106 protein-coding genes and 3 pseudogenes (2 of these 109 cut by a window edge) are annotated in these 112,606 nt (G+C 73.9%); 67 read left to right on the forward strand and 42 right to left on the reverse strand.

Annotation, left to right across the window (positions count from 1 at the left end):
• Together ACIGNX_RS02335 and ACIGNX_RS02340 are read left to right on the forward strand one after the other, a co-directional pair.
• On the forward strand, positions 1 to 524 hold the 3' end of the coding sequence (locus tag ACIGNX_RS02335; RefSeq protein ID WP_396535421.1) for a carbohydrate-binding protein. The gene continues 2,299 nt to the left of window position 1, outside the view; 524 of the gene's 2,823 nt are visible here — the last part of the coding sequence; the start codon falls outside the window, past its left edge; it ends in the stop codon at positions 522 to 524.
• Positions 525 to 553: 29 nt separating this feature from the next.
• Complete coding sequence (locus ACIGNX_RS02340) at positions 554 to 2,248, forward strand: ThuA domain-containing protein (protein ID WP_396535423.1); 1,695 nt, start codon at positions 554 to 556, stop codon at positions 2,246 to 2,248.
• A 138-nt stretch (positions 2,249 to 2,386) separates the two neighbouring features.
• Here ACIGNX_RS02340 and ACIGNX_RS02345 read toward each other — a convergent pair whose 3' ends face one another.
• Positions 2,387 to 3,541, reverse strand: coding sequence for an oxygenase MpaB family protein (locus tag ACIGNX_RS02345; protein ID WP_396535425.1), 1,155 nt, complete (start codon positions 3,539 to 3,541; stop codon positions 2,387 to 2,389).
• A 223-nt stretch (positions 3,542 to 3,764) separates the two neighbouring features.
• Here ACIGNX_RS02345 and ACIGNX_RS02350 point away from each other — a divergent pair, with 223 nt between their 5' ends.
• Positions 3,765 to 4,709: a Leg1-related protein gene (locus ACIGNX_RS02350; protein ID WP_396535427.1), complete on the forward strand. Its 945-nt coding sequence runs from the start codon at positions 3,765 to 3,767 to the stop codon at positions 4,707 to 4,709.
• Between the two features lie 120 nt (positions 4,710 to 4,829).
• On the opposite strand, the gene ACIGNX_RS02355 is transcribed toward ACIGNX_RS02350, so the two are convergent.
• Positions 4,830 to 5,522 carry a hypothetical protein gene (locus tag ACIGNX_RS02355; protein ID WP_396535429.1) on the reverse strand — a complete coding sequence of 231 codons (693 nt, stop codon included), beginning with the start codon at positions 5,520 to 5,522 and terminating at the stop codon, positions 4,830 to 4,832.
• Positions 5,523 to 5,527: 5 nt separating this feature from the next.
• A complete protein-coding gene (locus ACIGNX_RS02360; RefSeq protein WP_396535431.1) occupies positions 5,528 to 6,091 on the reverse strand; it encodes a papain-like cysteine protease family protein in 564 nt (187 codons plus the stop codon).
• Between the two features lie 186 nt (positions 6,092 to 6,277).
• Here ACIGNX_RS02360 and ACIGNX_RS02365 point away from each other — a divergent pair, with 186 nt between their 5' ends.
• The 3 genes from ACIGNX_RS02365 (at position 6,278) to ACIGNX_RS02375 (ending at position 10,435) form a co-directional block, all read left to right on the forward strand.
• The gene (locus ACIGNX_RS02365; protein WP_396535433.1) at positions 6,278 to 7,195 is read left to right on the forward strand and encodes a hypothetical protein; all 918 of its coding nucleotides are present in this window, start codon (positions 6,278 to 6,280) and stop codon (positions 7,193 to 7,195) included.
• 179 nt (positions 7,196 to 7,374) lie between these two features.
• The gene (locus ACIGNX_RS02370) at positions 7,375 to 9,966 is read left to right on the forward strand and encodes a DUF4082 domain-containing protein (protein WP_396535435.1); all 2,592 of its coding nucleotides are present in this window, start codon (positions 7,375 to 7,377) and stop codon (positions 9,964 to 9,966) included.
• Positions 9,967 to 10,045: 79 nt separating this feature from the next.
• Positions 10,046 to 10,435 carry an SPW repeat protein gene (locus ACIGNX_RS02375; RefSeq protein ID WP_396535437.1) on the forward strand — a complete coding sequence of 130 codons (390 nt, stop codon included), beginning with the start codon at positions 10,046 to 10,048 and terminating at the stop codon, positions 10,433 to 10,435.
• Positions 10,436 to 10,945: 510 nt separating this feature from the next.
• Here ACIGNX_RS02375 and ACIGNX_RS02380 read toward each other — a convergent pair.
• The 8 genes from ACIGNX_RS02380 to ACIGNX_RS02415 form a co-directional block, all read right to left on the reverse strand.
• On the reverse strand, positions 10,946 to 12,277 hold the full coding sequence (locus ACIGNX_RS02380) for an LLM class flavin-dependent oxidoreductase (RefSeq protein ID WP_396535439.1): 1,332 nt from the start codon (positions 12,275 to 12,277) through the stop codon (positions 10,946 to 10,948).
• Between the two features lie 2 nt (positions 12,278 to 12,279).
• Positions 12,280 to 13,467, reverse strand: coding sequence for an ROK family protein (locus tag ACIGNX_RS02385; protein WP_396535441.1), 1,188 nt, complete (start codon positions 13,465 to 13,467; stop codon positions 12,280 to 12,282).
• Positions 13,464 to 13,817: a 4Fe-4S dicluster domain-containing protein gene (locus ACIGNX_RS02390; protein WP_396535443.1), complete on the reverse strand. Its 354-nt coding sequence runs from the start codon at positions 13,815 to 13,817 to the stop codon at positions 13,464 to 13,466. Before ACIGNX_RS02390 ends, ACIGNX_RS02385 begins: the two co-directional genes overlap by 4 nt.
• Positions 13,814 to 15,385 carry an FAD-binding protein gene (locus ACIGNX_RS02395; protein WP_396535445.1) on the reverse strand — a complete coding sequence of 524 codons (1,572 nt, stop codon included), beginning with the start codon at positions 15,383 to 15,385 and terminating at the stop codon, positions 13,814 to 13,816. The genes ACIGNX_RS02390 and ACIGNX_RS02395 overlap by 4 nt, the downstream gene beginning before the upstream one ends.
• Positions 15,386 to 15,411: 26 nt before the next feature.
• Positions 15,412 to 16,263 (reverse strand): ABC transporter permease, encoded by an 852-nt coding sequence (locus tag ACIGNX_RS02400; RefSeq protein WP_396535447.1) that lies wholly within the window; start codon positions 16,261 to 16,263, stop codon positions 15,412 to 15,414.
• Positions 16,260 to 17,081: an ABC transporter ATP-binding protein gene (locus tag ACIGNX_RS02405; protein ID WP_396535449.1), complete on the reverse strand. Its 822-nt coding sequence runs from the start codon at positions 17,079 to 17,081 to the stop codon at positions 16,260 to 16,262. The genes ACIGNX_RS02400 and ACIGNX_RS02405 overlap by 4 nt, the downstream gene beginning before the upstream one ends.
• Positions 17,078 to 18,085, reverse strand: coding sequence for an ABC transporter substrate-binding protein (locus ACIGNX_RS02410; protein WP_396535451.1), 1,008 nt, complete (start codon positions 18,083 to 18,085; stop codon positions 17,078 to 17,080). The genes ACIGNX_RS02405 and ACIGNX_RS02410 overlap by 4 nt, the downstream gene beginning before the upstream one ends.
• A gap of 79 nt (positions 18,086 to 18,164) precedes the next feature.
• Positions 18,165 to 18,290 (reverse strand): putative leader peptide, encoded by a 126-nt coding sequence (locus tag ACIGNX_RS02415; RefSeq protein ID WP_396535453.1) that lies wholly within the window; start codon positions 18,288 to 18,290, stop codon positions 18,165 to 18,167.
• Between the two features lie 225 nt (positions 18,291 to 18,515).
• Between ACIGNX_RS02415 and ACIGNX_RS02420 the strand changes: the two genes are divergently transcribed.
• The 14 genes from ACIGNX_RS02420 to hemL all read left to right on the forward strand — a co-directional run bounded on the left by ACIGNX_RS02420 (position 18,516) and on the right by hemL (position 34,486).
• A complete protein-coding gene (locus ACIGNX_RS02420; RefSeq protein ID WP_396535455.1) occupies positions 18,516 to 19,433 on the forward strand; it encodes a TauD/TfdA dioxygenase family protein in 918 nt (305 codons plus the stop codon).
• A gap of 62 nt (positions 19,434 to 19,495) precedes the next feature.
• The gene (locus ACIGNX_RS02425) at positions 19,496 to 20,413 is read left to right on the forward strand and encodes a TIGR03564 family F420-dependent LLM class oxidoreductase (RefSeq protein ID WP_396535457.1); all 918 of its coding nucleotides are present in this window, start codon (positions 19,496 to 19,498) and stop codon (positions 20,411 to 20,413) included.
• Positions 20,414 to 20,555: 142 nt separating this feature from the next.
• Complete coding sequence (locus ACIGNX_RS02430; RefSeq protein ID WP_396535459.1) at positions 20,556 to 21,866, forward strand: ATP-binding cassette domain-containing protein; 1,311 nt, start codon at positions 20,556 to 20,558, stop codon at positions 21,864 to 21,866.
• A 442-nt stretch (positions 21,867 to 22,308) separates the two neighbouring features.
• A complete protein-coding gene (locus ACIGNX_RS02435; protein WP_396535461.1) occupies positions 22,309 to 22,866 on the forward strand; it encodes a LuxR C-terminal-related transcriptional regulator in 558 nt (185 codons plus the stop codon).
• A gap of 12 nt (positions 22,867 to 22,878) precedes the next feature.
• Positions 22,879 to 23,796: a TIGR03619 family F420-dependent LLM class oxidoreductase gene (locus ACIGNX_RS02440; RefSeq protein WP_396535463.1), complete on the forward strand. Its 918-nt coding sequence runs from the start codon at positions 22,879 to 22,881 to the stop codon at positions 23,794 to 23,796.
• Positions 23,797 to 23,824: 28 nt separating this feature from the next.
• Entirely contained in the window at positions 23,825 to 24,745 is a 921-nt protein-coding gene (locus ACIGNX_RS02445; protein ID WP_396535465.1) for a LysR family transcriptional regulator, read from the forward strand.
• 180 nt (positions 24,746 to 24,925) lie between these two features.
• Positions 24,926 to 25,855, forward strand: a complete 930-nt coding sequence (locus ACIGNX_RS02450) for a DMT family transporter (protein WP_396535467.1) — start codon at positions 24,926 to 24,928, stop codon at positions 25,853 to 25,855.
• A gap of 218 nt (positions 25,856 to 26,073) precedes the next feature.
• Positions 26,074 to 26,811: a hypothetical protein gene (locus ACIGNX_RS02455; RefSeq protein ID WP_396535469.1), complete on the forward strand. Its 738-nt coding sequence runs from the start codon at positions 26,074 to 26,076 to the stop codon at positions 26,809 to 26,811.
• A complete protein-coding gene (locus ACIGNX_RS02460) occupies positions 26,808 to 28,001 on the forward strand; it encodes an FAD-dependent oxidoreductase (RefSeq protein WP_396535471.1) in 1,194 nt (397 codons plus the stop codon). Before ACIGNX_RS02455 ends, ACIGNX_RS02460 begins: the two co-directional genes overlap by 4 nt.
• Before the next feature lie 22 nt (positions 28,002 to 28,023).
• Entirely contained in the window at positions 28,024 to 28,836 is an 813-nt protein-coding gene (locus ACIGNX_RS02465; RefSeq protein WP_396535473.1) for an aspartate/glutamate racemase family protein, read from the forward strand.
• Positions 28,836 to 29,816: a porphobilinogen synthase gene (gene hemB / locus ACIGNX_RS02470; protein WP_396535475.1), complete on the forward strand. Its 981-nt coding sequence runs from the start codon at positions 28,836 to 28,838 to the stop codon at positions 29,814 to 29,816. Before ACIGNX_RS02465 ends, hemB begins: the two co-directional genes overlap by 1 nt.
• 2 nt (positions 29,817 to 29,818) lie before the next feature.
• Complete coding sequence (locus ACIGNX_RS02475; RefSeq protein ID WP_396535477.1) at positions 29,819 to 31,108, forward strand: glutamyl-tRNA reductase; 1,290 nt, start codon at positions 29,819 to 29,821, stop codon at positions 31,106 to 31,108.
• Complete coding sequence (locus ACIGNX_RS02480) at positions 31,105 to 33,150, forward strand: acetate--CoA ligase family protein (RefSeq protein WP_396535479.1); 2,046 nt, start codon at positions 31,105 to 31,107, stop codon at positions 33,148 to 33,150. Before ACIGNX_RS02475 ends, ACIGNX_RS02480 begins: the two co-directional genes overlap by 4 nt.
• Before the next feature lies 1 nt (position 33,151).
• Positions 33,152 to 34,486 carry a glutamate-1-semialdehyde 2,1-aminomutase gene (gene hemL, locus ACIGNX_RS02485; RefSeq protein WP_396535481.1) on the forward strand — a complete coding sequence of 445 codons (1,335 nt, stop codon included), beginning with the start codon at positions 33,152 to 33,154 and terminating at the stop codon, positions 34,484 to 34,486.
• A 41-nt stretch (positions 34,487 to 34,527) separates the two neighbouring features.
• Here hemL and ACIGNX_RS02490 read toward each other — a convergent pair whose 3' ends face one another.
• A complete protein-coding gene (locus ACIGNX_RS02490; RefSeq protein ID WP_396535483.1) occupies positions 34,528 to 34,947 on the reverse strand; it encodes an organic hydroperoxide resistance protein in 420 nt (139 codons plus the stop codon).
• A 144-nt stretch (positions 34,948 to 35,091) separates the two neighbouring features.
• Here ACIGNX_RS02490 and ACIGNX_RS02495 point away from each other — a divergent pair, with 144 nt between their 5' ends.
• From ACIGNX_RS02495 to ACIGNX_RS02505, 3 genes are all read left to right on the forward strand, one after another.
• Positions 35,092 to 36,219 (forward strand): CaiB/BaiF CoA transferase family protein, encoded by a 1,128-nt coding sequence (locus ACIGNX_RS02495; RefSeq protein ID WP_396535485.1) that lies wholly within the window; start codon positions 35,092 to 35,094, stop codon positions 36,217 to 36,219.
• Positions 36,219 to 37,376, forward strand: a complete 1,158-nt coding sequence (locus ACIGNX_RS02500) for an MFS transporter (protein ID WP_396535487.1) — start codon at positions 36,219 to 36,221, stop codon at positions 37,374 to 37,376. Before ACIGNX_RS02495 ends, ACIGNX_RS02500 begins: the two co-directional genes overlap by 1 nt.
• A gap of 63 nt (positions 37,377 to 37,439) precedes the next feature.
• The gene (locus tag ACIGNX_RS02505) at positions 37,440 to 37,934 is read left to right on the forward strand and encodes a nitroreductase family deazaflavin-dependent oxidoreductase (RefSeq protein ID WP_396535489.1); all 495 of its coding nucleotides are present in this window, start codon (positions 37,440 to 37,442) and stop codon (positions 37,932 to 37,934) included.
• Here the strand turns inward: ACIGNX_RS02505 and ACIGNX_RS02510 are convergent.
• A complete protein-coding gene (locus ACIGNX_RS02510) occupies positions 37,897 to 38,232 on the reverse strand; it encodes a hypothetical protein (RefSeq protein WP_396535491.1) in 336 nt (111 codons plus the stop codon). The genes ACIGNX_RS02505 and ACIGNX_RS02510 overlap by 38 nt on opposite strands.
• Positions 38,233 to 38,385: 153 nt before the next feature.
• Between ACIGNX_RS02510 and ACIGNX_RS02515 the strand changes: the two genes are divergently transcribed.
• Positions 38,386 to 38,565, forward strand: a complete 180-nt coding sequence (locus ACIGNX_RS02515; protein WP_396535493.1) for a hypothetical protein — start codon at positions 38,386 to 38,388, stop codon at positions 38,563 to 38,565.
• Between the two features lie 16 nt (positions 38,566 to 38,581).
• On the opposite strand, the gene ACIGNX_RS02520 is transcribed toward ACIGNX_RS02515, so the two are convergent.
• Positions 38,582 to 39,082: a hypothetical protein gene (locus ACIGNX_RS02520; RefSeq protein ID WP_396535495.1), complete on the reverse strand. Its 501-nt coding sequence runs from the start codon at positions 39,080 to 39,082 to the stop codon at positions 38,582 to 38,584.
• Positions 39,083 to 39,222: 140 nt separating this feature from the next.
• Here ACIGNX_RS02520 and ACIGNX_RS02525 point away from each other — a divergent pair, with 140 nt between their 5' ends.
• From ACIGNX_RS02525 to ACIGNX_RS02535, 3 genes are all read left to right on the forward strand, one after another.
• Positions 39,223 to 39,375: a hypothetical protein gene (locus tag ACIGNX_RS02525; RefSeq protein WP_396535497.1), complete on the forward strand. Its 153-nt coding sequence runs from the start codon at positions 39,223 to 39,225 to the stop codon at positions 39,373 to 39,375.
• Positions 39,376 to 39,608: 233 nt separating this feature from the next.
• A complete protein-coding gene (locus ACIGNX_RS02530) occupies positions 39,609 to 40,166 on the forward strand; it encodes a papain-like cysteine protease family protein (protein ID WP_396535499.1) in 558 nt (185 codons plus the stop codon).
• A 9-nt stretch (positions 40,167 to 40,175) separates the two neighbouring features.
• Positions 40,176 to 41,018, forward strand: coding sequence for a hypothetical protein (locus tag ACIGNX_RS02535; RefSeq protein WP_396535501.1), 843 nt, complete (start codon positions 40,176 to 40,178; stop codon positions 41,016 to 41,018).
• A gap of 112 nt (positions 41,019 to 41,130) precedes the next feature.
• Here the strand turns inward: ACIGNX_RS02535 and ACIGNX_RS02540 are convergent, their stop codons facing one another.
• Positions 41,131 to 41,793 (reverse strand): lytic polysaccharide monooxygenase, encoded by a 663-nt coding sequence (locus tag ACIGNX_RS02540; protein WP_396535503.1) that lies wholly within the window; start codon positions 41,791 to 41,793, stop codon positions 41,131 to 41,133.
• Between the two features lie 258 nt (positions 41,794 to 42,051).
• Positions 42,052 to 43,281: a 4-hydroxybenzoate 3-monooxygenase gene (locus ACIGNX_RS02545; RefSeq protein WP_396535505.1), complete on the reverse strand. Its 1,230-nt coding sequence runs from the start codon at positions 43,279 to 43,281 to the stop codon at positions 42,052 to 42,054.
• A 299-nt stretch (positions 43,282 to 43,580) separates the two neighbouring features.
• Between ACIGNX_RS02545 and ACIGNX_RS02550 the strand changes: the two genes are divergently transcribed.
• On the forward strand, positions 43,581 to 44,765 hold the full coding sequence (locus ACIGNX_RS02550; protein ID WP_396535507.1) for an acyl-CoA dehydrogenase family protein: 1,185 nt from the start codon (positions 43,581 to 43,583) through the stop codon (positions 44,763 to 44,765).
• Between the two features lie 83 nt (positions 44,766 to 44,848).
• Here the strand turns inward: ACIGNX_RS02550 and ACIGNX_RS02555 are convergent, their stop codons facing one another.
• Both ACIGNX_RS02555 and ACIGNX_RS02560 read right to left on the reverse strand, forming a co-directional pair.
• The gene (locus ACIGNX_RS02555; protein WP_396535509.1) at positions 44,849 to 46,033 is read right to left on the reverse strand and encodes an epoxide hydrolase family protein; all 1,185 of its coding nucleotides are present in this window, start codon (positions 46,031 to 46,033) and stop codon (positions 44,849 to 44,851) included.
• 158 nt (positions 46,034 to 46,191) lie between these two features.
• Positions 46,192 to 46,707 carry a DUF664 domain-containing protein gene (locus tag ACIGNX_RS02560; RefSeq protein ID WP_396535511.1) on the reverse strand — a complete coding sequence of 172 codons (516 nt, stop codon included), beginning with the start codon at positions 46,705 to 46,707 and terminating at the stop codon, positions 46,192 to 46,194.
• 98 nt (positions 46,708 to 46,805) lie between these two features.
• On the opposite strand from ACIGNX_RS02560, the gene ACIGNX_RS02565 reads away from it, so the two are divergent.
• Complete coding sequence (locus tag ACIGNX_RS02565) at positions 46,806 to 47,423, forward strand: flavodoxin family protein (protein WP_396535513.1); 618 nt, start codon at positions 46,806 to 46,808, stop codon at positions 47,421 to 47,423.
• A 29-nt stretch (positions 47,424 to 47,452) separates the two neighbouring features.
• Here ACIGNX_RS02565 and ACIGNX_RS02570 read toward each other — a convergent pair whose 3' ends face one another.
• On the reverse strand, positions 47,453 to 48,208 hold the full coding sequence (locus tag ACIGNX_RS02570) for an FHA domain-containing protein (protein WP_396535515.1): 756 nt from the start codon (positions 48,206 to 48,208) through the stop codon (positions 47,453 to 47,455).
• Between the two features lie 169 nt (positions 48,209 to 48,377).
• On the opposite strand from ACIGNX_RS02570, the gene ACIGNX_RS02575 reads away from it, so the two are divergent.
• Genes ACIGNX_RS02575 through ACIGNX_RS02585 form a run of 3 tightly spaced genes read left to right on the forward strand, consistent with a single transcriptional unit; the run spans position 48,378 to position 50,604 of the window.
• Positions 48,378 to 48,683, forward strand: a complete 306-nt coding sequence (locus tag ACIGNX_RS02575) for a hypothetical protein (protein WP_396535517.1) — start codon at positions 48,378 to 48,380, stop codon at positions 48,681 to 48,683.
• Complete coding sequence (locus ACIGNX_RS02580) at positions 48,683 to 49,948, forward strand: PPE domain-containing protein (RefSeq protein WP_396535519.1); 1,266 nt, start codon at positions 48,683 to 48,685, stop codon at positions 49,946 to 49,948. The genes ACIGNX_RS02575 and ACIGNX_RS02580 overlap by 1 nt, the downstream gene beginning before the upstream one ends.
• Complete coding sequence (locus tag ACIGNX_RS02585) at positions 49,948 to 50,604, forward strand: ESX secretion-associated protein EspG (RefSeq protein WP_396535521.1); 657 nt, start codon at positions 49,948 to 49,950, stop codon at positions 50,602 to 50,604. The genes ACIGNX_RS02580 and ACIGNX_RS02585 overlap by 1 nt, the downstream gene beginning before the upstream one ends.
• 256 nt (positions 50,605 to 50,860) lie before the next feature.
• Here the strand turns inward: ACIGNX_RS02585 and ACIGNX_RS02590 are convergent, their stop codons facing one another.
• A complete protein-coding gene (locus ACIGNX_RS02590; RefSeq protein WP_396535654.1) occupies positions 50,861 to 53,251 on the reverse strand; it encodes a UvrD-helicase domain-containing protein in 2,391 nt (796 codons plus the stop codon).
• Between the two features lie 494 nt (positions 53,252 to 53,745).
• Here ACIGNX_RS02590 and ACIGNX_RS02595 point away from each other — a divergent pair, with 494 nt between their 5' ends.
• Entirely contained in the window at positions 53,746 to 54,477 is a 732-nt protein-coding gene (locus tag ACIGNX_RS02595; RefSeq protein WP_396535523.1) for an alpha/beta hydrolase, read from the forward strand.
• A gap of 63 nt (positions 54,478 to 54,540) precedes the next feature.
• Here the strand turns inward: ACIGNX_RS02595 and ACIGNX_RS02600 are convergent, their stop codons facing one another.
• Positions 54,541 to 56,130, reverse strand: coding sequence for an FAD-dependent monooxygenase (locus ACIGNX_RS02600; RefSeq protein WP_396535525.1), 1,590 nt, complete (start codon positions 56,128 to 56,130; stop codon positions 54,541 to 54,543).
• A 121-nt stretch (positions 56,131 to 56,251) separates the two neighbouring features.
• Between ACIGNX_RS02600 and ACIGNX_RS02605 the strand changes: the two genes are divergently transcribed.
• Positions 56,252 to 59,449, forward strand: a complete 3,198-nt coding sequence (locus tag ACIGNX_RS02605) for a BTAD domain-containing putative transcriptional regulator (protein WP_396535527.1) — start codon at positions 56,252 to 56,254, stop codon at positions 59,447 to 59,449.
• A 94-nt stretch (positions 59,450 to 59,543) separates the two neighbouring features.
• Here the strand turns inward: ACIGNX_RS02605 and ACIGNX_RS02610 are convergent, their stop codons facing one another.
• The 3 genes from ACIGNX_RS02610 to ACIGNX_RS02620 form a co-directional block, all read right to left on the reverse strand.
• On the reverse strand, positions 59,544 to 60,284 hold the full coding sequence (locus tag ACIGNX_RS02610; RefSeq protein ID WP_396535529.1) for a class I SAM-dependent DNA methyltransferase: 741 nt from the start codon (positions 60,282 to 60,284) through the stop codon (positions 59,544 to 59,546).
• Between the two features lie 89 nt (positions 60,285 to 60,373).
• Complete coding sequence (locus tag ACIGNX_RS02615; RefSeq protein ID WP_396535531.1) at positions 60,374 to 60,895, reverse strand: hypothetical protein; 522 nt, start codon at positions 60,893 to 60,895, stop codon at positions 60,374 to 60,376.
• Positions 60,896 to 60,957: 62 nt separating this feature from the next.
• Positions 60,958 to 62,316 (reverse strand): glutamate decarboxylase, encoded by a 1,359-nt coding sequence (locus tag ACIGNX_RS02620; protein WP_396535656.1) that lies wholly within the window; start codon positions 62,314 to 62,316, stop codon positions 60,958 to 60,960.
• A gap of 364 nt (positions 62,317 to 62,680) precedes the next feature.
• Between ACIGNX_RS02620 and ACIGNX_RS02625 the strand changes: the two genes are divergently transcribed.
• Positions 62,681 to 63,502 (forward strand): SAM-dependent methyltransferase, encoded by an 822-nt coding sequence (locus ACIGNX_RS02625; RefSeq protein WP_396535533.1) that lies wholly within the window; start codon positions 62,681 to 62,683, stop codon positions 63,500 to 63,502.
• A 74-nt stretch (positions 63,503 to 63,576) separates the two neighbouring features.
• Here ACIGNX_RS02625 and ACIGNX_RS02630 read toward each other — a convergent pair whose 3' ends face one another.
• Positions 63,577 to 64,539: a hypothetical protein gene (locus ACIGNX_RS02630; RefSeq protein ID WP_396535535.1), complete on the reverse strand. Its 963-nt coding sequence runs from the start codon at positions 64,537 to 64,539 to the stop codon at positions 63,577 to 63,579.
• A 134-nt stretch (positions 64,540 to 64,673) separates the two neighbouring features.
• Between ACIGNX_RS02630 and ACIGNX_RS02635 the strand changes: the two genes are divergently transcribed.
• Positions 64,674 to 67,703 (forward strand): BTAD domain-containing putative transcriptional regulator, encoded by a 3,030-nt coding sequence (locus tag ACIGNX_RS02635; RefSeq protein WP_396535537.1) that lies wholly within the window; start codon positions 64,674 to 64,676, stop codon positions 67,701 to 67,703.
• Here the strand turns inward: ACIGNX_RS02635 and ACIGNX_RS02640 are convergent.
• The gene (locus ACIGNX_RS02640; RefSeq protein ID WP_396535539.1) at positions 67,693 to 68,514 is read right to left on the reverse strand and encodes a Calx-beta domain-containing protein; all 822 of its coding nucleotides are present in this window, start codon (positions 68,512 to 68,514) and stop codon (positions 67,693 to 67,695) included. The two genes, ACIGNX_RS02635 and ACIGNX_RS02640, sit on opposite strands and share 11 nt — an antisense overlap.
• A 111-nt stretch (positions 68,515 to 68,625) precedes the next feature.
• Entirely contained in the window at positions 68,626 to 69,189 is a 564-nt protein-coding gene (locus ACIGNX_RS02645; RefSeq protein WP_396535541.1) for a hypothetical protein, read from the reverse strand.
• A 223-nt stretch (positions 69,190 to 69,412) separates the two neighbouring features.
• Between ACIGNX_RS02645 and ACIGNX_RS02650 the strand changes: the two genes are divergently transcribed.
• The 10 genes from ACIGNX_RS02650 to ACIGNX_RS02695 all read left to right on the forward strand — a co-directional run bounded on the left by ACIGNX_RS02650 (position 69,413) and on the right by ACIGNX_RS02695 (position 80,170).
• Positions 69,413 to 71,071, forward strand: coding sequence for a family 43 glycosylhydrolase (locus tag ACIGNX_RS02650; protein WP_396535543.1), 1,659 nt, complete (start codon positions 69,413 to 69,415; stop codon positions 71,069 to 71,071).
• A 175-nt stretch (positions 71,072 to 71,246) separates the two neighbouring features.
• Positions 71,247 to 72,131: an amidohydrolase family protein gene (locus ACIGNX_RS02655; protein WP_396535658.1), complete on the forward strand. Its 885-nt coding sequence runs from the start codon at positions 71,247 to 71,249 to the stop codon at positions 72,129 to 72,131.
• Positions 72,128 to 73,408, forward strand: coding sequence for a nickel-dependent lactate racemase (larA, locus tag ACIGNX_RS02660; RefSeq protein ID WP_396535545.1), 1,281 nt, complete (start codon positions 72,128 to 72,130; stop codon positions 73,406 to 73,408). Before ACIGNX_RS02655 ends, larA begins: the two co-directional genes overlap by 4 nt.
• Positions 73,405 to 74,097, forward strand: a complete 693-nt coding sequence (gene larB, locus ACIGNX_RS02665) for a nickel pincer cofactor biosynthesis protein LarB (RefSeq protein ID WP_396535547.1) — start codon at positions 73,405 to 73,407, stop codon at positions 74,095 to 74,097. The genes larA and larB overlap by 4 nt, the downstream gene beginning before the upstream one ends.
• Complete coding sequence (gene larC / locus ACIGNX_RS02670) at positions 74,094 to 75,299, forward strand: nickel pincer cofactor biosynthesis protein LarC (protein ID WP_396535549.1); 1,206 nt, start codon at positions 74,094 to 74,096, stop codon at positions 75,297 to 75,299. Before larB ends, larC begins: the two co-directional genes overlap by 4 nt.
• 2 nt (positions 75,300 to 75,301) lie before the next feature.
• Complete coding sequence (larE, locus tag ACIGNX_RS02675) at positions 75,302 to 76,120, forward strand: ATP-dependent sacrificial sulfur transferase LarE (protein ID WP_396535551.1); 819 nt, start codon at positions 75,302 to 75,304, stop codon at positions 76,118 to 76,120.
• A 284-nt stretch (positions 76,121 to 76,404) separates the two neighbouring features.
• On the forward strand, positions 76,405 to 77,220 hold the full coding sequence (locus ACIGNX_RS02680) for an alpha/beta fold hydrolase (protein ID WP_396535553.1): 816 nt from the start codon (positions 76,405 to 76,407) through the stop codon (positions 77,218 to 77,220).
• A gap of 42 nt (positions 77,221 to 77,262) precedes the next feature.
• On the forward strand, positions 77,263 to 77,499 hold the full coding sequence (locus ACIGNX_RS02685; RefSeq protein WP_396535555.1) for a hypothetical protein: 237 nt from the start codon (positions 77,263 to 77,265) through the stop codon (positions 77,497 to 77,499).
• Positions 77,500 to 77,647: 148 nt separating this feature from the next.
• On the forward strand, positions 77,648 to 78,763 hold the full coding sequence (locus tag ACIGNX_RS02690) for a DUF3103 family protein (protein ID WP_396535557.1): 1,116 nt from the start codon (positions 77,648 to 77,650) through the stop codon (positions 78,761 to 78,763).
• Positions 78,764 to 78,883: 120 nt separating this feature from the next.
• Positions 78,884 to 80,170, forward strand: a complete 1,287-nt coding sequence (locus ACIGNX_RS02695) for a M14 family zinc carboxypeptidase (protein ID WP_396535559.1) — start codon at positions 78,884 to 78,886, stop codon at positions 80,168 to 80,170.
• A 70-nt stretch (positions 80,171 to 80,240) separates the two neighbouring features.
• Here ACIGNX_RS02695 and ACIGNX_RS02700 read toward each other — a convergent pair whose 3' ends face one another.
• Positions 80,241 to 81,176: an NADP-dependent oxidoreductase gene (locus tag ACIGNX_RS02700; RefSeq protein WP_396535561.1), complete on the reverse strand. Its 936-nt coding sequence runs from the start codon at positions 81,174 to 81,176 to the stop codon at positions 80,241 to 80,243.
• 130 nt (positions 81,177 to 81,306) lie between these two features.
• Here ACIGNX_RS02700 and ACIGNX_RS02705 point away from each other — a divergent pair, with 130 nt between their 5' ends.
• From ACIGNX_RS02705 to ACIGNX_RS02720, 4 genes are all read left to right on the forward strand, one after another.
• Positions 81,307 to 81,810, forward strand: a complete 504-nt coding sequence (locus ACIGNX_RS02705; RefSeq protein ID WP_396535563.1) for a MarR family winged helix-turn-helix transcriptional regulator — start codon at positions 81,307 to 81,309, stop codon at positions 81,808 to 81,810.
• 67 nt (positions 81,811 to 81,877) lie between these two features.
• Entirely contained in the window at positions 81,878 to 82,198 is a 321-nt protein-coding gene (locus tag ACIGNX_RS02710) for a DUF3140 domain-containing protein (protein WP_396535565.1), read from the forward strand.
• 151 nt (positions 82,199 to 82,349) lie between these two features.
• Entirely contained in the window at positions 82,350 to 82,838 is a 489-nt protein-coding gene (locus ACIGNX_RS02715; RefSeq protein WP_396535567.1) for a MarR family winged helix-turn-helix transcriptional regulator, read from the forward strand.
• Between the two features lie 62 nt (positions 82,839 to 82,900).
• On the forward strand, positions 82,901 to 83,977 hold the full coding sequence (locus ACIGNX_RS02720; RefSeq protein WP_396535569.1) for an amidohydrolase family protein: 1,077 nt from the start codon (positions 82,901 to 82,903) through the stop codon (positions 83,975 to 83,977).
• Between the two features lie 152 nt (positions 83,978 to 84,129).
• Here ACIGNX_RS02720 and ACIGNX_RS02725 read toward each other — a convergent pair whose 3' ends face one another.
• Positions 84,130 to 85,734 carry a glycoside hydrolase family 27 protein gene (locus ACIGNX_RS02725; RefSeq protein WP_396535571.1) on the reverse strand — a complete coding sequence of 535 codons (1,605 nt, stop codon included), beginning with the start codon at positions 85,732 to 85,734 and terminating at the stop codon, positions 84,130 to 84,132.
• On the reverse strand, positions 85,731 to 88,070 hold the full coding sequence (locus ACIGNX_RS02730; protein ID WP_396535573.1) for a ricin-type beta-trefoil lectin domain protein: 2,340 nt from the start codon (positions 88,068 to 88,070) through the stop codon (positions 85,731 to 85,733). Before ACIGNX_RS02730 ends, ACIGNX_RS02725 begins: the two co-directional genes overlap by 4 nt.
• A 623-nt stretch (positions 88,071 to 88,693) precedes the next feature.
• Here ACIGNX_RS02730 and ACIGNX_RS02735 point away from each other — a divergent pair.
• The 3 genes from ACIGNX_RS02735 (at position 88,694) to ACIGNX_RS02745 (ending at position 93,215) form a co-directional block, all read left to right on the forward strand.
• On the forward strand, positions 88,694 to 89,863 hold the full coding sequence (locus tag ACIGNX_RS02735) for an alpha/beta hydrolase (protein ID WP_396535575.1): 1,170 nt from the start codon (positions 88,694 to 88,696) through the stop codon (positions 89,861 to 89,863).
• The gene (locus ACIGNX_RS02740) at positions 89,860 to 92,319 is read left to right on the forward strand and encodes a bifunctional lysylphosphatidylglycerol flippase/synthetase MprF (RefSeq protein ID WP_396535576.1); all 2,460 of its coding nucleotides are present in this window, start codon (positions 89,860 to 89,862) and stop codon (positions 92,317 to 92,319) included. The genes ACIGNX_RS02735 and ACIGNX_RS02740 overlap by 4 nt, the downstream gene beginning before the upstream one ends.
• A gap of 86 nt (positions 92,320 to 92,405) precedes the next feature.
• A complete protein-coding gene (locus tag ACIGNX_RS02745; RefSeq protein ID WP_396535578.1) occupies positions 92,406 to 93,215 on the forward strand; it encodes an NAD(P)H-binding protein in 810 nt (269 codons plus the stop codon).
• 7 nt (positions 93,216 to 93,222) lie between these two features.
• Here ACIGNX_RS02745 and ACIGNX_RS02750 read toward each other — a convergent pair whose 3' ends face one another.
• Positions 93,223 to 94,329: an FAD-dependent oxidoreductase gene (locus ACIGNX_RS02750; RefSeq protein ID WP_396535580.1), complete on the reverse strand. Its 1,107-nt coding sequence runs from the start codon at positions 94,327 to 94,329 to the stop codon at positions 93,223 to 93,225.
• Between the two features lie 47 nt (positions 94,330 to 94,376).
• Here ACIGNX_RS02750 and ACIGNX_RS02755 point away from each other — a divergent pair, with 47 nt between their 5' ends.
• On the forward strand, positions 94,377 to 95,063 hold the full coding sequence (locus ACIGNX_RS02755; protein WP_396535660.1) for a TetR/AcrR family transcriptional regulator: 687 nt from the start codon (positions 94,377 to 94,379) through the stop codon (positions 95,061 to 95,063).
• A gap of 85 nt (positions 95,064 to 95,148) precedes the next feature.
• Here ACIGNX_RS02755 and ACIGNX_RS02760 read toward each other — a convergent pair whose 3' ends face one another.
• The 5 genes from ACIGNX_RS02760 to ACIGNX_RS02780 form a co-directional block, all read right to left on the reverse strand.
• Complete coding sequence (locus ACIGNX_RS02760; RefSeq protein WP_396535582.1) at positions 95,149 to 95,913, reverse strand: ABC transporter permease; 765 nt, start codon at positions 95,911 to 95,913, stop codon at positions 95,149 to 95,151.
• Positions 95,910 to 96,701 carry an ABC transporter ATP-binding protein gene (locus tag ACIGNX_RS02765; RefSeq protein ID WP_396535584.1) on the reverse strand — a complete coding sequence of 264 codons (792 nt, stop codon included), beginning with the start codon at positions 96,699 to 96,701 and terminating at the stop codon, positions 95,910 to 95,912. Before ACIGNX_RS02765 ends, ACIGNX_RS02760 begins: the two co-directional genes overlap by 4 nt.
• Positions 96,698 to 97,066 (reverse strand): DUF1048 domain-containing protein, encoded by a 369-nt coding sequence (locus ACIGNX_RS02770; protein ID WP_396535586.1) that lies wholly within the window; start codon positions 97,064 to 97,066, stop codon positions 96,698 to 96,700. Before ACIGNX_RS02770 ends, ACIGNX_RS02765 begins: the two co-directional genes overlap by 4 nt.
• A gap of 2 nt (positions 97,067 to 97,068) precedes the next feature.
• Complete coding sequence (locus tag ACIGNX_RS02775; protein WP_396535588.1) at positions 97,069 to 97,398, reverse strand: PadR family transcriptional regulator; 330 nt, start codon at positions 97,396 to 97,398, stop codon at positions 97,069 to 97,071.
• A 122-nt stretch (positions 97,399 to 97,520) separates the two neighbouring features.
• On the reverse strand, positions 97,521 to 98,120 hold the full coding sequence (locus ACIGNX_RS02780) for a TetR/AcrR family transcriptional regulator (RefSeq protein WP_396535590.1): 600 nt from the start codon (positions 98,118 to 98,120) through the stop codon (positions 97,521 to 97,523).
• A 99-nt stretch (positions 98,121 to 98,219) separates the two neighbouring features.
• Here ACIGNX_RS02780 and ACIGNX_RS02785 point away from each other — a divergent pair, with 99 nt between their 5' ends.
• The 6 genes from ACIGNX_RS02785 to ACIGNX_RS02810 all read left to right on the forward strand — a co-directional run bounded on the left by ACIGNX_RS02785 (position 98,220) and on the right by ACIGNX_RS02810 (position 103,456).
• A complete protein-coding gene (locus ACIGNX_RS02785; protein WP_396535592.1) occupies positions 98,220 to 99,350 on the forward strand; it encodes an NADH:flavin oxidoreductase in 1,131 nt (376 codons plus the stop codon).
• A gap of 244 nt (positions 99,351 to 99,594) precedes the next feature.
• Positions 99,595 to 99,960, forward strand: coding sequence for a DUF1330 domain-containing protein (locus tag ACIGNX_RS02790; protein ID WP_396535594.1), 366 nt, complete (start codon positions 99,595 to 99,597; stop codon positions 99,958 to 99,960).
• 88 nt (positions 99,961 to 100,048) lie between these two features.
• Complete coding sequence (locus tag ACIGNX_RS02795; protein ID WP_396535596.1) at positions 100,049 to 101,119, forward strand: L-dopachrome tautomerase-related protein; 1,071 nt, start codon at positions 100,049 to 100,051, stop codon at positions 101,117 to 101,119.
• A gap of 28 nt (positions 101,120 to 101,147) precedes the next feature.
• Positions 101,148 to 101,567: a four-helix bundle copper-binding protein gene (locus tag ACIGNX_RS02800; protein ID WP_396535597.1), complete on the forward strand. Its 420-nt coding sequence runs from the start codon at positions 101,148 to 101,150 to the stop codon at positions 101,565 to 101,567.
• A gap of 51 nt (positions 101,568 to 101,618) precedes the next feature.
• Positions 101,619 to 102,161, forward strand: coding sequence for an HPP family protein (locus ACIGNX_RS02805; RefSeq protein WP_396535599.1), 543 nt, complete (start codon positions 101,619 to 101,621; stop codon positions 102,159 to 102,161).
• An 80-nt stretch (positions 102,162 to 102,241) separates the two neighbouring features.
• Positions 102,242 to 103,456: a PP2C family protein-serine/threonine phosphatase gene (locus ACIGNX_RS02810; protein ID WP_396535601.1), complete on the forward strand. Its 1,215-nt coding sequence runs from the start codon at positions 102,242 to 102,244 to the stop codon at positions 103,454 to 103,456.
• A gap of 67 nt (positions 103,457 to 103,523) precedes the next feature.
• Here the strand turns inward: ACIGNX_RS02810 and ACIGNX_RS02815 are convergent, their stop codons facing one another.
• From ACIGNX_RS02815 to ACIGNX_RS02840, 6 genes and pseudogenes are all read right to left on the reverse strand, one after another.
• A complete protein-coding gene (locus tag ACIGNX_RS02815) occupies positions 103,524 to 104,138 on the reverse strand; it encodes a pyridoxal-dependent decarboxylase (protein WP_396535603.1) in 615 nt (204 codons plus the stop codon).
• Positions 104,039 to 104,506, reverse strand: a pseudogene (locus ACIGNX_RS02820) (pyridoxal-dependent decarboxylase); the annotation flags it as partial. The gene ACIGNX_RS02815 and the pseudogene ACIGNX_RS02820, both read right to left, overlap by 100 nt.
• Positions 104,413 to 104,634 (reverse strand): annotated as a pseudogene (locus ACIGNX_RS02825) (aspartate aminotransferase family protein); the annotation flags it as partial. The pseudogenes ACIGNX_RS02825 and ACIGNX_RS02820, both read right to left, overlap by 94 nt.
• 87 nt (positions 104,635 to 104,721) lie before the next feature.
• A complete protein-coding gene (locus tag ACIGNX_RS02830) occupies positions 104,722 to 104,994 on the reverse strand; it encodes a hypothetical protein (RefSeq protein ID WP_396535605.1) in 273 nt (90 codons plus the stop codon).
• Positions 104,981 to 105,154: a hypothetical protein gene (locus tag ACIGNX_RS02835; protein ID WP_396535662.1), complete on the reverse strand. Its 174-nt coding sequence runs from the start codon at positions 105,152 to 105,154 to the stop codon at positions 104,981 to 104,983. The genes ACIGNX_RS02830 and ACIGNX_RS02835 overlap by 14 nt, the downstream gene beginning before the upstream one ends.
• 114 nt (positions 105,155 to 105,268) lie before the next feature.
• Positions 105,269 to 105,673, reverse strand: coding sequence for an EF-hand domain-containing protein (locus ACIGNX_RS02840; protein WP_396535606.1), 405 nt, complete (start codon positions 105,671 to 105,673; stop codon positions 105,269 to 105,271).
• Positions 105,674 to 106,180: 507 nt separating this feature from the next.
• Here ACIGNX_RS02840 and ACIGNX_RS02845 point away from each other — a divergent pair.
• The 7 genes and pseudogenes from ACIGNX_RS02845 to ACIGNX_RS02875 all read left to right on the forward strand — a co-directional run.
• Entirely contained in the window at positions 106,181 to 106,924 is a 744-nt protein-coding gene (locus ACIGNX_RS02845) for a phosphatidylserine decarboxylase (protein WP_396535608.1), read from the forward strand.
• Entirely contained in the window at positions 106,921 to 107,889 is a 969-nt protein-coding gene (locus tag ACIGNX_RS02850) for a dimethylarginine dimethylaminohydrolase family protein (RefSeq protein WP_396535610.1), read from the forward strand. Before ACIGNX_RS02845 ends, ACIGNX_RS02850 begins: the two co-directional genes overlap by 4 nt.
• A 23-nt stretch (positions 107,890 to 107,912) precedes the next feature.
• Positions 107,913 to 109,697 carry an ABC transporter ATP-binding protein gene (locus ACIGNX_RS02855; RefSeq protein ID WP_396535612.1) on the forward strand — a complete coding sequence of 595 codons (1,785 nt, stop codon included), beginning with the start codon at positions 107,913 to 107,915 and terminating at the stop codon, positions 109,695 to 109,697.
• 5 nt (positions 109,698 to 109,702) lie between these two features.
• Positions 109,703 to 110,704, forward strand: a complete 1,002-nt coding sequence (locus ACIGNX_RS02860) for an N-acetyltransferase (RefSeq protein ID WP_396535614.1) — start codon at positions 109,703 to 109,705, stop codon at positions 110,702 to 110,704.
• Entirely contained in the window at positions 110,701 to 111,906 is a 1,206-nt protein-coding gene (locus tag ACIGNX_RS02865) for a type III PLP-dependent enzyme (protein WP_396535616.1), read from the forward strand. The genes ACIGNX_RS02860 and ACIGNX_RS02865 overlap by 4 nt, the downstream gene beginning before the upstream one ends.
• Positions 111,907 to 111,931: 25 nt before the next feature.
• Positions 111,932 to 112,267 (forward strand): annotated as a pseudogene (speD, locus tag ACIGNX_RS02870) (adenosylmethionine decarboxylase); the annotation flags it as partial.
• Between the two features lie 95 nt (positions 112,268 to 112,362).
• Positions 112,363 to 112,606, forward strand: the start of a protein-coding gene (locus ACIGNX_RS02875; RefSeq protein ID WP_396535618.1) for an amidinotransferase. 845 nt of this gene lie beyond the right edge of the window; the window shows 244 of its 1,089 coding nt (coding positions 1–244); its start codon is at positions 112,363 to 112,365; the stop codon falls past the right edge of the window.

Here is a 112,606-nt window from a genome sequence, read left to right on the forward strand (position 1 = left end):
TCACGGGCGGCTGGGAGACGTTCACCGACGTCACCGCGCCGCTGGCCAACCGGCCCGCCGGCACCACCACGCTGTACCTGGTGTTCAAGGGCGGCGCCGGCGCGTTGTTCGACGTCGACGAGTTCACCTTCACCACGGGGGCGCGCACCGGCCCGATCACCGGCTACGGCGGCAAGTGCGTGGACGTCAGCGGCGCGAACACCGCCGACGGGACGAAGGTCCAGCTGTGGACGTGCAACGGCACGAGCGCCCAGCAGTGGACGTCGGCCGCCGACGCCTCGCTGCGCGCGCTGGGCAAGTGCCTGGACGCGAAGTCCGGCGGCACGGCCAACGGCACGGTGACCCAGCTCTGGACGTGCAACGGCAGCGGCGCCCAGCAGTGGGTGGCGCAGTCGGACGGCTCGCTGCGCAACCCGCAGTCCGGCCGCTGCCTCGACGCGGCGGGCGTCAGCTCCGCCGACGGCACGGTGCTGCACCTGTGGGACTGCACCGGCGCCGCCAACCAGAAGTGGCTCCTGCCCTGACCGCCACCCACCCCGACAAGGAGCAACCGATGTCCCGACTGCGAACCGCGTTGTCGGCGCTCGCCGCGGCGGCGCTGGTCGTCGCCGCGGCCCAGGTCCCCGCGTCCGCCGCCGATCCCGCCTACAAGGTGCTGGTGTTCTCCAAGACCGCCGGCTTCCGGCACTCCTCGATCCCCAACGGCGTCCAGGCGGTCCGCGACCTCGGCGCGGCCAACAACTTCACCGTCGACGCCACCGAGGACGCCGCCGCGTTCACCGGCGCGAACCTCGCCCAGTACCGGGCGGTGGTGTTCCTCTCGACCACCGGTGACGTCCTCAACGACACCCAGCAGGCCGCCTTCGAGTCCTACGTCCGCGCGGGCGGCGGCTACGTGGGCGTGCACGCCGCGTCCGACACCGAGTACCAGTGGCCGTTCTACGGCGGCCTCGTCGGCGGGTACTTCCACTCGCACCCGGCCGTGCAGCAGGCCGCCGTCCGGGTGGAGGACCGCGCCCACGCCTCGACCGCGCACCTCGGCGCGGACTGGGTGCGCACCGACGAGTGGTACAACTTCCAGGCCAACCCGAGGTCGACCGTGCACGTGCTGGCGCGGTTGGACGAGGGGACGTACTCCGGCGGCACCATGGGCGACCACCCGATCGCCTGGTGCCAGACCTACCAGGGCGGCCGGTCCTGGTACACCGGGGGCGGGCACACCGAGCAGACCTTCGCCGAGCCCGGGTTCCGCGCCCACCTGCTCGGCGGCATCCGCTACGCGGCGGGCACGACCGACGCCGACTGCCGGGCCGAGACGGGCTACACCCCGCTGTTCAACGGCTCCGGCACCACCGGCTGGAGCCAGGCGGGCCCCGGTGGCTTCGCCCTGGCCGACGGCACGCTCACCTCGCAGGGCGGCATGGGCCTGTTCTGGTACTCGGCCAAGGAGTTCCGGTCGTACTCGCTCAAGCTCGACTGGCGGCTCGCCGGCGACGACAACTCGGGCGTGTTCATCGGCTTCCCGCCCAGCGGTGACCCGTGGTCGGCGGTGGACAACGGCTACGAGATCCAGATCGACCCCACCGACTCGGTCGACAAGACCACCGGTGCCGTCTACGGCTTCAAGTCCGCCGACATCGCCGCCCGGGACGCGGCGCTCAACCCGCCCGGCGAGTGGAACACCTACGAGCTGCTGGTCGAGGGGGAGCGGTTGCAGCTGTTCCTCAACGGCGTGAAGATCAACGACTTCACCAACACCGACCCGGCGCGGTCGCTGGTGTCCGGGCACATCGGGTTGCAGAACCACGGCGACGGCGACGACGCGTCGTTCCGCAACATCCGGATCAAGGAGCTGGGCTCCGGCGCCCGCACCGGGCGGATCACCGGTTACGGCGGCAAGTGCGTGGACGTCGACAACGCCAACACCGCCGACGGGACCAAGGTCCAGCTCTGGACCTGCAACGGCACGAGCGCCCAGCAGTGGACCCTGCCGGGCGACGGCACGATCCGCGCGCTGGGCAAGTGCCTGGACGCGCGGTCGGGCGGCACGGCCAACGGCACGGTGACCCAGCTGTGGACCTGCAACGGCACCGGGGCCCAGCAGTGGGCGGCGCAGCCCGGTGGCGCGCTGCGCAACCCGCAGTCGGGCCGCTGCCTGGACGCGGCGGGCGTCAGCAGCGCCGACGGCACGGTGCTGCACCTGTGGGACTGCAACGGCGCGGCCAACCAGAAGTGGACGCTGCCCTGATCGTCCCGGCGCGGTGACACCCGGGCGAGCGGTGCCCCCGGTCCCACCGGGGGCACCGCTCACCGGGTTCCCGGCGGCGACCGCCGGCCGGTGCGCGCCCCCGCCCCCCGGGAGGGCGTCGCCGGCCGGGTGGCGCGGTCAGGTCGCCGGCGTCGGGTCGGCCTCGGCGGGCACGGGCGACCGGCCCTCGGCCTCCCACCGCTCGCGCAGGTCGGCCGGGATGGTCAGGGTGGTGGACTGGCCGTTGGTGAGGCTGCGGACGCTCCCGCCGAGCAGGATCGCGCCGGCCCGGTCGAGGATGGTGGTGGCCAGGGCGCTGTTGTCCTCCGAGCGCTCCAGCGCCCGCACCACGCGGGTGCCCGCGCGGACCACCCGCGCCCACCCCTTCGAGTTCGGGACCTCCATCCAGTCCGCCACCTCGGGGTTGACCACCTGGCGGATCATGGCGGCGACGATGCCGTCGAACAGCTTGCCCGGGAACAGCTTCTCGTACAGGTCGAGCAGGTGCCGGGTGAGCACCACGCCCTCCGGCGAGGGTCCGTAGGCGGCCTCGACCAGGGCGGCGCTCAGCTCGCGCGCCTCCTCGACGGACTCCGGCATGGCCTCGACGGGGATGCCGAGCATGGCACCGGCGGCGCGCCAGACGTAGTAGTAGTCCTGCGCCTCCTCCTCGGTGACGGAGATGCCGATGCGGCGCATCCCCTCGACCACCTGCACGGAGAAGATCAGCATCGCGCCGACCATGTCCTGCTGGCACACCGGCACGCCGTCGGCGGCGACGTCCCAGCGACCCGAGGACGTGAGGAAGTGGCGCACGGCGGCGTGGATGAGCCGGGTCTTCTGGATGGTGGGCACGAACGACCCGCCGGAGCCGAAGGCGTCGCGCCCCATCATGTTCATGACGAACTGGGACGTCTCCGACAGCCGCCGGTGCGGCTGGTTCAGGCCGTGGGTCAGGGTGAGCGCCCGGGACGCGCGGGCGTGGGCGTAGCAGTTGACCATCGCGCCGAAGGTGAGCACGGAGGCGACGTGCACGCCGTCGTCCACGAAGAAGTCGTAGGCCCGGGCCACCCGGTCGGGGTCCACCCAGGCCGGCGGGTCGTCGGTGGCGACGAGGAACTCCCGCACCGAGTCGGGCAGCTGCTCGGGGATGGGCTGGTCGTTGGCGCGGAAGTGCTCCAGCACCTCGTTGACGACGCCGACCCGACCCGTGGCGACCAGGTCGGCGACGACCGCGTCGGCGGGCGGGTCGCCCAGGAACTTCAGGGCCTCGATGGCGGCTGCGTCGATCAACGGGACCACCCCTTCGCTCGTGGTGACCCCCAGCTCACACTTCGTGGCTACGACACACCAGGACACGATGCGGTGATGAGCCGGGACGGAGTGTTACTCACGGTGGGTGAACCGCAGAATGCGGACCACGGTCGTGCAGTAATGCTGCGCTGATGGGTGACGGTGTGGCGGTGCGGTCAGCTCCTGGTGGACGGCGGTCGGGCCGGTGCGGTAGATCCGGGTGGTGGCCCACCACCCCGACGAGCTGTCCGCGCTGGACCTGCACGCGGTCTGGACGACCGCGCCGGACCTCGCGGGAGCGTTCGACCCGTTCCGCTTCGAGCACCGGATGGCCGCCTACCGGGCGATGATCGACAACACGAACCCCCGGGGCCGGTTCGGCGCGGACAACCGGCACAACCCGCTGTGGGGCCTGGCGTTCCAGCACCAGTGGCAGTTCCGCACGGGCCGGCTGGGCGTCGACACCCGCCGGGACGGGCGGATCGACCCGGACGCGCCGTGGGGCTACGGCAACTACGCGCTCAACGTCATCCCGTGGCTGGCGGCGGCCGAGGTCGGGGTGGTGCCGGCCGTGCCGATCGCGGACCCGCCGACCCCCTCCCGCTTCCGGTACGCGGTGGGCGGCGTCCCGCCGACCGGCCTGGCCGCCGCGGTGGCGGACTGGCGCGCGTACTTCGCGCTGGTGGGAGCGGACGGGCCGGCCGACCCCGAGCCGGCGCGCGTCGCGCTGTGGAAGGCGCACAAGTCGTGCCTGGACGTGGTGGCCGCCGCGCTGGCCGACGTCGAGGCCGGGCCGTGGCCGGAGCTGGAGGTGACGTTCCTGCGCGGCTGGTGCCGGATGGTCGACTACCTGTGGGCGGCGGCGTGGCCGACGGACTTCGGCTCGATGGTCGCGCACGGCCTCGACGTGCTGCCGGAGTCGCTGCTGGTCACGCCGGGGGACGTCGAGGCGCTGCCCGCCACCGCCCGGCGCAACGTCGTCAACGTGCTCCGGCTGGCGACGACCCCGCGGTGGCGCTACCGGGTCGACCTGGCGCTGTGGCAGCGGGTCATGCGGACCCGCCGGGCCCGCGACCGCGTCCTGCCGCTGCTGGACGCGGTGTTCGAACGGCGGCCGGACAACGCCGCGGAGCGCCGGGAACTGCTCGGCTACCTGCTCCGGCCCTGATCGAAGGTCCCCCGAGGTGCTCGGCGATCACCGCCGGGGACCCGCGTGCCCGTCGCCCGCGGGCTGCGGGGACGCCTGTCAGGTGGGCGTCCCCGCGGCCCGCTCCCGGGCGGGTGCCCCTCAGGTGCGGCGGAGCGCCGCCGCGCCGCCCACCAGCGCCGCCGCGCCGAGCAGGAACCCGAGCACCACCACCGGACCGCCGCCGCGCGGCGCGGGCGCCGTCACGTCCCCGTAGCCGCCCGCCGTGCCGGCCCGGTCGTACGCCGAACCCGGCAGCTTGTCCCCGTACCGCCGCTGGACCTGCCGCTGGTAGTCCGCCACCGACATCGCCGGACCACCCGCCAGCGGCCGGACGCTGCCGCCCACCACGGCGTACCACGAGCCCGTCTGCGGTTCGCGCAGCAGCACGCCGCCCGCCGGCACCCGGCGCGCCTGCCGGGCCTCGACGTCACCGGTCGCGATGTTGGCCACCGACCAGCCCCGGCCGTCGCGCACCGCCCACACCGAGGCCGTCGAGCCGTCCGCGCCCCGGGCCGGCACGGCGACGTAGCCGAGCTCGCCCACGGTCCCGGACGTGCCCGCGACGAACTCCGGCGACAGCTCGTACACGGCGACCGGATCGCCGCCCACCGACGCCGTCGAGTGCCGCAGGAACGCGCCGACCTGCGCCTCGGCACCGATCGCCGCCTGCCGGGCGGCCGCGAGGTCGGCCGCCGTGACGGTGCCGCCCACGGCGGGGACCTCGGCGCCCGCCGTGCCGCCGAACCCGAGCGCGGCCACCGCCAGCGCCGCGACCAGCACACCCCTGACCATCGCCCTCACCTCTGGATCCCGGTCAGCGTGTGGGTCCACGCGAAGCTGGAGTTGTTGACGTAGTAGCCGTAGGTCGCCCAGTTGTACCGGTAGCTGCTCGGCCACGGGTCGCCCCAGTACACCCAGCTCTTGGAGCTGTCGAAGCCGTAGAGCACGTGCATGTGCCCGCCACCGGACTTCCAGCCGATGCGGGTCTCGATCGGCAGGCCCGCGTTGAGCTGGTTCTGGATCGCCGAGTAGGTCAGGTAGTCGTAGACGTAGGTGCCGGGGCTGCGGTAGCCGAGCCGCGAGAAGCCCTGCCGCACCTCGGCGAGGTTCGCCTGGTCGTTGGGGCAGTCGACGCCGGTGCCCAGGTTCTTGGACAGGGCGCAGAAGGCGTTCTGGGTGACCTGCGAGCCGTGGTGCGCGGCGATCGACGCGCCGGCCGCGGCCCAGCACCAGTTGGACTTCTGCTGCGCCTGCATCGTGAAGTCGAGCGGCGCGGCGAGCGCCGGGGTCTGGCCGGCCAGCCAGGCGAACAGGACCACGAGCGTGGCCGCGATCGCCGGGCGGGCTGCGGGGGTGGTCAAGGGAACCTCCAGCAGGGAGAGGTCGGTCGGTGCAGTCCGCACAACGTGGGGCCGGCGGGTGGCCGCCGACAAGGCGGTGGCGGGCCCACCCGGAGCGTTCCCCGCCTTCACCGCGCGGCCGGCCGGCACTACCGTGAACATTCACCGCTGTTCACCCATTCGCGTTCACACGACCGGAGGGCGCCGGTGACCCCCGACGAGCTGGCGGACGCGTTGCGCCGAGGGCCGTTCCACCTGGCGCTGCGCGCGGCGATCGAGCACCGCGGCCTGTCGCTGGCCCGGCTGCGCCGGCACCTGGCCCGGCTGGGCGTGCCCGTGGCCGAGTCCACCCTGAGCTACTGGCAACGCGGGCTGCGCCACCCGGACGCGCGGCACGGCCTCGGGGCGGTCCGGGCGTTGGAGGCGGTGCTGGGCCTGCCGCCGGACGCGCTGGTGGTGCTGGTCGGACCCCGCCGCGGCGGTCCCCGGGGCAGGCGGCACGCGGCCTCGTTCGCCGAGCTGGTCGCCAGGGGGCCGGTGACGCGGGACCTCTACGCCGAGGTCGGCGTCGACCCGGACCGGGCGAACGCCGACGTCGAGCTGCTGTTCGTGCACGAGCGCGTCACCATCGACGAGCACCGGGCGGAGGCACGGGCCCGCACCCGGATCGTCGGCTCGGCCCAGCGCGCCGGCGTCGACCGGTACCTCGCCGTGTACCAGGGCGAACCGGGGGTGGACGCCGAGGTGACGGCGGTGAGCGCCGTCGAGGGCTGCCGGCTCGGCCGGGTGCGCCGCAAGGAGAGCTGGGTGATGTTCGAGCTGCTCCTGGACCGCAGGCTGGGCGAGGGGGAGACGTTCGTGCTGGCCTACGAGGTCGACCCCGGCTCCACCGCCGAGTGCCCCGGCTACTTCCGCCTCTACCGCCGGTCCGCCGGCCCGCTGCTGGTGCAGCTGGAGCTGTCGCCGGACGCCCTGCCGGCCCGGATCACCCAGGTGGCGCGCAACACCGACGCGCTGCCCCCGACCCGCGAGGACGAGCTGTTCTGCGACCGGCTGTCGCTGGTCAACGCCTACTTCCCGGTGATGACGCCCGGCCTCGCCGGCATCGCGCTCGACTGGACCTGAGCCCGGTCGCCGGAACGGGCGGGGTCCTCCGGCCGTGCCCGCGGCGGGCGGGACCGCGCCACCAGCGGGAGCCGTTGCGCCGCAAAGGTGAGCCGAAGCCCGCCGGTAACGGCTCCGCGCCGCGCCCCGATGGCGGTAGCGACCGGGGTCGCCCAGGCCTCGCGGGAGAGGGCGGTTCGATGTTGTCAGCCGATGGGGCACGAAGCAGGTCCGGCACGGCGGCCAGGGCGTCGGCGGTGATCGTGCTCGCCGCCGCACTGGTGCTCGCGACGGCCTCGTGGCGCGCGCCGTCGGCGACCGCCGCCACCCCCACGGCGTTCACCGACGTGCCGCCGACGGCCGCGGTCGGCGTGCCCTACACCGTCGCCGGCACCGTCACCGACGAGAGCCCGGTCGCCGCCGTGCAGGTGTCCACCGACGACGGCGCGGCCTGGCGGCCGGCCGCGTGGCACGTCGGGCAGACCGCGTGGAGCCACACGTTCACCCCGTCCGGCTCCGGCACCGCCCGATTACGGGTCCGGGCCCTGGACGCAGCCCAGGGCGTCGTCGGCGAGGCGGTCGCGGAGACGCCGGTCGCGCCGCGCACCTGCCCGTGCGGCCTGTGGACCGACACCGACCTGCCGGCGACGGCGAGCGCGGACGACGGCGCCGCGCTCGAACTGGGCGTGAAGTGGCGGGCGACCTCCGACGGCCACGTGCGCGGGGTCCGGTTCTACAAGGGACCGGGCAACACCGGCACGCACACCGGGTCGCTGTGGTCGGCCTCCGGCGCGCTGCTGGCGACCGGCACGTTCCGCGACGAGACCGAGAGCGGCTGGCAGACCCTCACCTTCGCCGACCCGGTCGCGGTCGCGGGCGACACGACCTACGTCACCAGCTACTTCGCCCCGCACGGGCGCTACTCCCACGACCGCGGCTACTTCGCCCGGTCGTCGCGCTCCCTCGAACCGCTGACCGGCCTCCAGACCGGCGTCGACGGGCCGAACGGCGTGTTCCGCACCGGCGCCGGGTTCCCGGACGCGGGCTTCGCCGACAGCAACTACTGGGTCGACGTGGTGTGGGCGCCCGAGCCCGGCGCGGACACCAGGCCGCCCGACCTGGTCGGCACCACCCCGCTCGACGGGGCGGGCGGCGTCGGCCTGTCGGGCCCGGTGACCGCCGCCTTCGACGAACCGCTCGTCCCCGACGCGGTCGAGTTCTCGGTCACCGGCCCGGCCGGCCCGGTCGCCGGGACCACCTCGTTGTCCGGCAACGGCCGCACCGCCCGGTTCCACCCGGACGCGCCGCTGACCCCCGGCACCCCGTTCACCGCCTCGGCCCGCGTCCGCGACCCGGCGGGCAACGGGACCCGTGCGCACACCTGGCGGTTCACCACCGGCTCACCCCGGCCGGAAGCGTGCCCGTGCTCGCTGTGGAGCGACTTCGACGTCCCCCTCGTGCCCGCCTCCGACGACGCGCGGCCGGTCGAGCTGGGCGTCAAGGTGCGGTTCGCGGGCCGCGGGGAGGTGACCGGCGTCCGGTTCTACAAGGGACCGGGCAACACCGGCACGCACACCGGGTCGTTGCGCACGTCCACGGGGACGCTGCTGGCCACCGGCGCGTTCACCGGCGAGACCACGACCGGGTGGCAGACGCTCACCTTCGCCCAGCCGGTGCCCGTGCAGCCGAACACCACCTACGTGGCCTCCTACTTCGCGCCGGAGGGCCACTACGCGGCCACGCAGGGGGGTTTCCGCGAACCGGCCGCGTTCGGCCCGGTCACGGCGCCGGCCGACTCCGTGACCGAGGCCAACGGCGTCTACCGCTACTCCGGCGGGTTCCCCACCTCCGGGCACCTCGCGTCGAACTACTGGGTCGACGTCGTCTACCGCAACGGCCTCGACGGCGACACCACCCGCCCCTCGCTCGACACCCGCGCGCCCGTCCCGGACTCGGTCGACGTGCCGCTGGACCAGGCGCTCACGCTCGGGTTCAGCGAAGCCGTCGACCCGCGGTCGGCGACCGTCACGCTGGCCGACGGCGGCGGCGGGCGGCTGCACGGCACCGTGACCCCCTCGCCCGACCAGCGCACCCTCACGTGGCGGCCGAACGGCACGCTCAAGCCGGCCACCCGCTACTCCGTCGGGGTCGAGGTCGCCGACGTCAACGGCAACACGCTGGGACCGACCGAGCCGTGGGAGATCACCACCCGGGCCGCGACGACCTGCCCGTGCGGCCTGTTCAGCGACGCCACCGTGCCCGGCACGCCGTCCGCCGACGACAGCGGCGCGTACGAGCTGGGCGTTCGGTTCACCGCGGCGCGCGGCGGCCGGGTCGACGCCGTCCGGTTCTACAAGGGCGAGGGGAACACCGGCATCCACACCGGTTCCCTGTGGTCCGCCGGCGGTGAGCGGCTCGCGACCGGCACGTTCACCGGCGAGACGGCGACCGGCTGGCAGACGCTCACCTTCGCGCGGCCGGTGGCGATCGCGGCCGGGGAGACCTACGTCGCCTCCTACACCACGCCCAACGGCCACTACTCCGCCGACCGGCGGTACTTCACCCGCCGCGACCCGGTCGTGTCGACGCCGCTGAGCACCGCGGACGGCGAGCGCTCCGGCGTGTTCCTGCCCGGCGGCGGCTTCCCGGACCGCACCTGGGAGGGCAGCAACTACTGGGTGGACGTCGTCTTCACGCCGGTGGACGACCTCACCTCGACCATCCACATCGGACAGTCGTTCCCGTCCGCCGCGCCACCGACCCGGCGCACCCCCGGCTTCGCGACGCCGTAGGGATCGCAAGGCAAGCGTCAGGTGCGCCGCCCCGCCGCGGTGCCATGATCGGGGGTGGTCGCGGGGGAGGGGGAGCGCTGTGACGTCTCCGGCACGTCGGGGTGCGGGGTGGGACGCGGTGGTGACGTTCGGGGTCGCGGTGAGCTTCCTGGCCGGCCTGTGGCTCCTGATGGCACCGTTCGCGCTGGGCTACCGGGTGGGCGACTTCGACCCCCGGTGGAACGACGTGCTGGCCGGGTTCGCGGTGGCGGTGTGCTCGCTGGTGCACGCCCTCGCCTCGCGGGAGACGCCGTGGCTCGCGCCCGTGCTGGCGGTGGTCGGCCTGTGGCTCGTCCTCGTGTCGTTCACGCGGGCGGGCGAGGTGAGCGTGGCCGTCGTCGGGGTGGTCGTGCTGGTCGCGGGGTCGGCGGCGGTGGTGCGCGCGGTGGTGTGGTGGTGGCGTCCCGATCGGCCCACGATCAAGGGGTGAATCGGTTGGCGCCGCCCGTGGGGCGCGCGAACATCGGCTGCCCCGACGGAGGGACGGGCGTGGGTCGAGGTGACGCGTCCGTCGCCCGCGGCCGACCTGCCCTTCCGCCGGGCCGTGACGCCGGAGTCGCTGCCCCCGCACCCGCCGGTGCGGCAACTGCGCCGCCGCGTTCCGCCCGACGCGGTGGGTGCCCGACTCGGTGGGTGCCTGACGCGGTGTGTGCCCGACTTCCACCCACCCGCGGGCACCCCCGCCGTTCGCCCCGGGCCTCGCGTCCGCCCCGTGTCACCGCCTCTCGTGAGCGGATGGCTCCGGGACGGGACGCCGAGCGCCCGTACCCCCCACCCCGCACCGGACCCGCCGGCCCCGGAACCCGGTCGGCGCAGGCACTCGATCCCGCTCCGGACGCCCGGGTGTTCTTCGGGAACCGCACGCCCCGCGACCGGTCCTCGCCGACGTGGCTCCCGAGCGCCGGAGCACCCGACGAGGGACCGGCCGGGGCGACCGCGGTCAGACCACCGCCGGCGCGGTGTAGCGGCTGACCGGCCGGGGCAGGCCGTAGTGCTCGCGCAGCGTCCGCCCGGCGTACTCGGACCGGAACAGGCCGCGGGCGCGCAGCAGCGGCACCACGTGGTCCACGAAGTCCTCCAGCCCCGACGGCAGGAGCGGGGCCATCACGTTGAAGCCGTCCGCCGCACCCGTGGTGAACCACAGCTCGATGTGGTCGGCGACCTGCTCGGGCGTGCCGGTGACGACCTGGTGCCCGCGCCCGCCGCCGAGGCGGCCCAGCAACCGGCGCAGCGTCAACCTCTCCCGCTCGGCCAGGTCGCGCACCAGCTCGAACCGGCTCTTCGCCCCGTTGACCCGGCTGACCGGGGGGAACGGCGGCAGCGGCGCGTCGAGCGGGTGGTCGGTCAGGTCGACGCCGATCAGCTCGGCGAGCTGCCGCACCGCCCGCTCGGGGATGATCAACGCGTCCAGTTCGTCGGCCAGCGCCCGCGCCTCGACCTCCGTGCCGCCCAGCACCGGCACGATCCCGGGCAGCACCTTGACGGCGCCGGCGTCCCGGCCCTGCGCCGTGACGCGGGCCTTCAGGTCGGCGTAGAACGCGGCCGCGTCGCCGTGGGTCTGGTGCGCGGTGAACACCGCCTCGGCCCACCGCGCCGCGAACGCCCTGCCGTCCTCGCTGGAGCCGGCCTGCACCAGCAGCGGGTGGCCCTGCGGGCTGCGCACCGCGTTCAACGGGCCGCGCACCGAGAAGAACCGGCCCTTGTGGTTGATCTCGTGCACCTTGGCGTCCTCGGCGAACACGCCCGACTCCCGGTCCACCACCAGCGCGTCGTCCTCCCACGAGTCCCACAGCGCCGTCACGACGTCGAGGAACTCGGCGGCGCGCCGGTAGCGCTCGGCGTGCTCGGTGTTGACCTCCCGGTTGAAGTTCTGCGCCGAGCGGTCCCCGGCGGTGGTGACGATGTTCCACCCGGCCCGCCCGCCGCTGATGTGGTCGAGCGAGGAGAACAGCCGCGCCAGGTTGTACGGCTCGGTGAACCCGGTCGAGGCGGTGGCGATCAACCCGATGCGCTCGGTGGCCTGCGCGATCGCGGTCAGCAGCGTGATCGGCTCGAAGCGGATGGCGGCGGTGTGCCGCACGTCGCCCCAGATCTGCACGCCGTCGGCGAGGAACACCGAGTCGAACGTGCCGCGCTCGGCGACCCGCGCCAGGTGCTGGAAGTGCGCCACGTCGTCGGGGGCGCGCGGGTCGGTGCGGGGGTGCCGCCAGGCCGCCTCGTGGTGGCCGACGCCCATGAGGAACGCGTTGAGGTGCAGCTCGCGTGCGGACAACTTCAGACTCCCAACCGGATCGGGTTGCGCAGGTTCAGGGGATCGGCGTAGATGGCGTCGAGCTGCACGGCGCCAGCCGCCACGCCGAGGACGTCGAGGCCGAAGCTGCTGCCCAGCACGGCCGACGGCGACGGGCACGCGCGGGAGGTCGCGGCCACCTCGGCGCGCAACGCCTCCGCGCACTCGGGCAGCCGGATCACGCCCAGCTCGGTGACCACGACGACGTCCGGGTTGACGATGTCGAACAGCAGCGCGGCGGCGCGGGCGACGGTCCGGGCCCGGTCGACCAGCAGGGCGGTGGCGGCGCCGTCCCCGGCCACGGCGGCGTCGCCCAGGTCCGCGATCGAGGGCCGGTCGACCACGCCCGCCCGGTAGGCCCGCCACGCCCACGCCCGGTCGGACACGGTGGCCTCCAGGCAGCCGTTGCGCCCGCACGGGCACTCGATCGCCGGGTCGCCCAGCGCCAGGTGCGCGACACCGCCCGCCGCCGAGCGCGCGCCCCGGTGCGTGGCGCCACCGGTGATGATCGCCGCGTCCACCACGTTGCCGACGAACAGGTGCACCAGCGACTCGTGGTGGCCCGCCGCGCCGAACAGCTGCTCCGCCCGCGCCAGCGCCCGCGCGTGGCTGTCCACCAGCACCGGCAGCCCGGTCCGGGCGGCCAGCAGGTCGCGCACGGGCACGTCGCGCCAGCCCAGCGAGGTGTGCTCGACCAGCGTGCCCGCCTCGGTGTCGACCCAGCCGCCCACCGCGACGCCCAGGCCGAGCGGTACGTGCCCCGGCAGGTGTTCGGCGTGCAGCCGCACCAGGTGGTCGGCGGCGGTGGTCAGCACGTCACCGGGGTCGTCCGGGTCGCGGTGCGGCACGCGCAGCCGCGCCCGGACCCGCCCGCGCAGGTCGAGCAGCGCCAGCGTGCAGTGCTCGTGGGCGATGTGGACGCCGGCCACCAGGTGGCGGCCGGTCTCCACGTCCACCGGGGTGTGCGGTCGGCCGATGCCCTGGTACGGCAGCGGTCCGGCCACCTCGGTGAGCAGGCCGAGGCCCGTGAGCGCGGCGCAGTTGCGGGTCACGGCAGCCGGGCTCAGGCCGGTCAGCCGCGCGACGGTGCTGCGCGCGACCGGACCGTGCCGCAGCACCGCGCCCAGCAACGCCGCCGCAGCCGTGCCGCGACCCGTCACGCCCGCGTTCACGAGATCAGGGGCGGGCCGGACGGGGACAGCGCCGGGCCCACCGCGCGGGCCGCGCCCGGAGTGCGCCCGCGACCCCACCCGATGTCGCGCCGGTAGCTGCCGAGCAGCCCGGTGCGCCGCAGGTGCTCCTCGTCGTGCGCGGGGGACTCGGCGGGCAGCGGGTGGGTGTGCGGCGCGACGAACAACGCGTCGGTGGGGCAGTTGGCCTCGCACTGGAAGCAGGTCTGGCAGTCCTGCTGCCTGCTGATCACCGGCACGCCGTCCGGGCCGCGGTCGAAGACGTTCGTGGGGCACACGGCGACGCACTTGTCGCAGGTGACGCACCGCGCGGCCGACACCAGCTCGATCATGCCGCGACCTCCTGCGGGCGGGCCCACACCTCGTCCAGGCCGCCGGAGGTGATCCGGAAGTGCTGGGCGGGGTCGAGGTCGGGGAAGTCCAGCCGCTTGGCCATGCCCCGGCTCTCGCTGCGCGTCAACGCCGAGGTGTACATCCAGCGGGCGTGCGCGACCATCGCGGCGGCCTGACGGGCGCGCACGAGGTCCGCGCCCTCGGCGCGCAGGCCGGAGCGGACCGCCGCCCACGTCGCGTCGAGCTGCCCCAGCGCGGTGCGCAGCACGTCGCCGTGCCGCAGGTAGTTCTTGTCGTACGGCAGCACCTCGGCCTGCACCGCGCCGACGACCTCCGCCGCCGACACCGCCGAGGTCGTGCCGGTCGGGCGCAGCCCGGCGCCACCGGCGGCGCGGACCCGCCGTGCGGTCGCACCCGGTCCGAGCGCGCGGGCGAACCGGGCCGCCGCCCGCCCCGACCACGAGCCGGACGAGATCGCCCACGCCGCGTTGTGGCTGCCGCCGCCGGTGAACCCGCCGCAGATCAGCTCCCTGGTCGCCGCGTCACCGGCCGCGTACAGGCCCGGCACGGTGGTCGCGCAGCCGTCGTCCACGATCCGGATGCCGCCCGTGCCGCGCACCGTGCCCTCGGCCAGCAGGGTCACCGCGAACGGCTGGGTGAACGGGTCGACGCCCAGCCGGTCGAAGGTGAGGAAGAAGTTCGGCTGCGCCAGCCGCATCGCCCGCCGGGCGGCCTCGTCGGCCCGGTCGAGCTTGCAGAACACCTTCTCCGAGGCCAGCAACGTCCGCGCGATCACCGACCGGCCCCGCTGGCTGCCCGCGCCGTCGAGCACCGAGCCGTCCGCCCGGTAGAAGGTGGCGTAGTTGTAGAACGCGGTCTTGGTGACCGAGGTGTGCTCGGGCGCGATGCCGTAGGCGTTGGAGAACTCCATGCCCGACAGCTCCGCGCCCACCTCCGCGGCGAACAGCGCGCCGTCACCGGTGTTGACGTTGCACCCCAGGGCCTTGCTGAGGAAAGCGCAGCCGCCGGTGGCGAGCACCACCGCGCCGGCCCGCACCCGGAACGCCCGGTCGGCCTGGCGCTGGTAGCCCGCCGCACCCGCCACCGCCCCGTCGTCGGTCGCGAGCAGCTCGGTGACGGGGCTGTGGTCGAGGACCCGCACCCCCGCCCGGCGCACCCGGATGCGCTGCCGCCGCATGTACTCCGGCCCCTGCAGGCCGTTGCGCAGCGGCGCGCCGTCCGGGCCGACCGGGAACGGGTAGCGGGCCACCTCGGCCAGCTCGTTGACCCGGTCGTAGGTCTCGTCGAGCACCCGGGCCATCCACCGCCGGTCGGCCAGGTACCCGCCCAGCGCCTCGCGGCTCGCCATGGCGCGCTCCCGGGCGTCGGGCTCCGGCGGCACGTACCACACGCCGGTGCCACCGGACGCCGTCGCGCCGCTGGTGCCGCAGTACCCCTTGTCGGCCAGCACCACCGAGGCGCCCTCCTCGGCGGCCTTGAGCGCGGCCCAGGTCGCCGCGGGCCCGCCGCCGACGACCAGCACGTCCGCGTCCAGTTCGAGCGTCATCCGATGCTCCTTCCGTGCGTGGGGGATCAGGAACCGACCGGGACGCGCCAGGACGTGAACCGGCGCTCCAGGGCGACCAGCAGCTGGTTGAACACGACGCCGATCGCGGAGATCGTGACGATGCCCGCGTACATCCGGGGGATGGCGAAGTTGAACTGCGAGGCGTTGACCAGGTAGCCGAGGCCGGCCTTCGCGCCGACCATCTCCGCGGCCACCAGCACCAGGATCGAGACCGCGCCCGCCAGCCGGATGCCGGTGAACACCGTGGGCACGGCCGCGGGCAGGATCACCTTCTGGAACAGCCGGAACCCCGAGAGGTCCACCGACCGGGCCAGCCGCAGCAGCGTCGGGTCGACACCGCGCACGGCGCTGATCGTGTTCAGCAGGATCGGCCACGTGCAGGCGTAGAACACGATGGCGATCTTGGACGTCTCGCCGATGCCGAGCAGCAGCACGAACACCGGCAGCAACGCCAGCGCGGCGGTGTTGCGGAAGACCTCCAGCAGCGGCCCGAGCAGCGTGGCCACCGGTTTGTACCAGCCGATCAGCAGGCCGAGCGGCACGGCGACCGCCACCGCGAGGCCGAACCCCGACAGCGACCGGGCCAGGCTCGCCCCGGTGTGGTCCAGCAGCTGCCCGTTGCCGGCCAGGCGCCACCACTCGTCGAGCACGGTGGAGAACGGCGGCAGGAACGTGGCGTCGACCAGTCCCAGCCGCGGCGCGACCTCCCACACCGCCAGCAGCAGCACGACGGCCGCCACCTTGCCGACCCCGGTCACCAGGGCGTCGGCCACCCGGCGCGCGACCGACGGCCGCCGCACCCGGCCCGCGGGCCGCTCCCCGTCCACGGCCGGTCGTGACTCCAGCAGCGCGGTCATACCCCCGCCACCTCCTTCTCCTGTTGCTGGGCGCGGGAGACCTCGTCGTGCAGCAGCTCCCAGATCCGGTGCCGGTACCGCGCGAACCCGGTGCCGGAGCGCAGGTCGGCCTGGTCCACCCGGTCGCCCAGGTCGATCGGGACGACCTCCTTCACCCGGCCGGGCCGCGAGGTCAGCACCGCGACCCGCTGGCCCAGGTAGACCGCCTCGTCGATGGAGTGCGTGATGAACACGACCGTCTTGCCGGTGCGCCGCCAGATGCGCAGCAGCTCGTCCTGCAACGACTCGCGGGTCTGCGCGTCGAGGGCCGCGAACGGCTCGTCCATCAGCAGCACGGTCGGGTCGTAGGCCAGGCTGCGGGCGATCGCCACGCGCTGCCGCATGCCGCCGGAGAGCTGGTGCGGGTGCCGGTCCTCGAACCCGGCCAGGCCCACCAGGTCCAGGAACTCGCGGGCCCGGGCGGGCCGCTCGCGGCGCGGCACGCCGGCCGCTTCCAGGCCGAACTCGACGTTGCCCTGCGCGGTGCGCCACGGCAGCAGCGCGTACTGCTGGAACACCACGCCCCGGTCCAGCCCCGGGCCGGTGATCGGCGCGCCGTCGAGCAGCACCCGGCCCTCGCTCGGCTCGGTCAGGCCGCCGAGGAGGTCGAGCAGGGTGGACTTGCCGCAGCCGCTCGGCCCGACCAGGACCAGGAACTCGCCGCGCTCCACGTCGAGGTCGACCCCGCGCACGGCGGTGAACTCGACCCGCCGGCGCGAAGCCCGGTCCTTGACCGGGAACCACTTGGTGACGCCGCGGAAGCTGATGTGAGTGCTCACGCCGCCACCCCGTTGAACTCGTTGGTGTAGAGCTCGTCGAGCCTGACCTGGTCGCGGGTGATCTCGCCGCGGTCGGCGAGCCAGTCGACCCACAGCGACAGCTCCTTGTCCACGATCCGGCCGCCCTTCTCCGCGACGCCGTTGGACTTCCAGTAGCGCAGCGCGGCGGGGTCCTCGTTGCGCCCGCGCTGCGTGAGGATCCCGACCTTGCGCGCCACGACCTCGTCGCGCGGGGTCGTGCGGCTCCACTCGATCGCCTGCGCCACACCGCTGACGAACGCCCGCACGGTGCCCGGGTTGTCTCGGAGGAACTTCTCGGTGAACACGTACGTGCCCGCGGTGAACGCGCCGAGCAGGTCGAAGTCGGAGAACAGCTTGCGCAGGCCGCCCTTCTCCAACGCCTTGTCGCGCAGGATGCCGCCGAGCACGCCGACCTCGATCTGCCCCTGCCGCACGGACTGCTCGATGTTGACCGGCGGCACGGCGATCGGCTCCACCTTCTTGATCTCGTCGGGGGTCAGCCCGTTGCGCTTGAGGTAGATGCCCAGCATCGCCTCGTGGTGCGCGCCCAGGGTGTTCATGCCGACCTTCTTGCCGAGCAGGTCGCGCGCGGACCTGACCGGGCTGTCCTCCGGCACGTAGAAGCCGCTGTAGGCCGCCTCGTCGGAGCCGTAGTAGCCGATCACCGACTTGATCGGGGCACCGGCGGCCTTGAGCTTGACGACCGCGCCGTTGAACGCGCCGCCGAAGTCGACCTGGCCGGTGGCGGCGGACTGGATGTCCTGCGGGCCGCTGGTGGTGTTGCCGACCCACTCCAGCTTCACGTCGCCGAGGTAGCCCAGGTCGGCGGCCAGTTCGGGCAGCGTCACGTCGCCCGCCCACCCCTGGTAGCGCAGCGTGCGGGTCTCCGCGCCGCCGCCGGCGCCCGCGGTGGAGCAGCCGACGGTCGCCGCCGTCAGGCCGAGGAGGGTGAGGCCGAGGAAGTTCCGTCGCGTGCTGGTCACGGCGAATCCTTTGCTGGGAAAAAGCGGGCAGGCCGAAATACCGGGAACCGGGGCCCGGGGGAGGGAAAGGACGTGCGGTTCAGCGACCGGCGCGACAGAGGGCGCCGGCCTGCCGTCGGAGATCGACGTGCCTGCGCGAGGTGAGGAACACGGCTTGGCTCACGTTCGAGAGCGTCACACCCAGGTCAGGACCGGTCAACGGCATCGGGGCACGTCCCACATCATGGAGCCGGCGGTCCGCGGAACTGGACACGGACCACTTTTTTGCCCGGTGCAAGTAAGTCGCCGCGGGTCCGGCGAACGGCCGCGGCCGGTGTCAACCGGTTCCGCGTGTTGGGACGACTTAATTCACCGCCGCACAATGTTGTGCTGGCTCCGCGCGGCTGCCCATCGTGAAGTGGAAACGCATTCTCACGAGAGGACACCGGCGATGACCGCACAGCTCTCCGACACCATCACCGTCCACCGGCTCGGCGCCGGCATCGGCGCCCGGATCGACGGCGTCCGGTTGGGCGGCGACCTCTCCGAGGGCGCGGTCGCGGCCGTGCGGGAGGCGTTGCTGGCCAACAAGGTCGTGTTCTTCCGCGGCCAGGGGCACCTGGACGACGCGGGCCAGCTCGCGTTCGCCCGCCTGCTCGGCGAGCCGACGCTGGCGCACCCGACGGTCAAGGGCCGCGAGCACGCCAACGTGCTGCCGATCGACTCCGACTACGGCAAGGCCAACAGCTGGCACACCGACGTCACGTTCGTCGACCGGGTGCCCGCGATCAGCGTCCTGCGCGCCGTGGAACTGCCCCCGTACGGCGGCAACACGGTGTGGGCGAACACCGCGCGCGCCTACGAGGAGCTGCCGCCCGCGCTCAAGGCGCTCGTGGACCGGCTGTGGGCGGTGCACAGCAACGTCTACGACTACGCCGGGCACGTCGACTCCACCCGCATCGGCGGCGTGGACGTGAAGGAGGAGTCCTACCGCGACGAGTTCGAGTCGCAGCGCTACGAGACCGAGCATCCCGTGGTGCGGGTGCACCCGGAGACCGGCGAGCGGGCGCTGCTGCTCGGCCACTTCGTCAAGCGCATCGTGGGCCTCACGAGCACCGAGTCGCACGTGGTCTACCGGCTGCTCCAGGACCGGGTCACCAGGCTGGAGAACACCGTGCGCTGGCAGTGGGCCGAAGGCGACGTGGCGATCTGGGACAACCGCGCCACCCAGCACTACGGCGTCGCCGACTACGACGACGCGCACCGCCGCCTGCACCGCATCACCATCGCCGGTGACGTCCCGGTTGGCGTGGACGGCGTCACGAGCACCGCGGTCGTCGGCGACGCGGCCCACTTCTCGGCGCTCTGATCCGCGTCTTCCCGCATGGTGGACGCGGGAAGACCGCGCGCCCGCCCGGGGTTGGCGTGCACGTGAAGATCGGTGTGGTGGTGCCGTCGGGCACCGGGAACGCGGTGGACGCGGCGGTCGCGCTGGCACGCGAGGCCGTCGCCGCCGGGATCGGGTCGGCGTGGTTCGGGCAGCGGTTCGACGTGGACTCGGTGGCGCTGGCCGGGTTCGTCGGTCGGGACGTGCCGGGGCTGGAGGTGGGCACGTCGGTCGTGCCGGTGTACGGGCGGCACCCGATCACGCTGGCGGGCCAGGCCCAGACGACGCAGGCCGCCACCGGCGGCAGGTTCACGCTCGGGCTCGGGCTGGGTGCGAAGGCGTTCGTGGAACCGGTGTTCGGCGAGGAGCACGACCGGCCGGTGCGGCGGTTGCGGGAGTTCCTGACCGCGTTGCGGTCGGTCGTGGACACCGGTGCGGTGGACTTCGAGGGCGAGACGCTGGTGGCCCGCACCCCGCTGCCCGCGTCCGTCCCCGGCGGCTCGCCGCTGCCGGTGCTCGTGGCGGCCATGGGCCCGCAGGCGCTGCGGGTGACGGGGGAGCTGGCCGACGGCACGGTCACCAACATGGCCGGGCCGCGCGCCCTGGCCGAGCACATCGTGCCCGCCCTCACGACCGCCGCCGCCCGCGCGGGCCGTCCCGCGCCGCGGGTCGTGGCGGCGCTGCCCGGCCTCGTCACCTCCGACGTCGCGGCGGCACGGGAGCGGGCTGCCGAGCTCACCGCGTTCTACACCCGCGTGCCGTCCTACCGGCGCTCGATCGAGCTGTCCGGCGTCGACCGGGCCGCCGACCTGGTGGCGATCGGCGACGAGGAGGAGGTGGCCGCGGAGGTCCGGCGCTACTTCGACGCCGGCGCCACCGAGGTCGTGCTCACCCAGACCGACCTGACCACGGCGGAGGACCGCGTGCGCACCTGGCGCCTGCTCGGCGGCCTCACCCCCTGATCCGGGGGTCGACCTGCGCGGTGTTGACCTGCGCGGGGTCGACCGGGCCGGGACCCGCACCGCCGAGCCGACCAGGACCGCGCTGGACCTGTTCCACCTGGCCACCGACGCCCGCCCGGCCGGCGAGCTGCGCGTCTCGCGCGTGCCGGACGAGCTGCGCGCCCGGCACCGCCGGCTCCGGGACGAGGCGACGGCGGTCCTGTGGCGGGCGCACCCGACCGCCACGTGGGTCCGCGCGGTCGGCCGGGTGGTCTTCGCGCTGGCCTGCGTGGCCGGTGTGCTGCTCGTCGTGCGCGAGGCGGTGGCCGGGCGGCGGGACGTAGGGGACGTGGTGCTGGTCGTGCCGGCCGTGCGGGTCGACCAGCAGGTCGCCACCGCCGTCGCGCTGCTGCGGGACCTCCAGCGGATGGCCGGCGCGTACCGCCGGCTCACCGGGCTCACCGGGCTCGCCGCCGCGACCGCCGGCCCCGACCGGGTCGCGCGCGGGGAACCGCCGGACCGCCTGCGTGACGGCATCCACCTGGCCGGCGTCGCGTTCACCCACCCCGGCACCGAGGTCCCCGTGCCGCGGGAGGTCGACCTGCGGCTGCCGGCGGGCGCCGCGGTCGCGATCGTCGGCGGGAACGGCGCGGGCAAGTCGACCCTGGTCAAGCTCTTCTGCGGGTTCTACCGGTCCACCGCGGGCCGCGTCCTGGTCGACGGGACCGACCTGCGCGACCTGCCGCTCGACCGGTGGCGCGACCGCGTCGCCGCCGGATTCCAGGACTTCGTGCGCTACGAGTTCACGGCACAGGAGGCGGTCGGCGTCGGCGACCTGCCCGAGGTGTCGGACGAACCGGCCGTGCGGGCGGCCCTGGCGCGGGCCGACGCCACCGGCGTGCCGGCGGGGCTGCCCGACGGCCTGCGCACGTACCCGGGCAAGACCTACGCCGACGGCGCGGAGCTGTCCGGCGGCCAGTGGCAGAAGCTCGCGCTCGGCCGGGCCATGATGCGGCAGGCCCCGCTCCTGCTCGTGCTGGACGAGCCGACGTCGGCACTGGACCCCGAGGCCGAGCACGCCCTGTTCGAGCACGCCCTGTTCGAGCGCTACGCCGAGCACGCCAGGCGGGTCGCCGCCACCACGGGCGCCGTCACCGTCTCCGTCTCCCCACCGGTCCTCCACCGTCCGCACGGCCGACCTGATCGTCGTGGTCGGCGACGGCCGGGTGCCGGAGGTCGGCGACCACGGCCGCCTCATGGCCGCGGGAGGTCTGCACGCGGAGCTGTTCGCGCTCCAGGCGCGGGCGTACGGCTGAGGGGCACGGCACCCCGGCAGTGGTCGCATGTGGAGGATCGCCGATCGGTCATCCCCAATCATGCTCCACAGTGGACTATGACGATTCGGTGGATTCGCGCCACAGCGCGCAAATCCGGCAAAGGCGACCACTCGACCGGTCGCCGAGGGTCAACGTGATCGAGATTACATTCCGAGGTCACCCTGTCGCGGTGCGTATCGGGCGGGGGTGGTGAACGGGTGATGCGGGGTCGTGGCGGTCATTCCCGGTGAAGTGGATTGGCAACCTATCTTCCTTGCCCGGACGACCCGATCCATAGTGGACGGACCGGGACGGCTGCGGTGGCACCGGATGGCGGTGGCGGCGGGCCGGCACCCTCCGGTGCGCCGGCGACCGGCCGGGCGACATCCCGGCGGGCCGCCGGACCTCCGAACGGGGAAGGCCGTCGTGCCGCCGGATTCGGGGTGCTCCGGGGTCGCGGTGCCGAATGGCTCCCGCCCTGCGGGACCGCCGCGCGGCGGGCGGCGACCCGGCTTGCGCTCACCCACGCCCTCGGGTAAACACGAATCGCAATCCGGCAACCGCGTATTCATTGCCAAGACTGGACGACTGGGGGAAGTCATGGCGAAATTCGCCGTGGAGATGATGTTCGAGAGCGACGACCCGCGATTAGCCCACACCCGGCCGGCGCACCGGCTCCACTGGGAGCGGCAAGCGGTGCTGGGGTTCCTGTCGGGCGGCGGTTGGTACACCGATGATCGCGGCGGGCTGCTGCTCTGCGAGGCGCCCGACGAGCGCGCCGTGCGCCGGGTGGTGCAAGCCGATCCGTATGTCCGGTGCAACCTGGTCAAAAGCGTCCGGGTGCTCGAGTGGACGCCGGTGCCGGGCGGCCTCGCCGCGCGGTCCGACCAACCGGGCCTGATCGCGCTCGGCGGCTCGGCGGTCCCCGAGTCGCGGCGGAATGCGGAGGATTCGCGCCCGGCCCTGCCCGCGGCCTCCCGGGAGTTGACCGCGCACGAATCGCGCATCGCCGAACTGATCGTGTGCGGCAGGACGAATCGCGAGATCGCCGCGGTTTTCGGCGTTTCGGTCCGCGCCGTGGAACTGCACATCACGAACATCTACCGCAAGCTGGGCATCGCGCGACGCGCGCAACTCGCCGGCGCGCTGGCGGCCTGACGGCGAGGGAACATGGAATTCGGAGTGAACATCCCCACCTACGGCGACCGGGCCACGCCCGACGCGATAGTGGGCTGGGTGCGGCACCTGGAAGACGTCGGTTACCACCTGGCGATGGTGTCCGACCACGTCGCGCTGACCCCGGAGGTCGAGCGGCTGTTCCCCGCGCCGTTCTACGACCCGTTCACGACGTTGGCGTGGCTGGCGGGGCAGACGACCCGCATCGGCCTGGGCACGACCGTCGTCGTGCTGCCGTACCGGCACCCGCTCGTGATGGCGCGGATGGCCGCGAACATCGACCGGTTCAGCGGTGGCCGGTTGGTCCTGGGCGTGGCCGGGGGCTGGGCGCCGGGCGAGTTCGCCGCCGTCGGCGCCCACTACGAGCGGCGGGGCCGGGTCTCCGACGAGTCCTTGGCGGCCATGAAGGAGTTGTGGACGCGGGAGTGGGCCGAGTTCCGCGGGCGGCACGTGTCGTTCGGGCCGGTGGCCACGGGTCCCGCGCCCGTCCAGCGCCCGCACCCGCCGATCTGGGTGGGAGGGCACAGCGCGGGCGCGTTGCGCCGCGCGGTCCGCCACGGCCAGGCCTGGCACCCGACCTCGGTCCCGGTCGGCTACCTGCGGCGCGTCGGCCTGCCGGGGTTGCGCCGGGTGGCGGAGGCCGAGGGCCTCCCCGTGCCCGCGCTGGCGCCCCGGATCAAGCTGCGCGTCACCGAGCGCCCGCTGCCCGACGACCGGCGCCTGCTCGGCGAGGGCACGCTCGACCAGGTTCGCGACGACCTGGCCGAGCTCGACGACCTCGGCGCGACCCACGTCGTCCTCGACACCACGTTCCCGGGCGAGACCAGGCGCCACCCGGCCGAGCACTACTGGGGCATGCTGGAACGGGTGGCGGCCGACGTCGTCGACCTCTCGACCGGACGACTCCGTTGAGCTGGGTTCCCACGAGGCAGGTTGGCAGATGGCAGAGCTGGACGTCCGCAAGTTCCGGGTCCTGCGGGAGCTGGAGGAGCGCGGCACCGTGGCCGCGGTGGCGCAGGCGCTGCACCTGACCCCGTCCGCGGTGTCGCAGCAGCTCGTCGCGCTGAGCCGGGAGGCGGGCGTCCAGCTCGTCGAACCGGTCGGCCGCCGCATCCGGCTCACCGACGCGGCCAGGGTGCTCCTGCGCCGCGCCGACGACATCTTCGCGCAGATCGAGCGGGTCCACGCCGACCTCGCCGCGCACTCCGCGGGCCACGTGGCGGACGTGCGGGTGGCCGGGTTCGCCGCCACGCTGTCCGGCCTGGCCCTGCCCGCGCTGCGGTTGCTGCGCACCTCGCACCCGGACCTGCGGGTGCGGCTGGTCGAGTCCGACCCGCCGGAGTCCTTCGACCGGTTGGTGCGCGGCGACATCGACCTGGTGCTGGCCCTGGCCTCCAAGGACAGCCCGTCGGTCAACGACCGCAGGTTCCACCGCGTGCCGCTGCTCGCCGAGCGGTTCGACCTGGCCCTGCCGCTGCACCACCCCCTCGCGCACGCGCCCGAGGTGCGGTTGGCCGACCTCGCCTGCGAGCAGTGGATCTTCTCCAACAGCGACACGTGCCGGGACATCTCGCTGGCCGCCTGCATCTCGGCGGGCTTCACCCCCGAGGTGGCGCACGAGATCGGGGACTGGGAGGCGACGCTCAGCGCCGTCGGCCTGGGTCTCGGGCTCGCGCTGGTGCCCCGGCTGATCGACACCAGCGGCCACGACGACGTGGTCATCCGCGTGCTGGAGGCGAACAAGCCGACCCGGCACCTGTTCGCCGCCGTGCGGCGCGGCGCCGAGTGCGCACCGCACCTGGAGGCCGTGCTGACGGCCCTGACCGAGGTCGCCGAGGCCAAGGCCGCCTTCCCGGGCTGATCGTTCAGGTTCCCTGCACGATCGACCCCACAAAGTGTTGCTGGAAGTGCCGCGCTCCCGCTGCGATGCTGGGACCACGACCGGGTTCCGTGCCTTCGGGCGAACGCCGGCCTGCCTCGGCGGTGGTTTCTCGGAAATCCGCCCGCCAGTTCGTGGACAGCAACGGCAGAGGGATGGCGCATGTCTTGGGAGCTATCTAAGAGCGGCTTGGCGAGGCTCGTCGCGCTCGGTTTCATCTGGGGCTCGGTCTTCATGTTCATCAAGATCGCCGGATATGCCGTCTCGCCGGTGCAGATGGTGTTCACGAGATTGGTCCTCGGTGCGCTGGTGCTGCTGCCGTTCGTCTTCAGCCGCGGTTTGCGGTTGCCGAAGGAGGCCAAGGTCTGGGGACACCTGGCGGTCGCGGCGCTGCTCGGCAACGCGATCCCGTGGACGTTGTTCGCCTGGGGCGAGCAGTCCGGCACGTCGAGCATCGCGGGCGTGATCAACTCGACCACCCCGCTGTGGACGATCGTCGCCGCGTTCGTCCTCGGCCAGGACCGGGGGCTGGGGGTGACCAAGATCGCCGGCGTGCTGCTCGGCCTGCTCGGCACCCTGCTCATCGCCGCGCCCTGGAACGCGGCCTCGGTCGGCAGCACGGGCAGCGTCGTCGCCTTCGTCGTCGGCACGGTCAGCCTCGGCGCCAGCTTCGCCTACATGGGCAAGTTCCTCACCGGCCGCGGCGTGCCGCCGCTGGTGCTGGCCGCCGCGCAGCTGACCGCGGCCTCGGTGCTGATGCTGCTGGCACTGCCGTTCGCGGGGCTCCAGCCCGTGAGCTTCCGGCTCGACTCGGCGCTGTCGCTGGTCGTGCTCGGAGCGGTCTGCACCGGCCTCGCCTACGTGCTGAACTTCCAGATCATCGCCAAGGACGGCCCGACCATCGCCTCCACGGTCACCTACCTGTTCCCCGTGGTGTCCGTGCTGCTCGGCGCCCTGGTGCTGGACGAGGTGATCGGCTGGCCCGTGTACGTCGGCGCGGTCGCCTCGATCCTCGGCGTCACCCTCGTCCGGCGCAAGCCGAAGCAGGCACCGGGAGGCGTCACGGCCCCGGTCGCCGCGGCGAAGGGATAACCCCGCACTCCCGCCCGGCACGGCACGAGATCTCCCGGAACCGACGTTCCGGGAGATCTCGTGCCGTGCCATTTTTGTGGTCGCCGTCCGTTTCGGATCTCCGTAGAGGATATTTCCGTGTTCGTTCTGTGGTTTACCGTAGTGAGTCGTCCCGGTGGGGCTGCCTAATCTCGCTGTCAGCGAAAGCGGGATGTGAGGGGTTTGTCGTGATGTCCAAGATGAACAGTCCCAGATTGGGTGTTGTCGTCCCTTCCGGGAATGCGGCAGTGGAACCGGAGATCGCCGCCCTGCTGGCCGGATTCGTCAACGTCCACGCGGCTCGTTTTCCCGTTTTCCCGGATCGGGAACAACGGGAGCGGATCTCCCTGTACAACGACGCGCTGCCGGCGGCCGTCGAGTCGTTCGGGCGGCTGGGCCCGGACGCCGTGGTGGCCGAGTGCAGCGGCTCGCACTACCTCCAGGGACCGGACGAGGAAAGCCGGTTCTGCGAGCGGCTCAGCGAGCGGCACGGTGTCCGGGTCACCACCGTCACCCGGACCGTGCTCGCGGCGCTCGCAGCGCTGGGCGTGCGCGAGACGACGCTGGTGTCCCCGTACCAGCCGTGGCTGACCGACCTGTCGCGCGCCTACTGGGAAGCGGCCGGCATCAAGGTCCGCGACGTGGTGCGGGTGCGCTCGTCGGTCGGCTTCTCGCCCTACGACGTGACCCCGGACGAGCTGGCCGAGCAGGTGCTGGCCGCCGACCGGTCCACCGACGAGGTGCTGCTGGTCACCGGGACCGGCATGTTCACGCTGGAGGCGTTGGAGCGGCTGGGCGCGGGACGCGACCGCGTGGTGCTCACCTCCAACCTGTGCACGGCCTGGTGGGCGCTGCGCGAACTCGCGCCCGGTGCGGACGTGCCCGCCCACTGGCCGCTGCCCACGGGAGCGACCGCGGCCGCGGGTGCGCCGGCGTGAGCGTCCTCGTCGTCGGCGCCGGACCCGTCGGCCTGACCGCCGCGCTGGTGCTGGCCCGCGACGGCGTCCCGGTCACCGTGCTGGAGGCCGGTCCGGGCCTGGGCGCGGCCTCCCGCGCGTCGACGTTCCACCCGGCGACGCTCGACCTGCTGGCCGACCTCGGCGTCGCCGAGCGGTTCACCGCCCTGGGCCGCGCGGTGACCAGCCTCCAGTGGCGCGACCGCTCCGGGGCGCTGCTCGCCGAGATGCCCTACTCGCTGCTGGAAGGGCTGACCCGGCACCCCTTCCGGCTGCACGCGGAGCAGAGCGCGCTCACCCCGCTGCTGCTGGAGGAACTCGCCCGCTTCCCCCACGCCGACGTCCGGTTCGACACCCCGGTGTCCGGCGTCGTCCAGCACCCGGACGGCGTCGAGGTCGTGCTCCGCGCCGGCGGCACGCTGCGCGCCGGGCACGTCCTGGCCGCCGACGGCGCGCGCAGCGCCGTCCGCGCCTCCCTCGGCCTGCGGTTCGCCGGCGCGGAGTACCCGACGTGCGCGCTGCGCGTCATCACCGACACACCGCTGGACGAACTGGTGCCGGGCCTGTCGCCCATGACCTACTTCCGCCACCCCGAGCAGTCGTGCAGCGTGCTCGGCATGCCCGGCCTGTGGCGGGTGATCCTGCGCGTGCCGCGCGAGGCCCACGACGGCACCGTGCCGCCGGACCGGGTGGTCGACCTGCTGCACCGCGCGCTGCCCACCGCCGCCCCGCGGATCTCCGTCCGGGACGCGCACACCTACCGCACCTCCCGCCGCGTCCTGGACGACTACCGCGCGGGCCGCGTGCTGTTCGCCGGTGACGCGGCCCACCTGACCTCCACCGCCGGCGGCATGAACATGAACTGCGGCATCCACGACGCCGTGGACCTCGCCGGGGCCCTGGCCGCGGTGGTCCGCGGTGCGCCCGACGACACCCTCGACACCGCCGCCCGTCGGCGCCGGACCGCGGTCACCGACCAGGTGATCCCGCGCAGCGAAGCGCGGGTGTCCGGTGTGGATGGACGCGGCGGCACCCGCGTCGAGGACGCGGTGCGCGAGATCGCCGACACCGCCGAGGACCCCGTGGCCGCCACCGCCTGGCTCAGCCGGGCGTCGATGCTCGACTCCGCACCACGTCACGTGCCACCCGCTCGTTCCGCCCAGTCCGCTTGACTCCCCGAAAGGGCGCACAGCCATGAGGATCTGGTTCCACAAGCACACCGTCGAGGGACGACTGCCCCTGCTCGACGACTGGTACCGCAAGCACCTCGCCGAGGTCGCCTCGCCCGGCACCACCATCGACATCAAGACGCTGCCCGAGGACACCTACGGCGACGCCACCCCGTTCGACCTGGTGAAGTTCGGCGCCCTCCAGATCCACTTCAACGCCTACTTCGCCCGGTCCGCCGTCGTCGCCGAGCGCGAGGGCTACGACGCGTGGGTCATCGCCGCCGGCCAGGACCCCGGCCTGCACGACGCCCGCGCCATGACCTCCATCCCGACCCTCGGCTACGGCGAGACCGCGTTCTTCTACAGCGCGCTGATGGGCTACCGCTTCGGCGTGCTGGGCTTCATGCCCGCCCTGCGCGAGATCATCTCGGAGAACATCGAGCGCTACGGGATCGGCAACCGGCTGTCGTCGTACGAGATGGCCGCCGACGGCCACGAGGCGGTGCGTCTGGCCGTCAACGGCGACTTCGACCTGTTCCTCGACGCCTACGGCGCCGCCGCCCAGCGCGCCGCGGAGGCGGGCGCGCAACTGCTCATCCCGGCCGAGGGCATCCCGACCGAGATCTTCTGGCACCTGGGCGTCAAGGAGCTGCACGGGGTGCCGCTGATCGACCCCGCCGGGCTGTTGGTCCGCATGACCGAGTTGACGGTGCAGGCCCAGCGCCTGGGCATCACCTCCCGCTCCGGCGCCGGCTACTGGTTCCGCCGGCCGGACGACCGGCTCACCGAGCACATCGAGAACGTCTTCCTCGGGTCCACGATCGGAAAGGTCGCCTGATGTCCAGCTTCCCCGTAGTCCGCCTCCGCAGGTTGCGCCGGACCCCGGCGCTGCGCCGCTTGGCCGCGGAGACCCGACCGCACGCGTCGAACCTGGTCCAACCCCTGTTCCTGCACGAGGGCTTGACCGAGCCCAGGGAGATCGGCTCGATGCCGGGCGTCTACCAGCACACCCGCGACTCGCTGCGCAAGGCCGCCGTCGAGGCGGTCACCGCGGGCGTCGGCGGCCTGCTGCTGTTCGGCATCCCGGTCCACAAGGACCCGCTCGGCACCGGCGCGTCCGACCCCGACGGCGTCCTCCAGGTCGCGCTGCGCGACGTCGCCGAGGAGGTCGGCGACGCCACCGTGATCATCGGCGACGTCAACCTCGACGAGTACACCGACCACGGGCACACCGGCGTGCTCGGCCCGGACGGCGACGTCGACAACGACGCCAGCCTGGAGCGGCTCGCCGCGATGGCGGTGGCCCAGGCCCGCGCCGGCGCGCACGTCATCGCGCCCAGCGCCATGATGGACGGCCAGATCGGCTCCATCCGGGCGGCGCTGGACGCCGAGGGCTTCCAGCAGATCCCGATCATGGGCTACTCCGCCAAGTACGCCTCCGCGTTCTACGGCCCGTTCCGCGACGCCGTGGAGTCCTCGCTGGTCGGCAACCGGCGCACCTACCAGCAGGTGCCCGGCAACATCCGGGAGTCGCTGCGCGAGGTCGACCTCGACCTCGAAGAGGGCGCGGACATCGTGATGGTCAAGCCCGCGGGCGCCTACCTGGACATCGTGTCGCTGATCGCGCAGCACACCGACGTGCCGGTGGCCGCCTACCAGGTCTCCGGCGAGTACTCGATGATCGAGGCCGCCGCCGCCAACGGCTGGCTGGACCGCGAGCAGGTGGTGCTGGAGAGCATCGGCTCCATCCGGCGCGCCGGCGCGTCGATCATCATCACCTACTGGGCCGCCGAGTTCGCATCACGGCTGGAGCGCTGACGGTGGACGACCTGAAATTGACCGTGCTCGGCGTCAGCCACTCCTCGGCACCGGTGGAGGTGCTGGAGCGCCTGGTGCTCGCGGACGGGCGGCTGGAGGACGTGGTCGGCGGGCTGCGGTCGGCCGACGGGTTCGGCGCGGTGTACGCGCTGTCCACGTGCAACCGGATGGAGTTCTACGTCGAGACCCGCGACGGCGGGGCGGACGCGGCCGACGCCGTGCGCCGGGCCGTGCTCGACCGGGCGGGCATCTCCGCCGAGGACGCCGAGTCCTACTTCTACCTGCGCCGGGGCGAGGACGCGGTGAGCCACCTGTTCTCGGTGGCCAGCGGCCTCGACTCCATCGTCATCGGCGAGGACCAGATCCTCGGCCAGGTCAAGGACGCGCTGGAGCGCTCGCAGCGCCTCGCCGCGTCCGGCCCGCTGATCAACAAGCTGGTGCAGGCCGCCATCCGGGTCGGCAAGCGGGTGCGCAGCGAGACCGACATCAACCGCGCGGGCCGGTCGCTGGCCACCGTGGGCCTGTCCGCGCTGGAGCAGGTGGTCGGTGCGATGACCGGCCGCTCGGCCCTGGTGATCGGCGCGGGGGCGATGGGCGGTGTGGTCGTGGCCGCCCTGCGGCGCAGCGGCCTGGCGCGCATCGACGTGGCCAACCGCACGCCGGAGAAGGCCGCCAGGCTGGCCGCCACCGCGGGCGGCCAGGGCCACCCGCTGGAGGACCTGCCCGGCCTGCTCGCCGAGGTCGACCTCGTGGTGACCTGCATCGGCGGCTCGGGCGTGGTCCTCACCGCCGACACCGCGGCGGAGGCGGTGCGCCGCCGCGCGGGAGCACCGCTGTTCCTGCTCGACCTCGCCATGCCGCGCAACATCGCCGCCGACGTGGCCGACGTCGAGGGCATCAGCCTGGTCGACCTGGAGACGCTGGCCGGGCGGGACGCGGACGACTCGGCGCTGGCCAGCGTGACCTCCGCCCGCCGGATCGTCGCCACCGAGGTCGACGGGTTCCTCGCCGCGCAGCGCTCGGCGCGGGTCGCACCCGCCCTGGTGGCGCTGCGCTCGGTGGCCTCCTCGGCCGCGGAGGACGAGCTGGGCAGGCTGTTCCGCAAGATGCCCGCCCTGGACGAGCGGACGTGCTCGGAGATCACCCGGTCGGTGAACCGGATCGTGGAGAAGGTGCTGCACGGCCCGACCGTGCGGGCGAGGGAGCTGGCCGGCGCGCCGGACGGCGCGCGTTACGTGGAGGTCTTGGGCAAGTTGTTCGACCTGCCGGAACTGGACGGGGTTGTCGCATGAGCACGCTGTCGCTGCTGTGGCGGGCGGAGTCCGTCGCGGTCATCGGCGCCACCGAGCGCCCGGGCGCGCTGGGCCGCAAGCCGGTGGACTACCTGAGGCGCTACGGCTACCCGGGCCGGGTGCTGCCGATCAACCCCAAGGGCGGTGAGATCCTGGGCTACCCGGCGTACCCGTCGGTGCTGGACGCGCCGGGGCCGATCGACCTGGCGCTGATCATGGTCTCCGCGGAGCGCGTGCCCGCCGCGGTCGACGACTGCGTGGCCGCGGGCATCAAGCTGGCCATCATCGCCTCGTCCGGCTTCGCCGAGGTCGGTGACGAGGGCGCCGCGCTCCAGGCCGAGACGGTGAGCCGCGCCCGGGCGGGTGGCCTGCGGCTGATCGGGCCCAACTGCATCGGGTCGGTCGGCTTCCGCAGCCGGGTGCTGGCCACGTTCAGCCCGCTGTTCTCCGCCGAGTCGGTGGTGTCGCTGGAACCCGGCGGGCTGGGCATCGTCAGCCAGAGCGGCGCGCTGGGCTTCGGCGCGGCCAGCCTGGGCATCGAGCGCGGGATGCGGCCCGGTTGGGTCGTCACCACCGGCAACGACGCCGACGTGAGCGCCCTGGAGGTGCTGGCCGCCCTCGCCGGGGAACCCGACTGCACCGCCCTGCTCGGCTACCTGGAGAACGTGCCCGACATCGACCTGCTGCGCTCGCTGGCGGCCTCCGGCAAGCCGGTGGCCCTGGTGAAGTCGGGGCGCAGCGCCGAGGGCGGGCGGGCCGCCGCCTCGCACACCGGCGCGCTGGCCACCGACGACCGCGTGCTCGACGCCGCCCTGCGCCAACTGGGCATCGTGCGGGCCGACGGCATCGACGAGCTGCTGGACGCGGGCGACGCGTTCGCCACGCCCCTGCGCCCGAAGGGCCCGCGGGTGGCGATCGTGACCACCTCCGGCGGCTCCGGCATCCTCGCCGCGGACGACGTCGTGGCGCGGGGCCTGCGGCTCAGCGAGCTGCGGCCGGAGACCCGCGAGGTGCTCGCCGGGATCGTGCCGAGCTTCGGCTCGGTGGACAACCCGGTCGACGTCACCGCCGCGGTGCTCAGCGACTCCAGCCTGTTCGAGCGGTCCCTGGCCGCCATCGCGGCCGACGACACCGTCGACATGATCATCGGCTGCTTCTGCGTGATGACCGACGGCGACGTCGACAAGGCCGTGCACAGCCTGGCCCGCACCGCGCAGGCGTCCGGCAAGCCGGTGCTCGTCTCCCGCACCGGTGCGGACTTCCTGGCGCCCGAGGCCAGGGCGACCCTGCGCCGGATCGGCCTGCCCGAGTACCCGACGCCCGCGCGCGCCGTGCGGGCCGCCGCCGCCCTCTGGCAGGTGTCCCGGCCGCGCCCGGCCGCGCTGCCGCCGGCGACCACCGCCGTGCCCGCGCCCGGCGCGGAGGTCACCGAGCCGGAGCTGAAGGCCCTGTTGACGGCGGCGGGCCTGCGGGTGCCCGCCGGTCGCGTCGTCGCCTCGGCGGAGGAGGCCGCGAGCCTCGTGGCCGAGCTGGGCGGGCGCGCGGTGGTCAAGGCCGTCGTGCCCGGCCTGGTGCACAAGACCGACGTCGGCGCGGTCAAGGTCGGCGTCGGCGTGGCGGACGCGGCGGCGGCCTACGAGGAGATCGCCGCGTTCGGCGGCCGGGTCCTGGTCGAGGAGCTGGTCGAGGACGGCGTGGAGCTGCTGGTCGGCGTGCGGTCGGCCGACTTCGGCCCCGTGCTCACGGTCGGCCTGGGCGGGATCTTCACCGAGGTGCTGGACGACGTGACGTCCCGGCTCCTGCCGCTGGGCGAGGGCGACGCGGAGGCCATGCTCGGCGAGCTGCGCGGCTCGGCCCTGCTCACCGGCGCCCGCGGGCGGCGGGCGGTGGACGTGGCGGCGGCGGCCGACGTGCTCCGCGCCGTCTCCGCGCTGACCGCCGACTGGGGTCCCGGCTTCGAGCTGGACCTGAACCCCGTCCGCCTCCTGCCCGACCGCGCCGTGGTGCTGGACGCCGCGTTCGTGACCACCAAGGAGTCCTGAGATGACCGCGACGCACGTCGCCGCCAGGGTGCCGGGTGCGCCCGCACCCGAGTCCGAGGCGCTGTTCGCCCGCGCCCGCCGCACCGTGCCCGGAGGGGTGAACTCGCCGGTCCGCGCCTTCCGCGCGGTCGGCGGCACCCCCCGGTTCATGGACCGGGGCGAAGGCCCCTACCTGCACGACGTGGACGGCCGCGAGTACGTGGACCTGATCTGCTCGTGGGGTCCGATGATCCTGGGGCACGCCCACCCCGCCGTGCGGGACGCGGTGGTCGCCGCGGTCGGGCAGGGCACCTCGTTCGGCACGCCGACGCTCAACGAGGTGCTGCTGGCCGAGGAGATCGTGGACCGGGTCGCGCCCGTGGAGCAGGTCCGGCTGGTCAGCTCGGGCACCGAGGCCACCATGTCGGCCATCCGCCTGGCGCGCGGCTTCACCGGTCGCACCAAGGTGGTGAAGTTCGCGGGCTGCTACCACGGCCACGTCGACGCCCTGCTCGCCTCGGCCGGGTCGGGCGTGGCGACGTTCGCCCTGCCCGACACACCGGGTGTCACCGGTGCGCAGGCGGGCGACACGATCGTGCTGCCCTACAACGACCTGGAGGCGGTGCGCCGGGCGTTCGAAGCCGAACCCGGGGCGATCGCCTGCGTGATCACCGAGGCATCGCCGGGCAACATGGGCGTCGTCCCGCCCGCGCCGGGCTTCACCGCCGGGCTGCGGGCGCTGTGCCGGCAGCACGGCGCCCTGCTGATCTCCGACGAGGTGATGACGGGGTTCCGGCTCAGCCGCGCCGGGTGGTACGGCCGGGAAGGCGTGCCGGCCGACCTGTTCACCTTCGGCAAGGTCATGGGTGGCGGCTTCCCCGCCGCCGCGTTCGGCGGGCGCGCCGACGTGATGGCGCACCTGGCCCCGGAAGGGCCGGTGTACCAGGCGGGCACGCTGTCCGGGAACCCGGTCGCGACCGCCGCCGGGCTCGCGACGCTGCGCCTGTGCACCGACGAGGTCTACGACCACCTGGAGCGGGCGGCGACGGTGCTCACCGGCGCCATCGCCGAGGCGCTCGACCGGGTCGGGGTGGCGCACCAGGTGCAGCGCAGCGGGAACATGTTCTCGGTGTTCTTCGCCGGTGCGCCGGTCACCGACTTCGCGTCGGCCAAGGCGTCGGAGGCGTTCCGCTACACCGCGTTCTTCCACTCGATGCTCGACCAGGGGGTGTACCTGCCGCCGTCGGCGCTGGAGTCGTGGTTCCTGTCGGCGGCGCACGACGACCGGGCCCTCGACCGCGTGATCGCCGCGCTGCCCGCGGCGGCGGAGGCCGCGGCTTCCGCCGCAGCGGGATGACGGCGGGGGAGGGCGCCACCCGGGCGGCGCCCTCCCTCCCGTCACACCTCGGTGAGCACCGTGACGTCGATGTTGCCGCGGGTCGCCTTGGAGTACGGGCAGCGCTGGTGCGCCTGCTCGGCCAACTCCTCGGCGACCCGCCGCTCCACGCCCGGCAGCGCCACCACGAGCCGCACGGCCACGTGGTACCCGCTCTCGTCGTCGCGGACCAGGTCCACCGAGGCGGTCACCGTGTCGTCGGTCAGGGTCGTGCCTGCCGCCCTGGCCACCAGGCGCAGCGCGGAGTGGAAGCACGCCGCGTACCCGGCGGCGAACAGCTGCTCGGGGTTGGAGCCGGCGCCGCTGCCGCCGACCTCCTTCGGCGCGGCCAGTTGCAGCTCGAAAGCACCGTCCTCGGAGGCGACCACGCCCTGGCGACCGTCCCCACTGGACACGACGACCGCTGTGTACACCACTGGCATCTGAGATCCCCTTATGCGACAAGAAGAAGCTGTCGATTGGTGAAGTTAGGACAGTCGGCGGCCGGGCCGCCTACGGGAAGTCGTAGTCACCTCGTCGAGCACCGGCCCGCGGTGCTCCGACACCGATCCGAAGGAGGAGGAACCGTGCCGGGTCCACTGGAAGGGCTGCGGGTGCTGGAGATCGGCGGCTCCGTCGCCGGGGCGTACGCGAGCACCGTGCTGGCCGACCTGGGCGCCGACGTGCTCCGCGTGGACCGCGCCGCGCAGGTGCCGGGCGAGCCGCACCCGCCCGCACCCGACCCGCTCGCGAGGGGCAGGCGGTCCGCGGCGGTCGACCTCAGGCACCCGGACGGGCCCGCGGTCGTGCTGAGCCTGGTCGAGCACGCGGATGTCGTGGTCGAGGGCGGCCGACCGGGCGTGGCCGAGAAGCTCGGCATCGGGCCCGAGCAGTGCCTGGAGCGCAACCCGGCGCTGGTCTACGGCCGGGTCAGCGGGTGGGGGCAGGACGGGCCGATGGCGCGCCGGGCCGGGCACGACATCACGTTCCTCGGCGTCGCCGGCGCGCTCGCGCCCACCGAGCCCGGCGGCGCGCCCGCCGTGCCGCCCCCGTACTACCTGTCGAGCTTCGCCGGCGGCGCGCTGCCGCTGGTGATCGGCATCCAGGCGGCGCTGCTGGAGCGGTCGCGCTCGGGGCGCGGGCAGGTGGTCGACGCGGCCATCGCCGAGGGCACCGCGCTGCTCGCGGTCATGGTCGACCAGTGGCGCCGCACCCCTGGGCGGGTCACCGTGGTGGACGCCCCGTTCTACCGCACCTACCCGTGCGCGGACGGCAGGCACGTGTCGGTCGGCGCGGTCGAGCCGCACTTCTACCGGGAGCTGCTGAACCGCCTGGACCTCGGCGACGTCGACCTGCCCGACCAGTACGACGAGGCGGGTTGGCCGGTGCTGACCGAGCACCTCGCCGCCGCGTTCGGCCGCCGGGACAGCACCGAGTGGGAGAAGGTCTTCGCCGACTCCGACGCCTGCGTGGCGCCGGTGCTGGCGCCGGCCGAGGTGGCCGAGCACCCGCAGCTGAAGGCGCGCGGGTCCTTCGTGGACGTCGGCGGGCAGCTCCAGCCCGCCCCGGCGCCGCGGCTGTCCCGCACGCCGGCCACCGCTCCCGCACCCGCGCCGTACGTCGGCCAGCACACCGCGCCGGCGTTGCGGGACTGGGGCCTGGGGGAGTCGGCCGTGGCCGACCTGCTGGCCTCCGGCGCCGTGAAGGGGGTGTGATGCGGCGGCTGCTGCCGCTGGTCCTCGGCATGGCCGCGCTGGGGCTGGACGCCTACGTGGTCGCCGGCATCCTGGAGGTCGTCGCCGGCGACCTGGGCGTGCCCGTGCCGGTCGCGGGGCAGCTCGTGACGGTGTTCACCCTGTCGTACGCCCTGCTGTCCCCGATCTGCGCGGCCTTCGCCACGGGCAAGCCCTTGCGCGTGGTCCTGCTGTTCGCGCTCGCCGTGTTCACCGCGGGCAACGCGCTCGCCGCGCTCGCACCGTCGTGGTCGCTGCTGCTGGCCTCCCGCGTCGTCGCCGGGTTCGGCGCGGGCCTGTACTCGCCGATGGCGGCGGCGACCGCGGCGGCACTCGTGCCGGAGCACCGGCGGGGGCGGGCGCTCGGCCTGATCACCGCCGGGCTCAGCGGCGGCACCGTGGCCGGGATGCCGCTCGGGCTGCTGCTGGCCTCCCACGGGTGGCGGCTGACCTACTGGTTGATCACCGCGCTCGGCGTGCTCGCGATCGCCACCGTGGCGGCGTCCGTGCCGTCCCTCCGACCGGCCGAGCAGCCCCCGCTGCGGGCCAGGGTCGCGGTGCTGGCCGACCGCGCCGTGGTGCCGCTGCTGCTGGTCACCGTGCTGTCCACGGCGACGAGCGTCGGCATGTACACCTACGTGGCGTCGTTCCTGGCCGAGGCGGCCGACGTCGGCGACCCGCTGTGGCACCTGTGCGCGTGGGGCCTGGGCGGGCTCGTCGGCAACCTGGCGATCGGCGCGCTGATCGACCGGTGGCGGGACACCAGGGCGCTGCTCAGCGTGCTGCTGGCGGTCCTCGGGACGAGCCTCGCCCTGCTGCCCCTGGCCGCCTCCGGACCCGGCACGATCGCGTTGATGTTCCTGTGGGGCGTGGGCGGCTGGAGCTGCCCCGCGCCGCAGCAGCACCGGCTGCTGGCGCTCAGGCCCGCCCGGGGGCCGGTCGCGATCTCCCTGAACGCGTCCTCCATCTACGTCGGTGCCGCCGTGGGCGCCGCGGCGGGTGGCGCGCTGCTCGCAGCGGGGGTGGGCATCGCCCGGCTGCCGCTGCTGTTCGGCGTCGTCGCGGTGGCCGCCGCGGTGCTCAACCTGCTGATCACCCCACGTCCGGCGCGACAGCCGACGGGTGGCGCCGCCGGGTGACGACGCGCTGGGCACTCCGTCGAACAGGCCGGTCGCGCGGGCGGTTCGGCCATGATGGGGCGCATGGACCAGAGCACGAGTGCCAAGGCCAGTGACCGGGTGCCGGGTGCCGACGCGTCCCGGGAGGAGGTGCGGGCCTGGAACGCGGCCATCCTGGAGGAGTACCGCACCGGCGGCGGCCGGGTCGGCGGCGTGCTGACCGGCATGGACCTGCTGCTGCTGACCACGTCCGGCGCCCGGTCGGGCGAACCGCGGACCACTCCGATCACCTGTTTCCGCGACGGGGACCGCTACCTCGTCGTGGCCAGCAACTACGGCAAGCCGCGCCACCCCGACTGGTACCACAACGCGGTGGCCACGCCCGAGGTCGCCGTCGAGGTGGGCGGGGAACGCTTCGCCGCCCGCGCGACCGTCCTCGACGGGGCCGAGCGCGACCGGGCGTTCGACGCGGTGGTGGCGCGGTACCCGTTCTACGCGCGCTACCAGGCAGGCGTGACGCGAACGATCCCGGTCATCGCGCTCACCCGCCTGTCGCCGGACCCGTCCGACGCGGGCTAGCACCCTCCTCCAGGCGGAGGGAGGTCAGGAACGCGACCGCGGCCCGGTGCGCCGGCCCGTCCGGCGGCACCACCTCCAGCAGCGCGACCAGTGCCAGCAGGCGGTCCTTGTCCACCGCCCGGAAGTAGCGCGCCAGGTGGCCGTTCCACCGGCTGTCCACCCGCAGCAGCAGGCCGCCCCCGTGCGAGGCGTCGACCAGCTCGGGCGCGCCGTCGCGCTCCTCGACCCGCCAGGCCGGCAACGGCCCGACCAACCGCCGGAACCGGTCGACCATCCGCTCGTACTCGCGCCGCTCCACCGCGACCCCACCCCTCGCTCGCCGACAACCCGCCGCCTCCGGACGGGGCGGGCACACGACGGCCGGGGAAGAACCGCGTCCGGATCATCGCACAGGCGTTCGAGCAGCTGTCAAGATTGGCGGCCCGGCCCGCCACCGACCACCATGACGGGGGTGAGCGACCTCTACCCGGCCACCGAAGACGACTACTACGCGCGGGCCGAAGGGCTGGGCGCGGCGAGGGACCACGCCGACCGCGTGCTGCGGCAGGCCCTGGACGACGGCGGGGCGGGCAACCCGTACGAGCTGGCCTACCTGCAACTGGCCGCGGACCTCAACCGCAACCCGAAGTGAGGCCCGGCCGGGCCGGCTAACCGACGGCCAGGTGGGGCAGGAGCGCCGAGCCGATGGCGTCCGCACCGACCCAGCCGTCCGCGCCGGCCGCCCCCGCGGGCAGGTCCACGGCGAACAGCGGCTGGTGGCCCGCCAGGTCGATGCCGTCCACGACCGGGTAGCCGCGCAGCCGCGTCGAGGCCGGGCGGACCGGCACGACGGCCCGGCCGCCCTCGACCGGGACCAGCAGGCCGAGCACCTGTTCGTCCCCGTCCGCGGCGGGGTCCACCCGCACGTGCTCGACCTCGGCCGTGACGCCGTGCCGGGCCAGCAGCGCGGCCACGGCCTGGGCCAGCACGTCGCTCACCGTGATGAACCGGGCCCGCCGGGCGATCTCGGCGTAGCGCTCGCCCGGGGTGATCGTCACCGGCCGCCCGTCCTTGTCCTGACCCGTGGTCGGCGCGGGGGTCAGGTGCAGGAAGAGGTCGTGGGCCTCCCGGTCCAGCCGGTCGGGGTCGACGACAGCGGACTTCACCACGGGCACTCCCAGGACGTAAGGCGAGCGATGCTCGCAAATCCTAACGCGTGAATTCCCGAGTCCGGCCCGCCCGGTGCGCCTGCCCGCGCCGGTGGCCGCCCGTGCGATGCTGTGCCGGACGGACGGACCCGGGGGTGGGCGTGGCGGCGAAGAAGCGCAAGGGCGGCGTGGCACCGTACGTGGCGCTGCTGGTGGCCGTGGTCATCTTCGTGCCACCGGTCCGCGCGGTCGTGGCGGACCTGCTGGCGCCGCTGGTCGACCTGCTGAAGGACGCCAACCCCTTCGGCGGGTGACGGACGCGGGGCTTCACCGCCGGGGCGTGGGCCGACCGGCGTCACCCGAACGGCGCGGTGAGGGCGCACCGTCACGGCCGGGCCCCGAACGGCACCGGAAAGTGTGCCGGCGGCACGACGATCGTGGGCTGTCGCGCGGTTTCACCCTTCCCGGCAGACTTCACCGCCACTGCTAGGTGGCGCCACCGTTCCGCGCTGTCATGTCCCTTGTCACCACGAGGGAAGGCGGGAAGATGGGCAGGTCCACGTTCGCCGCCGCCGCGGTCGCGCTGACGGCCTCGGCAGTGCTCACGGCCGGCGTCGGCACGGCTCACGCCGAAGGGGCGTACGACGACATCACCATGCTGAAGCAGGAGAAGACCCAGTGGTGCTGGGTCGCCTCCGGCCTCACGATCGCCAAGTTCCAGGGCTACGGCAGCACGCAGGCCGACTTCTGCACCCGCGCCCAGCCCTACTACGGGTGCAACAACCAACCGGCCACGTTGGACGACATGGCCAAGGGGTGGAGCAGCCTCGGCATGGGCCACCCCGGCACCGGCCTGAGCAGCGCGGCCACCTTCAGCCAGATCTCCACCGACGTCAAGGCCGCCCGGCCGCTCGGCGCGCGCATCGGGTGGACCTCCGGCGGAGGCCACATGAACGTCATCTACGGCTACGACACGTCCAACAACACCATCGCCGTGGGCGACCCGTGGCCGGACACCGCCACCTACACCTGGTGGAACTACAACGACTACGTCAGCAACAACTCCTTCAAGTGGACCCACTCCCGGATCAACATCTCCCGTTGAGGCGACGACATGCGTGAGACAGATAGGTTCACCGGGTCGACGCGCCTCGCGCGCGTCGCCGCCGTGCTGGCGCTCGGCGCGGCCGCGGTGCTGTCGACCGGTCCCGTCCCGGCGTCCGGCAGCACGCGGGCGCCGGACATCCCCGACTACCAGTCCGCACTGGACGCCGTGCGGTCACCCGCCGTCCTCGACGCGGTGTGCCGGTTCCTCGGCGTGCCGGTGCCGAAGGGTGGCGCCCAGGAGCCGCAGGCGATCCCCGACACGACCGACCCGTGCGACGGGCTGCCCGCGTTCACCGTCAACGACCCGTTGGCGTTCAACGAGATCGCGCCCGGCTTCGTCGCGGGCACGTCCCGGCCGATCGCCACCGAGGCGATCGCGCTGTCGCAACTGGTGTCCTCGCTCAGCGTCGAGGTCGACGGCCGCCAGGCCACCGTGATCCTCGCGCCCACCCCGGGCGGCGGCTGGCACCTGGCCGCGGTGCGCGACGGTGACGCGGAGGTCGGGTACGCGGGCAAGGCCGCCCCGGGCGCCCTGGTGTTCACCGAACCCCAGATCCGCGCGTGGTACGTGCTGAAGCTCGTCACCGTGGAACCGCTCAACGACCAGGCGCGGCAGTCGCTGGGCGGCCGGGCGTCGATGTCGTTGAGCGAGTACCAGACGGTGGTCAAGGCCCGTTACGCCGACAAGCAGCCCGGCTCGGAGTACGACACCAAGGGCATGTCGAGCGGGTACGGCGCGGCGCCGGACGACGGCCCGGCACCGCTGCTCGTGGGCGGTTCGAGCGCCGCGCTGGTCCTCGGCGGTATCGCCTTCCTGCTGCACCGCCGCCGACGCCACCCCGACGACTGACCGGGAGCCGGTCGCCCCGTGCCGGGGCGACCGGCGAACACGTCGAGGGCCCGGCCCGGCGGCACGCGCCGGGCCGGGCCCTCGAAGATCACGTCGGTCGGCCGGGGCTCGCTCAGCCGAAGTTCACGTCACTGCACCACATGTACGCCTGGTCGAGGTGCGAAGCCTGCCAGATCGTGAAGACGATGTGGTGACCGCGGTAGGAACCGTTGGTCTGGACGTTGAACGTGATGTTCTGCGCTGGCGCGTAGCGACCGGTCTGCAGGATGAAGTCGAGGTTGCCCCACCCGAGCTGCTGGGTGGTGGGGTCGAACCCCTGCTTGCTGATGTAGACCCGGAAGTAGTCGGCGCCGTGGCTCGCCTGGTCGTACAGCTTCATCGAGAAGCTGCTGCCGACCGACGTGGTGCGCCACTTGCCGGGGGTGTTCAGCGCGTTGTTGCGCGAGAGGGCGTTGCTGCAGAGCTGACCGTTGGGGGTCAATCCCTGGAAGTTGCCGCCAAGTCCGTCCCGCAGCGCGCTCATCCAGTTCCACATGGTGTCGGCGTTGGCCTGGAAAGCCTGCCAGCACATGGGGTCCTGCGTCTGCATGGCAGGGTTCGTGTGCTGACTGCCCCAGCTCTGCCAGCACTGGTACGCGCGGGTCGCCGGGCTGACGATCGTGCCGTGCGCCGAGGCGGACGGGACCGACACGAACATGGTGACCAGCACGCCGATGACGAGCGCGATGACGCCGCGCCGTCTGGTAGCGGACCTGGAGGTGCTGCGCATACGCATGGATGTGCCTCCATTCTCCGGATGGTCGAGCGGTGGTGATCCAAAATGGGAGCGCTCCCAGAGCAGTCATGAGCGTATACGTCACGCTGCGAAACTTCAACGAAACTTTGAGTAATGATCGTTGGGTGTTCCCCCGAGAGGTAAGCGCTTGCCCGCGATTCGGCGTTGACCTGCTCCGATGGTGCGAATCCGGTGGTGGGAAAGGATCATGTCCGACGGTGGTGGCGCAATGCGCTGGTGCGATCGGCGGGCAACGCCCTACTGCGCCGGCCGGCCGGTGTAGCCCTCGGCCAGGTAGGTCGACGCTGGCAGCGAGGTGACGACGGTGCGCAGTTCGGCTTCCTGGCGGCGGATGTCGAACGGGGTCGAGGTCGGCAGCGTGTGCAGCATGCCGGTCATCCAGTGGGAGAAGTGCTGCGCCTTCCAGACCCGGGCCAGCGCGCGGGGGCTGTAGGCGTCCAGGGCCGACTCGTCGTTCTTGCGGACGGCGAGGGTGAGGACCTCGGCCAGCACGGCGGCGTCGGCGAGCGCGAGGTTCAACCCCTTGGCCCCGGTCGGGGGAACGGTGTGGGCGGCGTCGCCGGCCAGCAGCAGTCGGTTGTAGCGCAGGGGTTCCACGACGGAGCTGCGGAACCGCAGGACGGACTTGTCGGTGATCGGGCCCTCGGCGAGCGTGAACCCGTCGGGCCCGGCGACCCGCGCCTGGAGCTCCTCCCAGATGCGGTCGTCGGACCAGTCCTCCGGGTCCTCGCCCGGGTCGCACTGGAAGTACATGCGCTGCACCGCGTCGCTGCGCTGGCTGATCAGCGCGAAACCGCGCGGTGAGTGCGCGTAGACGAGTTCCGGGGCGCTCTTGGGCGCTCGCGCGAGGATGCCGAACCACGCGAAGGGGTATTCGCGGAAGTAGTGCGTGCGGGCGCTTTCCGGGATCTGCGCGCGGCACGTCGAGTGCGAGCCGTCCGCGCCGACGAGGTAGTCGCAGCGCACCTCGTGGTCGACGCCCTCGGCGTCGCGGAACGCGATCCCCGGGTTGTCACCGGTCGCGTCGAGCACCGTGGTGCCGGAGACGCCGAAGCGGACGTCGCCGCCGTCGCGGGCGCGGGCGTCGGCCAGGTCGGTGAAGACCTCGGTCTGCGGGTACAGCCAGGAGTGCGCGCCCACCAGCCGGGCGAAGTCGACGCGGTGGCCGCGCCCCGCGAACCGCAGCTCGATGCCGGCGTGCGCCACCCCCTCGCGGCGCACCCGGTCGCCGACGCCGGAGTCGACCAGCAGGCGGACGCTGTCGGCCTCCAGGATGCCCGCGCGGACGGTGTCTTCGATCGCGGCGCGCGTGCGGTGGTCGACCACGACGGAGTCGACGCCGGACAGGTGCAGCAGGTGGGACAGCATGAGGCCGGCGGGGCCGCCGCCCACGATGCCCACGGTGGTCCGGGTGAGGTGCCGGCGGGTCGGCCCGAGGGCCGCGGTTCCGGGGTCGGTGCTGGTCACGAACGGGACGCTAACCCCGGCGTCCCGCCCTTGCCCACGACTGCCTTCCGCTGGGTGGAAGGGTGTGCGGATCGTCCTCGGGGCGGCCCGTCGACACGTCCGGGGAAAAGAGTCCACGAAATGCTCGACCGGACCGAAAAACGGCATATCGCGGACGGTTCCCGGACTGAACCAATTCGCCGTCGATCCCTGATTCGGGGAAGTGGGCAACTTCGGAGAAGTGAGGGATTCTCCCGCGTGCAACAGTCGCCGAACGGTGAATACACCGACTTGTGTACTGCGTCCGCAGAGGAGCACAGATGACGATCGCCGAATCACCGGCGCGCACCGACCTCGTCCACCGCGCGACCGGGTTGGTCCCCCTCATCCGGAAGCGCGCACCGTGGCAGGAGGAGCACCGGGTCCTGCACGAGGAGGTGCTCCAGGGCATCGTCGACGCCGGGCTGATGAAGCTGCGGGTGCCCGTCCGCTACGGCGGCTACGAGGCCGACGTGCGCACGGTGTGCGACGTGATCTCCGAGCTGTCCCGCGGTGACGGTTCCGTCGGCTGGACCGTGAGCACGATGACGATCAGCTCCTGGCTGGCCGGGTTGCTGCCGGACGAGGTGCAGGACGAGATCTTCGCCGACCCCGACGTCCGGATCGGCAGCAGCGTCAGCCCCAACGGCGTCGCCGTGCCCGCCTCGGGCGGCGCGGTCCTCAACGGCAAGTGGGCGTTCAGCACCGGCGTGCTGCACAGCCAGTGGTTCATCCACTCGGCCGTGCTGGCCGGAGCGGACGGCGAATTCGCACCCGTCATGGTCGCCGTGCCGACCCGCGAGCTGAAGGTCGTGGACGACTGGCACACCGCGGGCCTGCGCGGCACGGGCAGCGTGACGACCATCGCCGAGGAGCTGTTCGTCCCCGAGGCGCGCATCCTGCCGGTCCTGCCGCTGGTGCTGCGCAACGAGCACCGCTCCCGGCTCAACGCCCGGTCGCCGATGTGGCGGGCGCCGTTCTCGCCGATCACCGCCGCGGGCGCCGGCGCCGTGCCGCTGGGGATGGCCAGGGCCGCCCGCGAGGCGTTCTTCGAGCGCCTGCCGAGCCGGAAGATCACCTACACCGACTACGAGCGGCAGGCCGACGCCCCGTTGACGCACCTGCAGGTCGCCGAGGCGGCCGTGCTCATCGACGAGGCCGAGTTCCACGTGCGCCGCGCGGCCGAGCGGGTGGACACCAAGGTCCGCGACGGCGAGGCGTGGACCATGGAGGAGCGCGCCCTGGCCCGCATGGAGATGGGTGCGGCGACGCTGCGCGCCAAGGAGGCGGTGGACATCCTCGCCACCGCCGGCGGCGGCTCGTCCATCTACTCCGACCAGCCGATGCAGCGCGTCGAGCGCGACATCCAGACGATCAACCTGCACGGCGTGCTGCACCCGAACACCAACCTGGAGCTCTACGGGCGCCTGCTGTGCGGCCTGGAGCCCAACACCCACCTGATCTGAGGATGGTCCCGGACGGGAGGCGGGAGCCCTCGAACGCGCAATCGCCGCCGGCAGCCGGGCCGGCGGCGATTCGGCGTGCCCGCTCAGTCCCGCTTGAGCGAGCGGGAGAACGCCCGGACGTCCTGGACGTAGAGGTCGGGCTCCTCCATGGCCGGGAAGTGGCCGCCGCGCTCGAACTCCGACCAGTGCGTGATGGTCGGCAGCACCCGGTCGGCGAACCGGCGCAGCGGCAGGGCCGCGTCGTGGGGGAACACCGCGACGCCCGCGGGCATCGTCAGCGCCCACGGACCGCCCAGGGGCGCGGCGAGGTTCGGGCCCGACCGGTCCAGGATCTCGTAGTACATCTGGGCGGACGACCCGGCGGTCGCGGTCAGCCAGTACACCGTGACGTTCGTGAGGATCAGGTCCCGGTCGACGGCTTCCTCGGGCGTCAGCTGCGAGTCGGTCCACTCCCAGTACTTCTCCACGATCCACGCGAGCTGGCCGACCGGCGAGTCGGTGAGGGCGTAGGCGACCGTCTGCGGTCGGTTGCCCAGGAGCTTGAGGTGCGCGGACAGCTCCCGGTCGAACCGGCCGAGCCGACCGAGCCTGCGCCACTCGTCCTCGTCGAGGTCGGACAGCTCGGCCGGGTCCTGGGGCGGGAAGGTGACCAGGGTGTTCACGTGCACGCCGGCCACGTGCTCGGCGTCGATCAGGCACAGCTCCAGCGACACCAGCATGCCGAAGTCGCCGCCCTGCACCACGTACCGCTCGTAGCCCAGCCGGGCCATCAGCTCCTTCCACGCCCGCGCGACCCGGCGGTGGTCCCAGCCCGCCTGCCGCGTCGGGCCGGAGAAGCCGTAGCCGGGCATGGTCGGGATGACGAGGTCGAAGGCGTCGGCCGGGTCGCCGCCGTGCGCGCGCGGGTCGGTCAGCGGGCCGACCACCTCCAGGAACTCCACGAACGTGCTGGGCCACCCGTGGGTCAGCAGCAGCGGGGTGGCGTCCGGCTCGGGCGACTTCACGTGCAGGAAGTGGACGTTCGCGCCGTCGAGCTCGGTGGTGAACTGGGGGAGCTGGTTGATCCGGGATTCCACCGCGCGCCAGTCGAAACCGGTGCGCCAGTACTCCGCGAGGTCCTTCAGGTAACCGACGGGAACGCCGCGCGACCACCCGGCGTCAGCAACCTCGTCGGGCCACCTGGTGTGCTCCAATCTCCGGTACAGGTCGTCGAGGTCGGCCTGCGGAATATCGATGCGGAAAGGTTGCATGGCCGTTCTGCCTTTCATCGGGGATACCTCAAGCTACTGATCCCGGATGACGGCGGACAAGGGCCGCGGAATGACTCGGCAAAACTGGGCACTATTGAAGAAAGGGCGCCCTGACGTGCATTCCGCGTATCTGTTTTCCCGCGGCCGGGCGGTCTGGGCGACCGCCCGGCGCACGGTCAGCGGCGGAGGACGAGGCCGCGGACGTAGCCCGCCTGGCCGACGTGCTGGAGGTCGTCCTCGATCACGCTCAGCAGCCGCACGGCCAGCGTCACGGGCGGGTCCCACGACTCGTCCACGACCCTGGTCAGGTCCGCGGCGGTCAGGCCGCGCAGGTAGCCCCGCGTGCGCTCGTGCACCGCGCGGTGGTAGCCCAGCAGCAGGTCGGCGGGCGCGGTGACGGCGGCGACCTGGTCGGAGCCGTGGCCGTAGCCGGTGTCGCCGACCGGCAGCGGCAGGTCGAAGCGGTCGGCCCAGCCGTCGGCGGTCCAGACCTGCTCGGTGCCCGCGACCTCGGCCACGTGGTCGTCCTGCACGCGGGTCAGGTGCCAGACCAGCCAGGCGATCGGGTTCGCCTCGCCGTCGACCCGGTAGGTCAGCTGATCGGGTGACAAGCCGTCCAGCACGCGCTCCACGGACTCGCCGACCCGCCCGTACCCGTCCAGCAACACGTCGACCGCGGTGACCCCGCTCATCCGCACCCCTTCCTCGGCAGGCACCCACGCTACCCGCTGATCCGGTCGAGGCGCCGTCGCGCCGGGTTGAGCCGGCGGTGCCCGGGTAGGTCACTGGCATGGCTGATACCGAGTTGACCGCGTTGGCGCTGACCTGTTCCCTCAAGCCCTCGCCCGAGCCGTCGAGCACCGACAAGCTCGCCCGCCAGGTCCTGGACGAGCTGGCCTCGCACGGTGTGGCGGGCGACCTCGTCCGGGTCGTGGACCACGACGTGCGCCCCGGTGTGCAGAAGGACATGGGCGGCGGCGACGAGTGGCCCGCCCTGCGCGAGCGCGTGCTGGCCGCCGACATCCTCCTCCTCGCCACGCCCACGTGGGTCGGGCACCCGTCCAGCGTCGCCCAGCGGGTGATGGAGCGGCTGGACGCCGAGCTGTCCGAGACCGACGACGAGGGCCGGCTGCTGACCTACGGCAAGGTCGCCGTGGTGGCGGTCGTCGGCAACGAGGACGGCGCCCACAAGATCATCGCCGACTGCTTCCAGGCCCTCGACGACGTCGGCTTCACCATCCCGGCCAGCGGCGGCACGTACTGGAACAACGAGGCCATGAACCCCAAGGACTACCTCGACCTGGAGCGGACCCCCGACCCGGTGGCCGCGACCAACAAGAAGCTCGCCTCCAACGCGGCGCACCTCGCCCGGCTGCTCAAGCAGGCGAAGTACCCACCCGTCGGGTGACCGGCCGGGAGACCGGGTCCGCGGGGAGATCAGGGCAGGTCGTCCAGCAGCGCCAGGTCCGGCGGCACGAGGGTGGTCGACAGGATCAGCTCGCGCAGCAGGTTGTGGTTCAGCGCGTTGCCGACGGGCTCGCCGACCTCCTCGCGCAGCAGCCCGTGCACCCCGGCGGCGGACAGCCTGGCCCGCACGTCGGCGACGAGGTGCTCGACGCGCTTGACGCCCCAGCCCGCGTCCGGCTGGAGCTCGTGCAGGACCTGGGCGGCGTGCTGCCGCGACACCGGCTGCGGGTTGGCCTCGTGCAGCAGGTAGCGCTGGCCCAGCACGACCAGCGCCAGGTGCTCGTCGGCCGTGAGCCGCCACCGCTTGGGCGGCTGGGTCGCGACGCCGTGGTGGGTGGCCGGGTGGCCGCCGTCCTCGCCGGCGACGTACAGCTCCAGCAGGTGCTCGCGGTCGTGCGAGCCGCGGATGAACAGCGGCGTGTAGCCGTCGGGCAGCGGCACCGGGTCCTCGTCGCGGAACAACCACCGCGTCCGCGGCAGGCGGATCGGCAGCCGGCCGGTGTTGGTGACCCACCACCGCCCGGCGCGGCGGGTCAGCAGGCCGTGCTGCCGGCTCACCCGCGGGTCGGTCTCGCCGACGCACAGGTCGACGGCGGGCCGGTTGCGGCCGAACCGAACGTTGCGGCCCTCGACCGGGTCGACGCTGAGCTTGCCGCTGAGCGCGAGCGCGACGACGGCTCCGGGCGCGGCGCGGGGCACGTCCCGCGCCAGGCTTGGCGTGTTCATGCGGCCTCCTCGGGTTCCCGCGCAGTGTCGCCGGACCGCCCCGGGACCCCTCCCGGCCTCAGGCGATGGTAGGGGGCAACGCCGTCGGGGGAACCGCATTCCCGCGGCACCGGGGTGGAGCGGTCCCGCCGGGGGAGGGGTCCCCGCCCGGAGCCGCCACCCTTCCGGCATGGGCGATATCGAAGTGACCATCGAGACCCTCCGCCGGGTGGTCGACCGGCACGACAAGGCGCGCGACGACCTGATCGCGGTCAGCGGGCTCAGCCAGGCGCTCGCGGGGATCGAGCCCCCGATGACCGACCCGGCGACCACCGCCTACGTCACCGCCGTCCGCGACGTCGGCCGGGCGCACCTCGACGCGCTGGCGGCCGTCGAGCGGGACCTGGGCACGCGGGTCGAGGAGCTGACGGCGTCGGTCGACCAGTACGCGACGACCGAGCACGAGAACCAGCGACGGCTGACGGGGAGGGGCTGATGGCGGCGCTCACCGGTTACGCGATCCACGAGCTGGTGTCGCGGGGTGCGGGCCCCGAAGGGCTCGTCCGGGCGGCGGACGCGGCGAAGGAAGCGCGCACGCGCCTGCAGACCCTCGCCGACGAGCTGCGCCGGCTCACCGCGGAGCTGCAGGCCGCGTGGCGGGGCGGGGCGGCGGACCGGGCCGCGCAGGCCGCGCGACCGATCGAGCAGGCCCTCCAGCACGAGCAGGAGGTGCTGGAGCAGGCCGAGGCATCGTTGCGGGCGCAGGCCCAGAGCTGCACCCAGCTGCGCGGGCAGGTGCTGCCGATGGCGACGCCGGAACCGCCGGAGCTGACCCTGTGGGACGAGACCACGCCGTGGGACACCGACAACGAGCTCGCGCGCAAGGCGTGGTTCGAGGCCGACGCGAACAACCGCCGGGTCTACGCCGTGTACGTCGAGGCGACCGCCCAGAACCAGGCGATGCTGCCGCAGGTCGCACCGGCGGCGGGCGGCGCGGGCGCGGACACCTCGCTCCAGGCCGGGGGTGGGGCCGGGGTGGGGTCCGGGCCGTCCGCCCCGCCGCGGGTCGGCGGCGGGGACGCCACCTCGCCGTCCGCCGCGGGCGCGGGTGGTGGCGACCGGACGTCCGCTCCGCCGTCGGTGGGCGCGGGCGGTGGTGGCGGTGCGCCCTCGTCACCCTCGTCGTCGCCCTCGTCGTCACCGCCGCAGCCGCCGTCGGGGGGCGGCAGGACGTCCTCCAGCGGTGTCGGCCGCGAGGAAGGGGGTCCCGACGGCCGGACGCCCGCCGTCACCGTGCCGCCCGCGCCGAGGCCGTCCGGCGACCGCACCGCCGTGGCCGACTGGGCCGCCGGCGTGCCCGGCGGGCTGCCGGTCACGGCGCGCCCGCCGACGGGTCGGGACACCGCGCACACGTCGAACGTCCCGAAGGGCGACCACCTGTCCAGCGGCGTTCCGGTGCTGCCGGGCGGGATCGGCATCGGCGACCCGACGGGCACCAGGGGTTCGCGGGGTCCCCTGGCGGCGGGCGACCGGTCCGGGGTCCTCGGCACGACGCCGGCGGGCGCACCCGCCGCGGCCGGTGCCCGGGGCGCGGCCGGTCGGGCAGGGGTGGCGGGCACGGGCGGTTTCGCGCCGCACGCCCCCCACGCGCGGGACGAGGAAGACCAGGTGCACAAGCGGACCGTGTACCTCGACGAGGAAGCCGACGCGCTCGTCGGCAGGCTGCCCGGCAGCGTGTCACCCGTGATCGGGGAGGACTGATGTCGCGCGCACCGGTGGTCCTGTCCGACACGGCGTTCGACGTGCTGTGGCGGCACGAAGACCTCGGCGAGCACCACACCGTGCTGCACGTGCCGCCCGCCGAGGCCAACGCCCTGGAGGTCGAGCACGCGCTGCGGCGCGAGGGCGTGCGGGTGGACGAGGCGCTGGAGGCGTTGCGGGTGCTGGCCTTCGCCGACTTCGAGTGCTTCGGCTGGATCGCGTTCAACCGCGAGGTCACGCTGCCGGTCGTCGCCGCCGCGGCCGGGCGGCACGGCGTCTTCGCGCTGCGGGACAACGGCCACGTGCGCCTGGGCGCCCTGCGGGGTGATCCGTCGGACACGCTGGTGGCGTGCCTGCCGGAGCTGCCCGCCGGTCGGGGTTCGTCGATCAACGCCCGCGCCGAGGAGGCGCAGCGGTCGCGGGCGCTGGTCGAGCTGCTGCGGCGGCCGCGCACCGGCGTGGCGAAGCTGTTCGCGGCCAGGCGCGACCGGTACGGGCGGCGTCGGCGGTCGGACTCGTTCGTCACCACGCTCGACTGCCCCGACGGCCGGTGGCTGGTCGTCCGCTACACCGACGACCGCGGCCAGCACTGGGTGCACGCCACACCCGCGACCCGTCCGATCATCAAGGAGTGGGTCGACCGCTTGGCGTCCTGATGCGGGGGGAGGGGGGAGCGGCGGGTCGGCCACGCGGCCGGCCCGCCGTGCGCCATTGATCCGGTGACAGCGCAACCAGCGGCATCGAAGGGTTCGACGGCGGAGCGTTCAAGGCGCGCGGGTATCGCGAGCTGAAACGGCGCGGGCCTCGCTGTGACCGGGTGCGCGGGGCACTCCCGGCCGCGAGGGGCGGTCCGGTCCACCCGGACACCGCGCGAGGACCCGCGTCGCTCGGAGGAGCAGCCGCTCCGGGTTGTCACCGGTGTAGGGCTCGATCTCTCCGCCCCTGGTGCAGGTGCGCCCGCAAGCGGTCCCGCAGAACGGCCAGTGGTGCTGTCGCGCCCAGCTTCCCGAGGAACTCCTCGACGCTCCAGACGACCAGGCCGCCCTGGCGCGACAGGTAGAGGCCCACTCTGTCGATCCGGTAATGGTCGTCGTAGTCCAGCAGCAGGTAACCCGCCAGTTGGTGCAGCTCATCCCGACCGATCCGATGGGGGTCCTTCGTCGACTTGCAATCCAGGAGCAGACCTCCCAGGATGTAGTCGGCGTCCGCCGGCACGTCGATGCTCCCCGTGAACTCCGGACCGCACACCTTGGCCGCTGGGGGCAGGGCGCGGAACCCACTCAGCGGGCGGTGTGCCAAGGCCAGTTGGGCACGGACGTCGTCGACCACGTACGCCGGTACCGCGGCGACGAGCTCCGCGAGAGTGGTCGTGGCGTCGCGGCCGGAGAGCATGCTGTAGCGGCGGATCTGCGCGGTGCGATAGATGTCCTCGAAGGACGCGGCCACATAGCACAACCTGGTCAAGGTGTTGTCGTCGTGAGCGGTCGAGCCCGTCAGGTCGGCGTCGATCGTCGCCAGCAGTTCCTCGCCGACACCGGACAACCGTCGCCGCGCGGGCTCGGGCGGCGCGCCGCGCAAGTGGTGGCGGCTCGCCAACAGGTTCACGCCCCGCACGACCGCGGGGCCGAGATCACCGCCGAAGGACAAGCGGAGCCGGTAGTCGACGGTGTGGCCGATGCCCGACCAGTCCGGGTACCGGACGTCGATCGGTTGGACGGGGTGGGGCAGGGTCGCCAAGTGCTTGTGGTAGTCGCGCAGGAGGTCCGCCGTGGCGGGTAGGTGGCCTGCCATGAAGCGGGCGACGGGTGAGTCGGGATGGCGCAGTTGGCCGGTGAGGCTGAGTGCGGCCGTCGACGCGGTCCGGTTCACCGAGCCCTTCTCGTGCTCGTCGATCCACGAGACGCCTTCGAGGTCCAAGACGAGGCGGGCTCGGGTGACCGCGACGTAGATCAGGCGGGCTTCGGCGGCGTTGACGCCCCTGGGCAGGCCGTCGTCGTCGGTGGAGGGAGCCTCGAAGCCCGGCCCGATCCGAACAGTCGCCCACTCGCGGCCTTTCGCCTTGTGCGCGGTGGAGACCACGACCTCCGCGTCATCCTCGGTCGAGAGACTGCCCACCGCGCGCAGAACCTGTTCCGGGCCGTACTTGTCGACCAGCTTCACGATGGACTTCAAGTCCTGCCCGGCTTTGTCGTTCTCGACGTAGTCCTGCACCTCGCCCCACGAGGTGAACAGGAACAACTCGGGGTGGCTGGTCCGCTTGCCCGCCTTCAACTCCTCGGCCGCGGAGGCGATGCGCCGGATGGTGTCGCCACCGCCGGTCAGGGCGACGGGCACACCCTGGTCCAAGTACGCCATGACCTCTTGCATGGCGTCGGCGTTTCCCCGGCACAGGACCACATCGGGATCGCTCACCTCGCCGATCCTCGAGTTGTCGAGGCCGCGGCCGGTCAACCTCAGCGGTGATTCGGCGTGTCGCAACCAGCGGTTGGCCTCCTCCGCGATCCTGGGGCCGAACCTGAACGACTCGGTGAGGCGCAGGGTTTCCGCCGGAAAGCCGGTCATCACGTCGCGGGCATCACGCCAGCCGTAGATCTGCTGGGCCGGGTCGCCGACGCAGACCCGTTGGGCGCTCTGCTTCAGGAAGATCTCCTCGAGCACCGGATTGGTGTCCTGGGCCTCGTCCAGCATGATGAAGTCCCCGGGGAGGACCGGATTGGTGAGTGCCCACATCTTGAGGTAGTGGTCGTGTTCGAACCGGAGGGTGCCGCGGTCGGAAAGGATGTCCTCCCACGCGAGCGTCGCATAAGTGAGGAGGGCTCGGGCCAGGTATTCCTGGCCGTCGCTGTCCAAGCCGGTGACCGGCTCTAGGTGGCGAGCCATGACGTGCTTGTCGGTCGAGTAGCAGAACCTGCGGATCATGCCCATGACCAGGCGAGCCTGGTGGTTGACCTTGATGCGGTGCGTGCCGACGGAGAGGTCCCGGGTGATCCCCAGCCTGCGTGCGGTCTGCCAGGCCGGGATGCGGGTCTGCGAGCGTAATCGCTCCTGGTACCGGCTACCGACGGCCTGGTAGGCCAGGGAGTGCGCGGTGCGACACCGCACGTTGCCGCCGAACCGGGTGCCGGCTTCGTCGGCGATCGCCTTGTTGAAGGCTACGTACAGACCTCGCCGGCGGGTGGTCGCGGCCATCTGCACGAGTGTGGCGGTCTTCCCCGTTCCGGCACCCGCGACCAGAGCGAGGTCGCGGCCCGTGACGAACACGTCCCGGGCAGCGCTTTGCTCAGGGGTCGGCGTGAGTGCCATCAACACCTCGCTGGATGGTCCGATTGCCCGCGATCGCCTTGGCGAAGCGATCATAGTGCGCCCGCCGAGGCCGTTCGCGATCCGCTCGTACGCGAGGACCGGTGTGCCCGAGTGGCGTTCGGCGTGACTGCGCTCGCAACCGACGTCATGACAGCCGTGCGCCGAAACGCCGTTCCCGCTGCATGGCTCGTGGCGACGTTTTTCGAGCGTTATACGTTTTTCGCGCCCGCGGTGCCGACAACGTCTCGCGCCACGAGCGGAGCGGACCCGCCGATCCGTCCTGGACCGGTCACCGGGCGGGAGGTCGCGGTCGTCCCTCCGGCGAATCCGGTGGCGGAGGGGGCGCGGCCGCTGGTACCTTCCCCGAGGCCGTGCGAGAGAACGAGGAGGTGGTACCCGTGAACGATTCGACGTGGGTGCTCCTCTCCAGGGCCACGGTCGGGCGGTAGGTCGTCCGGGAGCGCCGTCACCGAGCACTCCCGAAAGGCACGACCATGCGCTTCACCTCCGAACGCCGCCTCGACGACGCCGTCCTCGAGCGCGCGTTCACCCTCGGCGACGTCCCCGGCCTGTTGTGGACGCCCGCGTCCACGTCCGAGCCGGCCCCGCTGGTCCTGATCGGCCACCCCGGCGGGTTGTCGACCATGTACCCCCGCCTGGCGGCCCGCGCCCGGCACGCCGTGGCGGCCGGCTACACCGCCGCCACCCTGGAGCTGCCCGGAGCCGGCGACCGGCCCCGGTCCGCCGCCGCCGACCAGGCGCGCGCCGACCTGCGCCGCGCGGTGCAGGCCGGTGAACGGGTCGACGACGCGGTCGTGGACCGGCTCGTCCTCCCGCTGGTCGACCAGGCCGTCCCGGAGTGGCAGGCGCTGCTGGACGCCCTGCTCGACCTGCCCGGGATCAGCGGTCCCGTCGGGTACTCCGGCGGGATCATCTCCGTCGGCGTCCGGCTGGCGGCGGTCGAGCCGCGCGTCGCGGCCGCCGTGCTGTTCGCCGGGAGCTACGTGCCCCGCGCCATCGTCGAGGAGGCGCGGAAGGTCACCACCCCGCTGCTGGTGCTGCTCCAGTGGGACGACGAGGGCAACGACCGGCAGCAGGCCCTGGACCTGTTCGACGCCTTCGGGTCGACCGAGAAGACGCTGCACGCCAACCTGGGCGGGCACACCGGCGTCCCGGCCTTCGAGGGGGACGACGCGAACCGGTTCTTCGCCCGGCACCTGAGGTGACGCCGGACCGCGGGTAGCGAGGTGCCGCCACCGGGGACGCCCCCGGTGGCGGCACCCGTCAGGTCACCGGGGGCCGTCCCCGCGGAGGAACCGGCCGACGGCCCGGTCGAGCGCTGCCGGGTCCGGATCGCGGTCGGGGTCGCGGTCGGCCGCCCAGGCCACGACGCCGTCCGGCCGCACGAGCACGGCACCCAGCCCGAGGTCGCCCAGTTCCCGGTCGCCCAGTTCCCGGTCGCCCAGCCCCGGATTGTCCAGCCCCGGATTGTCCGGCCCCCGGTCGCCGGGCCCCGGGTCGTCCGCCGCCGGACCGGTCACGTGGCGCAGCTCCTCCCGGCCGACCGCCCTGCCGTGCAGCAGCCCGTCGAAGTCGAGCAGGACGGCCCGCCCGTCCCGCATCAGGTCGGCCAGGCCCGTGCCGTCCGCCAACCGGAAGTCCGGGGCGGTGAGCCCCACCAGCGGGTGCCTGCCCCCGAGGTCGTGGCGCAGCGACGCCCCGGAGACCCTCCCGTAGGCGTAGGTGGTGCCGTCACGGGTGCCGAGCAGGTCGCGCAGCACGCCCTGCACGGCCCGGCCGTGCGCGTCCGGTCGCATCGCTGCCGACTGGGCGCGGGTCCAGTCGAGCACGTCGGCGCCCACCGGGTGGCGTTCCCCGGTGTAGGTGTCGAGGAGCGCCTCCGACGCCCTCCCGCGCACCACCGCCGCCAGCTTCCACCCCAGGTTCAGCGCGTCGCCGAGGCCGGTGTTGAGCCCCTGCCCGCCCAACGGGGAGTGGACGTGCGCGGCGTCGCCGGCGAGCAGCACGCGGCCGCGCCGGTAGGTCGTGGCCTGCATCGCCCGGTCGGTGAAGGTGGAGACGAGGTGGACGGCGGTCAGCGTGACGTCGGTGCCGGACACCCGGCGCAGCACCGCTTGCAGGTGCGCCCGATCGGGTTGCCGCCCGCGGTCGAACGCGCCGCCGTCGAAGTCCACCACGCCGAGGTGCCCTTCGGCGGGCATCCGGAGGTACATGCCGTCGGGCGTCGGGTGGAACCCGGGGCGCAGCACCTCGGGCCGGTCGACGTCGACCAGCATGGTGTAGCCCGTGAACAGCGGCTGCGTCCCGACGAACCCGAAGCCCGCGGCCCGGCGCACGGCACTGCGACCGCCGTCGCACCCGACGACCCAGCGCGCCGCGTGCCGCTGCCCGCCGGCGTGGACGACCACGCCGTCCGGGCCCGGTTCCACGTCGGACACCGCGACACCGCGCCGGATCTCCACGCCGAGCCCGGCGGCCCGCTCCGCCAGCACCGCCTCGACGGCTTCGAGGCTCGTCATCAACCCCCGCGGCACGGCGCCGGCCAGTCGGTGCGGCAGCGCGTCGAGGTCGACCTTGGCCGGGTCGAGCGCCATCCCGGCGAAGTGGCCGACGGCCGGCGGTCCCGACGGGGCGTCGCGGACGCCCGACGCGGCCACCAGCCGGTCCGCCAGGCCGCGTCGGTGGAACGCCTGGACCGAGGCCGCCGACAGGCCCCGCAGCCCCAGCGGCGCGGCCCGCCACCGCGAACCCGGCCGCGGCTCCCGTTCGAGCACCAGGACCGAGCAGCCACCCAGACCGAGCTCGCAGGCCAGGAACAGGCCGACCGGGCCGGCTCCGGCGATCACCACGTCGTGCACGGGGAATCCCCCTTCGTCGTTCGGTGCGGTGACCCTGACGCCGGCCGTTCACACGCGGCGCACACGGCGCTCACCTCGACCCGCGTGGCGTGGCCGCGGGCGCGCACGCGAGGATCGGGGGGTGGACGGGGGAGTGCGGCTTCGCTTCGCGCTGCTCGGCGCGTTCCGGGTGTGGCGCGGTGACGTCGCCCGCACCGTCCCCGGTGCCCGGCTGCGCGGGCTGGCCGTGCGGTTGGCGCTGGCGGGCGGGCGCCCGGTCGAGCAGGACGCCCTGGTCGACGCGATCTGGGCCGAGGACCCGCCGACCGACCCGGGCCACGCCCTCCAGGCCCTGGCCTCGCGCCTGCGCCGGGCGCTCGGCTCGACCGGCGACGTCACCGCGGTCGCGGGCGGCTACCGGCTCGCCGTGGACGCCGCCGACGTGGACGCGCTGCGGTTCGAGCGGCTCGCCGCCACCGGCCGCGACCGCCTGCGCGCCGGCGACCCGCGGGCCGCGGCGGCCGTGCTCGGCGAGGCCGTCGCGCTGTGGGGCGACCACCCCGGCGCCGAGCCGCCGGCCGTGGTCGCGGTCGCGCCGGCGGTGGCGACGCGGCTGGCCCACGCCTCGGTCGAGGCCGTCGCCGACCTGGCCGAGGCCGAGCTGGCCTGCGGCCGGGCCGACGCGGCAGCGGCCCGGCTGACCGCGCTGCTCGCCGACCACCCCGTCCACGAGCGCGCCGCCGCGGTGCTCATGGACGCGCTCGTCGCCCAGGGCCGCGAAGGCGAGGCCCTGGCCTGCTACGAACGCGTGCGCGAATCCCTGGCCGACGTCCTGGGCGTCGACCCCGGAGCCGCGCTGCGCGGGCGCCACCTGAGGCTGCTGCGCGCCGAGCCCGTCGCCGAGGTGAGCCCGCCGAGCCGCCTGCCCGCGCCCCTGACCAGCTTCGTCGGACGCGCCGACGAACTCGCCCGGATCGACGCGCTGCTGGCCACCGGGCGGCTGGTCACCGTGCTCGGCCCCGGCGGCGCGGGCAAGACCCGCCTGGCCGTGGAAGCCGCGCGCCGGCGGGACCACCGCGACGGCGTCTGGCTCGTCGACCTCTCCTCCGTCACCGGGCCGGCGGAGGTCGGGCCGGCGCTGGTCGCCGGGATCGGGCTGCGCGGCACGGCGCTGTTCGAGCCGGCCGGACCGGTCGGCGACCTCGACGTGCTGGTGGAGCGGCTGGGCGGCCGGGAGGCCCTGCTGGTGGTGGACAACTGCGAGCACCTGGTCGACGCCGTGGCCCACCTGGTCTCGGCGCTGCTGACCCGGTGCTCGGGCCTGCGGGTGCTGGCCACCAGCCGCGAGCCGCTGGCGGTCGACGGCGAGGCGCTGGTCCCGCTCGGCCCGCTCGCCCTGCCCGCACCGGACGCGGACGTCGAGCAGGCCCGCGGCACGGCGTCGGTGCGGCTGTTCGCCGAACGGGCGGCGGCCGTGCGGCCGGGGTTCGACGTCGACCGGCGCAACCTCGCCGAGGTGCTGCGGGTCGTCCGCGCGCTCGACGGCCTGCCCCTGGCCCTGGAACTGGCCGCGGCCCGCCTGCGCGCGCTGTCGTTGACCGACCTGGCGGCCGGGTTGTCGGACCGGTTCGGCCTGCTCACCACCGGCAACCGGACGGCCCTTCCCCGGCACCGCACCCTGCGGGCGGTCATCGCGTGGAGCTGGGACCTGCTCGACGCGGACGCGCGCACGGTCGCGGAGCGGATCTCGGTGCTGCCCGGCGGCGTCACGCCGGCCTCGGCCGCGGCGGTGTGCGCCGCAACGGCGGTGCCGCCCCACCACGTGCGCGACCTGCTCGCGGCCCTGGTCGACCGCTCGCTGCTCCGGCTCGCGCCCGACACCGGCCGCTACCGGATGCTCGAGACCATCCGCGAGTACGGCGTGGAACGCCTGGCGGAGCAGGGCGCGCTCACCGCCGCGCGGGACCTCGCCGCGCGTCACCTCGCCGACCTGGTCGCCCGCCACGACCCGCTCCTGCGCGGCCCCGACCAGCTCGACGCGCTGCGCGTGCTCACCGCCGAGCACGACAACGCGACGGCCGCCCTGCGGCACCTCCGCGACACCGGGGAGGTCGACGCGGCGCTCGCCCTGGCGACGGACCTGACCTGGTACTGGCACATGCTCGGCCGGCGGGCCGAGGCGTCCCGCTGGCTCGACCCGGCCACCGCGTCGCCGGGCGTGCGGCGCGACCTGGCCGAGGCGGCGCTCCTGCTCGACGCGCACGACCTGCGCGGCGAGCCGGTCGGCGACGCGGCGCACGCGCTGGTCGACCGGCTGCTGCGCCACCCGGAGCCGCCCGCGTTCGGCGTGCCGACCGCGGTCCGGCTCGCCGCCCTGGCCGGGGTCGACCCGGCGCCCCTCGTGCGGCGGTTGGCCGACGGCCCGGACGCCTGGCGGGCCGGGCTGGCCCGGGTGGCCCGCGCGGAACTCGCCGAGAACGACGGCAGGCTGGACCAGGTCGCCGACGACGTGGCCGCGGCCCTGGCCTGCTTCACCGAGGCGGGCGACCGCTGGGCGATCGCCACGGCGTTGCCGCTGCGCGCCCTGCTGCGGCAGTACGACGGCGACCTCGACGGCGCGCTGGCCGACCTGACCGAGGCCAAGCGGCTGGCCCGGGGGTTCGGGTCGCTCAGCCACAGCGACGAGACGTTCATCGACCTGCGGCTGATCGACCTGCACGTGCGGCTGGGCCGGACCGGGCGGGCCGCGGAGATGATCGCGGCGACCCGGCAGCGCGCGCTGCGCTCGACCGTGCCGGAGATGGTGGTGCTGCTGGACGCCCGCGAGGCCGGGCTGCGGCTGCGCGGCGGTGACCCGGAGCGGGCCCGCGAGCTGGTCGAGGCCGCCGAGGCCGGCCTGTCCGACCGGCTCCCGTTCGGCGGCGACCACGGGCGGGCCCTGGTCTCCGCCGTGCGGGCCGAGCTCCGCCTCGAACTCGGCGACGAGCACGGCGCGCGAGCGGCGCTGGAACGGGCGCACGCGGCCGCGGTCGGCAGCGGGGACCTGCCGGTCGTGGCGTCGGTCGCGGTGGGCGTGGCGGGCCTCGCCGCGCGCCTCGGGCGGTTCCCCGACGTGGCCGCGGTGCTCGGCGCGGCGGCCCGCCTGCGCGGCGCGGACGACCGCACCGACCCCGCGGTCCGCGCGTTGGGCGGCCGCGCCCGGGCCGCGTTGGGCGACGAGCGCTTCGCCGAGGCGTACGAGGCCGGCCGGCGGCTGGGCGTGCCGGCAGCGCTGGCGCGCACCGACCCGACCCGGTTGCGCGGCACCGGGGCCGCCGGCGACCGGGTGGACCCGCGGTGACCACCCCGATCGGAACTCCCACCCGGGCGTGAGCCGCGGGACGTCCGAACCCGCCGGGGCCGCGGCCGCGACGGGCTCACCCCGCCGCCCGGCCTCAGGTCGGCTTGCGCCACACGGAGATGTGCTTCGCCGAGTCCTGCGTGAACGGCGTCCCGTGCCAGTCGGCGACGCGGCGCTCCAGCTCGAGCCCGGCGATCCGGGCCATCAGGTCGAGTTCCGCCGGCCAGGCGTACCGGTGCCGGGAGGCACCGCGCCGGTAGCGGCCGTCGTCGCCGTCGCGGGTGAGGTGGTGCGAGACGAGGACCTGCTCGACCAGGTCGAAGGTGTCGAACCCGAGGTGGTGCTCGGAGACGTCGAACGGCACCGCGACCTGGCCGGGCGGCAGGAACCGCAGCGGCGGCACGCCCAGCTCGACGACGAACCGGCCGCCGGGCACCAGGTGTCGTGCGGCGTTGCGGAAGCACTCGACCTGCTCGTCCTGCGTGAGCAGGTTCGTGATGGTGTTGTAGACGAGGTAGACCAGCGTGAACCCGCCGGGGACGACGGTGGTGGCCATGTCCCCGATGACCACGGGCAGCGAATCCGCGTCGACCTTGCGCCGCAGCACCGCCGCCATGTGCTCGGACAGCTCGATGCCCACGACCGGCACGCCGCGTCCCCGGAGCGGGACGCCCACCCGTCCGGTCCCGACGGCGAACTCCAGCGCCCGGCCGTCCCCGGCGAGGTCGGCGAGGAACGCCAGGGTCGGTTCGAGGACGGCGGCCGAGGACATCTCGACCTCCTCGGCGTCGTAGCGCTCGGCGGCCGCGCGGGTCCACAGCTCACTGCTCGTCACGGTCGTCCACCTTGCCGGGCACCGAGAGGCGGTGTCGACGCATTTACCCTCACCGGGCCGCGGGACCGGGGTCGCCGGCCGCCCGGCGCTCAGAGGCCGATCACCAGCAGCCCGGCGGCGGTCAGCGTGGAGACGCCCGTGGTCGAGCAGGCGAGGGGGTTGGGTTGCAGGCCGGTGCCCGTCGACTTCGCCGGGTCGGGCGTGAAGCTGCCCGACGTGATGGAGCCGAGGGCGACGACCACGATCTCCCCGCCGACCCGGGTGGTGGTCCGGTTGTAGGAGAAGGTGCTCGGCGGGATCGCGCTGGTGGTCCACGTGTAGACCCGCGTGCCGCTGCCCGCGGCCAGGACGCCGCTGCACGAGGCGTTGGTCGCCGTGCCGGACTCGTGGTAGCTCCCGGTCGGCGCGGAGCCGCTGGTGCAGTTGAACAACTGCCCCTCGACGGTGAACGTGACGTCCCGCGGGGTGTTGGTCAACGGCGGGTCGTAGGTGACCACCTCGCTGAGCGCGCAGGTCTGGTCGACCGCGGCGTGCGCGGTGGCGGTCGTGCCGGACATCGCCAGCACGGCGGCGGCCGCGCAGGCCCCCGCGATCCTCGGTGTCTTCGCCATGCCATTCGGTCTACGCCTGCCGGCGTCGCACCGGGAGCGCCGTTCGGGTGGAGGCCGCCCCGTCACGACCTGGCTTCGCGGTGGGCCGGCTGGTGGTGCGTGCGGGCGGTGTCCGCGCCGTGGGAGAACGACGCCGACTCCTCGCCGCGCTGCGGCTCACTCTGGTGGCGCAGCCGCGGCAGGACGCGGCGCAGCGCGTCGACGAGCAGGTCGGCGAGGTCGTGGCTGAACCCGTTGCGGACCACGACCCGCAGCACGGCGAGGTCCTCGCGGTCGGCGGGGAAGGTGTAGGCGGGCACGAGCCAGCCCTGCTCCCGCAGGGCGGCCGAGACGTCGAAGACGGAGTAGCCGCTCTCCCCCTCGGCCAGGGTGAAGGCGAACACCGGCAACTGCCGCCCGTCGGTGACCAGGCGGAACGCCCCGAGGTCCGCGATGCGGCCGGCCAGGTCGGAGGCGACCTCCCGGCAGTACGACTGCACGCGGCGGTAGCCCTCGCGGCCCAGCCGCAGGAAGTTGTAGTACTGCACGACGACCTGGGCGCCGGGTCGGGAGAAGTTCAGCGCGAAGGTGGGCATCTCGCCACCCAGGTAGTTGACCCGGAACACCAGGTCCTCGGGCAGGGCGTCGGCGTCGCGCCAGACCACCCAGCCGACACCGGGGTAGACCAGGCCGTACTTGTGGCCCGAGGTGTTGATCGAGGCGACCCGGGGCAGCCGGAAGTCCCACTCCAGGTCCGGGTCGCAGAACGGGGCGACCATGGCCCCGGACGCGCCGTCGACGTGGACGGGGACGTCCCAGCCGCGTTCGTCGCGCAGCCGGTCGAGGGCGGCGCAGATCTCGGCGACCGGCTCGTAGCTGCCGTCGAAGGTCGAGCCGAGCACGGCGACGACGCCGATCGTGTTCTCGTCGCAGTGCTCGACCGCCTCCTCGGCGGTGAGGTGGAACCGGTCGCCCCGCATCGGCACGAGGCGCGCCTCCACGTCCCAGTAGTTGGCGAACTTCTCCCAGCACACCTGCACGTTGACGCCCATGACGAGGTTGGGGCGGTCGGCGGGGCGACCCGCGGCGCGGCGGCGGTGCTGCCAGCGGCGCTTGAGCGCGAGGCCCGCCAGCATGCACGCCTCGCTGGAGCCGGTGGTGGAGCAGCCGGTCGCGCGGTCGGGGTCGGCCGCGTGCCAGAGGTCGGCCAGCATCCGCACGCACCGCTGCTCCAGGTCGGCGGTGCGCGGGTACTCGTCCTTGTCGATCATGTTCTTGTCGGCGCACTCCGCCATCAGCGCCCGGGCGGTCGGCTCCATCCAGGTGGTCACGAACGTGGCCAGGTTGAGCCGGGCGTTGCCGTCGAGCATCAGCTCGTCGTGCACGACCTGGTAGGCGGTGTCGGCGGGCAGCCCGTCGTCGGGCACGCGGTTGCGCGGCACGCGGAACGGCTCGCGGGTGAAGACCGGGTTGACCGCGACGTCCTCGCGGCCGGTGTCGTGCGCGTCCGCCGGGTGGTTGAGGGGCACGGTCCGGGCCTTTCGGTGGGAGGGGTCGCCGGTCCCGGCTACCCGCGCACCGCCGGGGCAACCGGTGGGCGGCCCGATGTCACCGGTACGGGTCGGGTCGCGCCGACCGGCCCGCGCGTTCACCCGGTCGAGGCTCTCTAGCCCGATCAGGTGATGCCGGTGGCGGTAGGTTGATTTGTCGACCTCGACCTGCCTAGGTGATCCGCGTGGACCACATGTTCGATCTTGTAAATGCCCGCCCGGGCACCGGCCGCCCCGCCGCGCGGGGAGGGCCGCGATGACCCGGGACGAGGGCGCGGCGCTGCCGTGGGTGCCCGACGAAGTCGACATCGACAGCCCCAGCGTGGCGCGGGTCTACGACTACCTGCTCGGCGGCGGCCACAACTTCGCCAGCGACCGCGAACTGGCGCGGCGGCTCGTGGAGGCGCAGCCCAACGTGCGCGAGATCGCGCGGCAGAACCGGGCGTTCCTGCGCCGCGCGGTCGTGTTCCTGCTCGAAGCGGGGGTGCGCCAGTTCCTCGACCTGGGCTCGGGCATCCCGACGGTCGGCAACGTCCACGAGATCGCCCAGGCCGCGGCACCCGGGACGCGGGTCGTCTACGTCGACTACGAGCCGGTCGCCGTCGCGCACAGCCGCCTGCTGCTGCAGGACAACCCCGACGCGGTGATGGTGAGCGCCGACATCACCCGGGCCTCGGACGTGCTCGACGCGCCGGCGACGCGGCGGATGCTCGACTTCGACCAGCCGATCGGGTTGCTGGCGGTCACCATCGGCCACTACATCCCGCACGCGGCCGACCCGGTGGGCCTGTTCGCCCGTTACCGCGACGCGCTCGCGCCCGGCAGCCACCTGGCCCTGACCCACCTCACCGACGACTTCAGCGCGGTGCACGGCGACCGCATCGTGAGCACCATGAAGACCACCCGCGACAACGTCTTCCCGCGTGGCCGCGCCGAGGTGCTGGAGCTGTTCACCGGTTTCGAGCTGGTCGAGCCGGGCCTGGTCACCACCTCGCTGTGGCGGCCGGACAAGGGGGTGCACGAGGTGCGCGACGCCGAGCAGGACGCCCTGTACGCGGGCGTCGGCCGACTGCCCTGACCGGAGCCGGACGAGCCCCGGGGTGCGCGGCTCCCCGCCGCGCACCCCGGGCTTCCTCCCCCAGGCGGAAGTCCCTACCGGAACGTCAGGCGGTACTCCACGCCCCCGCGGTCGACGCCCTGCTCGTCGGTCTGGAACACGGTGAACGGCTTGCCGTTGGCGTCCCTGGTGCCGTTGACGACCAGGCCGACGGGCAACCGCTCGCCCGCCTTGAGCACCAGGCCGGTGAACCGGGCCTGCTTGGCGTCCACCACCTGGAACTGGGTGGTCCCGACCTGCCGGAGGCCGACCGCCTGCCCGCCGGCGGCGCGCCAGCGCTCGGTCAGCGCCTGCCCGAGGTCGACCACGACGCGGCCCTGCCCGATGAACGGCTCACCGACCGGCGCGACGACCAGGCCGGCGCGCACGTCGCGCGGGAGCGGGTTGCCGATCATCCAGTCCATCCTGACGTCGACGTTGGCCGGGTGCGTGGCCGTCACGACGTTGTGCCAGGCGATGTTGTTGTTGTTCCGGGTGTTGGTCTCCGTGCTGAGGCCTTCAGCGAACGCCATCGGGTCGGCCGGGTCCTCGACCCACCGGGCCAGCAGGCAGTAGTGCTTCCAGTCGTTCGGCACGGTCCACGGGACCATGAGCTGCTGCCCGCCCGGCGGGATGGTGGCGGTGACGTTGCCGAACTCGGTCCAGTCGGCGGTCCACTGCGCGTTGCCGCCGGCCTTGGTGTAGTACAGCCGCAGCTTGCCGGTGTGGGCGACCTGGTCGTTGTTGTGCACGTTGACCCAGACGGAGTAGGTCAGGGTCGGGGTGACCGGCACGTCGGCCGCGCACGGGCCGCCCGCGCAGACCGTGATGTCCGGGCTCGACCAGATGCCGCCCGAACCCGGCTCGGCGCCGGTGTCCGCGAGGTTGTCGCGCAGGTAGATGCCCGCGGTCGCGGCGCTCGCCTGCGCCGAGGCCGCGGCCGGCAGGAACGCGGCCAGCAAGGCGGTCACGACGAGGGCGAACAGGGCGCCCCGCCGGCTGCTCGGTGTGCGGTGCATGGGGTCCTCACTCTCGGTTGGGCAGTGGCCCGGTGACGGTGCGGCGCGCCTGTTGTGAACCGGTTGTGGGACCGGTGACCTTGGGCTGGTCAGCCGTTTCGCGGAGCCGGCACGACTGATTACGCTCGGTCGCCGTGGGGGAGGAAGGTGCCGACGTGGGCGAGGTGGGCGTGCTCGGGCGCGTGCGCGCCACCGGCCCGGCCGGACCTGCGGAGCTGCGGGGCGGGCGGCAGCGGACCGTGCTCGGGTTGCTGGCCCTGCACGCCGGGCAGGTGCTCTCGGTGACCCGGCTGGTCGACGCGGTGTGGGGCGAGGACCCGCCGCGCACCGCCGTGCGGACGCTGCACAGCCACGTGGCGCGCCTGCGGCAGGCGTTGGACGCCTGCGGCTTCGGCCCCGTCCTGCGGACCGCGAACCCCGGCTACGCCCTCGACGTGCCGCCGGAGCGGGTGGACGCCCTGCGGTTCGAGCGGCGCGTCCGGGACGGCACGCAGGCCGCCGAGCGGGGCGCGGTGGCCGAGGCGCTGGAGGCGTTCCGGGAGGCGGCCCGGCTGTGGCGGGGCGAGCCGTTCACCGACGCGCCGCTGTCGGGCTGGGGTGCGCGCGAGGTGGAGCGGCTGCACGAGCTGCGCCTGACCGCGCTGGAGGGCCGGTGGGACGCCGAGCTGCGCCTGGGCAACCACGTCGCGGCGGCCGAGCAGCTGCCGCGGCTGCTGGCCGAGCACCCGACCAACGAGGGGCTGATCGCGCTGCACGTGCTGGCGCTGTACCGCTGCGGACGGCACACCGAGGCGCTGACGGCCGTGCTGCGGGCGCGGGAGCGGATCGCCCACGAGCTGGGCGCCGAACCCGGACCGCGGTTGCGGGCCCTGCACAGCGCGGTCCTGCGCCGCGACCCGGGGTTGAGCGGCCCGCCCGCGGTCACGACCGGGCCCGCGCAGCTGCCGGCCCGCGTCGGCTACTTCACCGGCCGCGACGACGAGCTGGCCGAGCTGGACCGGGTGCTGGACGAGCCGGGCGACGACCGGCCCGTCGTGGTCGTGTCCGGCGCGGCGGGCATGGGCAAGACGGCGTTGGCGGTGGAGTGGTCGCACCGCGTGGCGCACCGCTTCCCCGACGGCCAGCTGTTCCTCGACCTGCGCGGCCACGACGCGCGGCGAGCCGTGACCGCCGGCGACGCGTTGGCCCACCTGCTGCGCGGCCTGGGCCTGCCCGACGACCGATTACCCGGCTCGACCGCCGAACGCGCCGCGCTGTACCGGTCCCTGCTGCACGGCAAGCGGTGCCTGGTCGTGGTCGACGACGCCGGTCCGGTCGAGCACGTGCTGCCGCTGGTGCCGGGCGCGGACCACAGCCTGCTGGTGGTGACCACGCGGAAGTCGCCCGCCGCGCTGGCCGCGCACTGCGCGGTGCGGCCCCTGCGGCTGGACGTGCTGGCGCACCGGTCGTCGTTGGCGCTGCTGAGCAGCGTGCTGGGCCCGCGGCGGGTCGAGCGGGAACGCGGGCCGGCCGCCCGCCTGGCCCGGTTGTGCGGCGGGATGCCGCTGGCGCTGAGGATCGCCGCGGCCCGCCTGGCGGGCGAACCCGACGCGCCGATCTCCGGGTTGGCGGCCGAACTCGCGGGGGCGAACCGGCTGGACGCGCTGGCCGTCGACGGCGACACCCGCACCGTGCGGACCGTGCTCACGAGCGCCTACCTGCCGTTGGAGCTGACCCAGACGCGGATGTTCCGGCTGCTCGGGCTGACGCCGGGCACCACGTTCACCGCGTCGCTCGGGGCGGCCCTCTGCGAGGTCCCGCCCGCCGTCGCCCACGCCGCTGCGGGCGAGCTGCGGGCGGCGCACCTGATCACCGCCGCGGGCCCGGACCACTACCGGTTCCACGACCTGATCCGCGAGTTCGCGCGGCAGCGCGCCCGCGAGGACGAAACCCGCGCCGCGACCACCGAGGCGGGCCACCGGCTGGTCGACTGGTACCTGCTCGTGGCCGACCGCGCCAACCGCGTCCTCGACCCCAACCGCGACCTGGTCACCCCCACCCCGCGCCACGCCGTCGGCGGTGTGCCCCCGCTGCCCGACCGGCAGGCCGCGCTGGCGCTGCTGGAGGCGGAGCGGTCCAACCTGACGCCGGTGGCCCGCTTCGCCCGGGAGACCGGTCGACTGGCCGCCGCCTGGCAGTTCACCTACCTGCTGACCAGCTTCTTCGACGCCACCGGGCACTGGCAGGAGCGGGTGGCGCTGTGCCGGCAGGGCGCCGCGGCGGCGGGCGAGCTGGGCGACCCGCTCGCCGAGGCCGAGATGCTGCGGGCGCTGGGCGTGGCCTACTACATGACCCGGCGGCTGCGGCAGGCGTTGGACACGCACGCCCTGGCGCTGCGGGCGACGCGCGTGGCGGGCGACCTCAACGGCGAGGGGCACGTCTACAACAACCTCGCCAACACCTACGCCGAGCTGCGCCGCTTCGACGAGGCGGTCGCGGCGCACGAGCAGGCGGTCGACCGGTGCCGCTCGGCGGGCAACCACCTGGGGCTCGCGCTGTCCCGGCGCAACCTCGGCAACACGCTGGTCCGCACCGGGCGGGCGGAGGAGGCGCTGGCACCGCTGCTCGAAGCCCTGGCCGGGTTCCGGCGGTTGGCCGCGCCCCGGCTGGAGGCCGCCACCCTCGACACGCTCGGCGAGGCGCGACTGGCGCTGGGCGACCACCGGCGGGCGCTGGCGACCTTCGCCGAGGCGCTGGAGCTGACCCGCGCCACCGGGTACGTGTGGATGGAGATGGAGGTCCTGCTGCACACCGGCGCGGCGCACCTGCTGCGACAGGACTTCGCGGCCGCCGCGGCCGAGTTCGAGCAGGCGTTGGCGATCAGCCGGGAGCACCGCTACCCGCACGTGGAGGCGGTCGCGCTGGACCGGCTGGGCCGGGCGTTCCTCGGCCGCGGCGACCTGGCCGCCGCCCGCGAGCACCTGGAATCGTCCCTGGCGGTGCGCCGGACCGTGCCGGACGGCTACGAGCAGGCCACCGCGCACCGCGACCTCGCCGAGGTGGTCGCGCGGCAGGGCGACGAGGCCGCCGCGGCCTCCCACCGGGCCCGGGCGATCGAGCTGTACCGGCAGGAGAACGCGACGGCCGAGGTCGAAGCCGTGCGTGCGCAGCTGATCAGCTCGTGACCAGCGTCAGCACCGTGCGCAGGTTGCCCGGGCTCCCGGAGGAGGGTGCGAAGAACTCCACCGGGACGCGCATCTGCTGCCCCGGCGCCGCCGTGATGGTGAACCGCACGACGGCACGGCGTGCGCCGGGCGGCACGGTGAGCACCAGGTCCTTGACCGGCACGTAGCCGAGCTGCGTGCCGCCGGAGTCCAGCGTGCGCACGTGCACGGTCCGGGTGTCGGGCGTCGCGTCGCGGAAGTGCGCGCTCGCCGAGCACACGTCCCGCCAGCAGACCCCGGTGCCCTCCGTGGACACCTCGCCGGAACAGCCCGCGTCGTTCGGGTCGCACCCGGTGCCGCCGGCGTCGTCGTCGGTGATCCACCCCGCCCCGCTGCGCCCGGTGACCACGACACCCGTGGGCAGGTCGAGGGAGACCCAGAACACCTCGGTCAGCTCCGGCACGGCGTCACCGGCCACCGCGACGGTGACGTACTTGGTGGCGGTCTCGCCCTGCCAGGTCAGCACGCCGGACGTGGCGGCGTAGTCCGACCCCGCCCGCGCCGGGTCCCGGTCGGCGGACGCGCCGTCGACCGTGCGGAACCGCACCGAGCCGGACGCCTGGCAGCCCGCCGCCACCACGACCGAGACGGGGAACCGGAACACCGTCGTCGCGCCCGTGCCCTCGGCCCGCGTCACGTCGCCGACGTCCACGGCCGCCGGCGCGCACGCCGCAGCCGTCGCCGACGTGACCCCGCCGGGCAGGGCGAACCCCACCACCGCCGCGACCGCGAGCAACCGCGCGGCCGCCTTCCCGCTGCGCCACCAGAACATGCCTCACCCCGTGTCTCGCGCCGGCCGCTTGTGCGCCCGCTCCCGGACGCTGCCTACCGGGACGGCGTTGTGAACCGGTTGTGCGGCCGCCGCCGGCACGACCGGGCCAGGTCAGAGGAAGGTCGTCTGCCCGAGCGGCACGGCGAGGCCGGACAGGCCGTTGAGCAGGCAGTCGAGGTTCGGGTTGGCCACGCCGACCGTCTGCGAGGTGGTCCCGGCGAGCGGGCCGCTGGTCTGCCAGGTGGTCAGCTGCACGGTGCCGTCGAGCACGTTGGTGCGCACGGTGAAGTCGAAGGTGGTCTCCTCGTCACCGGGGGACCACTGGATGGTCGCCGAGCCGGTGATGGTCAGCAGCAGGTTGCACGGGACGCCGCCGAGGCTGGTGGCCGTGGCGGTGGCGGTGGTGACCGCGCCGCCGGCCAGCTCCGGGTGGGAACCGTTGGGGGACAGGCAGTTCACCAGGTCCGCCACCGCCGTCACCGAGGCGGTGGTCCGCGTGGCGGTCAGCGCGGGGGCGAAGGTGAGCTGCACGTTGACGTCGCAGGTGAGGTCGGGCACCACCGCGGCCGCCGGTGGCGCGGTCGCGGTGACGGCGCCCAGCGCGAGGGCGGACGCGGCGAGCGCCGCCCACGCCCTGAGCCGGGTTCGGGCGGTGGTCCTGCGGTGCGTCGACATGGGTCTCCTCCCGTGGGCGCCAGGTCGGCACGACGATCCGACCACCCGGCGCGACCGGCGACAAGCGACCGGAAGAGTTGCGGGAACCGTTGCCGTGACCGGGAAATCCCGGCGATGGGCCGGACGTGGCCGCGGACGTCGGAAGCCGTCACCCGGTGGGACCACCGCCGGCGCCCGCGCTTCGGCCGTGGACGGGACGGCGACGAGCGGCAGGATGGCGGGTATGCGACTCACCACCCTGCTCGTCGCCGTCCTGACCTCCGCGTCCCTGCTGCCCGCGCCGGCCTCGGCCCACCCGGCCCGGACGACCGACGCGACCTACCACAACGACGCCGCCACCCCGGGCGCCGACCCGTTCGTGCTGTTCGACCGGCCCAGCGGCTACTACTACGCCTACTCCACCGAAGGCGCGGACCCCGGTCACCACTTCGCCGTCTACCGCTCGCCCGACCTCGCCACCTGGGAGCACCTGCCCGGCGGCGCGCTGCGGGCCGGGCAGGACGGCGACTGGGCGCACGACTGGTTCTGGGCGCCCGAGGTCTACCACAACCCGGACACCGGCCTGTACTTCTTGTTCTACGCGGCCAGGATGAACCGCGACGTGGCCGCGCACTTCGGGCACGCGGACTTCGAGGAACCGTGCAAGGTCGGCGTCGCGGTGTCGCGCTCGCCCGCCGGCCCGTTCCACGACATCGTCGAGGGCCCGCTGGACTACCACCCGTACGACCCGGCGTACCACGACGTCAACCTGATCATGGACGCCGCGCAGAAGAAGCCGCCCGCGACGCTGGAGGAGGGCCGGACCGCACCGCTGGGCACCTACCTGCCCTACATCGACCCGAACGTCTTCTTCGACGCCGACGGCCGGATCTACCTGTACTTCTCCCGCAACGCCTACCGCAACTGGGTGTGGGACACCGACCTCGGCAAGTACGTGGAGGAGTCGAACGTCTACGCCGTCGAGCTGACCGGCGACTGGTGGCGCGACCCCACCGGCCGGACCATGCCCGCCATCGCGCCCGCGTACCGCGACGCGAACCGGGCGTCGGACGACCCCCCGGGCGTGCGCAAGGACGGCTACGTCCCGATCCTGGCCTACGGCTCCGACCAGCAGGCGTGGGAGAACGCGCACGTCAACGACTACGCGAAGTCCGGTGGCGCGAAGAAGGACCGGCGGTGGGCCGAGGGCTCCACCACCCTCAGGACCACCGACGCGCGAGGCGTTCCGCACTACTTCCTGACGTACTCGGCGAACAACTACGAGAACGAGTTCTACGGCGTGGGCTACGCGACCGCCGACGGACCGCTCGGCCCGTGGCGCAAGGCGGCCGCGAACCCGGTGCTGGCCCAGGACCCCGCCCGGGGCCTGTACTCGACCGGGCACGGCAGCGTCATCGGCTCACCGGACGGCACGCAGTTCTACTACGTGCACCACGGGCGCCCGTCGACCACCTCCGCCCGAGCCCTCTGCACCTCCCGCCTGCACCCGGGTCCGGAGCTGTCGATCGACGCGTCCACCTCCGACGAGCCGCTGCCGTCGGGCGTCGGGCCGCTGCGGATCGGGGCCGGGGACCGCGTGCTGCGCCCGCGCCCGGGCGGTTCCGCGACCACGACGGTCCACGTGAGCAGTGCCCGGGGCGCCGCGTTCGACCTGACGAACCCGCAGAACCGCCTCCGCGCGGTGCTCCGGCCCGCCGACGCCGGGACCGCCGTCGTGCGGGGCGGCCAGGTCACCGTCACGACGACCGGCCGCCGCCCGGCTGTGCTCACGGTCTCCTACCAGCGCCACGAGGCCGGCGGCGGCTACCGCGACGTCGCCAACACCGGGCCGCGGCGCATCGACCCGGTCCAGGTCACGATCCCGGTGGTGACCCGGCCCTGACCGCGCCCGTCGAGCCGCGCGCACCCGGCCGTCCCGTCGCTTCGGTCTTGGGGAGGGGTGAGGCGCCTCTATAACCTGCCGGGGAGGCGGGCGGCGGCGCGTTCCGGGTGCTCGCCCGGTTCGTCCGCGAGACCGACGTCGACCTCGACGAGCGACACCGGGAGGAAGCACCGTGATCCGGATCGACGCCCACCACCACCTGTGGCGGCTGCTCCCCGGCACGGGCGGCCCGCGGCCCGCAGCGCGCGCCCACGACTGGCTGGACGACCCGACCGCGGCGGCGATCCGGCGCGACTTCACGCTGGACGACCTCGCGCCGATCGCGGCGGCGGCGGGCGTCGACCGGACCGTGCTCGTCCAGGTCCTGCCGGACGTCGGGGAGACCGCCGACTTCCTCGCGCTCGCCGCGGAAGACGCCGGCGGCCTGGTGGCGGGCGTCGTGGGCTGGGTGGACCTGACCGACGGCCGCACGGCCGACACCCTCGACGCGCTGCGGGCCGGTCCCGGGGGAGAGCGGCTCGTCGGCGTGCGCCACCTCGTGCAGGGCGAGGCCGACCCGGAGTGGCTGGACCGCCCGGACGTCCGGCGCGGCCTCGCCGCGGTGGGGGAGGGAGGTTTGGCCTACGACCTGTTGACCCGAACGCACCAACTCCCGGCGGCCATCCGGGTGGTGCGCGCGCGGCCGGGGACGACCTTCGTGCTCGACCACGTGTCCAAACCGGACATCGCCTCCGGCGAGCTGGAGCCCTGGGCCTCCCTGGTCCGGGAACTGGCGGCCGAGCCGAACGCCTTCTGTAAGCTGTCCGGCATGGTCACCGAAGCGGACCACGCGTCGTGGACGCCGGCCGACCTCCGCCCGTACGCGGACGTGGTGCTGGACGCGTTCGGGCCGCGACGGGTGATGTTCGGGTCCGATTGGCCGGTCTGCCTGCTCGCCGCGTCCTACGACGAGGTGCTCGCCGCGGCCGAGGCGGTGACGGCCGGCCTGACCGCCGCCGAACGCGCCGAGGTGTTCGGCGGGACGGCGGCCCGCGCGTACCGACTGCGGGAGTCGAGTTGAGGGTTCGCCTGGCCTACGGGCAGTCGGGGCTGGACGTCGAGGTGGACGAGCGCGTGGCGACCGTGGTGGAACCGGTGCACCACGCGGCCGCGCCCGACCAGGTGGCGGTCCTGCGCGAGGCGCTGCGGTCGCCGGTGGCCGGACCGCCGTTGCGGGAGCGGGTGCGCCCGGGCCAGACGGTGGCGATCTCGGCGTGCGACGGCACCCGGCCGCAGCCGCGCCACCTGATGATCCCGGCCGTGCTCGCCGAGCTGGACGGCATCGTGGACCTCGACGACGTGGTGGTCCTGGTCGCCACGGGCACGCACCGCGGCAACGACGAGGCCGAGCTGCGCCGGATGTTCGGCGACGAGGTCGTGGACTCGGTGCGGATCGTCAACCACGACGCCCGCGACCGCGACAGCCTGGTGTGGGTCGGGACGCACGGCGACGGCGTGCCGGTGTGGCTGAACCGGGAGTGGGTCGAGGCGGACGTCCGCATCACCACCGGCTTCGTGGAGCCGCACTTCTTCGCCGGCTTCTCCGGCGGCCCGAAGATGGTTGCGCCCGGCCTCGCCGCGCTGGAGACGGTGCTCGTGCTGCACGACGCGGCCCGCATCGGCGACCCGCGCGCGACCTGGGGCGTCATCCACGGCAACCCCGTCCACGACGACGTCCGGGCCATCGCCGAGGCCACCGGCGTCACGTTCTCGCTCGACGTGGTCCTCAACCGGGACAAGGACGTCGTGGCGGCGTTCGGCGGCGACCTGCTGCCGATGCACGCCGCCGCCACGGCGCTGGCCAAGCGCACCGCGATGCGCCCGGTCGACGCGCCGTTCGACGTCGTGGTGACCACGAACTCCGGCTACCCGCTGGACCAGAACCTCTACCAGTCGGTCAAGGGCATGTCCGCCGCGTTCCAGGTGGTCCGGCCGGGCGGGGTGATCGTGTGCGCCGCCGAGTGCCGCGACGGCTTCCCCGACCACGGCTCGTACCGGGAGGTGCTGGCCTCGCAGCCGTCGCCGCAGGCGTTGTTCGACGCCATCAGCGCCCGCGCCGACACCGTGCCCGACCAGTGGCAGGTGCAGATCCAGGCGCGCATCCAGTCCCGCAGCCGGGTCGTGATGCACACATCGTTCCTCAGCGACGTCGACCTGGCCACCGCCCACCTGGAGCAGACGCACGACATCTCCGACACCGTCGCGCGGGCGCTGGCGGCGGCGGGTCCGGACGCGCGGGTGTGCGTGCTGCCCGAAGGTCCGCAGACGATCCCGTACCTGTCGGGGGAGCGATCGTGAGCGGCGTGCTGGACCTGGGGTTCGCGCGGCTCGACCTGGCCCGCGAGGCGCGGCAGGGCCTGCCCGAGGTGGTCTACGGGCCCGGCAAGACGGTCGAGCAGCTGCGCGGCATCGTGACCGGGCTGCTGGAGCACAACACCGGGCCGGTGCTCGTCACCCGGGTGACCCCGGACGTCGCCGACGCCGTGCTGTCCTCTGTGGACGGTGGGGTGCACGACCCCGAGGCGCGGCTGCTGGTGTGGCGGCCCGCCCCGGCCGGGGACTTCCGGGTCGTCGTGGCCGCCGCCGGCACCTCGGACCGCCCGGTCGCCGCCGAGGCCGTGGCCGTCGCGAGCGCGGTGGGGCTCGCGGTGACCGCCGTGCACGACGTGGGCGTGGCCGGCCTCGACCGGGTCCTCCAGGTCCGCGGCGAACTGGCCGCCGCCGACGTGGTGATCGTCGTGGCGGGCATGGAGGGCGCGCTGGCCAGCGTCGTGGGCGGTCTGGTGCGGGTGCCGGTCATCGCGGTGCCGGTGTCCACCGGGTACGGCGCCTCGCTGGAGGGCGTCACGGCGCTGCTGGCGATGCACGCCTCCTGCGCGGCCGGCGTGACGGTCGTGAACATCGACTCCGGTTTCTCCGCGGCCATGTCCGCGCACCGCTTCGCCCAGAGCTGCCACGCCCGCGCCGCCCGCGGCGGTGACGCGTGATCTGCTCGGTCACGCCCTTCACCGGCATCGCGGGCGACATGCTGCTGGCCGCGCTGATCGACGCCGGCGCGCCGCTCGACCCGATCCGGGCCGCGATCGCCGCGACCGGCCTGACCGGGTGGGAGCTGACCGCGCGGAGCGTGGTGGAGCACGGCCTGCGCGCGACCCGCGTCCACGTCGAGGTCCACGACACGGCCACCGAGCGCCGGGCCGCCGAGGTGCTCGACCTCGTCGCGAGGGCCACCCCCGACCCCGTGGCCGCCCTCGCCGTCGCCGCCGTGACCGCGATCGCCGAGGTCGAGGGCCACCTGCACGGCGTCGACCCGGGCGAGGTGCACCTGCACGAACTCGGCGGGCACGACACCGTCGTGGACATCGTCGGCACGGCCGCCGCGGTGCACGCCCTGGGCGTCACGGAGGTCGTCAGCGGCCCGCTGCCGCTGGGGCGCGGCCAGGTCAGGTCCGCCCACGGCGTCCTGCCGTGCCCCGCACCGGCCACGCTCGGCCTGCTGACCGGCGCGGCCGTCACCGGCACCGACCTGCCCGGCGAGACCGTGACGCCGACCGGCGCGGCGCTGCTGCGCGCCCTCGGCACGCGCTACGACCCCGTGCCGCCCATGACCGTGCGCGCCACCGGTTACGGGGCGGGCACCCGCCGCCTGCCGGACCGGCCCAACGTCACCGTCGTGACGCTCGGCGACCCCCTCCGAGGTGACTCCCCCCGAGACGGCACCCTCCGGGGTGATCCCTCCCGGGGCGACGGCGTGGAACCGGTCGTGGTGCTGGAGACCAACCTGGACGACGTCACCGGCGAAACCCTCGGCCACACCATCGCCGGCGTGCTCCGGCAGGGCGCGCTGGACGCGTGGACGACGCCCGCCGTGATGAAGAAGGGCCGACCCGCGCACGTGCTGCACGTCCTGGCGCGCCCGGCCGACGCCGACCGCCTCGGCGAGCTGGTGCTGGCCGAGACCGGCAGCCTGGGCCTCCGCCGCGCCGACCTCACCCGGACCGTCCTGCCGCGCGCCTTCGAGACGGTCGACGTGGCCGGTCACCCGGTCCGCCTCAAGCACGGCCCGCACGGCGCGAAGCCCGAGCACGACGACGTGGCGGACGTGGCGGAACGGCTCGGCGTGCCGCTGGCCACCGTGCGCGCCCGGGCGCTGGGCGCCTCCGCCGGACCACCGACCACCGGAGGGTGACCATGGGCGAACACCCGCTCGTCGACCGGGTGCGGGACATCGGTCCCCTCGCCGTGGCGTACTCGGGCGGTGCGGACTCGGCGCTCGTCCTGGCGGCCGCCGTGCGCGCCCTCGGCCCGGAGCGGGTCCTCGCGGTGACGGCGGTGTCCGAGAGCCTGGCGTCCGGCGAGCTGGAGCGCGCCGCCCGCCTGGCCCGGGACCTGGGCGTCGCGCACCTGACGCCCCGCACCCACGAGCTGGCGAGCCCCGGCTACCGGGCCAACGGCACGGACCGCTGCTACTTCTGCAAGTCCGAGGTGCTGGGCACGATCACCGCGCTGGCCCGCGACCGCGGCTACGACCACGTGGCCACGGGGACCAACGCCGACGACGCGGTGGACCCGTTCCGGCCGGGCCTGCGGGCGGGCGCGGAACGCGGGGTGCACACCCCGCTGCGCGACGCCGGGCTGGGCAAGGACGCCGTGCGGCGGCTCAGCCGGGAGTGGGCGCTGCCCACGTGGGACAAGCCGGCGACCCCGTGCCTGGCCAGCCGCATCCGCTACGGGCTCGAGGTGACGCCCCACCGCCTGGCGCGCGTGGACCGGGCCGAGGTGGCGGTGCGGGCGCTGCTCGCCGACGCGGGCGCGGCGTCACCGGACCTGCGCGTGCGCGACCTGGGCGACACCGTGCGGCTGGAGGTGGACCCGGACGCGGTCGACGTGGTCGCGGCGCTGCCGGGCCTGCGCGAAGCCCTGTCGGGCGCGGGGTTCGCCGACGTGCCGCACCGCGTCGAACCGTTCCGGTCGGGCCGCCTGAACGTCGAACCGCATTCTCACCCCTGATCATCACTATCGCTTCAGTGTAGAACGAAACGGACCACCGGGCGGTCAGAGGTTCGGGTGGCTCGCGGGTGCCGCACAACAACGGCGGCGAGACTCGCCGGTGTGGGCCGGTCCGGTGGTTGCGCGCGCTCGTCGCGCTGACCTTCGCACGGGTGGCGGGCCGGGATGCCTGGTGTTCGCGGTGGACGCCGAGCACCGGGTGCGCCGCTCCGCCGGTCGGGACGTGCTGCTGCGGTGAGAGGCTGGCGGTCGTGAACACCCGAACGAGTGAAGGGACGCGTCCGTTGGTCGAGAAGAGCATCACTGTGGGTGGCCAGGAGCTGGCCTACCGGGAGTCGTCCGGTTCGGGGCGGCCCGTCGTGCTCGTGCACGGCAACTCGTCGTCCGCCCGCACGTGGGGCGCGCTCGTGGACGGGCCGTTCGGTGAGCGGTTCCGGTGCCTGGCGCTGGACCTGCCCGGTCACGGCGGGTCGCCGTCGCCCGCGTCGGCGGAGGCGTACTCGCTGCCGGGTTACGCCGCGAACCTGGTGGACTTCGTGGCGGCGACCGGGGCGGAGGGCGCCGTGGTGGTCGGCTGGAGCCTGGGCGGGCACATCGCGATCGAGGCCGCGCCGCGGTTGCCGGGGGTGGCCGGCTTCGTGGTGTTCGGCACCCCGCCGGTCGCCTCGCCGGCCCAGCTCGGGGAGGCGTTCCTGCCCAACCCGGCCGTGAACGTCGGTTTCGCCGCCGAGGTGGACGAGGAGGCGGCGCGGGCGTACGCGACCAGCTTCCTGGCCCCCGGCTCGACGTACCCGGTGGCGGAGCTGGTCGCCGACATCCTGGCCACCGACGGTGCGGCGCGGGCCGGGTTGGCGGCGAGCCTGGGCGCGGGTCGGTTCACCGACGAGGTGGCGGTCGTGGGCGGGCTCACGCGGCCGCTGGCCGTGCTGCACGGCGAGGGGGAGCGGTTGGTCTCCCTGGACTACCTGCGCTCGGTGCCGGTGCCGACGCTGTGGCGCGGCGAGGTCCGGGTGCTGGCGGGCGTCGGGCACGCGCCGCACCTGGAGGCGCCGGGGGAGTTCGCCGCCGTGCTGGCGGAGTTCCTCGACGACCTGCGGTGACGCTGTTCCCGATCGAACAGGCGTTCGGTACCGTGGGGAGGTATGAAGGGCGACCGGGTCGAAATCGTGGTCGACGCGGGTGACACGACCCGCACCTACGAGATCACGGCGACGAGGGCCGGGCGGCGCGTGGAGGTCAGCGTCGGCCGCGGTGTCATCGAGGTCGTGGAGGTGACGCGCACCGGTGTCCCGGTGCGCACGGCGCGGTTCATGGCGGCCCGGGTGCTGGCGCTGGTCGAGCACCCGGCCGCCACACCGCTGCTGGACGACGAGCGGTAGCCCGGCGGCCGGTGGTCGGTCGCGGCTTCGGCCGTTGCGGGTCGGGTGCGGGCCGGCCGTTGACAAGCCACCGGCGGAGTTCGTGTAATTCTTTCAGATATCACTCTCCCCAGTCGTCCCTGCACGCTGCGTAACGAGAGGTAGGGCCATGCCCTTATCGCGCCGCACCCGGATCGTGGTCTCGACGCTCGGCGCCTGGGCGGTCGCCGCCGGCCTGGCGACCGCGCCCGCCCAGGCCCACGCCGCCCCCGCCCCCACGGGCTCGGTCGCCGCGGTCACCGACCGGCTCGCCGCACAACTGGCGGGCGAGTTCGCCGACGACGCCCGGCACGCCGGCCTGCTGTCGGCCACCTCGACCGACCCCGTGCCGCTGGCGCGCGCCGCCGGGGACACCGCGCTCGGCCGGGCCGTCCGCGACGCCGACCGGGCCGTCCTGACCGCCAAGGGGTTGCCGCAGGACGGCACGTCCCTGCTGACGATCCGCCTCGCCCACCGCGACATGGCCGACGCGCTGCGCCGCGGCGCCGTGCCGCTGGTCGCGCCCTCCACCACCGACGACGAGACGACGACCGTGACGGCCTACGACCGCGGCGGCCGGCGGGTGGCCCTGGCCGCCGACCGCGTGCCGGCGCGCCCGGTGTACCTGGTGGAGGTCGACGCGGCCCTCGCGCTGGCCAAGGGCACGGAGGTGGTCCGCTCGGCCCTCGCGCGGCACGGCCTGGGCTCCGCCGTCGCAGCCGCCTCGGGGTCGACTGCCCCGGGGTCCGCGGCCTCGGGGTACTGGGCCACGCAGCTCACGTCGATCCGCCTGGAGGACGACAAGGAGCCGTGGCACAAGGGCGACGCGGAGATCTTCACCATCACGGCCGGGTTCGGCCTGGACGGCAAGGTGAAGGTCGACACCGTCCAGCTTCCGTACCTCGACGACGACGGCAAGACCTACTACCCCAACCAGCTCCTGGTGCACTTCAACGAGTACAAGTACGACCTCGCCGACATCGTCATGATGGAGGAGGACGGCGGCACCAACTACCGCGACCTCGCCCTCGCGCTCACCCAGGCGCTGCTGACGATCGTCGACGGCGGCGCGTACATCCCGCTGGTCAACGCGATCCTCAACGCCCTGCCCGACGGCTGGTGGACCGACGACCCCGACTACGTCGACTCCTGGTACACCCTGTCGACCACCACCGGCGGCACGCTGCGCGGTGCGGCCGGCAACGGCACGATGACCGTGACGCCGTACTGGGTCGCGCCCCTGTAGGACGGCGGGCGCGACCGCCGTTCGTAGGTTCTGGTGCGGTGTTCGGTGCCCCATACTCGCGTTCGGCGCGGCGGCCCACGTCACCCTGCCCCGGTCGCCGGCCGGTCTGGAGGTCTGTCGATGAAGGTCCGGGTAGCTCTAGTCACGGCGCTGCTGTTACTCAGCGGCAGCAGCGCGCTGGCGGCCCCGCCGCCGGACACCACGCCCTACTACTGGCAGGTCCCCGGTGCGGGGGAGCGAGCGTTGCGGGCGGCCGGGTTCGACGTCGAGCACGGCGTCGACGGGTCGGTGCAGGTGGTCGGCGACCGGCGGGTGGCCGACCGGCTGACGGCCCTCGGCTACCGCCCGAGCAGGTTCGACGCGGTCTACAAGCCGGTGCCCGCCGACCGGTCCGCGCAGATCGGCGTGCAGACGTACTACGGCGGCTACCGGACGGTGGCCGAGCACGAGAAGCACCTGACCGACGTGGCGGCGGCGTACCCGGCGTTGACGCAGGTGTACGACATCGGCGACAGCTGGCGCAAGACGCGCGGGCTGGGCGGGCACGACATCAACGCCATCTGCATCACGAAGAAGCAGGCGGGCGACTGCGCGCTCAGCCCGAACTCCGCCAAGCCGCGGTTCGCCCTGATCGCGCAGATCCACGCGCGGGAGCTGGCCACGGGCGAGCTGGCGTGGCGGTGGATCGACCACGTCACCAAGGGGTATGGCACGGACGCCGAGGTGACGTCCATCCTGGACACCACCGAGCTGTGGGTGGTGCCGATCGTGAACCCCGACGGCGTGGACATCGTCGCGTCCGGCGGCAACCAGCCGCTGATGCAGCGCAAGAACGCCAACAACACCAGCGCGACGTGCTCGACGCCCAACTACGGCGTGGATCTCAACCGCAACTCCACGTTCAAGTGGGGCGGCGCGGGCACCAGCCGGTGCGGCGAGACCTACCAGGGCACGGCGGCCGGTTCCGAGCCGGAGACCAGGGCGATCGAGGCGTGGTTCCGGCAGTTGTTCCCCGACCAGCGCGGCCCCGGTGACACCGAGCCCGCGCCGGTGACCACCAGGGGCGTGATGATCACGGTCCACAGCTACGGCAACCTGATCATGCCGCCGTGGGGCTGGACGTGGAACGCGAACCCGAACGCGGCGCAGCTCGCGGCGCTGGGTTCGAAGATGGCGGCGTTCAACGGGTACACGGTCCGGGCGGAGGGCGACACGACCGGGACGACCGACGACTTCACCTACGGCACCCTCGGCATCGCCAGCTACACGTTCGAGGTCGGTGCGAGCAGCGGGAGCTGCGGCGGGTTCTTCCCGCAGTACTCCTGCGTGGACAGCCTGTTCTGGCCGAAGAACAAGGGCGCGTTCCTGACCGCGGCCAAGGCGGCCAAGGCCCCGTACGCGAGCTGACGCGGCGACGATCCCGCGGGTGCGACCGTGATCCGGTCGCGCCCGCGGGATCGGCTCCCCCCGGCGGGTGTCAGGCGGTGACGACGACCTTGCCGGACACCGCGCCGGCGGCGGCTTCGGCGTGCAGCGCGGGCAGCTCGGCCAGCGGTACCCGCCGGGCGACGTCGACGCGCAGCTCGCCGCGGTCGACCAGCGCCACCAGCTCGGCGAGCTGGCCGGCGTCGCTGCGGACGTAGAGGTCGACGCCCCGCACACCGCGCTCCTCGTCGCTCGGTGCGGGCATCCACACCGTCGTGTTGACGACGACGCCGCCCGGGCGGACCAGGTCGGCCAACGCGGCCAGCCGGGCCGGCTCGACGGGCGCGAGGTTGAGCACGACGTCGACCGGTTCGGCCACCGCCTCGGCCACGTCCGCGGCGGTGTGGTCGACGACCTCGTCCGCGCCGGCCGCCCTGACCGCCTCGCGGCTGCGCGGACTGGCCGTGGCGATCACGTGCGCACCCGCCCGCTTGGCCAGCTGCACCGCGTAGCCGCCGACCGCGCCGCCCGCGCCGTTGACCAGCACGCGCTGCCCGGCGGTCAGCCCGGCGTGGTCGAACAGCGCCTGCCACGCGGTGAGGCCGACCACCGGCAGCGCGGCGGCGTCGGCCAGCGGGACGGCCGCGGGTGCCGGCGCGAGCACCTCGGCCGGCGCGAGCACGTACTCGGCGGCCGCGCCCACCCCCGTCATCGGCAGGAAGCCGACCACCCGGTCGCCGACCGCGACGCCGGTGACGCCCTCGCCCAGCGCGTCGACCGTGCCGGCGACGTCGAGGCCGGGGGTGTGCGGCAGCACGACCGGGATGGGGCCCTGCATGTAGCCGCCGCGGATGTTGCCGTCGACGGAGTTGAACGACGTCGCGGCGACCCGGATCCGGACCTGCCCGGAGCCGGGGACGGGCTGCTCCACGTCCTCGTGCCGCAGGACCTCGGGGCCGCCGTACTCGTGGAAGCGCACTGCCTTCATCGCGGGTCACAACCTTCGCTCGTAAGTTGCTTCGAACTCGAAGCACTGGAGAGGACGCTACTACTGCTTCGAATTCGAAGCAAGTGACGTGCGGCACAGTCCTTCGAATTCGAAGCAGTACACTCGGGTCATGCCTGAACCGTCGCCGTCGCTCGACCCGGTCCAGCTCGGCGCGTACTTCTCCCTCATCGAGGTGACGAGCCTGCTCCGGCACGCCGTGGAGCAGCAGTTGCGCGAGGCCGGCGACCTCAGCTACGTGCAGTTCCAGCTGCTGGCCCGGCTCGGCGACTCGCCCGCGGGCAGCCACCGCATGACCGACCTCGCCGACGGCGTCGTCTACAGCCGCAGCGGCCTGACCTACCAGGCGGGCCTCCTGGAGAAGGCGGGCCTGGTCGAGCGGGCCCTGTCGCCGGACGACGAGCGCAGCGTCACCGTCACCATCACCGACGCCGGCCGCGCGCTGCTGGCCAAGGTGCTGCCGGGCCACGTCGAGGTCGTCAAGGGCCTGCTCTTCGAGCCGCTCTCGCACGACGACGTCACGACCCTGGCCCGCCTGCTGGGCCCGGTCCGCGACCACATGCGCTCGACGCCGCCGCGCTCGGCCGCCCCCCGCCGCCGCAAGCGCGAGGCGTGACGGCCGGGGCCGCCTCCCTCGCCGGGGCCGCCGTGCGCGACCGGTCCCGCGGCCGCAGACTGTCCACATGGGAGATTCGGTGAGCGACCGGTTCCACGAGGCCGTCAACATGACCGCGGCCGAGCTGGAGAAGTGGCTGGGGACCGACGACTCGAAGTCGGCCGGCCAGTCCGACGGCGGTGAGTCCGTCGGCCACGAGTCGGGCCGCCGGATCGTCGGGCTGCTGCGGAAGAAGAAGGGCGAGCTGACCGACGACGACCAGGAGCACATGCGCAAGGTCGTGGGCTACGTCCACCGCCACCTCGCCCAACGCCCGGACGGCGACGTCGAGCACACGCGGTGGCGCTACTCGCTGATGAACTGGGGGCACGACCCGCTCAAGGACTAGGACGCGTTCCGGTGACCGGCGGCGTGCCGGTGCCGGAACACGGCGAGGTCCCCGACAAGTGGTCGGGCGGAACCGGGGGACTCGCCGGGACTGGATGGCTTTGCAGAAAGCTTTCGATAAAGCTGAGCTGGCCCGGTCGAAGGGGGTGCCGGTGAACGACCCGGTGGCGGACGTCGTCCGGTGGTGGGCGCGCGAGGCGCCGGAGCTGCCCGCGCGGACCATCGAGTTCACCAAGCGCGTGGCGCGGATGCACGCCCTGACCGACCGTGTCACGGTCGCCGTGCTGGTCGGGTTCGGCCTCAGCCGGGCGGAGTACGACGTGCTCGGGACCCTGGTGACCACGGGTGACGAGCGGTTGAAGCCCTCGGAGCTGTCGTCCCGGCTGCTGCTCACCACGGGCGGGCTGAGCAACGTGCTGCGGTCCCTGGAACGGCGCGGCTACGTCGCCCTGACCCCAGACCCGGCGGACGGGCGCGGCCGGCGCGTCTCGCTGACCGCCGAGGGCACGACCGCCGCCCGGCGGGTGGTCGGCGAGGTCGTCGCCGCGCAGCACGAACTGCTGAGCGGCGTCGACGCCGCCCGGATCGGGTCGGTGACGGAGGACCTGAGGGCCGTCCTGCGCCTGCTCGACACCCGTTGAGGCCCTGCCCTCCCGACCTCCGGAGGCACGACATCCGCCGGTTCACCATCACCGACGTCCACGTGTTCGCCGCCGACGGCACCTTCGGCCCGCCGACGTCGGTCGCCGTCGAGGACGGCGTGATCGTCGATCGCGTCGACGGGGTGCGGGTCGACGGGAGGGGCGGGTACCTGCTCCCCGGCCTCATCGACACCCACGTGCACGTCGACCACCCCGACCAGCTCGCCGCCGGCCTCCGCTGGGGGGTGACGACCATGCTGGACATGGGCACCCGCCGGTGGGACGAGCTGCGCGCGCTCCGCGACGCCGACGACGACACCCGCGCCGACCTGCGCGGCGTGTCCTCTCCCGCGTGCGCCCCCCGCGGCACGGCCGTGCGGAGAATGCACCACCCCGCCTCCACCGCGGTCCGGGGCCCGCGCGACGCCGCCCGGTGGGTCGCCGAACGGCTGGCCCAGGACCCCGACTACCTCAAGGTCGTCCTGGAGGAGAGGCTGCCGTTCCGGCCGAAGCCGCTCGACCCGGACACCGTCGCCGCCCTCGTGGCCCACGCGCACCGCGCGGGGAAGAAGGTCGTGGTGCACGCCGCGTCGAGCCGCGCCTACACCGTCGCGCTCGACGCGGGCGCGGACGTCCTCACCCACGCGCCCATCGGGGACACCGTGACCGCCGACCTGGCCCGGCGGATCGCCGCCGCCGGCACGGCCGTGTCGCCGACCCTGGTGATGATGCGGACGATCCTGCGCACCCTCAAGCTCCCGTTCACGCCGCGGTGGTTGGACTTCACCCACGCCGTCGCTTCCACCGGCGCCCTGCACCGGGCCGGGGCGACGATCGTCCTCGGCACGGACGCGAACGCGGACGACACCTCGCCTGCCCGCGTCGCCCACGGGGTCTCCGCGCACGACGAACTCGCGCTGCTCGTCGACGCGGGGCTGAGCCCGTCCGAAGCGCTCCGCGCCGCGACCTCCCGCGCCGCCGCGGTGTTCGGGCTCGACGACCGCGGACTGGTCGCCACCGGCAGGCGCGCGGACCTCCTGCTGGTCGCCCGCGATCCGACCCGGGACATCACCGCCACCCGCGACGTCGTCGGCGTGTGGAAGCGCGGTGTCGCCGCGCCCGTCCCGGCCCGCGCCTGACGGGGCGCGGCATCCGGCGGCGACCCCGCCGTGACCCCGCGGCGGCACCAACCGGCCCGGACGGCCACATCCGGAACACGCCCTGGCCGGACCGTCCGGGGACGGGGGTGCCCCGGTCACCCCGAGGTGACCGGGGCACCCGTCGGTGGGACTCAGACGCGGGTCCACTTCTGGCTGTCGGTGCCCGTGCAGTCCCAGATCTGGACCTTGGTGCCGTTGGCGGTGCCACCACCGGCGGCCGTCAGGCACTTGTTCGCGCCCACGGCCGTGATGGTGCCGTCGGAGTTCAGCCGGAACTGCTGGTTGCTCTGGCCGTTGCAACTCCACAGCTCGACCGCGGTCCCGTTGGCCGTGCCCCGGTCGTAGACGTCCAGGCACTTGGTGCCGCCGTACACGCGCAGCTCACCGGCGGCGGTGGAGGTGAAGCTCTGGTTCGCGCCACCGTGGCAGTCCCACAGCTCCAGCAGCGCGCCGTCGGTCTGCGACGCGCCGGTGATGTCCAGGCACCGGTTCGAGGCGGTGCCGCGCAGCGCGCTGGTCACCTCGACCGGCGGCGTGCCGCCGCCGGACACCAGGACCATCACCGCGCCGTGGGCCGGCACCGAGGCGCTGATCGTGCCGGTGGTGGTGCCGGTCGCCTTGGACCACAGGTCCTTCACGGTGTACGACGTGCCGCTGCCCAGGCCGACCTGGGTGGCGGTGGTGGAGATCGTCGCGCTCGTGGTGTTGCGGTTGAGCAGCACGACGGCCCGCGCGCCGTCGGCCATCGGCTTGACCCACACCTCGCTGTTGCCGTCGTCGCGCAGCCGGTAGCCCTGGCGACCGCCCCAGTCCTGGTTCACGCCGATGACGTCGGTGTTGGTCAGGATCGACCGGGTGGTCGCGCTCATGCTGCGCAGGTCGTTGCCGGCGATCAGCGGCGCGTTGAGCAACGCCCACAGGCTGAAGTGGGCGCGGGCCTCGGTGTCGGTCAGGCCGTTGCCCACCTCCAGCATGTCCGGGTCGTTCCACCCGCCGGGCTTGCCGTAGGCGGTCAGGCCGGCCTGGCTGTCCAGGATGCCCATCACCGAGTTCCAGTTGCCCTGGATGTCACCGGTGGTGCGCCACGAGTTGCCGACCTGCGCGCCCCACGTCCACACGCTCTCCTGGCCCCAGTTGCACAGGCTGTAGAAGATCTTCCGGCCGGTGGCCGCCAGGGCGTCGCGCATCGCGGTGTAGCGCTGCTGGGCGTTCTTGCCCTGGTGGTCGCCGCAGTTGTCGTACTTGAGGTAGTCGATGCCCCACGACGCCCACAGGTTCGCGTCGCGCTGCTCGTTGCCCAGCGACGCCGGGTAGCCCGCGCAGGTCGTCGTGCCCGCCGAGGAGTAGATGCCCAGCTTCAGGCCCTTGCCGTGCACGTAGTCGGCTAACGCCTTGATGCCGCTGGGGAACTTCACCGGGTCGGCCACCAGGTTGCCGCCGGAGTCGCGCTGCCTGGTCGACCAGCAGTCGTCGATGTTGACGTACTGGTAGCCGGCCGCGGCCATGCCGCTGGACACCATGACGTCGGCGGTCTGCCGGACCAGGCCCTCGTTGACGTTGCAGCCGAAGCTGTTCCAGTCGTTCCAGCCGAGCTGCGGCGTGCGGCCCAGGCCGTTCTCCAGCGCCAGCGCGGAGGGCGCCTGCGGTCCCGCCACGGTCAGCGCGGTGGCCGTCACGACCACCGACAGGACCGCGCGCGTCACCGAGCGCGCCCACGAGCGGGGTGAGTTGCTCATGACATGCTCCACTTCTGGTTCGAACCGCCGTTGCACGTCCAGATCTCCAGCGGGGTGCCGTTCGCGGTGGCCGCGCCGGTGGCGTCGAGGCACTTGTTCGAGCCGACGCCGACGACCGTGCCGTCGGCGTTGACCGCCCACTGCTGGTTGGTGCCGCCGTTGCAGTCGTAGATGTCCACCGCCGTGCCGTCCGCGGTGCCGCGACCGACGACGTCGAGGCACTTGCTGCCGTAGACCACGAGCTGCCTGGCAGCGGTCAGCGTCCAGCTCTGGTTCGCCCCGCCGTTGCAGTCCCACAGCTGCGTCACGGTGCCGTTGGCCTGCGACTGGTTGGGCACGTCGACGCAGCGGCCCGACGCCTGCCCCCGGATCGAGCCGACCGTGCCGCCGCCACCGCCGCTGGTCGCGGTGACGGTCAGGTTGTCGAACAGGTCGGTCTGGTAGCCGACCACGCCCAGCCCGACCTGCCCGGCCGCGTAGGAGCCGTCCGTGACCGTGCCCAGGGTCGCGCCGTCGAGGGCGGCGGTGATCTGGGTGCCCGTGAAGCTCAGCGAGGCGTTGTGCCAGGTGTTCAGGCCGAGCCGCCCCCGGTTGCCCGAGGCCAGGGTGGTCAGCGTGCCGGAGGTGGTGCTCTTGGCGATCGACCAGGCGCCGGTGTCGCTCAGCCGCAGCTGGTAGGCCGCCTGGTGGCTCTGCGGGCGCAGCTGGGTGTTCGCCCGGCCCAGCAGCGTCACGGTCCCGGCCTGCTGGAGGTTCACGTCGACGCCGACCGTGTAGTTGTTCCAGGTCGTATCGCCGACCAGGCCGAAGGCGTCGCTGTCGTCCTGCCACTCGATCGGCCGCGTCGGCGCGACCTGTTGCAGGCACTGGCCGGTCCGCCCGCCCGCGCAGGGGCGCACCTCGAACGCGCCCTGCATGTCGGAGAAGTACCGCGCCTCGGCACGGGAGGGGTAGGTGTCGAAGGTGTCGGAGTAGGGCAGGGCGAGCGGCGCGCTCGCCGGGCTCGTCGCCGTGCCCTTGCCCTGACCGGTCGTGGTGGTCACCGAGTAGATCCGGTTCGGCTGCAGGGTGAGCGAGTAACCGCCGCCGCCGGGCGTGACGTCCGGCTGCCTCACGAACCAGTCGGCCGGGTTGGACGAGCCCAGGTCGGTCGACCACACGTGCAGCTCGCCGCTGCTCAGGCCGCCGGTCACCGACACGTTCACGGTCTGCGCGCCGGCGGCCGTGGAGGTCTCGTAGATGGTCGAGTAGTCGGTGTTGTTCGTGGACTTCAGGGAGATGTAGCTGCCGTTGTTGCGGTCACCGCCGAGGTAGCCGCTCGCCGATCCGGTCAGGAACCGCCAGCCCGGCTGGGTGAACTGGGCGACCTGCGCGTTGGCCCACAGGCTGCGGCCCAGCCGGTAGGCCCCGGACCACGGCGAGGACGCCACCGCCAGGGCGTCGGTGTTGAACGGCAGGTTCGGGTAGAGCGCGGCCACCAGCGGCCAGTTGACGAAGCCCGTCATCTGCCCGTCGAGGTAGCCGCGGGTGATGCTGCGGATGTAGGGCGCGGACCCGGTGATGTAGTCCTGGGACCCGAACTCGCTGGCCCACAGCGGCTTGCCGGTGGCCACGGCGTTGGCGCTGGACGGGCACGAGGTGGCCGCGCCCAGGTAGCCGCACGGGTAGTGGGCGCCGATGACGCCGACGGCCGCGCGGAAGGCGGAGTCGGCGAGCACGTCGTCGGCGGTGGACCAGCCGAAGCTGTCGTCGCCGATGATCTGCACCGCGCCGAACCCGTTGGCGTTCAGCGCCGACCGCAGGTTCTCGTACCAGGTCTTGTTGTGCCCGCGCTCGTTCCAGCCGCCCAGGTAGCCGATGGTCAGGCCGTGCCGCTTGGCGCAGTTCAGCCAGGAGATGTCGTAGTCGATCATGTCCTGGGACCAGAAGTTGCCGCCGCCGATCCAGCCGGGCGCGGCCCACGGCAGGGCGATCAGCTTGATGTTCGGGTTGCGGGCCACGGCCTGCTCGCCGAGCCAGAACTCGTAGCCGACGTCGCAGTTGACGTCACCGCGGACGTGCTGGTGGCTCGGCTCCGCGCCGTCGGTGGAGTTGGCGTCCCCGCCGATCTCCAGCTTCAGCAGCTGCACCGCGGCGCCGTAGCCCGGCTTAAACAGGTAGTCCAGGACCTGCGTGCGCTGGGGCTCGGGGTAGTCGACCAGCAGCCGGGAGTTGCCGCCCCCGCCGCTGATCGCGCCCACCCCGTCGAACGTCCTGCCGGTGGCGCCGCCGTTCACCGTGATCGAGGTGGCCGCCTGCGCGGGTGGGGCGTTCACCACCGCCGCGCCGGCGGTCACGAGGACGAAGGCCAGCCCTAACGCGGACGGTCTCCTCCCGCCATGTGGTCGACGTGCGTGCATCGTTCACCAGATCCTCTCTGATCCAGTCGGGCGTGCGCGGACGTGCTCTCGAAAACGGGCAGCGGAAAACCGACCGCGGTGGACACGGCCGATCGCTCGTCTATGTGTGTGACAGCCGCCACGGCTGTCCGCCGAAATGTGTAGCACTTTGTTGGGTTGCCGGGCAATATGCGTCGCCGCATGTGCGGGTTTGTTCGGTCGTAATGTCGGCTGTTCGTTCCACAGTGGACCGGCTTCGGCGGGTTCCACCCGTCCGATGGCACGACGGTCGAGCGCTTGGTGCGTATTGCGCGGTTGTTCCGGTTCCGCGGTGACCGCGCGGGCATCGACCCCGACACGTCCGGTTGACGGACCCACGACCGGCGGGTAAATCTCCAGGGAGGGCGTCGGCCCCTCGCCCGAACCTGAAGAATTCCTGATGAACGGAACCCATGCCCAGCCCACTGGACCTGTCCCTGATAAATGGGCCGATACCCGTCGCGACGACCGCGGCAGGCGCACTCGCGTTGATTTCTTTGACATTTCGGAGGAATCGGACGTGGTGGACCCGGGTCGTCCCGGTGGTGGTGCCGGCGTGCGCGCTCCTGGTGGCCGGGCTGGCGTTCGCGGTCGACCACGTGTGGAAGCCGTGGCCCGAACCGCTGCCCCTGATCCTCGTGGTGTGGACGGGTGCGGTGCTGGTGGCGGCCTGCCTCGCCGCCGCACGGCTGAGGGCCGGGCGGTGGCCCTCGCGGGTCCTGAACGTGGTCCTCGCATTGGTCGTGCTGGGCAGCGCGCTCGCGGCGACGAATGCGTTCTTCGGTTTCTACCCGACGTCCCGCGCGGTGCTCGACGTGCTCGCCAACAGCCGGGTCGACCTCGACGACGCCGCACCACCCGCGTCGAGCGTTCTCGAAGTGCCCGCGGGCGGCAAGCTCGCCGATGTCTGGGTCAAACCCGCGGACCTCCCGGAAAAGGGCACGGTGTCCGAAGCGGAAATCCCCGGCGGGTTCACGGCGCGCCCGGCGTGGATCTACCTCCCGCCCGCCTACGCGGCGACGCCCCGGCCGCGGCTGCCCGTCGTGGTCCTGCTCGCGGGCCAGCCCGGCTCACCCCGCGACTGGTACGACGCGGGCCGGCTCACCGACAACCTGGACGCGTTCGCGCGCGGGCACGACGGGCTCGCGCCGGTCGTCGTGGTGGCCGACCAGCTCGGCACGGCGACGGCGAACCCGCTGTGCCTGGACTCCAGGCTCGGGCGGGCGGAGACCTACCTGGCCCGCGACGTGCCCGCGTGGATCGAACGGCGGCTCACCGTGGACGAGCGCCGCGAGGCGTGGACCGTCGCCGGGCTCTCCCAAGGCGGCACGTGCGCCCTCCAGCTCGCCGTGCGCGCCCCGGAGGTGTACGGGAACTTCATCGACCTCTCCGGCCAGCGCGAACCGTCGCTCGGCACGCGGGCCGAGACCGTCAAGGCCGCGTTCGACGGCGACGAGGCGGCGTTCGCGCGGGTCAACCCCCTGGACGTCCTGGCCCGCGAACGCTTCCCGCGCACCGCGGGCGTGATCGTCGCCGGCTCCGGCGACTCGACCTACCGGCAGGCCGACGCCGAGGTGTTCCAGGCCTGCCGCGACGCCGGGATGGACGTGCGGTGGAGGGAGCTGCCCGGCGGGCACGACTGGAACGTGTGGCGACCCGGGCTGTACGACTCACTGCCGTGGCTGGCCGAGCGGACGGGCCTGAGCCGATGACCACCCTCGCCCGGGCCGCGCGGCGGATCAACCGCCTGATCGGCCGGCTGTTCCGCACCGCGCCCCTGACCTGCGTCGCCCTCATCGCGTTCTGGACCGTCGGCGCGCTCAGCGGCGCGCTGCGCGACCCCGACGACGAGCTGGTCGCCCGCGTGGGCTTCGGCACCGACAGCCCGCTGTGGACGGCGCTCACCTCCGCGCTGTGGGCCATGGACCTCACGGGTTACCTCGCGACCACCGCGCTGCTGCTGGTCTTCGGCACGCTGGCCGAGCGCGAGCTCGGCGCGGCGCGCACCGCGGCGATCTTCCTCGGCTCGCACCTGGTCGGCGTGTTCCTCGGCTCCGGGGTGGTGCTGCTGGGCAGCGACCTGGGCTGGTCGTGGCTCGACTCGCTCGTGGGCGCGGTCGCGGCCGGGCCGTCGTTCGGCGGGGTGGGGCTGGCGCTGGCGCTGACGTTCCGCATGCCCGTGCCGTGGCGCCGCCGGGTCCGGCTCATCACCGGCCTGTCGGTGCTGGTGCTGGCGCTGTACTCGGGGTGGCTGGAGGACCTGCTGCGGTTGGCCGCCGGCGTGGTCGGGCTGCTGATCGGCCTGCTGTTCCTCCGCGGCGACACCCCTCACCAGCCCCGGACGTCGGCCGAGACGCGCGTCCTCGTCGGGCTGCTGGTGGCGGCGTCGGCGCTCGGACCGGTCGTGGTGCTGATGTCGCCGTTCCCCAACGGCCCGCTGTCCTGGTACTCCGACGTGGTGGCCGTCGCGCAGCCGGCGCAGGAGGACGTGGACCTCGTCTGCGGGTCGGACGCGGTCGAGCTGTGCCGGACCATGGTGATCCAGCTGTCGTACGGCCGGCTGCCCGCGATGGTGATGTCGCTGCTGCCGGCGTTGCTGCTGCTCGTGCTCGCCGAGGGGCTGCGTCGCGGGCGTCGGTTCGCCTGGTGGTCGGCGCTGGTGTGCACGGTGGCGCACGCGGCGTTCATCGGGTGGTACGTGGTCGACGCCGCGCGGATCCCCGACATCGGCTCGGTGGAGGTCGTGTTCTCCTACAGCGTCCCGATCCTCGGGCCGGTCGCCATCACCGCCGTGCTGCTGGTGACCCGCGCGCGGTTCACCGTGCGGCTGCCCCGGCACGCGGTCCGGAAGTTCTGGCGGTTCACGCTCGGCAGCGTCGGATCGCTGTCCGCGCTGTACGTATTCGGCGGGTACCTGGCGCGCGACCAGTTCACGCCCGAACCGGGGTTCGCGCAGCTGCTCGCCGACCTGCCCAAGCGCTTCCTGCCACCGGGCTACCTGCTCGGGCTCGTCCCGCTGCAGTTCGAGGCGAACGGGTTCGTCGGCTCGTTGCTGTTCGAGTACACCGGCGTGGTGTTCTGGCTGATCGTGCTGGCCGGCCTGCTGATGGCGTCCTGGCGAGCCTGGCCGTCGTCCTCGCAGGAGGAGGCGGCGCGCGCCGGCGAGCTGGTGCGGCGGCACGGCGGATCGACGCTGTCGTACATGACGACGTGGCGCGGCAACCAGTACTGGTTCACCCCGGACGGCGAGACGGCGATCGCCTACCGGGTGGTGGCCACCATCGCGCTGACCGTCGGCGACCCCGTCGGGCCCGCGCGGGTCGACGCGCTGCGCGGGTTCGCCGAGTTCTGCCAGGAGAACGGCTGGACGCCGTGCCTGTACAGCGTCGACGCCGAGACCAAGGCGCTGGCCGAGAGCCTCGGCTGGTCGGCCGTCCAGATCGCCGAGGACACCGTCGTCGAGCTGGGCGCGCTGACGTTCACCGGCAAGAAGTGGCAGGACGTGCGCACGGCCCTGAACAAGGCCGCCAAGGCGGGCATCACCGCCGAGTGGTGCGACTACGCCACCGCGCCGTACGCGATCACCGACCAGATCCGCTCCATCTCCGCCGAGTGGGTGGCCGACAAGGGCCTGCCGGAGATGGGCTTCACGCTCGGCGGCCTCGACGAGCTGACCGGCGAGGGCGTGCGCTGCCTGCTCGCGGTCGACGGCGACCGCACGGTCCACGGCATCACGAGCTGGCTGCCGGTGTACGCGCAGGGCGAGGTCGTCGGCTACACGCTGGACTTCATGCGCCGCCGCTCCACCGGCTTCCGCGGCGCGATGGAGTTCCTGATCGCCTCGGCCGCCCTGGAGCTGAAGGCCGAGGGCGTGCGGTTCCTGAGCCTGTCCGGCGCACCCCTGGCCCGGCTGGACCGCGGCGAGCGCCCGCGCGCCCTGCAACGCGTCCTCGACCTCACCGGGCAGGTCCTGGAACCGGTCTACGGCTTCCGCTCGCTGTTCGCGTTCAAGGCGAAGTTCCAGCCGACCTACCGGCCGATGTTCATGGCCTACCCGGACTCGGCCGCCCTGCCCCGCATCGCGAACGCGGTCGGCCGCGCCTACCTGCCCCACGTCAACGTGCGCCAGGGCGTCCGCCTCGCCACCAGGATGATCACCCGCTCCTGACCGGAAACGCCGTTGACGCGCGCCGCGCCGACCGCCGACCATGAGCCGCCCGCGGCGCCGCGAGGGCGCACGAGCGGGGAGCGCGGATGATCGTCGTGTCGGCAGCCACCGGAGCGCTGGGCAGGCTGGTCCTGGACCGCCTGCTGGAGCGGTGCCCGGCCGATCGGCTGGTCGCGGCCGTGCGCGACCCGGACAAGGCGGCGGACCTCGCCGCGCGCGGCATCGGCGTCCGCCCCGGCGACTACGACGACCCGGCCGGCCTGCGCGCCGCGTTCGCCGGCGCGGACCGCCTGCTGCTGATCTCGTCACCGGAACTCGACCCGGTCCGCCGCGTCGCCCAGCACCTCAACGCCGTCGACGCGGCACGGGACGCCGGCGTCGGCGTGCTCGCCTACACCAGCTTCCTCGACGCCGACACCCGGGCCGACGGCGTCACCGCCGCCCACCACGCCACCGAGCGTGCCTTGCGGGAGAGCGGCCTGCCGCACGTGCTGCTGCGCCACCCGTTCTACAGCGAGGCGTTCCTCCACCCGGGCCTGCGCGACGCCGTGGCGACGGGCGAACTCGCGGACGGCACCGGCGGCCGCGCCCTGAACACCGCCTCCCGCGCCGACCTGGCCGAAGCCGCCGCCCGGGTCCTCACCGAGGACCACCACACCGGCAACGCGTACGACTTCACCGGCGACCCGTGGACCTACGACGAGCCGGCCCGCGAACTGACCCGAGCCTCCGGCGTCACCGTCGGCCTCCGCCCGCGCCGGGCCGGGGGCGCGCTGGGCTGGCTGGAGGCCCAGGTGGAAGCCGGCCACCTCGAACGCGGGACCGACGACCTCGCCCGCGTGCTCGGCCGCCGTCCCACCAGCCTGCGGCAGGCCGTCACCGCGCTCCTGGGCTGAACCGGGCTCACCGCCGGAAGAAGTCCAGCAACCTCTGCCGGGCGTCCGGGGACATCAGCAGCTCCTGCACGTCGGCCGACATCCGCGCGGCCGCTGCGGCGCGCTCGAACATCTCCCGCTCGTACTCCGCGACGGCGGTCGGGTGGTCGTCCGGGCGTGCGGCCAGGGCGAGGCCGAGCAGCGCGCCGTCGAGCAGCGCCGTGTTGGCACCTTCCCCGACCGGCGGCATGAGGTGCGCGGCGTCGCCGACCAGCGTCACGTCCGGCCTCGACGGCCAGGTCAGCCCGACGGGGAGGGTGGTGATCGGGCGCGGCGCGATCGTGTCGTCGGAGGCGGCGATCAACGCGGTGAAGCGCGCGTCCCAGCCGGCGAACAGCTCGACCAACCGCGCCCGCGCGGCGGCCGGGTCGTCGAACGGGATGCCGCTGGTGGCGAACCAGTCCTCGCCGGTGTGGTAGAAGTTGAGGCCGATGCGCACGCAGCCGTCGCCGTTGCGCTGCGCCGCCAGCGACTTCCCGTCGCCGAACACCCAGCAGTTGCCGCGCCCGACCAGGGCGGCGAGGTCCGGGTGGGTGCGGTCGACGTCCGGGATCCGCAGTTCGACGCAGTTCTGGCCGACGTGCGCCGGTCGGGCGTCGGTGACCAGCGCCCGGACCCGGGAGTTCGCGCCGTCGGCACCGACCAGCAGGTCGTAGGTCGCCGTGCGGCCGTCGGCGAAGCGCAGCACGCCGTCGGCCGCGGACTCGAAGGCGTGCCCCCAGCGCACCGCGTGGTGGGGGAGCGAGTCCAGCAGCAGGTCGCGCAGCGCCGCCCGGTCCACCTCGGGCCGCAGCAGCGGCGCGTCGTCGGGCGTGTCCTCCCGCAACAGCAGCGTGCCGTCCGGCGCCATGAGCCGCATGTCCTGCCCCTCGCCGCGGGCGATGGCGAAGAACCCGTCGATCAGGCCCGCCTCCCGCAACGCCCGCTGCCCCGAGTGGATGTCGAGCGTGCCTCCCTGACCCCGCGCCCGCCGCGACGAGTCCCGTTCGTACACCACGGCTTCGACGCCGTGCACGTGCAACACCCGGGCCAGCGCCAGGCCGCCCATCCCCGCACCGACGATCGCGATCGTCACACCGCCCCCATACGCCGTATCACTTGATACACTGTATCGTGAGCCGCGTGTTGGTGTGGGAGAGACCGGAACCACCGCGGCGGCCGGCGCCGGTCCCGCTGAGCCGGGAGCTGATCGTCCGGACGGCCATCGGGCTCGCCGACGCGGACGGCCTGGACGCGGTGTCGCTGCGCGGGGTCGCCGGGGCGCTCGGCGTCGGGCCGATGCGCCTGTACGGCTACCTCGCCACCAAGCAGGAACTGCTCGACCTGATGGTGGACGCCGCCTACGCCGACGTCCGCCCCGCCGGGGACGGCTGGCGAGAGGTCCTGCGCTCCCTCGCCGAAGCCGTCCGGCAGGCCGTCCACCGGCACGAGTGGCTGGCCGACCTGCTCGGCGGGCGTCCCCAGCTCGGGCCCAACACCCTGGCCGCCGGCGAGGCGGTGCTGGCGGCGATGGGCGAGGTCGACCTGGCGACCGTCGTGCCCGCCGTCGCCGCCGTCAACGCCTACGTGGTCGGCGCGGTCCGCCGGGAGATCACCGAACGGCGCGCCGAGCGGACCTCCGGCCTGGACCAGGCCCAGTGGCAGGCCGGCTACGGGCCCTACCTGCGCCGGACCTTCGCCACCGGCCGCTTCCCGGCCCTGTCCGCCCTCGTCCACGACGGCCCCCACCCGACCGCCGACGACACCTTCCGCGCCGGACTGGACTTCCTCCTCGACGGCATCGCCGCCCGCGTCGCCCGGGACGGGTGAGCGCCGCTCAGCCCGCTGTGCCGGGTTTCCGGCGGGGACACCCCCGCCCGCCCGCCGCGACGCCCTCCTCGACGCCCGGTGCCCATCAGGAGGCCCGGCGGCGGTAGGTGATCGTGGCCAGGACGTGGGCGACGACCAGGATGCCGACGCACCAGGCCAGGGCGATCCAGATGTCGGCGCCCACCGGCCGCTGGTCGAGCAGGGCGCGGATGGCGTTGACGATCGAGGTCACCGGCTGGTGCTCGGCGAAGGCGCGCACCGGGCCGGGCATGGTGCCGGTGGGCACGAACGCGGAGCTGAGGAACGGCAGGAAGATCAGCGGGTAGGAGAACGCGCTCGCGCCGTCCACGGACTTCGCCGACAGGCCCGGGATGACCGCGAGCCACGTCAACGCCAGCGTGAACAGGAACAGGATGCCGACGACCGCGAGCCACGCCGGCACGCCCGCGCCCGACCGGAAGCCCATCAGCAGGGCGACCAGCACGACCACCACGAGCGAGACGAGGTTGGCGACCAGCGACGTCACCACGTGCGCCCACAGCACGGCCGACCGGGCGATCGGCATGGACTGGAACCGCTCGAAGATGCCGCTTTTGAGATCGGTGAAGAGCCGGAACGCGGTGTAGGAGATCCCCGACGCGATCGTGATGAGCAGGATGCCGGGCAGCAGGTACTGCACGTAGGAGTCCGACCCGGTGTCGATCGCGCCGCCGAACACGTAGACGAACACCAGCATCATCGCGATCGGCATCACCGCCGTCGTGATGATCGTGTCCGGGCTGCGCGCGATGTGCCGCAGCGACCGTCCCAACAGGACGGCGGTGTCACCGGGGAAGTTCGCGGTCGTCATCGCGCCCCACCGGTCCTCGCCGCGCCGCGGCCGTCACCGGAGCCGACGACGGCGAAGAAGACGTCTTCCAGGGTCGGCTGCTTCTCGACGTACTCCACCTCGGCGGGCGGCAGCAGCGCCTTCAGCTCGGCCAGGGTGCCGTCCACGATGACCCGGCCCTCGTGCAGGACGGCGATGCGGTCGGCGAGCTGCTCGGCCTCGTCCAGGTACTGGGTGGTGAGCAGCACGGTCGTGCCGCGGTCGGCCAGCTCCCGCACGGCCTGCCACACCTCGACGCGCGCCTGCGGGTCGAGCCCGGTCGTCGGCTCGTCGAGGAAGACGACGGCCGGGTCGCCGACGAGGCTCATCGCGATGTCGAGCCGGCGGCGCATGCCACCGGAGTACGTCGCCACCCTGCGCGCGCCCGCCTCGGTCAGCGAGAAGCGCTCCAGCAGGTCGTCCGCGACGCCGCCCGGATCGTCGAGGTGGCGCAACCGGGCGACCAGCACGAGGTTCTCCCGGCCGCTGAGGATCTCGTCGACGGCGGCGAACTGCCCGGTGAGGCTGATCGACTCCCGCACCCGGGCGGGCTGACCGGCGACGTCGAACCCGTTGACGACGGCCGTGCCCGCGTCGGCCCTGAGCAGCGTGGCCAGGATCTTCACGGCCGTGGTCTTGCCCGCGCCGTTCGAGCCGAGCAGGGCGAAGATGCTGCCGCGCTCGACGTCGAGGTCCACGCCGCGCAACACCCGCAGCTCCCGGTACGACTTCTCCAGGCCCCGCACGCGGATCGCGAGTCGGGTGCTCATGCTCCCGTTCCCCCTGATTCGTTCTCGGCGCGCTTGATCGCGCCGGTCAACCGCTCGCGCTCGCGGGTGACCCAGCCGCCCTTCGAGTAGTTCCGCAGGAACGCCTCGGCGAACTCCGCCGGGTCCTCCCCGACGACGGCGCGGATCGGCGTGCCGTCGACCGCCGCCCGCTCGAACAGGTCGGCCAGGTCCTCGAACATCGTGGCGGCGGTGTCGCCGTCCCCCGGCCCCAGGTACATCAGGTACCGCTCCAGCGCGTCCACCGCGGCTCGGTGGTTCGGCGGGAGTTGGCGCGTGCGCGCCTTGTACGCCCGCCAGCGCCGCTTGTCGCCGATGACCTTCGACGCCAGGTCCGCGAATCCCATGATCAGTTACCCCCTTGGCGGAGCTTGTCCAGTCGTTCCGCGAGGAAGCTCCAGTTCCTCCAGAACTCTTCGAGGTGCTCCCGCCCCTGAGGGTTGAGGGAGTACACCTTGCGCGGCGGCCCCTTCTCGGACGGGACCTTCACCACGTCGACCAGTCCGCGCTGCTCGACCCTGATCAGCAGCGCGTAGACGGTGCCCTCGGCGATGTCGGCGAACCCCTGGTCGCGCAGCCACGCGGTGATCTCGTAGCCGTACGCGGACCGGCTGGCCAGGATCGCCAGGACGAGACCCTCCAGCGTTCCCTTGAGCATCTCCGTCAACTGCTTGCCCACGTGGTCACCCGCTTCGAGCTATTCAGCGTTGCTAGCTACCGGTACCTAGTAAAGCTGAATAGTGCGGGCGGCGCAAGGCCGGGGAGGGGCGAGGCGGGTGGTCGTCTGTCCGACGTGGAGCGTCAGGCCGTCGGCAGCGACGTGCCGTGGGCCGGGCGGAGGCCGTCGAGGGTGATGCGCAGCTGGCGCTTCCACGCCCGGGCGCCGTGGTCGCCGACGAGTTGCACGGTGTGGCTCAACGTGGCCAGCAGCAGCGCCAGGTCGCCGGTCGTCGCGTCGGCGCGCAGCACCCCGGCCTCCTGGGCCCGGGCGCGCAGGTCGTCGAGCACCGGGTACAGCAGGCGCGTGCAGTCCAGGGCCGGACCGCTCCAGTTGTGGCCGTACGCCTCCACGACGGCCCGGTGGCGTGCCTGCGTCGCCAGCGCGTGCTGGTAGAACCCCTCCAGCGCGGCCCGCGGGTCGTCGGTGGAGGCCGCCGCCTCGCGCGCGGCGCCCGCCCAGGCGGTGAACTCGCGGTCGAGGACCGTGCCCAGCAGGTCGTCCTTGGTGGGGAAGTGCCGGTAGAGCGTGCCCATGCCCACGCCGCTGCGCTGGGCGATCTCCCGGACGTCGACGGCGCTGCCCTGCTCGGCGAGCACCTCGGTGGCGGCCTCGATGATCGCGGCGCGGTTGCGCTCGGCGTCCGCGCGGCGCGGGCGGCGGGACGAGGTGTCGGTGGCCACGTGGCCAGCATAGTCGTCCCGGTCCGTTAACGGAGCAGTTGCTCCGCTTGTGCTAGCGTCAAGAGGAGCAAGCGCTCCGCTTCGACCACGAGGATGCACATGACCACGACCGCGCACGGCGCAGTCGACACCGCGCCCCTGTTCCGCCCCTTCTCCTCCGGTTCGCTGCACCTGCCGAACCGCGTGGTGATGGCCCCCATGACCAGGCAGTTCTCGCCCGGCGGCGTCCCCGGGGAGGACGTCGCCGACTACTACGGCCGACGGGCCGCGGGCGGCGTCGGCCTGATCGTCACCGAGGGCACCTACGTCGGTCACCCCGGCGCCGGGACGAGCGCCGACGTGCCGCGCTTCCACGGCGAGGACGCGCTGGCGGGCTGGGCGCGGGTCGTGGAGCGCGTGCACGCCGAGGGCGGCCGGATCGTGCCCCAGCTGTGGCACGTGGGCGCGGCCCGCAAGCCCGGCGCGCCGCCCGTGCCGGAGGCCCCGGTGTTCACGCCGTCGGGCCTGGACCTGGACGGCGCCCCGATCGGCGAGGCCGGTCCCGTGCCGACCGTCGCCGACCTGGAAGGCGTCGTGACCGCCTTCGCCGAGGCCGCCGCGGCCGCCCGGCGACTGGGCTTCGACGGCGTCGAGCTGCACGGGGCGCACGGGTACCTGCTCGACGAGTTCCTGTGGGAGGTCACCAACCGGCGCACCGACGCCTACGGCGGCAGCCCGGTCGCGCGAACGCGCCTGGTCGCCGAGGTCGTGGCCGCCGTGCGCGCCGCCACCTCGCCCGACTTCCCGGTCATCCTGCGCCTGTCGCAGTGGAAGTCGAGCGCGTACGACGCCAGGCTGGCGCACACCCCGCAGGAGCTGGAGGCCATCCTGACGCCGTTGGTGGAGGCGGGGGTCGACGTGTTCCACGGCTCCACGCGCCGCTACTGGCAGCCCGAGTTCGAGGGCTCGCGGCTGAACCTCGCGGGCTGGATCAAGAAGATCACCGGCCGGCCGACCATCTCCGTCGGCTCGGTGGGCCTGGACGGCGAGTTCCTGGCGACGTTCGCGGGCCAGACCCCCTCGCCGACGGGCATCGACCAGCTCGTGGAGCGCCTGGCCGCCGACGAGTTCGACCTGATCGCCGTCGGGCGGGCGCTGCTGGCCGACCCGGAGTGGGCCCGCAAGGTCGAGAAGGGCGACGTCGCCGGCGTCACCCCGTTCACCCGCTCCGCCCTGGCCACCCTTCTCTGACCCCGAGAGTCCTACGTTCACGGCGCGAGAGTCCAACGTTCGGGCACCCCGAGTTCAACGCTCGACCGACCGCCCGGTCTGTCGAGCGTTGAACTCACGTGCTCCGAGCGTTGGACTCTCGCGTTGTGGGTGTTGGACTCTCGCGTTGTGAACGTAGGACTCTCGCGGGGGGTACCCCAGCGCGAGCCGAGGAGCGGGCGGATGCACCGATGCGCGCGCTCGGCGTGGCGGGCATGCTGGGCGCATGGCGGTGGACCCCCGCGGTGCGGACTTGAAGCGGCTGCTCGCCGAGGACGGGGGCGGGCCGGTGGTGATGCTGAACCTGCTGCGGTTCGCCGAGGGCGGGGTCGCGTCCTACCGGGAGTACGCGCGGCACCTGGAGGAGACGTTCCTGCCCCGCTACGGCGGCGAGGTGCTCTACGCCGGGACGGGGTCCACGGTGCTGGTCGCGGAGGACGGGCAGAGCTGGGACGCCGTGGTGGTCGTGCGCTACCCCGACCGGGCCGCGTTCAGCCGCATGGTGGCCGACCCCGAGTACCAGGAGGTGACCCGGCTGCGCACGGCGGCGCTGGCCGAGGCCGTCCTCCAGGCCACCACGCCCTGGGGCTGACCCGACGGCGCTTCGCGGGTTGAGCCGCTCCCAGCCGGGTAGGCCCTGGACAGGTGCGGCACCCGGCCGTCCGGTGAGGAGCGCCTTCGTGAGCGAACTGGAAGTGGTCCACGAGTTCACCGGTCCGATGCCCACCGGGGTGAGCGTGTCGGACACCGGTCGGGTGTTCGTGAACTTCCCCCGGTGGGGTGACGACGTGCCGGCGACCGTGGTCGAGCTGCGCGACGGCGTCGAGGTCCCGTTCCCCGACCGGGCGTGGAACTCGCCGTCGGGCGACGACGACGAGGGCGCGTTCGTGTCGGTGCAGAGCATCGTGGTCGACCCGGCCGACCGCCTGTGGGTGCTCGACACCGGGAGCCCGCTGTTCCGGCCGACCAAGCCCGGCGGGCCGAAGCTGGTGTGCGTCGACCTGGCCACCGACACCGTCACCGGGGTGATCACGTTCCCGCGCGAGGTGGCCCTGGAGACCACCTACCTCAACGACGTGCGGTTCGACCTGCGCCAGGGCGGGGCGGGGGTCGCCTACATCACCGACTCCGCCGACTCCGGCCCCAACGGGATCATCGTGGTCGACCTGGGCAGCGGCGAGTCCTGGCGGCGGCTGCACGACCACCCGTCCACCAAGGCCCGCCCCCTGGCCGACTACCGCCCGGTCGTGGAGGGCTCGCCCCTGCTGGAGCGCCCCGCCGACGGCGAGCCGAAGCCGGTGACGATGGGCGCGGACGGCATCGCGCTCAGCGCCGACGGCACGAGGCTGCACTACTGCCCCCTGGCGTCCCGCCACTGGCACAGCGTGCCGACCCGGGCCCTGCTCGACCGGTCGCTGTCCGACGAGGAGGTGGGGGAGCAGGTGGCCGACGAGGGCGACAAGGGCGGCGGCTCGGACGGCCTGGAGACCGACGACGCCGGCCGGCTCTACCTGACCGACTACGAGCACGACGCCGTGCTGCGCCGGACCCCGGACGGCGACTTCGAGACCGTCGCCCACGACCCGCGGCTGCTGTGGCCGGACACCCTGTCGGTGACCGACGGTCACCTCTACGTGACCGCCAACCAACTGCACCGCCAAGCCGGGTACCAGGGCGGCCGGGACCGCAGGCGCAAGCCGTACCACCTGTTCCGCGTGCCCATCGACGCCGGGCGGGTCCGGCTGCGCTGACACCCCGCCCGGACGAGGAGTGATCCGCATGACCACGACGATGCCGATGCTGGAGACCTACCCGGCCGAGATCGGCCTGGACCGAGGGCGGCTGGGCGCGACGATCGAGGCGTTGATCGCCTGCTCCCAGGCGTGCACGGCGTGCGCCGACGCCTGCCTGAGCGAGGACGCGGTGGCCGAGCTGACCAAGTGCGTGCGCACCAACCTCGACTGCGCCGACGTCTGCGCCACCACCGCCCGCGTCCTGTCCCGGCACACCGGCTACGACGCCGACGTCAGCCGATCGCTGCTGGAGGCGTGCGCGACGGCGTGCGGGGCCTGCGGCGACGAGTGCGGCTCGCACGCCGGGATGCACGAGCACTGCCGCATCTGCGCCGAGGCGTGCCGGAACTGCGAGCGCGCCTGCCGCGACCTGGCGACCGCGATCCGGTCCGGAGGAGCCCGGTGAGGTGCTCGGCGGCACACCCACGTGGTCGGGACGCCGGGCCGGGTGGGCGACGTGGCTGACGATCCCGGTGGCGCGCTGGGGGCCGCCGAACGGCGAGCGGGTCGCCTCGGCGCGGCCGGTTACGCGTTCGCCCTCTGCCTGGTGGCCCTGGCCGCCGTGGGCGGGATCGCCCTGCTCGTCGAGCAGCCGTACCTGTTCCCCAGCCTCGGACCGACCGTCATGCTGTTCTTCGAGTCACCCCGGCACGGCTCGGCCGCACCGCGCAACACCCTCGTCGGGCACGGCGTCGCGATCCTGGCCGGCGCCGGCTGCCTGGCGCTGTTCGGCCTGACCGACCACCCGGCCGTCCTCCAGGAGGGCGTCACGGGCGCCCGCGTCGGCGCGGCGGCCCTCTCGGTCGCCCTGACCGCCCTGGTCCTGCGGTTGCTGGACTGCCCGCACCCACCCGCCGGCGCGACCACGCTGATCGTCAGCCTGGGCCTGCTCACCTCGACCCGGGAACTGCTCGCCATCGCCGCCGGGGTGGTGCTGGTGACCGTGTTCGGGGTGGCCCTGAACCGCCTGCTCGGCGTGCGGCAACCGCTGTGGCGCTGATCGCCCGGCGGAAAACCCCGATCGGGGTGGGAGCGCGCCACGATTGGGTAGTACCTGCGGGTGATCGCGGGGAGGTCGACGTGAACGGTGACGGGAGCGGGCTCGGAGAACTGCTGGCGGCGGCCGAGAGCGCACCGCCCGTGGAATCGGTCGAGGTCGTCGCGCGGAACCTGGAGAAGCGGTTCGGCGCGGTGGACGTGTCGTTCCTCCTGGTCGACCTCGTCGGCGACCAGGTGGTGCGGCTGACCTCCACCGGCCACAGCCGCGGCGACCGGGACGCGGAACGCGTGGACCTGCGGGGCAGCGCCTACGAAGAGGTCCTGCGCACCCAACAGCCCAAGCGGGAGCACGGGCCGGACGGGGTGCGGGTGGTGCTGCCGGTGACCAACCGCGGCGACTGCGTGGGCGTGCTGGAGCTGACCGTGCCCGTCCTGGAGGAGGACGCGCTGGCGCAGCTGGGCGAGGCCGCGCACGCGCTGGCGTACGTCATCGTCACCGACCGCCGGTTCACCGACCTCTACCACTGGGGTCGGCGCACCACGCCCATGAGCCTGGCGGCGGAGATCCAGCACCAGCTGCTGCCCACGGCGTCGTGCTGCGAGGCGGCCCAGTTCACCGTGGCCGGCGGGCTGGTGCCCGCCGACGAGATCGGTGGCGACACCTACGACTACGCCCTGGAGCGGGAGACGCTGCACCTGTCGGTCACCGACGCCGTCGGCCACCACGTCGAGTCCGCCCTCACCGCCACCCTCCTGGTCGGCGCGTTGCGCGGGGCCCGCCGGGCGGGGCACGACCTGGCCGAACAGGCGCGTCGCGCCAACCAGGCGCTGCTCGACCACGGCCGGGGCGCGCTGGCGACCGGGCTGCTGCTGCGCGCCGACCTGGGTGGTGCGGGCGCGGAACTGGTCAACGCCGGGCACCCGCCGCCGCTGCGGCTGCGCGACGGCGTCGTGGAGCAGCTGCCGCTGGAGGTCGACGTGCTCTTCGGCGTGCACGCCGCGGTCCGGTACCGGGTGCAGCGGTTGGACCTGCGTCGCGGTGACCGCCTGGTGCTGCTCACCGACGGCATGTTCGAGCGCGACGCGGCCGGGGCCGACCTGCCCGCGCTGGTGCGCGACACCGGCGGCCTGCACCCCCGGGAGGTGGTGCGCGCGGTGACCGGCGCGGTGCGCGACGCCTGCCGCGGCCGGCTGCAGGACGACGCGACCGTGCTGTGCCTGGACTGGCACGGCACCGGCCGGACCGACCGCCGCGCGGACACCGGCGCGGACACCGACACCGCCTCGCACCCCTGACCGCCCCGCCTGACCACTGGGGACGGCCGGCGCGCACGACCGCCGCCCGGGCTGGGGGTTGGCGCGGTCACCTCGGCGTGCCGCCCGCCCGCCCGCGACGGGCCGGGCGAGGTGCCCGCAGCTCGTCGGCCGCGGCGCTGATCCGCCGCCAGGCGGTGTCGATGTGCCCGGCGGTGGTGCCGGGCCGCCGGTGGCCGTCCGCGACGTGTGGCGGCCGTGCACCACGGTGTGGCTGAGCAGCAGCTCGCCGGTGCCGTTGACGCGGCGCGGGAGGGCCGCGTTGGTGGCGTCGTCGGCGCGCAGGCGGAAGCGCACCAGGCCGAACGGGTGGGGCGCCGACGACGGCGAAGCGGTCGTCGGCGCGGACGTGCTCGGCGAACCGGTCGGCCAGGGCGACGCCGCGGCGCGGGTGGGCGCGCAGCCCTTCCGCGCCGTACCAGCGCAGCACGAACCAGAGCTTGAGGGCCCGCGAACGGTGGCCGAGCGGGAGCCTGCGGTCGCGGTGGTCCACCGCGGCCGGGTCGGGGCGAACCCGCGCAGGTAGGGCGGCGAGGTGGTCATCGCGGCGGTGAGCGCGGCCCGGTCGGCGACCCGCAGGGCGCTGCAGTCCATCCCGGTGACCAGCCACTTGTGCGGGTTGGCGCAGTAGCCGTCGGCCAGGTCGACCCCGTCGTGGACCCACCGCAGCTCCGGGCAGGCCGCCGCGACGCCCGCGTAGGCGGCGTCCACGTGCAGCCAGACGCCGTGCTCGCGGCACAGCCGGCCGATGTCGGCCACGGGGTCGACGGCGGTGGTGGAGGTGGTGCCGAGGGTGGCGACCACCAGCACAGGGACCCGCCCGTCCGCCAGGTCCGCCTCGACGAGTCGCCGCAGGTGGTCCACGCGCACGGCGAGGTGTCGGGGTCGGTCTCGACCAGCCGCAGCGAGTCCTCGCCGATGCCCGCGACCCGGACGGCCTTGGCGATCGAGCAGTTGCCCTCGGTCGAGGTGCACGCGGTGGAGCGCGGCCCCGCGCCGTACCGCCGCCGGCGCCCGCCACCGCGACGCCACAGCGCGGCGGCCAGGACGGCCGGCATCGCGCCGGACGCGGTGTCGTTCAGCACGCCGTTGCCGCGGAACGGGTCGGGCAGGCCCAGCAGGTGCGCCAACCAGTCGCGGACCACGCCCTCCAGCTCCACCAGGGCGGGGTTGGCCGACCAACAGCATCGCCTGCGGGTTCAGGCCCGCGGTCAGCAGCTCGCCCAGCACGGGCGGCGCGGAGTTGGTCATGGGGAAGTGGCCGAGGTGCCAGTGCGCGCCATCCCCGGCACGAGCAGCCGGTCCACGTCCGCCGGCAGCGCCTCGAACGGCTCGCCGCGCTCCGCCGTGGTCCGCGGCAGCGAGGCCGCCACCTGCCCCGGCCGCACGTCCGGGGTGACCCGCCGGTGTTCCAGCCCGGCCCAGTGGCGGGCCAACCAGTCCACCACCGCGTAACCGTGCCGCCGGAACTCCTCGACGTCCCCGTGCGGCGGCGGTCCCGGTGCTTCAGGGTGTCGCACGGACGGCTCCTCGCTGCGGGAACGCGGCCCGGTAGGCGACCAGGTGCTCGGCGTCGGCGGGCAGGAACGGCAGGTCGGCGGCGACCACGACCGCCCACAGCGAGCCCGACGCCGGCGCCCGCGGCACGAACGGGCACACCGGCCCGGGCCGACCCAGCAGCGGGTGCGCCCGGCCGCACCCACCGGTCCACCGCGCCCGCCACCTCGTCGGCCGGGGTCGCGCCCCGCGGCACGGGCGCGGGCAGGTCCCGCGGGACGGTGGTCAACGCCGTGGTCATGCCGGGTCGAACTCGTGCCCGGCCTGGTCGCGGGTGCAGAAGGCCGCCGCGGTGGCCGGCACCTCGGTCACGCTGATCACCCCGTCGTCGTCGGTGCCCACCAGCACCGCCTGCTCGGCCGCCTTCTGCGGCGCGGCACCCATCGCGCGCAGCATCCGCTCCCACTCCCGCAGGTCCACCGCTCCGTTGTCGTCGGTGTCGGCGACCGCCACCACGGCCTCCGCCCACGGGCGCACGACGACGGCGAAGCCCTGCGGGTCGTCCCGCAACCTCGCCCGCGCCGCCGACGCGAACCCCGACTCCGTGATCGCACCGCCCTCGTCGACGTCGGCCACCTCGGCCGGACCCGTGAAGAACGCCCGCGCGCCCTCCACGAGCAACCGGTCCTGGGGCGACCGCACCGGCACCCCGAACGCCGAGGATCGACTCGGCCATCGACTCGACGTCCCCGACGGTCACCCGCCCGTCGTGGTCGCGGTCGAACGTCGCGAACCGGACGGCCAACTTGGCGGCGTACGCGTCCCCCACGGTGGTCACGTCGGGCTCCTCCCCGCCGAAGGTGATCGAAACCCGGCGGGGTTTCCCCAGCGGATGATCACAGGCCGTCCGCGCCGGCGCACGCGCCCGTCGCCTGTCTCATCCCATCGGGTGGCGACGGCGACGCCGCCCGGGACAGGGGTCCGGTCCGCCACCACCCGCGACGCCGAGGTGCCGGGGGAACTTCCCCGTCCGGTGGTGTCGTCGTCCGACCGAACCACCGGGAAACGCGACGCCCGGTCACCGCGAAAACGGCCTGAATTCCTTTGGTAGCACAAAATCCACCTGAACGAGTTATCCGAATTGCCCGGGAACATCGGCCGCCCCTAGCTTTGCCGGAGCAGCCGCACGGCGAACACCGGGGAGAGACCGTGGCGAAAGCCCTGCGCACGTGGGTGGAGGACGAGGTGGCGCCGCTGGCGGGGAAGTCCACCGCCTGGCTCGCCCAGTTCCACTTCTTCCGCGACCCGCACCGGCCCCGCTTCGTCGACCCGACCCACTTCTTCTCACCGGCCGACGGCGTGATCGTGTACCAGCGCGTGGTGGAACCGGACGAGCCGCTGGTCGAGATCAAGGGCGGTGCGTACACGCTCCGCCAGGCGCTGCGGGCGCCGCGCTACCCCCACCGCAGCCTCGTCATCGGCGTCTTCATGACCTTCTACGACGTCCACGTCAACCGGGTGCCCTACCCCGGCTCGCTGTCCTACCGGCGGCTCGACGCGCTGGACACCCGCAACCGCCCGATGCTCGACGTGGAGAACGACCTGCTGGAGCTGCTGCGGGTCGACCTGTCGCGCACGGACTACCTGCGCCGCAACCAGCGCGTGGTCAACCGGGTCGTCTCGCCCCGCCTGCGCCTGCCCTACTACGTGCTCCAGGTCGCCGACCACGCCGTGGACTGCATCCTGCCCTTCGACCTGGCGCAGAACGTCCCGCGCCGCCAGGGCGACCGGTTCTCGCAGATCCGCTACGGCTCGCAGGTGGACCTCGTCATCCCGCTCTCACCCGGCCTGGAGCTCGAGCCGGTGCAGCGCGTCACCGACCACGTGCAGGCGGGGATCGACCCGCTGGTGCGCGTGCACGGACTCGACCCGACGACCAGGAGGAGCGCATGACGGCGCTGTCCGAACGCGTCCAGCCCGCACCGGCCGTCCAGGCGGCGCCGACGAACCCGACCCTGTTGCAGCACCCCGCCTTCCTGCTCAACGCGCCCTTCTCGTTCAGCACCGACGAGCCGAACAACGTCTGGATGCGCGAGTACCCCGAGCAGGACCGGCCCGTCGACCGCCACCGCGCCATGGTGCAATTCCTCAACCTCCAGTCCTACCTGGCCGCGGACGCGCTGGTGTACGTGCTGCCCACCCCGCGCACCACCGGCCTGCAGGACCTCGTGTTCACGGCGAACCTGGGCATCGTGCCGGAGCACCTGCCCGAGGGCCGGGACGTCGTGGTCGCCAACTTCACCTCCGAGCCGCGCCGCGGCGAAACCCCCGTCGGGACGCGGTTCTTCGAGTCGATGGGCTACCGCACCCACGTGGCACCCCACCGCTTCGAGGGCGAGGCGGACCTCAAGCACCTGCACGACAACGTCTACGTCGGCGGTTGGGGCATGCGCTCGGACCCGGCGGTCTACGACTGGTTCGAGCGCACCTTCGACATGCGCGTCATCCGGGTGCGGCTGACCGACCCGTACCTGTACCACCTGGACTGCTCGGTCTTCCCGCTCACCCGCGAGCGCACCCTGGTGTGCACCGAGGCGTTCACGTCCGCCGAGCTGGACGCCCTCGCCCGCCACACCGACGTGGTGCCCGTGTCGCTCGCCTCCAGCCGCATCGGCCTGTGCAACTCGGTGCGGCTCAACCGGACCATCGTCAACGGGTCCAACCTGCACGGCATGGAACCGGGCTCGCCGGAGCACCGGCTGGAGCGCGCGAAGAACGACGAACTGGAAGCCATCGCCACCGACAACGGCTTCGACGTCACCCACATCGACCTCAGCGAGTTCCACAAGGGCGGCGCGGACCTCTCGTGCCTCGTGATGCACCTCAACCGCTACTCGTACACGTTCCCGCTCGACTGACACCCCATCGGAGAGACCGGCACATGGTCACCACCGCGCCGCCGCGCCGCGAGTCGGCGCTCGCCACGCTGCGCGACTGGCTCAGCCCCTACCGCGGCCTGCTGGCCGTGGTGCTCGTCCTCGAACTGGCCGCCCGCGCCGCCGCGCTGATCCAACCGCTCGCCACCCGCGAGGTGGTGGAGGGCGTGCAGAACAGCGAGGACCTGATCGGCCCCATCGCCGTGCTCGGCGGGGTGGCGCTGGTGGGCCTGTGCTTCAACTACGCGGGCTACCGGCAGCGCGGCAAGCTCAGCGAGCGGTTCGTCCTGGGCATCCGCCGCGCCATGGTGCGGCGGATCGTCGGCGCGCCGGTCGCCCGGGTCGAGGGCGACTCGACCGGCGACCTGCTGTCGCGGATGAGCTCGGACACCGCGGTGGTGCAGCAGACGACGGTCAAGGCGTTGGTGGACCTCGTCGTCGTGCCGCTGACGGTGGTCGCGGGCATCGTGCTGATGCTCACCATCGACGTGTTCCTCGCCGTGATGGTGATCGTCGTGCTCGCGGTGGCGACGCTGGCCGAGGGCTGGGTGTTCCAGAAGGTCGCGGAGGACACCGAGCGCGCCCAGGAGCACGTGGGCTCGATGCTCGGCGTGGTGCAGCGGGTGCTGCTGGCGTTCCGCACGGTCAAGGCGTCGCGCACCGAGCGGCGCGAGGCCGAGTCGTTCGACCGGCACGCCGAGTCCGCCTACCGGTCGGGCGTGCGGGCCGCGCGGTCCGGCGCGCTGGCCGACACGGTGGCCTACGCGGCCGTCGACTTCACGTTCCTGGTGATCCTCGGCATCGGCGTGATCCGGGTGAGCACCGGTGACGTCGGGGTCGGCGACCTGGTGGCGATCCTGCTGTACGTCGTCTACATCCAGGAGCCGGTGGAGTCGCTGACCGGCTCGGCGGGCCGGCTGTCGGAGGGCCTCGCGGCGCTGCGCCGGATCTCGGGCGTGCTGGCGATGCCGCAGGAGACCGACCGGGCCGGGGAGGGCCGCGCGCCCTCGCCGCGCGTTGCGCCGGTGAACCGGTCGGTGCGGCTGGAGGGCGTCTGGTTCGGCTACGGCGACCGCCCGGTGCTGCGCGAGGCCACCATCGAGGCGCGACCGGGCATCACCGTGCTGGTCGGCACGTCCGGCGCGGGCAAGACGACCGTGCTGAGCCTGCTGGAGCGGTTCGTGGAGCCCGACCGCGGCCGCGTCCTGCTCGACGGGGTGGACCTGGCCGACCTGCCGCTGGAGGAGCTGCGCCGGCGCATCGCCTACGTGCAGCAGGAGGCTCCGCTGCTGGGCGAGACGATCCGCGAGGCCGCCGCGTACGGCGTGGAGGGCGTGGACGACGAGCGGCTGTGGCGGGTGCTGCACGCCGTGGGCCTGAGCGACTGGGTCACCAGCCTGCCGCGCGGGCTGGACACCGAGGTCGGCGAGCGGGGCGTGCAGATCTCCGGCGGGCAGCGGCAGCGGCTGGCCGTGGCGCGGGCGCTGGTCCGTGACAGCGAGGTGCTGCTGCTGGACGAGGCGACCTCGCAGCTGGACCCGTTCAACGAGCAGGTGCTGGTGCGGTCGCTGATGCAGGACTCCGGCGACCGCGTCGTCATCGCGGTCACGCACCGGATGCTGCTGGCCCAGCACGCCGACCAGGTCGTGATGCTGCACCGGGGGGTGGTGCACGCGACCGGGCGGCACGAGGAGCTGCTCTCCGACCCCGCCTACCGCCACCTCACCGCGGCGGCGGACGAGAGCCCCGACAACCACGCCGGGCACGCCTGCCCGGAGACGGCGAGGTGAGCGGCGTGCGCGAACACGTGTGGCGACCCGTGGCCGCCGATGACGCGGAGGCGTGGGCGGCGCTCATGCGCGCCATCCCGCACCGCGACCGGCCGGTGGACCACGTCGACACCGCGGACTTCCGGCGTGGCCTGACCGCGCCGGGCGCCACCCCCGAGGACTCCACCGGCGTTTTCGCCGGTCCGGAGCTGCTGGGGTGGGCGACCGTGCGGCCCGGGACGACCGGGGACCGCTGCGACGTGCTGTTCGGCGTGCACCCCGGGCAGCTCGGCACGGGCCTGGACGGCCGGCTGCTCGACTGGGCGCTGGCACGCGCCGCCGACCGCCCGCCGTGGCCGCCGCTCGTCGGGACGTGGTGCGCCGACCACGACCGGGCGCGGGTGGAGCTGCTCGCCTCGCGCGGGCTGCGGCCGACGCTGACCTACCACGAGGTCTACTCCCGGTTGGACCGCGTGCCGCCGCTGACCGCGCCGCCGCTGCCGGAGGGCTTCCGGGCGCGGACCTACGCGCCGGAGCTGGACGAGGCGGTCCGCGTGGCGCACAACGACGCGTTCGCCGGCCAGCACGAGGACGGCCACGTCGACCGCGACCGCTGGCGCCGCGAGTTCACCGGCTGCCCGGCGTTCCTGCCCGACCTGTCGTTCCTGGTGCTCGACGCGCGCGGCGAGGTCGTGGCGCACCTGCTGTCCTACGCCCACGACGCGAGCCCGCACGGCACGGGTCAGGCGGACCTGAAGGTCGAGTACATCGGCACCCGGCCGGGCCTGCGGGGGCGGTTCCTCGACCGCGTGCTGCTGGCCGAGAACGACCGCGCGGCGCGGGAACGCGGGTACGTCGGCATGGTGTTCTCGGTCGACTCGGCCAACCCGACCGGCGCGCTGCGGGTGTTCGAGCGGATCGGCGTCTACCGCGCCGACCGCGACGAGGTCACGACGTGGCGCCGCTACGACAGCCCGCCGCTGCTGCGGCAGCACGCGGCGACGGGTGCGGGAGGTGGGGTCGCGTGATCGAGGACGTGCTGGTCGCCGACCCGCCGGCCGACTCGGTCGACGCGGTGCGCCACCGGCTGCGCGCGTTCCTGGACCGGCACCGGCCGCCGACGCCGTGCCTGGTCGTGGACCTGCCCGCGGTCGCGGACCGCTACCGGCTGCTGCGGCGGCTGTTCCCCGCCGCGGTGCTGCACTACGCCGTCAAGGCCAACCCGGCACCGGAGGTCGTGGGGCTGCTGGCCGCGCTGGGCGCGTCGTTCGACGTGGCCGGCGTCGCCGAGGCCGAGCTGTGCCTGCGGGCGGGCGCGCCGGCCGACCGGCTCTCCTACGGCAACACGGTCAAGAAGGCGTCGGACGTGGTGCGGGCGCACGCGCTCGGCGTGCGGGTGTTCACCGTGGACAGCGAGGCGGACCTGCTCAACGTGGCCGCGCTGGCGCCGGGCGCGGACGTGCTGTGCCGCGTCTTCGCGTTCCCGACCGCCGCCAGGTCGGCGTTCGGGCGCAAGTTCGGGTGCGAGCCCGACCTGGCCGCCGCGCTGCTGCACCGGGCGCACCGGCTGGGGCTGCGGGCGCGCGGTGTGTCGTTCCACGTCGGCACGCAGCAGCTCGACCCGCGCGCCTGGGAGCACGGCATCGCCACCGCCGCCCGGATCATGGCCACCCTGGCGGCCTCGGGGGTGCACCTGACGACGCTCGACCTCGGCGGCGGGCTCCCGGCCGGCTACCGCGACGGCGCGCCCCCGCTCGCCGACTACGCGACCGCGATCGGCGAGTCCCTGGACCGGCACTTCGGGTCGGCGTGGCCGGAGGTCGTGCTGGAGCCGGGCCGGGCGGTGGTCGCCGACGCCGGGGTCCTGCGCACCGAGGTGGTCCTGGTGTCCCGCAAGTCCTACGAGGACCGGCACCGCTGGGTCTACCTGGACGTGGGCCGGCACAACGGGCTGACCGAGACCGAGGACGAGTTCATCACCTACGCGCTGGCGACCGCGCGCGACGGCGGCCCGGTCGGCCCCGTCGTGCTCGCCGGTCCCACGTGCGACGGCGACGACGTGCTGTACGAGCGCAACACCTACCACCTGCCGCTGGACCTCGCCCCCGGCGACCTGGTCGACGTGCTGGCCACCGGGGCGTACACGGCCAGCTGCGCCACCGTGGGCTTCAACGGCTTCCCACCGCTGCCCACCACCCACCTCGGAGCCAGCGGTGAACCGGTCCGCTGACGCCGTCGGGAACGACCAGGGCCACCTGTTCGCGGGCCGCCACGTCATCGCCGAACTCGTGTCGGTCGACATGGCGCTGCTGGACGACGAGGAGTTCCTGCGCCGCGCCCTGACCGACGCGCTCGACGCGGCGGGCGCGACGGTGTGCGCGGTGGACTCGCACCGGTTCGAACCGCTGGGCGTGACCGTGCTCGCGCTGCTGACCGAGTCGCACGCGTCGGTGCACACCTACCCGGAGCACGGCGCGGCGTTCGTGGACGTGTTCACCTGCGGCGAGACCGCCGACCCCGAGCTGGCGGTGCTGCTGCTGGCCCGCGCGCTGGAGGCGTCGGTCGAGCGGGTCCAGACCCTGTGGCGCGGCACCGGGCACCCGCCCGCGCCCGAGGGGCTACCGGCTGTGCCCCTGCCCCAGGCCACCGCGCCGGGGTGGGGGAGGTGTGCGAACGGGAGGCTGGTATGAGCACCTGGCAGTTGCAGGAACCGGTAGTGGCGCCGCCGCGGCCGGGTGGGTCGCCGGTGCGCGTGGCCACCGAGTGGGAGCCGCTGCGCGAGGTGATCGTCGGCGTGGTGGACGACATGCGCGTCCCCGAGTGGGACCCCTCGATGCGGGCGGTCGTGCCGCGGCACGGGCGGGTCCCGCTGACCGGGTGGGCGGGCCGCCGGTTCCCCGCCGACCTGGTCGAGGCCGCCCGCCGCGAGG

It is taken from the genome of Actinosynnema sp. NPDC053489, from assembly GCF_044544865.1.
Taxonomy (GTDB): Bacteria; Actinomycetota; Actinomycetes; order Mycobacteriales; family Pseudonocardiaceae; genus Actinosynnema.

What these genes read in the sequence shown, in the direction of transcription:
- ACIGNX_RS02340 (WP_396535423.1), top strand. Translation starts at nt 554, where the DNA reads ATGTCCCGACTGCGAACCGCGTTGTCGGCGCTCGCCGCGGCGGCGCTG.
- ACIGNX_RS02355 (WP_396535429.1), bottom strand. Translation starts at nt 5,522, where the DNA reads ATGGTCAGGGGTGTGCTGGTCGCGGCGCTGGCGGTGGCCGCGCTCGGG.
- ACIGNX_RS02370 (WP_396535435.1), top strand. Translation starts at nt 7,375, where the DNA reads ATGTTGTCAGCCGATGGGGCACGAAGCAGGTCCGGCACGGCGGCCAGG.
- ACIGNX_RS02390 (WP_396535443.1), bottom strand. Translation starts at nt 13,817, where the DNA reads ATGATCGAGCTGGTGTCGGCCGCGCGGTGCGTCACCTGCGACAAGTGC.
- ACIGNX_RS02395 (WP_396535445.1), bottom strand. Translation starts at nt 15,385, where the DNA reads ATGACGCTCGAACTGGACGCGGACGTGCTGGTCGTCGGCGGCGGGCCC.
- ACIGNX_RS02400 (WP_396535447.1), bottom strand. Translation starts at nt 16,263, where the DNA reads ATGACCGCGCTGCTGGAGTCACGACCGGCCGTGGACGGGGAGCGGCCC.
- ACIGNX_RS02415 (WP_396535453.1), bottom strand. Translation starts at nt 18,290, where the DNA reads ATGCCGTTGACCGGTCCTGACCTGGGTGTGACGCTCTCGAACGTGAGC.
- ACIGNX_RS02420 (WP_396535455.1), top strand. Translation starts at nt 18,516, where the DNA reads ATGACCGCACAGCTCTCCGACACCATCACCGTCCACCGGCTCGGCGCC.
- ACIGNX_RS02435 (WP_396535461.1), top strand. Translation starts at nt 22,309, where the DNA reads ATGGCGAAATTCGCCGTGGAGATGATGTTCGAGAGCGACGACCCGCGA.
- ACIGNX_RS02440 (WP_396535463.1), top strand. Translation starts at nt 22,879, where the DNA reads ATGGAATTCGGAGTGAACATCCCCACCTACGGCGACCGGGCCACGCCC.
- ACIGNX_RS02445 (WP_396535465.1), top strand. Translation starts at nt 23,825, where the DNA reads ATGGCAGAGCTGGACGTCCGCAAGTTCCGGGTCCTGCGGGAGCTGGAG.
- ACIGNX_RS02450 (WP_396535467.1), top strand. Translation starts at nt 24,926, where the DNA reads ATGTCTTGGGAGCTATCTAAGAGCGGCTTGGCGAGGCTCGTCGCGCTC.
- ACIGNX_RS02455 (WP_396535469.1), top strand. Translation starts at nt 26,074, where the DNA reads ATGAACAGTCCCAGATTGGGTGTTGTCGTCCCTTCCGGGAATGCGGCA.
- ACIGNX_RS02465 (WP_396535473.1), top strand. Translation starts at nt 28,024, where the DNA reads ATGAGGATCTGGTTCCACAAGCACACCGTCGAGGGACGACTGCCCCTG.
- hemB (WP_396535475.1), top strand. Translation starts at nt 28,836, where the DNA reads ATGTCCAGCTTCCCCGTAGTCCGCCTCCGCAGGTTGCGCCGGACCCCG.
- ACIGNX_RS02480 (WP_396535479.1), top strand. Translation starts at nt 31,105, where the DNA reads ATGAGCACGCTGTCGCTGCTGTGGCGGGCGGAGTCCGTCGCGGTCATC.
- hemL (WP_396535481.1), top strand. Translation starts at nt 33,152, where the DNA reads ATGACCGCGACGCACGTCGCCGCCAGGGTGCCGGGTGCGCCCGCACCC.
- ACIGNX_RS02490 (WP_396535483.1), bottom strand. Translation starts at nt 34,947, where the DNA reads ATGCCAGTGGTGTACACAGCGGTCGTCGTGTCCAGTGGGGACGGTCGC.
- ACIGNX_RS02500 (WP_396535487.1), top strand. Translation starts at nt 36,219, where the DNA reads ATGCGGCGGCTGCTGCCGCTGGTCCTCGGCATGGCCGCGCTGGGGCTG.
- ACIGNX_RS02505 (WP_396535489.1), top strand. Translation starts at nt 37,440, where the DNA reads ATGGACCAGAGCACGAGTGCCAAGGCCAGTGACCGGGTGCCGGGTGCC.
- ACIGNX_RS02530 (WP_396535499.1), top strand. Translation starts at nt 39,609, where the DNA reads ATGGGCAGGTCCACGTTCGCCGCCGCCGCGGTCGCGCTGACGGCCTCG.
- ACIGNX_RS02535 (WP_396535501.1), top strand. Translation starts at nt 40,176, where the DNA reads ATGCGTGAGACAGATAGGTTCACCGGGTCGACGCGCCTCGCGCGCGTC.
- ACIGNX_RS02540 (WP_396535503.1), bottom strand. Translation starts at nt 41,793, where the DNA reads ATGCGTATGCGCAGCACCTCCAGGTCCGCTACCAGACGGCGCGGCGTC.
- ACIGNX_RS02550 (WP_396535507.1), top strand. Translation starts at nt 43,581, where the DNA reads ATGACGATCGCCGAATCACCGGCGCGCACCGACCTCGTCCACCGCGCG.
- ACIGNX_RS02555 (WP_396535509.1), bottom strand. Translation starts at nt 46,033, where the DNA reads ATGAAAGGCAGAACGGCCATGCAACCTTTCCGCATCGATATTCCGCAG.
- ACIGNX_RS02560 (WP_396535511.1), bottom strand. Translation starts at nt 46,707, where the DNA reads ATGAGCGGGGTCACCGCGGTCGACGTGTTGCTGGACGGGTACGGGCGG.
- ACIGNX_RS02565 (WP_396535513.1), top strand. Translation starts at nt 46,806, where the DNA reads ATGGCTGATACCGAGTTGACCGCGTTGGCGCTGACCTGTTCCCTCAAG.
- ACIGNX_RS02570 (WP_396535515.1), bottom strand. Translation starts at nt 48,208, where the DNA reads ATGAACACGCCAAGCCTGGCGCGGGACGTGCCCCGCGCCGCGCCCGGA.
- ACIGNX_RS02575 (WP_396535517.1), top strand. Translation starts at nt 48,378, where the DNA reads ATGGGCGATATCGAAGTGACCATCGAGACCCTCCGCCGGGTGGTCGAC.
- ACIGNX_RS02580 (WP_396535519.1), top strand. Translation starts at nt 48,683, where the DNA reads ATGGCGGCGCTCACCGGTTACGCGATCCACGAGCTGGTGTCGCGGGGT.
- ACIGNX_RS02585 (WP_396535521.1), top strand. Translation starts at nt 49,948, where the DNA reads ATGTCGCGCGCACCGGTGGTCCTGTCCGACACGGCGTTCGACGTGCTG.
- ACIGNX_RS02590 (WP_396535654.1), bottom strand. Translation starts at nt 53,251, where the DNA reads ATGGCACTCACGCCGACCCCTGAGCAAAGCGCTGCCCGGGACGTGTTC.
- ACIGNX_RS02595 (WP_396535523.1), top strand. Translation starts at nt 53,746, where the DNA reads ATGCGCTTCACCTCCGAACGCCGCCTCGACGACGCCGTCCTCGAGCGC.
- ACIGNX_RS02615 (WP_396535531.1), bottom strand. Translation starts at nt 60,895, where the DNA reads ATGGCGAAGACACCGAGGATCGCGGGGGCCTGCGCGGCCGCCGCCGTG.
- ACIGNX_RS02625 (WP_396535533.1), top strand. Translation starts at nt 62,681, where the DNA reads ATGACCCGGGACGAGGGCGCGGCGCTGCCGTGGGTGCCCGACGAAGTC.
- ACIGNX_RS02630 (WP_396535535.1), bottom strand. Translation starts at nt 64,539, where the DNA reads ATGCACCGCACACCGAGCAGCCGGCGGGGCGCCCTGTTCGCCCTCGTC.
- ACIGNX_RS02640 (WP_396535539.1), bottom strand. Translation starts at nt 68,514, where the DNA reads ATGTTCTGGTGGCGCAGCGGGAAGGCGGCCGCGCGGTTGCTCGCGGTC.
- ACIGNX_RS02645 (WP_396535541.1), bottom strand. Translation starts at nt 69,189, where the DNA reads ATGTCGACGCACCGCAGGACCACCGCCCGAACCCGGCTCAGGGCGTGG.
- ACIGNX_RS02650 (WP_396535543.1), top strand. Translation starts at nt 69,413, where the DNA reads ATGCGACTCACCACCCTGCTCGTCGCCGTCCTGACCTCCGCGTCCCTG.
- larE (WP_396535551.1), top strand. Translation starts at nt 75,302, where the DNA reads ATGGGCGAACACCCGCTCGTCGACCGGGTGCGGGACATCGGTCCCCTC.
- ACIGNX_RS02685 (WP_396535555.1), top strand. Translation starts at nt 77,263, where the DNA reads ATGAAGGGCGACCGGGTCGAAATCGTGGTCGACGCGGGTGACACGACC.
- ACIGNX_RS02690 (WP_396535557.1), top strand. Translation starts at nt 77,648, where the DNA reads ATGCCCTTATCGCGCCGCACCCGGATCGTGGTCTCGACGCTCGGCGCC.
- ACIGNX_RS02695 (WP_396535559.1), top strand. Translation starts at nt 78,884, where the DNA reads ATGAAGGTCCGGGTAGCTCTAGTCACGGCGCTGCTGTTACTCAGCGGC.
- ACIGNX_RS02700 (WP_396535561.1), bottom strand. Translation starts at nt 81,176, where the DNA reads ATGAAGGCAGTGCGCTTCCACGAGTACGGCGGCCCCGAGGTCCTGCGG.
- ACIGNX_RS02705 (WP_396535563.1), top strand. Translation starts at nt 81,307, where the DNA reads ATGCCTGAACCGTCGCCGTCGCTCGACCCGGTCCAGCTCGGCGCGTAC.
- ACIGNX_RS02710 (WP_396535565.1), top strand. Translation starts at nt 81,878, where the DNA reads ATGGGAGATTCGGTGAGCGACCGGTTCCACGAGGCCGTCAACATGACC.
- ACIGNX_RS02725 (WP_396535571.1), bottom strand. Translation starts at nt 85,734, where the DNA reads ATGAGCAACTCACCCCGCTCGTGGGCGCGCTCGGTGACGCGCGCGGTC.
- ACIGNX_RS02740 (WP_396535576.1), top strand. Translation starts at nt 89,860, where the DNA reads ATGACCACCCTCGCCCGGGCCGCGCGGCGGATCAACCGCCTGATCGGC.
- ACIGNX_RS02745 (WP_396535578.1), top strand. Translation starts at nt 92,406, where the DNA reads ATGATCGTCGTGTCGGCAGCCACCGGAGCGCTGGGCAGGCTGGTCCTG.
- ACIGNX_RS02760 (WP_396535582.1), bottom strand. Translation starts at nt 95,913, where the DNA reads ATGACGACCGCGAACTTCCCCGGTGACACCGCCGTCCTGTTGGGACGG.
- ACIGNX_RS02765 (WP_396535584.1), bottom strand. Translation starts at nt 96,701, where the DNA reads ATGAGCACCCGACTCGCGATCCGCGTGCGGGGCCTGGAGAAGTCGTAC.
- ACIGNX_RS02770 (WP_396535586.1), bottom strand. Translation starts at nt 97,066, where the DNA reads ATGGGATTCGCGGACCTGGCGTCGAAGGTCATCGGCGACAAGCGGCGC.
- ACIGNX_RS02785 (WP_396535592.1), top strand. Translation starts at nt 98,220, where the DNA reads ATGACCACGACCGCGCACGGCGCAGTCGACACCGCGCCCCTGTTCCGC.
- ACIGNX_RS02790 (WP_396535594.1), top strand. Translation starts at nt 99,595, where the DNA reads ATGGCGGTGGACCCCCGCGGTGCGGACTTGAAGCGGCTGCTCGCCGAG.
- ACIGNX_RS02800 (WP_396535597.1), top strand. Translation starts at nt 101,148, where the DNA reads ATGACCACGACGATGCCGATGCTGGAGACCTACCCGGCCGAGATCGGC.
- ACIGNX_RS02850 (WP_396535610.1), top strand. Translation starts at nt 106,921, where the DNA reads ATGACGGCGCTGTCCGAACGCGTCCAGCCCGCACCGGCCGTCCAGGCG.
- ACIGNX_RS02855 (WP_396535612.1), top strand. Translation starts at nt 107,913, where the DNA reads ATGGTCACCACCGCGCCGCCGCGCCGCGAGTCGGCGCTCGCCACGCTG.